The organism is Bacteroides celer (assembly GCF_002632415.2).
In the GTDB taxonomy this organism is placed as follows: domain Bacteria; phylum Bacteroidota; class Bacteroidia; order Bacteroidales; family Bacteroidaceae; genus Bacteroides.
In genome coordinates this window covers 865,072-980,414 of sequence record NZ_CP178209.1, presented here as the reverse complement: position 1 = coordinate 980,414, position 115,343 = coordinate 865,072, and the positions used below count along the sequence as shown (strand labels likewise).

At 39.9% G+C, this 115,343-nt stretch carries 82 protein-coding genes, 3 tRNA genes, 3 rRNA genes and 1 pseudogene (2 of these 89 only partly in view); 27 read left to right on the top strand and 62 right to left on the bottom strand.

Annotated elements, in window-relative coordinates:
• From guaA to kdpF, 8 genes are all read right to left on the bottom strand, one after another.
• A protein-coding gene (gene guaA / locus CJF29_RS03515) for a glutamine-hydrolyzing GMP synthase (RefSeq protein WP_004314576.1) crosses the window boundary here: on the bottom strand, positions 1-797 show its 5' portion. Its footprint begins 511 nt before the window's first position; 797 of the gene's 1,308 nt are visible here — the first part of the coding sequence; the start codon lies at positions 795-797; the stop codon falls past the left edge of the window.
• 230 nt (positions 798-1,027) lie between these two features.
• Positions 1,028-2,467: an ATP-binding protein gene (locus CJF29_RS03510; protein WP_176553143.1), complete on the bottom strand. Its 1,440-nt coding sequence runs from the start codon at positions 2,465-2,467 to the stop codon at positions 1,028-1,030.
• Between the two features lie 19 nt (positions 2,468-2,486).
• Positions 2,487-3,617 (bottom strand): sensor protein KdpD, encoded by a 1,131-nt coding sequence (locus tag CJF29_RS03505; protein WP_004309023.1) that lies wholly within the window; start codon positions 3,615-3,617, stop codon positions 2,487-2,489.
• A gap of 84 nt (positions 3,618-3,701) precedes the next feature.
• Positions 3,702-4,466: a hypothetical protein gene (locus CJF29_RS03500; protein ID WP_004306399.1), complete on the bottom strand. Its 765-nt coding sequence runs from the start codon at positions 4,464-4,466 to the stop codon at positions 3,702-3,704.
• A 118-nt stretch (positions 4,467-4,584) separates the two neighbouring features.
• Positions 4,585-5,157 (bottom strand): K(+)-transporting ATPase subunit C, encoded by a 573-nt coding sequence (locus CJF29_RS03495; protein WP_004306397.1) that lies wholly within the window; start codon positions 5,155-5,157, stop codon positions 4,585-4,587.
• Between the two features lie 16 nt (positions 5,158-5,173).
• A complete protein-coding gene (gene kdpB / locus CJF29_RS03490) occupies positions 5,174-7,207 on the bottom strand; it encodes a potassium-transporting ATPase subunit KdpB (RefSeq protein WP_099146740.1) in 2,034 nt (677 codons plus the stop codon).
• A gap of 18 nt (positions 7,208-7,225) precedes the next feature.
• Entirely contained in the window at positions 7,226-8,932 is a 1,707-nt protein-coding gene (gene kdpA / locus CJF29_RS03485; protein WP_099146739.1) for a potassium-transporting ATPase subunit KdpA, read from the bottom strand.
• A 31-nt stretch (positions 8,933-8,963) separates the two neighbouring features.
• On the bottom strand, positions 8,964-9,044 hold the full coding sequence (gene kdpF, locus CJF29_RS03480) for a K(+)-transporting ATPase subunit F (RefSeq protein ID WP_032849815.1): 81 nt from the start codon (positions 9,042-9,044) through the stop codon (positions 8,964-8,966).
• A gap of 369 nt (positions 9,045-9,413) precedes the next feature.
• Between kdpF and CJF29_RS03475 the strand changes: the two genes are divergently transcribed.
• Complete coding sequence (locus CJF29_RS03475) at positions 9,414-11,687, top strand: bifunctional alpha,alpha-trehalose-phosphate synthase (UDP-forming)/trehalose-phosphatase (RefSeq protein ID WP_176553142.1); 2,274 nt, start codon at positions 9,414-9,416, stop codon at positions 11,685-11,687.
• A gap of 12 nt (positions 11,688-11,699) precedes the next feature.
• A pseudogene (locus CJF29_RS03470) lies at positions 11,700-13,481 on the top strand (glycoside hydrolase family 15 protein); the annotation flags it as partial.
• Between the two features lie 35 nt (positions 13,482-13,516).
• On the opposite strand, the gene CJF29_RS03465 reads toward CJF29_RS03470, so the two are convergent.
• From CJF29_RS03465 to CJF29_RS03430, 8 genes are all read right to left on the bottom strand, one after another.
• Positions 13,517-14,452, bottom strand: coding sequence for a transposase (locus tag CJF29_RS03465; protein WP_074556840.1), 936 nt, complete (start codon positions 14,450-14,452; stop codon positions 13,517-13,519).
• A 40-nt stretch (positions 14,453-14,492) separates the two neighbouring features.
• Entirely contained in the window at positions 14,493-14,864 is a 372-nt protein-coding gene (locus CJF29_RS03460) for a transposase family protein (protein ID WP_074559397.1), read from the bottom strand.
• A 149-nt stretch (positions 14,865-15,013) separates the two neighbouring features.
• Positions 15,014-15,124 (bottom strand): 5S ribosomal RNA (rrf, locus tag CJF29_RS03455).
• Positions 15,125-15,201: 77 nt separating this feature from the next.
• Positions 15,202-18,081, bottom strand: a 23S ribosomal RNA gene (locus CJF29_RS03450).
• A gap of 156 nt (positions 18,082-18,237) precedes the next feature.
• Positions 18,238-18,314, bottom strand: a tRNA-Ala gene (locus CJF29_RS03445).
• A 58-nt stretch (positions 18,315-18,372) separates the two neighbouring features.
• Positions 18,373-18,449 (bottom strand) — tRNA-Ile (locus CJF29_RS03440).
• Positions 18,450-18,633: 184 nt separating this feature from the next.
• Positions 18,634-20,158 (bottom strand): 16S ribosomal RNA (locus tag CJF29_RS03435).
• Together the 16S, 23S and 5S rRNA genes with 2 tRNA genes alongside form the textbook arrangement of a ribosomal RNA operon.
• A gap of 851 nt (positions 20,159-21,009) precedes the next feature.
• Positions 21,010-21,345 carry a hypothetical protein gene (locus CJF29_RS03430; protein ID WP_004327208.1) on the bottom strand — a complete coding sequence of 112 codons (336 nt, stop codon included), beginning with the start codon at positions 21,343-21,345 and terminating at the stop codon, positions 21,010-21,012.
• 358 nt (positions 21,346-21,703) lie between these two features.
• On the opposite strand from CJF29_RS03430, the gene CJF29_RS03425 reads away from it, so the two are divergent.
• Positions 21,704-22,777 (top strand): IS110 family transposase, encoded by a 1,074-nt coding sequence (locus CJF29_RS03425; RefSeq protein ID WP_008645115.1) that lies wholly within the window; start codon positions 21,704-21,706, stop codon positions 22,775-22,777.
• 1,358 nt (positions 22,778-24,135) lie between these two features.
• Positions 24,136-25,344 (top strand): hexokinase, encoded by a 1,209-nt coding sequence (locus CJF29_RS03420; RefSeq protein ID WP_004307069.1) that lies wholly within the window; start codon positions 24,136-24,138, stop codon positions 25,342-25,344.
• 154 nt (positions 25,345-25,498) lie between these two features.
• Here CJF29_RS03420 and CJF29_RS03415 read toward each other — a convergent pair whose 3' ends face one another.
• The 11 genes from CJF29_RS03415 to CJF29_RS03365 form a co-directional block, all read right to left on the bottom strand.
• Positions 25,499-27,493, bottom strand: a complete 1,995-nt coding sequence (locus CJF29_RS03415) for a glycoside hydrolase family 97 protein (RefSeq protein WP_004327206.1) — start codon at positions 27,491-27,493, stop codon at positions 25,499-25,501.
• A 71-nt stretch (positions 27,494-27,564) separates the two neighbouring features.
• Positions 27,565-28,539 (bottom strand): IS982 family transposase, encoded by a 975-nt coding sequence (locus CJF29_RS03410; protein ID WP_004310694.1) that lies wholly within the window; start codon positions 28,537-28,539, stop codon positions 27,565-27,567.
• Positions 28,540-28,636: 97 nt separating this feature from the next.
• Positions 28,637-29,734: a cellulase family glycosylhydrolase gene (locus CJF29_RS03405; RefSeq protein ID WP_074560370.1), complete on the bottom strand. Its 1,098-nt coding sequence runs from the start codon at positions 29,732-29,734 to the stop codon at positions 28,637-28,639.
• A 68-nt stretch (positions 29,735-29,802) separates the two neighbouring features.
• Entirely contained in the window at positions 29,803-32,082 is a 2,280-nt protein-coding gene (bglX, locus tag CJF29_RS03400) for a beta-glucosidase BglX (protein WP_413544522.1), read from the bottom strand.
• A 16-nt stretch (positions 32,083-32,098) separates the two neighbouring features.
• Positions 32,099-34,210, bottom strand: coding sequence for a beta-galactosidase (locus tag CJF29_RS03395; RefSeq protein ID WP_004327203.1), 2,112 nt, complete (start codon positions 34,208-34,210; stop codon positions 32,099-32,101).
• 135 nt (positions 34,211-34,345) lie between these two features.
• Positions 34,346-36,394, bottom strand: a complete 2,049-nt coding sequence (locus CJF29_RS03390) for a DUF5125 domain-containing protein (RefSeq protein WP_099146850.1) — start codon at positions 36,392-36,394, stop codon at positions 34,346-34,348.
• A gap of 26 nt (positions 36,395-36,420) precedes the next feature.
• The gene (locus CJF29_RS03385; RefSeq protein ID WP_004310635.1) at positions 36,421-37,419 is read right to left on the bottom strand and encodes a family 43 glycosylhydrolase; all 999 of its coding nucleotides are present in this window, start codon (positions 37,417-37,419) and stop codon (positions 36,421-36,423) included.
• A 31-nt stretch (positions 37,420-37,450) separates the two neighbouring features.
• Positions 37,451-39,106: a RagB/SusD family nutrient uptake outer membrane protein gene (locus CJF29_RS03380; RefSeq protein ID WP_099146849.1), complete on the bottom strand. Its 1,656-nt coding sequence runs from the start codon at positions 39,104-39,106 to the stop codon at positions 37,451-37,453.
• A gap of 10 nt (positions 39,107-39,116) precedes the next feature.
• Complete coding sequence (locus tag CJF29_RS03375; RefSeq protein ID WP_099146848.1) at positions 39,117-42,482, bottom strand: SusC/RagA family TonB-linked outer membrane protein; 3,366 nt, start codon at positions 42,480-42,482, stop codon at positions 39,117-39,119.
• 267 nt (positions 42,483-42,749) lie between these two features.
• On the bottom strand, positions 42,750-43,763 hold the full coding sequence (locus tag CJF29_RS03370) for a FecR family protein (RefSeq protein WP_004307061.1): 1,014 nt from the start codon (positions 43,761-43,763) through the stop codon (positions 42,750-42,752).
• A 71-nt stretch (positions 43,764-43,834) separates the two neighbouring features.
• Positions 43,835-44,425: an RNA polymerase sigma-70 factor gene (locus CJF29_RS03365; RefSeq protein WP_004327200.1), complete on the bottom strand. Its 591-nt coding sequence runs from the start codon at positions 44,423-44,425 to the stop codon at positions 43,835-43,837.
• A 218-nt stretch (positions 44,426-44,643) separates the two neighbouring features.
• On the opposite strand from CJF29_RS03365, the gene CJF29_RS03360 reads away from it, so the two are divergent.
• Entirely contained in the window at positions 44,644-44,934 is a 291-nt protein-coding gene (locus tag CJF29_RS03360) for a hypothetical protein (RefSeq protein WP_413544521.1), read from the top strand.
• Between the two features lie 119 nt (positions 44,935-45,053).
• On the opposite strand, the gene CJF29_RS03355 is transcribed toward CJF29_RS03360, so the two are convergent.
• From CJF29_RS03355 to CJF29_RS03295, 13 genes are all read right to left on the bottom strand, one after another.
• Positions 45,054-46,022: a glycoside hydrolase family 43 protein gene (locus tag CJF29_RS03355; protein ID WP_099146847.1), complete on the bottom strand. Its 969-nt coding sequence runs from the start codon at positions 46,020-46,022 to the stop codon at positions 45,054-45,056.
• Between the two features lie 7 nt (positions 46,023-46,029).
• Positions 46,030-47,064: a glycoside hydrolase family 43 protein gene (locus CJF29_RS03350; RefSeq protein WP_099146846.1), complete on the bottom strand. Its 1,035-nt coding sequence runs from the start codon at positions 47,062-47,064 to the stop codon at positions 46,030-46,032.
• A 69-nt stretch (positions 47,065-47,133) separates the two neighbouring features.
• Positions 47,134-48,645, bottom strand: coding sequence for a DUF1735 domain-containing protein (locus tag CJF29_RS03345; RefSeq protein ID WP_099146845.1), 1,512 nt, complete (start codon positions 48,643-48,645; stop codon positions 47,134-47,136).
• Positions 48,646-48,665: 20 nt separating this feature from the next.
• The gene (locus tag CJF29_RS03340) at positions 48,666-50,618 is read right to left on the bottom strand and encodes a RagB/SusD family nutrient uptake outer membrane protein (RefSeq protein ID WP_099146844.1); all 1,953 of its coding nucleotides are present in this window, start codon (positions 50,616-50,618) and stop codon (positions 48,666-48,668) included.
• A 23-nt stretch (positions 50,619-50,641) separates the two neighbouring features.
• Positions 50,642-54,004 (bottom strand): TonB-dependent receptor, encoded by a 3,363-nt coding sequence (locus CJF29_RS03335; protein WP_176553147.1) that lies wholly within the window; start codon positions 54,002-54,004, stop codon positions 50,642-50,644.
• A gap of 119 nt (positions 54,005-54,123) precedes the next feature.
• The gene (locus CJF29_RS03330) at positions 54,124-55,113 is read right to left on the bottom strand and encodes a FecR family protein (protein WP_099146842.1); all 990 of its coding nucleotides are present in this window, start codon (positions 55,111-55,113) and stop codon (positions 54,124-54,126) included.
• 67 nt (positions 55,114-55,180) lie between these two features.
• A complete protein-coding gene (locus CJF29_RS03325) occupies positions 55,181-55,732 on the bottom strand; it encodes an RNA polymerase sigma-70 factor (RefSeq protein ID WP_099146841.1) in 552 nt (183 codons plus the stop codon).
• A gap of 342 nt (positions 55,733-56,074) precedes the next feature.
• Positions 56,075-58,600, bottom strand: a complete 2,526-nt coding sequence (locus tag CJF29_RS03320) for a family 20 glycosylhydrolase (RefSeq protein ID WP_099146840.1) — start codon at positions 58,598-58,600, stop codon at positions 56,075-56,077.
• A gap of 7 nt (positions 58,601-58,607) precedes the next feature.
• Positions 58,608-59,681, bottom strand: coding sequence for a cellulase family glycosylhydrolase (locus CJF29_RS03315; protein ID WP_099146839.1), 1,074 nt, complete (start codon positions 59,679-59,681; stop codon positions 58,608-58,610).
• Between the two features lie 35 nt (positions 59,682-59,716).
• Complete coding sequence (locus CJF29_RS03310; RefSeq protein ID WP_099146838.1) at positions 59,717-61,195, bottom strand: BACON domain-containing protein; 1,479 nt, start codon at positions 61,193-61,195, stop codon at positions 59,717-59,719.
• 47 nt (positions 61,196-61,242) lie between these two features.
• A complete protein-coding gene (locus CJF29_RS03305; RefSeq protein WP_099146853.1) occupies positions 61,243-62,658 on the bottom strand; it encodes a hypothetical protein in 1,416 nt (471 codons plus the stop codon).
• Positions 62,658-64,301, bottom strand: a complete 1,644-nt coding sequence (locus CJF29_RS03300; RefSeq protein ID WP_099146837.1) for a RagB/SusD family nutrient uptake outer membrane protein — start codon at positions 64,299-64,301, stop codon at positions 62,658-62,660. Before CJF29_RS03300 ends, CJF29_RS03305 begins: the two co-directional genes overlap by 1 nt.
• 31 nt (positions 64,302-64,332) lie before the next feature.
• On the bottom strand, positions 64,333-67,749 hold the full coding sequence (locus CJF29_RS03295) for a SusC/RagA family TonB-linked outer membrane protein (RefSeq protein WP_099146836.1): 3,417 nt from the start codon (positions 67,747-67,749) through the stop codon (positions 64,333-64,335).
• A gap of 327 nt (positions 67,750-68,076) precedes the next feature.
• On the opposite strand from CJF29_RS03295, the gene CJF29_RS03290 reads away from it, so the two are divergent.
• Positions 68,077-68,664: an RNA polymerase sigma-70 factor gene (locus CJF29_RS03290; protein ID WP_099146835.1), complete on the top strand. Its 588-nt coding sequence runs from the start codon at positions 68,077-68,079 to the stop codon at positions 68,662-68,664.
• Between the two features lie 53 nt (positions 68,665-68,717).
• Positions 68,718-69,764, top strand: a complete 1,047-nt coding sequence (locus CJF29_RS03285) for a FecR family protein (RefSeq protein ID WP_099146852.1) — start codon at positions 68,718-68,720, stop codon at positions 69,762-69,764.
• Positions 69,765-69,916: 152 nt separating this feature from the next.
• Here the strand turns inward: CJF29_RS03285 and CJF29_RS03280 are convergent, their stop codons facing one another.
• Positions 69,917-72,115: a GH92 family glycosyl hydrolase gene (locus tag CJF29_RS03280; protein ID WP_074558575.1), complete on the bottom strand. Its 2,199-nt coding sequence runs from the start codon at positions 72,113-72,115 to the stop codon at positions 69,917-69,919.
• Positions 72,116-72,144: 29 nt separating this feature from the next.
• Positions 72,145-73,419, bottom strand: a complete 1,275-nt coding sequence (locus CJF29_RS03275; protein WP_099146834.1) for a histidine-type phosphatase — start codon at positions 73,417-73,419, stop codon at positions 72,145-72,147.
• A 230-nt stretch (positions 73,420-73,649) separates the two neighbouring features.
• On the opposite strand from CJF29_RS03275, the gene sppA reads away from it, so the two are divergent.
• From sppA to CJF29_RS03250, 5 genes are all read left to right on the top strand, one after another.
• Positions 73,650-75,428 (top strand): signal peptide peptidase SppA, encoded by a 1,779-nt coding sequence (gene sppA / locus CJF29_RS03270; protein ID WP_087318835.1) that lies wholly within the window; start codon positions 73,650-73,652, stop codon positions 75,426-75,428.
• A gap of 10 nt (positions 75,429-75,438) precedes the next feature.
• Positions 75,439-76,569 carry a tetraacyldisaccharide 4'-kinase gene (lpxK, locus tag CJF29_RS03265; RefSeq protein ID WP_099146833.1) on the top strand — a complete coding sequence of 377 codons (1,131 nt, stop codon included), beginning with the start codon at positions 75,439-75,441 and terminating at the stop codon, positions 76,567-76,569.
• Positions 76,526-77,335: a purine-nucleoside phosphorylase gene (locus CJF29_RS03260; protein ID WP_004327187.1), complete on the top strand. Its 810-nt coding sequence runs from the start codon at positions 76,526-76,528 to the stop codon at positions 77,333-77,335. The genes lpxK and CJF29_RS03260 overlap by 44 nt, the downstream gene beginning before the upstream one ends.
• Before the next feature lie 16 nt (positions 77,336-77,351).
• On the top strand, positions 77,352-78,386 hold the full coding sequence (gene thiL / locus CJF29_RS03255) for a thiamine-phosphate kinase (protein WP_074558582.1): 1,035 nt from the start codon (positions 77,352-77,354) through the stop codon (positions 78,384-78,386).
• A gap of 164 nt (positions 78,387-78,550) precedes the next feature.
• Positions 78,551-78,623: transfer RNA gene (locus CJF29_RS03250), tRNA-Phe, on the top strand.
• Positions 78,624-78,706: 83 nt separating this feature from the next.
• Here the strand turns inward: CJF29_RS03250 and CJF29_RS03245 are convergent.
• From CJF29_RS03245 to CJF29_RS03225, 5 genes are all read right to left on the bottom strand, one after another.
• Complete coding sequence (locus CJF29_RS03245) at positions 78,707-78,913, bottom strand: hypothetical protein (RefSeq protein ID WP_004307025.1); 207 nt, start codon at positions 78,911-78,913, stop codon at positions 78,707-78,709.
• Between the two features lie 52 nt (positions 78,914-78,965).
• Positions 78,966-79,451: a cold shock domain-containing protein gene (locus tag CJF29_RS03240; RefSeq protein ID WP_004307024.1), complete on the bottom strand. Its 486-nt coding sequence runs from the start codon at positions 79,449-79,451 to the stop codon at positions 78,966-78,968.
• Between the two features lie 53 nt (positions 79,452-79,504).
• On the bottom strand, positions 79,505-80,629 hold the full coding sequence (locus CJF29_RS03235; RefSeq protein WP_004296138.1) for a DEAD/DEAH box helicase: 1,125 nt from the start codon (positions 80,627-80,629) through the stop codon (positions 79,505-79,507).
• Between the two features lie 89 nt (positions 80,630-80,718).
• On the bottom strand, positions 80,719-81,792 hold the full coding sequence (locus CJF29_RS03230) for an NAD(P)H-dependent flavin oxidoreductase (protein WP_004307023.1): 1,074 nt from the start codon (positions 81,790-81,792) through the stop codon (positions 80,719-80,721).
• Positions 81,793-82,163: 371 nt separating this feature from the next.
• Entirely contained in the window at positions 82,164-82,463 is a 300-nt protein-coding gene (locus tag CJF29_RS03225) for an RNA recognition motif domain-containing protein (RefSeq protein ID WP_004296140.1), read from the bottom strand.
• Positions 82,464-82,778: 315 nt separating this feature from the next.
• Here CJF29_RS03225 and ung point away from each other — a divergent pair, with 315 nt between their 5' ends.
• On the top strand, positions 82,779-83,441 hold the full coding sequence (gene ung, locus CJF29_RS03220) for a uracil-DNA glycosylase (protein WP_004310617.1): 663 nt from the start codon (positions 82,779-82,781) through the stop codon (positions 83,439-83,441).
• Positions 83,442-83,488: 47 nt separating this feature from the next.
• Positions 83,489-84,262: a LuxR C-terminal-related transcriptional regulator gene (locus CJF29_RS03215; protein WP_074558586.1), complete on the top strand. Its 774-nt coding sequence runs from the start codon at positions 83,489-83,491 to the stop codon at positions 84,260-84,262.
• 37 nt (positions 84,263-84,299) lie between these two features.
• Here the strand turns inward: CJF29_RS03215 and CJF29_RS03210 are convergent, their stop codons facing one another.
• Entirely contained in the window at positions 84,300-84,884 is a 585-nt protein-coding gene (locus tag CJF29_RS03210) for a hypothetical protein (protein ID WP_004296144.1), read from the bottom strand.
• A 137-nt stretch (positions 84,885-85,021) separates the two neighbouring features.
• Here CJF29_RS03210 and CJF29_RS03205 point away from each other — a divergent pair, with 137 nt between their 5' ends.
• Complete coding sequence (locus CJF29_RS03205) at positions 85,022-87,085, top strand: HelD family protein (protein WP_008774555.1); 2,064 nt, start codon at positions 85,022-85,024, stop codon at positions 87,083-87,085.
• Positions 87,086-87,172: 87 nt separating this feature from the next.
• Positions 87,173-87,469: a DUF1905 domain-containing protein gene (locus CJF29_RS03200; RefSeq protein ID WP_008774556.1), complete on the top strand. Its 297-nt coding sequence runs from the start codon at positions 87,173-87,175 to the stop codon at positions 87,467-87,469.
• A 91-nt stretch (positions 87,470-87,560) separates the two neighbouring features.
• Here the strand turns inward: CJF29_RS03200 and CJF29_RS03195 are convergent, their stop codons facing one another.
• The 8 genes from CJF29_RS03195 to CJF29_RS03160 all read right to left on the bottom strand — a co-directional run bounded on the left by CJF29_RS03195 (position 87,561) and on the right by CJF29_RS03160 (position 95,153).
• The gene (locus CJF29_RS03195) at positions 87,561-89,117 is read right to left on the bottom strand and encodes an ATP-binding protein (RefSeq protein WP_008774557.1); all 1,557 of its coding nucleotides are present in this window, start codon (positions 89,115-89,117) and stop codon (positions 87,561-87,563) included.
• A gap of 148 nt (positions 89,118-89,265) precedes the next feature.
• The gene (locus CJF29_RS03190; RefSeq protein WP_008774559.1) at positions 89,266-90,186 is read right to left on the bottom strand and encodes an N-acetylmuramoyl-L-alanine amidase; all 921 of its coding nucleotides are present in this window, start codon (positions 90,184-90,186) and stop codon (positions 89,266-89,268) included.
• A 30-nt stretch (positions 90,187-90,216) separates the two neighbouring features.
• Entirely contained in the window at positions 90,217-90,567 is a 351-nt protein-coding gene (locus tag CJF29_RS03185; protein ID WP_032856058.1) for a hypothetical protein, read from the bottom strand.
• A gap of 85 nt (positions 90,568-90,652) precedes the next feature.
• Positions 90,653-91,171, bottom strand: coding sequence for an HU family DNA-binding protein (locus CJF29_RS03180; protein ID WP_008774561.1), 519 nt, complete (start codon positions 91,169-91,171; stop codon positions 90,653-90,655).
• A 383-nt stretch (positions 91,172-91,554) separates the two neighbouring features.
• On the bottom strand, positions 91,555-92,373 hold the full coding sequence (locus CJF29_RS03175) for a DUF5106 domain-containing protein (protein ID WP_099146851.1): 819 nt from the start codon (positions 92,371-92,373) through the stop codon (positions 91,555-91,557).
• 142 nt (positions 92,374-92,515) lie between these two features.
• On the bottom strand, positions 92,516-92,842 hold the full coding sequence (locus CJF29_RS03170; protein ID WP_229077587.1) for a hypothetical protein: 327 nt from the start codon (positions 92,840-92,842) through the stop codon (positions 92,516-92,518).
• A 35-nt stretch (positions 92,843-92,877) separates the two neighbouring features.
• Positions 92,878-94,509 carry a fimbrial protein gene (locus CJF29_RS03165; protein ID WP_176553146.1) on the bottom strand — a complete coding sequence of 544 codons (1,632 nt, stop codon included), beginning with the start codon at positions 94,507-94,509 and terminating at the stop codon, positions 92,878-92,880.
• Positions 94,510-94,514: 5 nt separating this feature from the next.
• Positions 94,515-95,153 carry a hypothetical protein gene (locus CJF29_RS03160; protein ID WP_255299386.1) on the bottom strand — a complete coding sequence of 213 codons (639 nt, stop codon included), beginning with the start codon at positions 95,151-95,153 and terminating at the stop codon, positions 94,515-94,517.
• 149 nt (positions 95,154-95,302) lie between these two features.
• Here CJF29_RS03160 and CJF29_RS03155 point away from each other — a divergent pair, with 149 nt between their 5' ends.
• Complete coding sequence (locus tag CJF29_RS03155; protein ID WP_004310694.1) at positions 95,303-96,277, top strand: IS982 family transposase; 975 nt, start codon at positions 95,303-95,305, stop codon at positions 96,275-96,277.
• On the opposite strand, the gene CJF29_RS03150 is transcribed toward CJF29_RS03155, so the two are convergent.
• The 5 genes from CJF29_RS03150 to CJF29_RS03130 form a co-directional block, all read right to left on the bottom strand.
• On the bottom strand, positions 96,270-97,529 hold the full coding sequence (locus CJF29_RS03150; protein WP_255299455.1) for a hypothetical protein: 1,260 nt from the start codon (positions 97,527-97,529) through the stop codon (positions 96,270-96,272). The two genes, CJF29_RS03155 and CJF29_RS03150, sit on opposite strands and share 8 nt — an antisense overlap.
• A 22-nt stretch (positions 97,530-97,551) precedes the next feature.
• Positions 97,552-98,550 carry a FimB/Mfa2 family fimbrial subunit gene (locus tag CJF29_RS03145; RefSeq protein WP_099147597.1) on the bottom strand — a complete coding sequence of 333 codons (999 nt, stop codon included), beginning with the start codon at positions 98,548-98,550 and terminating at the stop codon, positions 97,552-97,554.
• A gap of 106 nt (positions 98,551-98,656) precedes the next feature.
• Positions 98,657-100,414, bottom strand: a complete 1,758-nt coding sequence (locus tag CJF29_RS03140) for an Mfa1 family fimbria major subunit (protein ID WP_099147596.1) — start codon at positions 100,412-100,414, stop codon at positions 98,657-98,659.
• Between the two features lie 43 nt (positions 100,415-100,457).
• Positions 100,458-101,621 (bottom strand): DUF3868 domain-containing protein, encoded by a 1,164-nt coding sequence (locus CJF29_RS03135; protein WP_099147599.1) that lies wholly within the window; start codon positions 101,619-101,621, stop codon positions 100,458-100,460.
• Between the two features lie 8 nt (positions 101,622-101,629).
• The gene (locus CJF29_RS03130) at positions 101,630-102,223 is read right to left on the bottom strand and encodes a DUF3575 domain-containing protein (RefSeq protein WP_099147595.1); all 594 of its coding nucleotides are present in this window, start codon (positions 102,221-102,223) and stop codon (positions 101,630-101,632) included.
• A 267-nt stretch (positions 102,224-102,490) separates the two neighbouring features.
• On the opposite strand from CJF29_RS03130, the gene CJF29_RS03125 reads away from it, so the two are divergent.
• Positions 102,491-103,375, top strand: a complete 885-nt coding sequence (locus CJF29_RS03125) for a helix-turn-helix transcriptional regulator (RefSeq protein ID WP_099147594.1) — start codon at positions 102,491-102,493, stop codon at positions 103,373-103,375.
• 215 nt (positions 103,376-103,590) lie between these two features.
• On the opposite strand, the gene CJF29_RS03120 is transcribed toward CJF29_RS03125, so the two are convergent.
• Complete coding sequence (locus CJF29_RS03120; RefSeq protein WP_099147598.1) at positions 103,591-104,811, bottom strand: site-specific integrase; 1,221 nt, start codon at positions 104,809-104,811, stop codon at positions 103,591-103,593.
• A gap of 443 nt (positions 104,812-105,254) precedes the next feature.
• On the opposite strand from CJF29_RS03120, the gene CJF29_RS03115 reads away from it, so the two are divergent.
• From CJF29_RS03115 to CJF29_RS03075, 9 genes are all read left to right on the top strand, one after another.
• Positions 105,255-106,157, top strand: a complete 903-nt coding sequence (locus tag CJF29_RS03115) for a tyrosine-type recombinase/integrase (RefSeq protein ID WP_413544496.1) — start codon at positions 105,255-105,257, stop codon at positions 106,155-106,157.
• Entirely contained in the window at positions 106,154-107,302 is a 1,149-nt protein-coding gene (locus CJF29_RS03110; RefSeq protein ID WP_413544511.1) for an IS91 family transposase, read from the top strand. The genes CJF29_RS03115 and CJF29_RS03110 overlap by 4 nt, the downstream gene beginning before the upstream one ends.
• 471 nt (positions 107,303-107,773) lie before the next feature.
• A complete protein-coding gene (locus CJF29_RS03105; protein WP_099147133.1) occupies positions 107,774-108,256 on the top strand; it encodes a hypothetical protein in 483 nt (160 codons plus the stop codon).
• 150 nt (positions 108,257-108,406) lie between these two features.
• Complete coding sequence (locus tag CJF29_RS03100) at positions 108,407-108,664, top strand: DUF1653 domain-containing protein (RefSeq protein WP_009000142.1); 258 nt, start codon at positions 108,407-108,409, stop codon at positions 108,662-108,664.
• A complete protein-coding gene (locus CJF29_RS03095; protein WP_099147132.1) occupies positions 108,624-109,457 on the top strand; it encodes a hypothetical protein in 834 nt (277 codons plus the stop codon). The genes CJF29_RS03100 and CJF29_RS03095 overlap by 41 nt, the downstream gene beginning before the upstream one ends.
• A 6-nt stretch (positions 109,458-109,463) precedes the next feature.
• Positions 109,464-110,153 (top strand): hypothetical protein, encoded by a 690-nt coding sequence (locus CJF29_RS03090; RefSeq protein WP_008645018.1) that lies wholly within the window; start codon positions 109,464-109,466, stop codon positions 110,151-110,153.
• Between the two features lie 350 nt (positions 110,154-110,503).
• The gene (locus CJF29_RS03085; protein ID WP_099147131.1) at positions 110,504-111,763 is read left to right on the top strand and encodes a DNA cytosine methyltransferase; all 1,260 of its coding nucleotides are present in this window, start codon (positions 110,504-110,506) and stop codon (positions 111,761-111,763) included.
• A complete protein-coding gene (locus CJF29_RS03080; protein WP_008645013.1) occupies positions 111,753-113,225 on the top strand; it encodes an ATP-binding protein in 1,473 nt (490 codons plus the stop codon). The genes CJF29_RS03085 and CJF29_RS03080 overlap by 11 nt, the downstream gene beginning before the upstream one ends.
• Positions 113,218-115,343: the 5' portion of a Z1 domain-containing protein gene (locus CJF29_RS03075; RefSeq protein WP_234152965.1), read on the top strand. 793 nt of this gene lie beyond the right edge of the window; 2,126 of the gene's 2,919 nt are visible here — the first part of the coding sequence; its start codon is at positions 113,218-113,220; its stop codon lies beyond the right edge, outside the window. Before CJF29_RS03080 ends, CJF29_RS03075 begins: the two co-directional genes overlap by 8 nt.

Here is a 115,343-nt window from a genome sequence, read left to right as displayed (position 1 = left end):
TTCACCATTTTAGCAGTTTTCGTTCCACTTTCCACAATATCCGGATAAATAGTCCCTTGCCCCAAGAAGTCAATACCATTCAGCTTACGTGCTTCTTCTTCAAACACACGAATAAACTCACCACCAATAATTTTACGTTTCTGTTCCGGATCTTCCACACCTGCCAGTTTATTCAGGAAACGATCGGTTACATCTACATAAATAAGATTTGCTTTCAACTGGTTGCTGAATACCTCAACCACATCTTCTGACTCTCCCTTACGCATCAAACCATGATTAACATGTACGCAAACCAGATTGTTACCAATTGCCTTCAGAAGTAAAGCTGCTACCACAGAACTATCAACTCCACCCGACAGAGCCAACAATACTTTCTTATCGCCCACCTGACGCTTAATCAACTCTATCTGATCATTGACAAAGTTCTTCATGTTCCAGTTAGCTTCAGCTTTACAGACATCGAAAACAAATGATTTCACTGCCGCCTTTATAGCCTCAATATCATCCGCAAATTCTGCCAACTTCACTTCACAAGTTGCTTTATCGTGACCTGCAGCCATGACAGGAATCCCCAAAGTATAGATAGCCGGATTTACATCAATGGCAACGCCATCAATTACATTATTCGGTCCACCATTGATGATAATACCCTTTACATTGGGCAATGCTTTCAGTTCTTCTACTGTGATATCGTGAGGATAAATCTCACTATAAACTCCTAATGCACGGATGGCGCGAGCCAATACCGTATTCTCATGACTACCCAAGTCAAGGATAACAATCATATCCTGCTTCATCTGATTTTGGTTGTTTTTAAGTTATTGTATTGTTTATTATTCACTATTGTTTCCAAACGGTTTGCAAATATAAAGATTTTTAGAGAGACTATAATACATTGATTCTCTAAAGTTTCAGAACAGAGTCGCGTTTTTTTTGCAATTATAGTATTCAATTCAACAAAGAATTAAAACAACATAGGAAGCAGATGGATAGCAATAACCCAATTCTTTCATAAACTCCTTCAAAACTATGCCTTCAACCGCATCACAAACCGACTTCCCTTCCCCAATTCACTCTCTACCGTCAGCGTACCACCATGAGTTTCCACAAAATCCTTCGAAATAGATAATCCCAAGCCACTGCCTTGTACTTTCGTTCCGGGTACACGGAAATAACGGTCGAAGATGCTTTTGTGATAACGCGGGTCGATACCCTTTCCAAAATCCTGAACATAGAGTTCGATCATATTTTCATCCTGTTTGGCACCGATAATCACACGCCCGTTTTCTTTAGAATAACGGATAGCATTACTTAGCAGATTTGTCAATACCCAGGCAATCTTTTCACTGTCGACAAAGAGTTTGCCGATTTTCTCTTCCGGATATTCCACTTCTATCTGGATATTAAACTTATCCGCTTGCACCTGATTAGCTTTGATCGCATATTCGATCAACTCAATCGGTTTGGTGATCTTCGGCATAAACTGTAGTTTTCCGGCTTCCACCTGGGTCATGTTAAGCAATTCTCCGGTGATACTCAACAAACGCTCGCTATTCTCCTTGATACTCTTAGACAGTTGCTCCTGTTCATCATTCAATGCACCGACACGCTTATCTTCCAACAGCTGGAGGCTCATCATAATAGCAGCAATCGGAGTCTTCAGTTCATGAGATATCGTCGAGATAAATGTAGTCTTGGCAGAATCCAGTTCCTTAAATTCCGTGATATTCTTTAATAAAATAACATCACCCAGTTTGCGAGGTTCCCCTTTTTCAGCCTCCGTATTAATGATAGGGACATAAGAGGCCTTAAAGTAACTCTCTTTGTCGTCAGCATATATCTTCAATGGTTCCTTCTGCTCGCTTGGCGTCACCAGTTCACGGATCAACCGCCGCAACAGGTCATTCTTCAAAGCCAGTTCCTCCGCCGATTGACGAATCACATTCTCCCGTTTCAGATTCAAGACATTGAGTGCTTCCTCATTGATAAACAGAATTTCACGCTCCATATTCAAGCCGATCACCGGATCATCTATACTGTTTACAATTGCTTCAATAAATTTCTTTGCAGAAAGAATATCCGACAAAGTACTGGCACGATATTCGGTCAAACGTTCCGCCATCCGGTTAAAACTATCCGCCACATCCCGGAATTCTTCATTATTATTCATCTGCAGACGCTTCTCATAATTATGATTGGCTATTTCAAGAATTCCCTCTTTCAGCTCTTTAATAGGCTTGCTGATAGTACGGGGCAACCAATAAAGCAATATCAGTCCGGTCAAGATACAGATTCCTCCCGTTACGGAAATCCATAACAAAGCACGTTCCAATCCGGGCATAGCAGCAGGACTATCAGGTTCTGTCGCTGTCAGAATTTGAAGATTCACAACTGAAAGTGTTACCAGCAAAATAATCATTCCGGCCAGCATTCCGATACCGAGAATCAGTTTCGTTTTAATATTCATAACGTTCATACGATTAATATTATGCAAGTATAATCAAATCTACATTAGCTTGTGACAAATTATTTAAAAACTTTCTATATCCCAGTATAGAACAAATAGCGTATGGCAACCTTAAATTAGGAGTTCCCATGCAAACAGTCGATATCTGTTTCTCTTTACAAACCTTGACGATGCTACCCAAAATATCCTTCGACTGCACCTGCACCACCTCTCCCCCAAGTTCCGCCACGAGCTTAAAATGGTTCAACAGATACCGTTGACTGGCTAGATCAATTCTATCCATACTCTCTTTCGGAGTCTGAACATACAGGGCTATAAAAGTAGTATTATACCGGGTTGCCAACTTTGCCGCCTTTCTGATAATCCGCCGGGGTGTTTTCTCATGACTACTGATACAAGCCATAAACTTCTCATGCCGGAGTCCGACGGCTACTCCCATCACCACCTCATTCTCCACCTTTTTTTCTACCCGCAACGCTACTTCCTTCAAAGCCAACTCACGTAACTGAAGAATATTCTCTGTCCGAAAGAAATTATCCAATGCCGTCTGAATCTTTTCCGGACGATATATCTTACCCGCTTTCAAACGTGCAATCAGCTCCTCTGCCGTCAAGTCAATATTCACCACCTCATCCGCTTCCTGAAGAACACTGTCGGGCACCCGTTCTTTCACTTCAATACCCGTAATCTCCTGCACTTCTTCATTCACGCTTTCAATGTGCTGAATATTGATTGCCGAAATCACATTGATTCCCTCATCCAGCAAAGTTATCACATCCTGCCAACGTTTCTCGTTCAAGCTACCTTCTACATTGGTATGAGCCAGTTCATCCACAATTACAATTTCCGGATGGACACGGATAATCGTATCCAGATCCATTTCTTCCAATTCTTTCCCCTTATAGAAGATTTTGCGACGCGGAATGACAGGGAGCCCTTGCAGCAATGCTTCCGTCCCGGCGCGTCCATGAGTTTCGATATAGCCGATTTGCACGTTCACACCGTTCTCCAGCAGTTCATGCGCCTCCTGAAGCATACGATATGACTTTCCCACACCGGCTATCATACCGATATAGACCTTGAATTTGCCCCGGTGGGACTTCTTTATCAGATCCAAAAAATACTGTACACTATGTTCTCTATCATCCATTACGTCAATCTGTTATTTTAAACATCCTAACCCGTAGTAATCATCACGATCACCACGGGTTTCACAAAAATTCATGAGTTTATTTTATGGCCTTAAAGTTACGCCAAATACTAAATGGGCGTCCTCCAAACGTGGATTCCATATAGCCTGTACAAATATAGGCAATGAAAACTTATCATTAAAATTTATTGCTTTCGTTGCTTTCAAAGCTAGGTTCGTCACTGCAAACCCATTCACATTATACTGCGGAGTCTTATAAGGAACCACTCCACAAGTAGCATTCAGATCAACTCCTTTCACACTGAACGGATAATTCAGTTCTACGTAAGAAGAGTATGCCTGCTTTTCCTCCCCCTCATCAGTCGTTTTTCTGTCAGCACCGGCAAACATGGTATACCATGCGATAGATAACGGGAACTTTTCAATAGGAAGCGTATAAGCTAACCCTGCTTCAAAATGATGTCCGGTGTCTCCACTTTTAAAATGGAAATAATTATTGGTAAGTTCTCCATTAGCCACATCAGCTTGTCCGTCCCACCAAAGAGTGGCTACAGAAAGTGTCGGTCCCGCTTCACCAAACTTATAAGCTGCGGTTAGGTCAATTTCTTTATTACTCTCACTCAAACTGGTTGAGCCCCATGCAGTAAGCGAGAAATTACCTACGCTAAATCCCAAAGTCGGCTGAAAGGAAGCGGCTCCCCCCTGATAAATACCACGCCATACATACGAACTTACCAAATCACCTTGTATAGTAAACTCTTGTGCTTGTGCATTGCTAGTTCCCAACATACATACGGCTGCTACAGCCATTGTTCCTAAAATACTCTTTTTACTAAAAAAACTTTTCATACTTTTTATCTAATTCTATTTTATGTTCCTGTAAAAAAGCAGCGCCCCATCCAACCCTGTTAATTTGAACCGCGGCATAACCCAAACGGTCCGGACAGGAACGCTGCTCAATCTTCATCTACTTATTGCTTTCCTCTAAAGCGATATTCAATTTCAAGACATTCACCTTTTCTGTTCCCAACAACCCCAAAAACGGTTTTTCTATGCTTTTATCAACAATCGCTCTTACTTGTTTTTCTGTTAATCCACGTGCTTGTGCTACTCTCTTCACTTGTACATACGCACATTGAGGAGTGATATTAGGATCCAGTCCCGAACCACTGGCCGTAACCATTTCGGCAGGCACATCCGCACGATTCAAATAAGGATGATGTACAAGGAAAGTATCAATACGCGCTTTCACTTCATCCAGATATTCTTGATTCGTAGGCCCTTTATTACTACCTGCGGAACTCGTCGCATCATACCCGTCACCGGCAGAAGAAGGACGTCCCCAGAAATAAATATCTTTTGTAAACATCTGACCCACATTGGCTGCTCCCACTACTTTCCCATCCAGCGTAGCCACCTCGGCATTTCCTTTATTAGGACCTGCTACCTGTGCGAACACCCACAGGATAAGGATATAGAACACGGAGAAAAAGACACAAAAAGCAAGTGTTATTTTTAATGACTTCAATAAAGTTTTCATTGCTATTGTTTTTTAATTAAAAGAATAAACCTACTACTAAATCTATCAATTTGATTCCCACGAAAGGAGCAATCACACCACCCACACCATAGATCAGCAGATTACGGCGAAGCAAAGCACTTGCACCTATCGGCTTGTATTGCACACCACGCAAAGCCAACGGAATCAGAATCGGAATAATAATCGCATTAAAAATGACTGCCGAAAGAATAGCACTTTCAGGACTATGCAGATGCATGATATTCAGAGCAGCCAGTTCAGGAATAGCAATCATAAACAAGGCAGGAACAATTGCGAAATATTTGGCCACGTCATTGGCAATAGAGAAAGTAGTCAGCGTACCACGTGTCATCAACAATTGTTTACCGATTTCCACAATCTCGATCAATTTCGTCGGATCGTTATCCAAGTCGACCATATTACCGGCTTCCTTTGCTGCCTGTGTACCGCTATTCATGGCTACACCCACATTGGCTTGTGCCAGAGCAGGAGCATCGTTCGTTCCGTCTCCCATCATTGCAACCAATTTACCAGCCTGCTGTTCCTTCTTGATATATTCCATCTTATCTTCCGGTTTAGCTTCAGCGATAAAATCATCCACACCGGCTTTTTCAGCAATATATTTTGCAGTTAACGGGTTATCCCCTGTCACCATGACCGTCTTCACTCCCATCTTACGCAGACGTTCGAAACGTTCCTGAATACCCGGTTTGATAATATCCTGCAACTCAATGACACCGGTCACTTTCTTGTTTACACATACTACCAACGGCGTATCACCATTGCTAGAGATAGAAGAGATGATCTCTTCCACTTCTTTCGGAAATTCATTTCCTTCACCTTCCACCATCTTACGGATAGCATCGAAAGCACCTTTACGAATCTGTGTTCCATCTGCCAAGTCTACTCCCGAACATTTAGTTTCAGCCGTAAACTTAATCATACGTGCTCCTGTTGTATTCAGATTACGCATACGAATGCCCGACTCACGTCCCAATTCTACGATAGACTTACCTTCCGGCGTTTCATCGGATAAGGAAGACAACAGACAAGTTTCCACAAAATCGTGCAGATCGACACCCGGAGCTGTATGGAAATGAGTTGCTTTACGATTACCAATGGTGATAGTACCCGTTTTATCCAGCAGTAATGTATCAATATCGCCCGCAGTTTCAACCGCTTTACCGGATTTAGTAATCACGTTGGCGCGAAGTGCACGGTCCATACCGGCAATACCGATGGCAGAGAGAAGTCCACCGATAGTTGTCGGGATCAGACACACAAACAAAGAAATAAGCGAAGCAATAGTGATGACCGTATTACTATAATCGGCAAACGGTTTCAAAGTCACACACACAATGACGAAAACAAGCGTAAAACCTGCCAGCAAAATAGTCAACGCAATCTCATTCGGGGTTTTCTGACGGGAAGCACCTTCCACCAATGCGATCATCTTATCAAGAAAACTTTCTCCCGGTTGGGTAGTCACCATCACCTTTATATGATCGGACAGTACTTTCGTACCTCCTGTTACCGAACTCTTGTCGCCACCTGCCTCACGAATGACCGGAGCAGACTCACCGGTAATGGCACTTTCATCAATAGAAGCCAACCCTTCAATAATCTCACCGTCGGAAGGAATCACGTCTCCTGCCTCACAGACAAACACATCCCCTTTCTTCAACTGTGAAGAACTGACAGTAACGATTTTATTGCCTTCCACTTTCTTTGCCGGTGTCTCTTCACGAGTCTTACGCAAACTGTCGGCCTGTGCTTTACCACGTGCCTCTGCAATAGCTTCGGCAAAATTGGCAAACAGCAAAGTGATAAACAGAATGATAAACACGGCAATGTTGTAAGCAAACGAACCCTGTGAAGAATTAACAATGGAGTAGAGCGTCACAAGCAGCATGACTACCGTAGCCACCTCTACCGTAAACATAATCGGATTCTTTATCATCATTCGTGGGTTCAGTTTCACGAATGATTGTTTCAAACTTTCTATAACTTGCTCCTTTGGAAACAAAGAAGCTGATTTATTATCTTTCATATCTTCTCTAATTCAGTATTACAAACTTAAATGTTCAGCAATCGTACTCAATGCATGTACCGGGAAGAACGACAGAGCGGCAATAATGAAGATAACTACAAATGTCATTACTCCGAAAGTCAATGTATCCGTCTTCAACGTACCGGCACTTTCCGGTATGAATTTCTTCTGCGCCAGTAGCCCGGCAATGGCAACCTGTCCGATAATAGGAAGGAAGCGACTCAGAATTAAAACGATACCACATGTCCAGTTCCAGAAATAAGTATTATCACCCAAGCCTTCGAAACCGGAACCGTTATTGGCGGCACAAGAGGTGTACTCGTAAAGCTGTTCACTCAAACCGTGGAATCCTAAGTTGTTCAACCATCCACCTTCACTTTCCACAAAATCTGGATGGTGTACATAAATATAACTTGAGATTGCCGTAAACACCAAGATTACAAATGGATGAAGCAGAGCTACAATCGTAGCGATTTTCATTTCGCGGGCTTCTACTTTCTTACCGAGGAATTCCGGTGTACGTCCCACCATCAAACCGCTGATAAACACTGCAATGATAATGAATGTATAGTAGTTCATCCACCCTACACCTACACCGCCAAACCAGGTATTAATCTGCATATTCAACATTTCCATCATACCGGACAGAGGCATGGTAGAATCATGCATACCATTCACAGAACCATTGGAAGTTACGGTCGTTACAATACTCCACAACGCGGTTGCTCCGGCTCCCAAACGCACTTCCTTACCTTCCATCGCACCATTGTCCTGTGCAATTCCCAGCTCATCGATGCGCGGATTACCCCCCATTTCCTGACTGACATTAATGCACACACCGACCAGAAAAGCGAAAAGCATTACTCCGAATATACTGTAAGCCAACTTCTTTCTGCGGGTATAGAAACCCAGTGCAAATACCATCGCCATCGGGATAATCAAAATAGACCAACATTCTACCATGTTAGAAAGATAAGTCGGATTTTCCAATGGATGAGAGGAGTTCACGCCAAAATATCCACCGCCATTCGTACCCAACTGTTTAATAGGAACAATTGCGGCCGTAGGACCTTGAGAAACCATCTGTTCCTGACCTTCAAGAGTAGTGACTTTCATCTTACCGTCAAATCCCATCGGAGTTCCCTGAAGAATCAGGATAAAACCTACAATCAGAGAAAGAGGTAATAAGATACGCGTACAACTTATTACCAGAAATTGCCAGAAGTTACCAATCGTTTTGGTTGTTTTTGCAGCAATACTCTTCATAATACCTGCCATAGCAGCCATACCTGTTGCTGCGGTAATAAACTGGAAAAGCATGATGACGAACAATTGAGTAAAATAAGTCAGTCCGCTTTCACCGCTATAGTGCTGTAAGTTACAGTTCACCATAAAACTAATACAAGTATTGAATGCCTGATCCGGAGTCTGCGGTCCGTTGCCGTCCGGGTTTAAAGGCAACCATCCTTGTGAAACCAAGAGTACCATTCCCCAGAAAAACCAGAAAGCATTCAAAATCAACAATGCTTTCTGGAATTGTTTCCAGTTCATTTCTTCATTGGGGTCGATTCCACAAACTTTATAAATGACTCTTTCGATAGGAGCCATAAAATCAGACCAGGTCTTTTCTCCTCTGTAGACCTTGGCAATGTATTTTCCCAGTGGATAAGCCAGAATCACCATCAAGGCTATCTGAACAACCACGCCTAAAATTTCTGTATTCATATACTTTTTACCTTAAACTGTGTGTGTTACTTTAAAACTTCTCGGGTTTGATGAGCACATACATCAAATAACCGAAGATTGCAATACCTAATACGAATAATGCTGTGTACATAATCAATTCTCCTTTTTTCTTTAAATATTCTCAAACCAGTCTACACATTTCCAGAACAGCCAGAAACAAGCGAAACCGCTCAACAGGCAGAAAATAAATGATAGTGTTATTCCCATGTTTTTACCTTTTAAATGATTACTATAAATTTTTACTTGCCATTCTTCATACCAAATGCGTGCCACAAAAAACAAAGAATACATAATAAGCTAACATTCAAATAGATACAAACAAGCTGTTACTTTCTTTCCATCCAACATACCCTTCCATTTTGAAAAAAGGATTCCATTTTGAAAAGACAAAAGGAGGATACTACATTTTCATAATCAGTTGATAATAAACGGCTAAGCATCAACATAAGTCAATTGGTACATGCTTTGCGAAGAAATAGATATGAAACTTTATATTATTGCAAACAGATTACCTGTCAAAGTAGCCGGCACAAACGGCACATTCGTATTTTCGCGTAGCGAAGGCGGACTGGCAACAGGTTTGGATTCTCTCCAGACTTCTTATGAGAAGCACTGGATAGGTTGGCCCGGAATATGTACAAATGAAGAGAAGGACCAGCAAGAGATTAACGAGAAACTACAGGAAATGAATTTTCATCCGGTCTTCTTGTCGGAAAAGCAAATTGAAAACTACTACGAAGGATACAGTAACAGTACTATCTGGCCTTTGTGTCATTACTTTTATGCTTATACCTTATATAAGAACTGTTTCTGGCAATCCTATCAACAAGTCAACCGACTCTTCTGTGAGGAGATTTGCCGGCTGATACGTCCCGGCGATAAGGTATGGATACAGGATTATCAACTGATGCTACTTCCCGGAATGTTGAGGAAAATATATCCGGAACTAAGTATCGGTTATTTCCATCATATCCCGTTCCCTTCTTACGAACTCTTCCGTATTCTTCCGGAGCGTGCCGAGATTCTGAAGGGTCTGCTGGGAGCAGACTTCATTGCTTTCCATACTCATGACTATATGCGTCACTTCATCAGTGCCGTAGAGCGTGTGCTGCATCTCGACTTCAAACTGGATGAAGTACAGATCAACAACCGGATGGTCAGAGTAGAAGCATTGCCGATGGGAATCAACTATGAATCCTATCATCAGGCTTCAGAAAATAAAGAAGTACATCAGGCCATTGAACGAACCCGGAAACTTTTCGGCGAGCATAAACTGATCCTGTCAGTAGACAGACTGGATTACAGCAAAGGCATATTGCACCGTCTTCGTGGCTTTGCCACCTTCCTCGAACATCATGCCGAATATCACGGTAAAGTTACATTGGCAATGGTCATTGTCCCTTCACGCGACCATGTAGGCAGCTATGCGGAACTAAAAACAAAAATTGACGAAGAAATCGGCTCTATCAACGGACGTTACTCCACAATGAACTGGACTCCCGTATGTTATTTCTATCATGGCTTTTCACTGGAAGAACTGACTGCCATGTACTATGTGGCCGACATAGCCCTCGTCACTCCACTTCGGGACGGAATGAATCTGGTAGCCAAAGAATACGTAGCTACCAAATGCGACAATCCCGGTGTACTTATCCTTAGCGAAATGGCAGGTGCCGCCGTAGAATTGACGGACGCTATCCAAATCAACCCGAACGATACGGAACAAATAGAAAACGCTATTTGTCAGGCACTTGAAATGCCCGAAGAGGAACAAAAACAACGCCTGAAACGTATGCAAAGCATTCTGTCCGTACAGACAGTCAACAAATGGGCAGCCGACTTTGTCAATGAACTGAACGCGACATGTATGAAAAACGATATGTTACGAAAAAAACGTATTGTAGCCGCTAGCATTGCACAAATCAAACTCAAGTATAACCATGCCAAACAACGCCTGATTCTGCTGGACTATGATGGTACGCTGACGGCTCTCAAACCACGTCCCGAGGATGCACAACCTACACCGGAACTCATTTCTATTCTACAACAACTGGCTAGCGATCCCGCCAATCATATTGTTATCAATAGCAGGCGGGATCACTTTACATTAGAAAAATGGCTTGGCACCCTTCCTATTTCTATGGCTGCCGAACATGGGGCTTTCTATAAAGAAAACGGAGTCTGGCATAAAAACATAAAGAAGATAGAATGGGGAGCAGGTATTCTCTCTATCCTTCAAATGTTTGTAGACCGTACTCCCCGTTCCCATCTGGAAGTGAAGGAAACTGCCCTGGCCTGGCATTATCGTGAAAGTGACGCATGGCTCGGCACATTAAGAGCCCAACAACTCGTCAACACGCTGATTTCGCTCTGTACCCGGCAGAAACTACAAATTCTGCAAGGAAATAAAGTGATCGAAATCAAATCACCGGATTGCAATAAAGGTTCGGAGGTAGGGCGTCTGCTAGCCAACAGACGTTATAATTTTGTTATAGCGATGGGAGACGACACTACAGATGAAGATATGTTTCAGGCATTACCGATGAGCGCTATCACCATTAAAATAGGTAGCGTATCCGAAGCCGCCAACTATCACCTGTCTGCCCAATCTGACGTACTTCCTTTCTTACGGTCTTTACTAGGCAAACAAAAAACTGCCACAAAAGAAGGAAGTATTAAGAATCGCCTGACTTTCGCTTTCGACTTTCTCAAAGATCTATTAAAAACTCAATAAAAAGCAATCAATATGAATAATTTAAATTATGGAGTGATAGGTAACTGCCGAACGGCAGCTCTCATTTCGCAGAACGGAAATATCGAATGGCTCTGTTTTCCCGATTTCGATTCTCCTTCTATTTTTGCCAGTATGCTCGACCGGGAGAAAGGAGGAGCTTTCGGGTTCGAAGTTTCCGGAGACTATCGCATCACACAAAATTATGTCCCCCACACCAATATTCTTTCTACCCAATTCTCCTCCGATGAAGGAGAATTCGTAGTGCTCGACTATATGCCCTGCTATCGTTCACAAGACGAAACAGGGCATTATTTACCTGCCGAATTATACCGCTACATACATTGGATAAAAGGGAAACCGCGTTTCAAGATCAACTATCATCCGGCCCCGAACTATGCGCAGGGACAAGTGATCCTTAATATCACTCCACAGTATATCGAATCCTACTGCTCCTTTGACAACAAGGACAGACAATATTTATATGCTTCCCTGTCTCTTCAGGACATCAAAGAGAAAAAAGAAATCATTCTTGAAAAAGACGAATTTCTCCTGCTCTCCTATAACGAGAAAGTGATCCCAATCGACATAGAAAGGGAGAAAATAGAATATTGCCGTACGCTGGTATATTGGCTGAACTGGACAGACAGAAGCAAGAAATACACTCTATATAATGACGTAATCGAACGGAGTTTATTGGTTCTGAAACTAATGTCCTACCACAACGGAGCTGTGCTGGCAGCACTAACGACAAGCCTTCCGGAAGCTGTAGGAGAAGTGCGCAACTGGGATTACCGCTTTTGCTGGCTTCGGGATGCTTCCATGTCCATCGAAACCATGTTTCAAATCGGACATACCAGTGCAGCCAAACGCTTTATGAAATTCATCCAATCCACATTCGTTTCCAAACATGACTATCAAATTATGTATGGCATCCGGGGCGAGCACCAACTAACCGAAGTGATGCTCGACCATCTATCCGGTTATAAGAACTCCAAACCCGTACGAATAGGAAATGATGCATACCATCAGAAACAAAACGACTCTTTTGGTTACCTGATGGACCTGATTTACCAATATTATCGCCTCATGCCCGGCACACTGGATGAAATTGAAGACATGTGGGAAATGGTAAAGACCATTTTAGCAAAAGTAGTAGAAAACTGGAGAAAGCCCGATAAGGGAATCTGGGAGATCCGGGGAGAAGGACAACACTTTGTTTCTTCCAAAGTGATGTGTTGGGTAGCTTTAGATCGCGGAGCTAAAATCGCTCAAATGCTTAACAAATATAATTATAGCGAACGTTGGCAACTGGAAGCCGAAAAAATAAAGAAAGACGTGATGAAATATGGCTGGAATAAGGAACTTCAAAGCTTCACACAGACATATAATAATCAAGCAATGGATTCTTCATTACTATTGATGGAACCCTATGGATTTATAGAAGCAGATGATATACGCTATCATAAAACAGTGGAAGCTGTCAAGAAAGCCCTTTTCCATAAAGGACTTATGTATCGCTATAACAGCAAAGACGATTTCGGGTTGCCTACTTCTGCTTTTACGATTTGTACATTCTGGCTTATACGGGCATTGTTTGTAACCGGCCATAAAGAAGAAGCACGCTGCCTGTTTGACGAAGTTCTGAAATACTCCAATCATCTCGGATTGTTTAGTGAAGATATTGATTTCGAAACCAAAGAACAGTTGGGCAACTTCCCGCAGGCATATTCACATCTGGCATTAGTAAATACAGCTATCTTATTTGCAGAAGAAGAGAAGAGGTTAGGCTCAGTTGTAATTCTTGGGGAATTAAGTTTAGTCAATTCCCTTCATGCATATACCTTTGCTAGCCTAAAAAGGAAGAAGCTCATATCCACTACTCCTCTAAATGATGCCCTAAATGCTTTGATTTTAGCATTAAATGCTTCCGCTGCTGCATTTGTACTCCTGTTCACAAAGAAGTTCAAAATCCTTTCATAATGATTCTCAATAGAGTTTGCTACTGTTGTGAATGTATCGTATCCATATTCTTCAATCTTATTATACCATAGTGCCAGCTTTGCTCTTGCTACATCCTTGTCATAGTTTGTGGAAAAGATCTTTCCCAACTCCAATGAGTAGTAATATACATGCTTAATATCTTCAAACTGCTTGAAAAGTAATTCTGCCCTGATTTTCTGGCTCTTGGTCCATTTATCAGGTGATTTAAATAATAAATATCTGCTTCTGGCTAATAATTGCCTGAATGTATCTCCGTTTTCGAGTTCTTCTGCTTTATGTACTTCCCCCTTCTCTTTTGCGGCTTTCATGGCTTTATTCTCCTCTTTTATCACTTGCCATCTATATGTAATACGCAACTCTTGTACAGCTTCGTATACAAGTTTTTGTACATGAAACCTATCAATCACCTGCATGGCACGTGGAAAGCACGTTTTCGCAATCTTTTGCATGCTCCCTGCCATATCCAGTGTAATTTCTTTGACTTGATTACGCAGCTCCTGTGGCATCTTTGTAAGTACCGCAATGATATCATCAGCTTTAGTGCCCTGAATTACAGCTATAATAGAACCTTTCCTACCTCGCTTATCTCTATTTATTAAGATGGTATAAAGATCTCCCTTGCTCAAAGCCGTTTCGTCAATACATAGGCGATAACCCATATTCTTTGGATAAAGGATATACTCTTGGGCATGTGCTCTCTGATCCCAATTCTGGAAGTCACTCAGGTGATCTTTATATTGGCTTTGAAGCTGTTTGCCATCCATACAGTAATGCTCAGCTACACTTTGGCAGCTAACGGCGTGATTATCTAAGTAATTCTTTTAAAAAAGCACCGAACTCAGCGGTTATGCGAGTACCGGTGGCTACCAAACTCCAGTCACGACTATATGTCTGCCCAGTGGATGGATCTTCCCAGCGACGACGCTTGATACGTAAATAAACGGCTTTACCACGGATAGGGAAGTCCTGAACTTCAATCTCAGGGAGGAAACCTTTTGAGTGAAGATGGAGATCTGAGTACTCAGCAGGAATAGTGGCTTTCTCCTCTAAATAAAGAATAAAGCAAGTATCCTGAGAAACATGATTGACTAGGGTAAAGTAATCAAGGATTCCTGAAGGCAAGAACAAGCTTAAAGAAACAACAGGATCAATCGTTTGGGAAGAGGATGTGTTCATGATGCAAAAATAAGAATTTTAACGCAATCCCCCAAGTTTTCAGACTGAGCCAGAGGTTATCTTTTATCCGGCCTTAGAGAACGCCCTGATTCAGAAGTGATAAAACACAGAAAGCCCCTTGATTCATTTTGAATCAAGGGGCTTCTTAAAAACGGCGGCTACCTACTCTCCCACTGTTACGCAGTACCATCGGCGTGACGAGGCTTAACTTCTCTGTTCGGAATGGGAAGAGGTGGAACCCTCGTGCTATAACCACCTGAATAAGGTTATGACATGATGAAAAGTAAAATCCTAGTGTCTAGAAAGCTAAACGTATATACCCAACCGGTACATGTTCGAAAGAAAGTGAACGGGCAATTAGTAATGCTCGGCTTTGATGTTACCACCTTTACACCTGCATCCTATCAACGTCATCGTCTTTGACGACCCTAAGAAATCTAATCTTGTGGCTGGCTTCGTACTTAGATGCTTTCAGCACTTATCCAATCCCGACTTAGATACCCAGCAATGCACCTGGCGGCACAACTGGTAAACCAGCGGTCAGTCCAACACGGTCCTCTCGTACTAGTGTCAGAGCCACGCAAATTTCATACGCCCACGATAGATAGAGACCGAACTGTCTCACGACGTTCTGAACCCAGCTCGCGTGCCACTTTAATGGGCGAACAGCCCAACCCTTGGGACCTTCTCCAGCCCCAGGATGTGACGAGCCGACATCGAGGTGCCAAACCCCTCCGTCGATATGAGCTCTTGGGAGGGATCAGCCTGTTATCCCCGGAGTACCTTTTATCCTTTGAGCGATGTCCCTTCCATACGGAAACACCGGATCACTATGCTCTAGTTTCCTACCTGATCGACTTGTCTGTCTCCCAGTCAAGCGCCCTTATGCCATTACACTCTACGGACGGTTACCAATCGTCCTGAGGGCACCTTTAGAAGCCTCCGTTACACTTTTGGAGGCGACCACCCCAGTCAAACTACCCACCAAACAGTGTCCTCGTATCTACGAGTTAGAACTCAAATAATCAAAGGGCCGTATTTCAACAGCGACTCCACAAATACTGGCGTACCTGATTCAAAGTCTCCGGCCTATCCTACACATCAATTACCCAAATTCAATGTTAAGCTATAGTAAAGGTTCACGGGGTCTTTTCGTCCCATCGCGGGTAATCGGCATCTTCACCGATACTACAATTTCACTGAGCTCACGGTTGAGACAGTGTCCAGATCATTACACCATTCGTGCAGGTCGGAACTTACCCGACAAGGAATTTCGCTACCTTAGGACCGTTATAGTTACGGCCGCCGTTTACTGGGGCTTCAATTCAATGCTTCTCTTGCGATGACATCTCCTCTTAACCTTCCAGCACCGGGCAGGTGTCAGGCTGTATACGTAATCTTTCAATTTGGCACAGCCCTGTGTTTTTGTTAAACAGTTGCCTGGACCTATTCTCTGCGCCCAACTCTCGTTGGGACCCTTTATCCCGAAGTTACAGGGTCAATTTGCCTAGTTCCTTAACCGTGAATCACTCAAGCGCCTTAGTATATTCAACCCGACTACGTGTGTCCGTTTGCGGTACGGGTACCTTAAAGATTAAGTTTAGCGGATTTTCTTGGGAGTATGCTTACACGCACTATTACCTTATTCCGAAGAATTTGGTATACTATCAGGTTCGACTCTTATCCTGGATTTGCCTGGGATAATCAACATCTACACCCTTCAACGGACTATTCCGTCAGTCCGCGGCGCTGTCACTCCTCCGTCTCCACGTCACTCTTTAAGGTAGTACAGGAATATTAACCTGTTCTGCCATCGGCCTCACCGTTCGGCTGAGCCTTAGGACCCGACTAACCCTGATCCGATTAGCGTTGATCAGGAAACCTTAGTCTTTCGGCGAGGGGGTTTCTCACCCCCTTTATCGTTACTTATACCTACATTTGCTTTTCCACACGCTCCAGCAAAGCTCACGCTTCACCTTCGACGCAGAGTGGAATGCTCCCCTACCGATCATTACTGATCCCATAGCTTCGGTAAATTGCTTGATGCCCGATTATTATCCACGCCAAACTCCTCGACTAGTGAGCTGTTACGCACTCTTTAAATGAATGGCTGCTTCCAAGCCAACATCCTAGCTGTCTTAGCAATCTGACTTCGTTAGTTCAACTTAGCAATTATTTCGGGACCTTAGCTGATGGTCTGGATTCTTCTCCTTTAGGACATGGACCTTAGCACCCATGCCCTCACTCCTGGGATCGAACTACTGCGCATTCGGAGTTTATCAAGACTTGATAGGCGGTGAAGCCCTCGCATCTTATCAGTCGCTCTACCTCACAGTAGTAATTCCCAAGGCTGCACCTAAATGCATTTCGGGGAGTACGAGCTATCTCCAAGTTTGATTAGCCTTTCACCCCCACCCTCAGTTCATCCGGAAGCTTTTCAACGCTTATCGGTTCGGTCCTCCAGTTAGTGTTACCTAACCTTCAACCTGACCAAGGGTAGATCACTTGGTTTCGCGTCTACTCCTTCCGACTAATCGCCCTGTTCAGACTCGCTTTCGCTTCGGCTTCATGTCTTGAGACACTTAACCTTGCCGGAAAAAGTAACTCGTAGGTTCATTATGCAAAAGGCACGCCGTCACAACCGAAGTTGCTCCGACCGCTTGTAGGCGCACGGTTTCAGGGACTATTTCACTCTTCTATTCGAAGTGCTTTTCACCTTTCCTTCACAGTACTGGTTCGCTATCGGTCTCTCGGGAGTATTTAGCCTTACCGGATGGTCCCGGCAGATTCACGCAAGATTCCTCGTGTCCCGCGCTACTCAGGATACCACTACGCTTCGTTTAGCTTCGAATACCGGACTATCACCGTCTATGGTCCCATTTTCCAAAGGGTTCTTCTCACTAAAGTTCTTGCGATATCGTGGTCCTACAACCCCAATATTGCCGTAACAACATTGGTTTGGGCTAATCCCCGTTCGCTCGCCACTACTAGGGGAATCATTATTATTTTCTTTTCCTACAGGTACTAAGATGTTTCAGTTCCCTGTGTTAGCCTCTTGCTATGCAAGATGTCATTCCTTCAGAATGACGGGTTGTCCCATTCGGAAATCTTCGGATCAAAGGTTATTTGCACCTTCCCGAAGCTTATCGCAGCTTATCACGTCCTTCATCGCCTCCGAGAGCCAAGGCATCCGCCATGCGCCCTTGCTTACTTTCTTTCAAACGTTTTATTCTTATACTGGTATTGGTATGGGAATTGCTTCCTTTTATCAATATTGCATACTCGAACACGTACGGTTTGATATATACTTTTAGCTCTTACTAAAATTTTACTTTTTGTACATCATGTCAAAGATCGTTTCTCTTTTCAGAGATGGTGGAGAATAACGGATTCGAACCGTTGACCCTCTGCGTGCAAGGCAGATGCTCTAGCCAGCTGAGCTAATCCCCCAAGAGGTTATCAAGAATTGCTTCATTCCGCTGACGCGTCATTCCTTCGTTCTTGAGCTTGGTAGTCCCAGGCAGAGTTGAACTGCCGACCTCTACATTATCAGTGTAGCGCTCTAACCAACTGAGCTATAGGACTAGTTCAACCTTGTCTACCTGTATGTTAGACTCGGCTTCTTTTTTCTCTTGTTTATCTCTATCTATACTTCTATAGATGGTTGATCTATATGTTATAAATAAACAAGTACCAGTAGTACAAAAAACAGAACCTTTAAAGTCTATAAGTGGCTGTCACGTTTGTGACAGTTACGACATCGCTCCAGAAAGGAGGTGTTCCAGCCGCACCTTCCGGTACGGCTACCTTGTTACGACTTAGCCCCAATTACCAGTTTTACCCTAGGACGCTCCTTGCGGTTACGTACTTCAGGTACCCCCGGCTTTCATGGCTTGACGGGCGGTGTGTACAAGGCCCGGGAACGTATTCACCGCGCCATGGCTGATGCGCGATTACTAGCGAATCCAGCTTCACGAAGTCGGGTTGCAGACTTCGATCCGAACTGAGAGAGGTTTTTGGGATTAGCATCACGTCGCCGTGTAGCTGCCTTCTGTACCCCCCATTGTAACACGTGTGTAGCCCCGGACGTAAGGGCCGTGCTGATTTGACGTCATCCCCACCTTCCTCACATCTTACGACGGCAGTCTCTCTAGAGTCCTCAGCATCACCTGTTAGTAACTAAAGATAAGGGTTGCGCTCGTTATGGCACTTAAGCCGACACCTCACGGCACGAGCTGACGACAACCATGCAGCACCTTCACAAATGCCTTGCGGCTATTCTGTTTCCAAAATATTCATTTGCAATTTAAGCCCGGGTAAGGTTCCTCGCGTATCATCGAATTAAACCACATGTTCCTCCGCTTGTGCGGGCCCCCGTCAATTCCTTTGAGTTTCACCGTTGCCGGCGTACTCCCCAGGTGGAATACTTAATGCTTTCGCTTGGCCGCTTACTGTATATCGCAAACAGCGAGTATTCATCGTTTACTGTGTGGACTACCAGGGTATCTAATCCTGTTTGATACCCACACTTTCGAGCATCAGTGTCAGTGACAGTCTAGTGAGCTGCCTTCGCAATCGGAGTTCTTCGTGATATCTAAGCATTTCACCGCTACACCACGAATTCCGCCCACCTCTACTGTACTCAAGACTGCCAGTTTCAACTGCAATTTTACGGTTGAGCCGCAAACTTTCACAACTGACTTAACAATCCACCTACGCTCCCTTTAAACCCAATAAATCCGGATAACGCTCGGATCCTCCGTATTACCGCGGCTGCTGGCACGGAGTTAGCCGATCCTTATTCATATGGTACATACAAAATTCCACACGTGGAAAACTTTATTCCCATATAAAAGAAGTTTACGACCCATAGAGCCTTCATCCTTCACGCTACTTGGCTGGTTCAGGCTCTCGCCCATTGACCAATATTCCTCACTGCTGCCTCCCGTAGGAGTTTGGACCGTGTCTCAGTTCCAATGTGGGGGACCTTCCTCTCAGAACCCCTATCCATCGTAGTCTTGGTGGGCCGTTACCCCGCCAACAAACTAATGGAACGCATCCCCATCGATAACCGAAATTCTTTAATAAAAATATCATGCGATATTCGTATACTATCCGGTATTAATCTTTCTTTCGAAAGGCTATCCCGGAGTTATCGGCAGGTTGGATACGTGTTACTCACCCGTGCGCCGGTCGCCATCTCTTCTATTGCTAGAAAAATGCTGCCCCTCGACTTGCATGTGTTAAGCCTGTAGCTAGCGTTCATCCTGAGCCAGGATCAAACTCTTCATTGTAAAAGTATTTTTTATCATCGGTTAAGATGACTTTTTTGCTCTGTTCAGGACGCCGTAAATTTATTGACCTTATTCAAATACCTATCAGTCTTAAGTGTATCACTACTGCATAAGACAAGTATTGACGGTTCTATTTTTTTTACTTGTACTACTTGTATTGTTTATCAATATTTCAAAGAACTTGTTGCTTTCGTTTTAAAAGCGGGTGCAAAGGTAAGGGCTTTATTTTTAACTACCAAACTTTTTCGGAAGTTTTTTTTTAGTTTTTCTTTTTACTCGGTTTCTCTGGCTCTCTATGCGAAAGGGAAAGAATGTATGAAAGAATAACTCTTGCCGTTTTTCTTTGCGAATCGGACTGCAAAGATAAGAACTTTATTTATTATAATCCAAACTTTTTCGGAAGTTTTTTGTTCTTTTCTTTAAGTGGGATTCCGCTTTTCACTAAGTCAATTTTTCAAGGCTTTCTTCTCTTGGAAAGCGGGTGCAAAAGTACGCCCTTTTGGTATACACTCCAAATATATCAAACTATTTTTTCTAATTATTTTTGAATACATTTGCTAAAGTGCTGATGCATAACGATATTGTAGAACATATTTTTTAAGTATGGGGAAATTGTGTGCGGAAACGACGAGAGGGCTACACATTATTATATCACACGCGGGCGAGCGTAAGGCAAAGATAAATTAAGAAGAAAATCATAAGAGAAAAGAGAAGTGCCATATAAAATATACCAAAACCGGATTATAAGACATGATGATTTTTGCATATACAGGATTATTCAATCAAGTATATGCAAAAAGAAATGAGGCAAACATACGTCAGGAAATGCAGAATTGAAATGCAACGACGATTTATTCCTCCATACGCAGGCTGACAAGTTCAATCCATTTCTTTAGGCTCAGATCGAGACCGCCTTTCTCCAATAAATGAAGGGCGCTACCATAATGAAGGGCGGCATCTTCCTTTACAGAATATATCTTGCAAGAAAGCTCACCGAGATAATACTTCAGGCGTGCCATCTGAATATAATCCAATAGGGTATAATCTTCTTCTACTGATAAACTAATCAATTCATTTATCAAGACATATGCCTGTTCGCATTCGGTACAGGTTAAATCAGAGAAAGATTTGTTCACAACAGGATGCTGCGATAGCTGAATGATGATACGATTAAAGTCTCCGCACATAGTTTATATGAATTACCACATCAGTTCCCGGTGGTGCGAGGTTTATATAAAAAGAGAACTCTAAGTTTGCAGTTAATAGATAAGAGGTCGGAAATTTATTTTAAAAAAGTCAAGCGAGACGAATAATTACCTCCGCATCTTATCAGGAAAATATCAGTCTTATTATCTTTGTTGTATTAAGATAAAGACTGATAGGCGGGAAGAGGACACCATAAAAGAGAAAGCACTTGAGGCTAGCCCACGTAACGGCCTCTCTCCGCCAAGCTGCAAAGCTCCGATAGAATATCAAGGTTGCGAGCCTATTTAGAGTTTAGAGTTCAAACAGCTTTTACCAGTCTTAGAAAAGTACAGCAAAAATATGAAAAAATTATTTATTGGAATTGATTTTTCAAAGGAGAAACTTGACGCGACGATAATTCTCGCATGTGGAATGAACGAAATAGGCTCCCGTGAGTATGGGTGTTTCCCAAATAACACTACGGGCTACCGCAAGTTATGTAATTGGGTTAAAACAAACGCTTGGAATACAATTGCTGAGGAATGGCTATTCTGTGGAGAAGACACAGGTTCATGTAGTATAGGACTGAGCAAATGGCTTTACGGAAAAGGCTATGACATATGGATTGAGAACGCTTACGCCATAAAACATAGCAGTGGTATCCAGCGTGTGAAAAACGATAAGGCGGACTCAGCAATCATTGCTGAATACGCATGGAGGCAACAGGACAAGGTTGTACCCTTTGAACCATTGAATGAATCCCTTGCGCAACTAAGGGAGATTTTCCTCTATAGGCATAAGCTAGTTGGGCAAAGAGTGGCAATGGAATTACGAAAAGAGGACAAATCACAATCAAACAAGTCAAAAGCAATATCCTTCATCAACCGCAAGAGCAAACACCTTATTGCGGAGATAAACAAAACAATTGCCGAATGCGATAAGGCCATTGATAGCATAATAGAGGCGGATGAGGAACTGAAAGAAAATTATGCTATTATAACCTCAATAAAAGGCGTAGCCAGGCAAAACGCAACCTGTATGTTGGTCTACACAAACAACTTCAAAAAATTCGGATATGACCCAAGAAAGATTGCATGCTATTATGGAGTTGCCCCCTTTGGTAAACAATCCGGAACGAGTGTAAATACACCTGCTCATACAAGCCATTTCGCCAATAAACTTATTAAATCATTATTAGGACAAGCAGCTCATATAGCCAAAATATATAATCCCGAAATTAGAGATTACTATCAAAGACTGATTAGTAAGGGAAAGAAGCCTCAAGTGGCTTTAAATAATGTCAAGAACAAACTCATAAGAATCATAGTGGCATTAGTCAGGAAGAAAGTACCATATGATCAAAATACATACAAATATTATGAAGAACGAGAAGTTATAGAAAGGAAAAAGAACGAGAAGTTAATTTATTGTTAAACGGAATAAGAGATTAGGATATTAGCATAGAATACGTGGGAACTATCTACTTACGCTCTATATAAGGTATCCGCTAAGACCCCCAGTGAACATAAGTGATAGCCCCACGCCCAATTGTGTATATAACAAAGTATATATGCAAAAGTGCGCGAGACCTGTCACTCATTGTCATTCACTGGTAAAAAATTAGCGGATTTTTATATAGAATGCAACAAATAACCGTTCTCAATAAAATTATTAAAAAGCTACTTCCTTCGCTCGAAAGTAAACTATGACAAAAGTAGAAATAAATATCTATTAAACAAACAATTTTGACAGAAAAAAAATATGCTTTATCAATTAATCTAGTCTATATCATATAAAAAAACACGTATCTGACATTCTACTAGAAACGATTTTTCATTTTCATTTCTCATGTTCTCATAACGCACATAATAATATCTTGTAAATCAAAGACATAACACTATGAGAAATAAAATAGAAAATAGCATTTCTCATAGTATTACCAGCATTTTGTCCATAAAACAACGCATTTCTCATACCTTTTCAAGGTATTTCTCATAGTATTTTAACCATTTATCCTATAAATTATCAAGCCAGATTCTAAGCTAAAGACCAAGTAGAATACCAGACTATACACTGCTTTACAATATATTACCAGTGCTTATTGAAAGTATATAGAGCGGACATTTGTATATTTTCCTACCTGTATCTGTATCGTTCCACTCCAGTGAACAGATCGTTCCACTCGAGTGGACGGTTCTTTTCACTCTAGTGCACAAGCCTGTTCACTGGAGTGGAACGATACAGATACAGGTAGGAAGGAATGAAAATGATTAAGGAAAAACATAAAGATATAAGGTAAATGATACACAGGAAAGCAGTAAACAATAGGAAGTTGATTAATAAACGACATAAGGAAAGGAATAATCGCAAGTCCGGCGATAGTCCGGAAAAAGCTACAGCCATCATGCATGAGAAATGAGCAAAATAGATAAAAGGAGTATGAGAATAAGAGGAGAAATGAGTTGAAACCGATGAGAAATGCAGCTTTTTTAAGGATAAATGATGGAAATACTATGAGAAATACCATTTTACAGTTTATTTCTCATAGCATTATATTATTGATTTACAAACAAATACCATACCACTTATGAGAACATGAGAAATGAAAATGAAAAATCATTTGCAGGAGAACTTGAATTCAACGAAAGGTTATTTTTTAGGAAAGAGCAAAAAAGAAAGAGATAAATCAGGAATCCGGCCGAATCCATATACCGTATACCGACCGACCGAGCAAAATTCCTTTTCAGTTGTTATTCATATATATCATAGTATACACAATAAAAGTCAATATCATGGAGAAGAATATTTTTCAGTTAGATAATGAGCAACTCAAAGAAATTGCCCGTTCATTCAAAGCAAAAGTAGAAGAGGGATTGAACACTGAAAATGCAGAGATACAATGCATTCCAACTTTTATCACTCCGAAAGCAAGTAGTATTAATGGTAAATCATTAGTGCTTGATTTGGGAGGAACCAATTATCGGGTGGCAATCGTTGACTTCAGTAAAGTTCCTCCAACCATTCACCCCAACAATGGTTGGAAGAAAGACATGTCGGTTATGAAATCTCCCGGCTATACCCGCGAGGAGTTATTCAAAGAATTGGCAGACATGATTACCGGAATAAAACGGGAGAAAGAAATGCCAATCGGATATTGCTTTTCTTATCCGACAGAGTCTGTGCCAAGCGGAGATGCCAAACTCTTACGCTGGACAAAAGGAGTTGACATAAAAGAGATGATCGGAGAAGTGGTAGGGAAGCCTTTGCTGGACTATCTAAACGAAAGAAATAAAATCAAGTTTACGAATATAAAAGTGCTTAATGACACCGTAGCCAGTTTATTTGCAGGACTTACCGACAGCAGTTACGATGCATATATAGGTCTGATTGTGGGAACAGGCACCAATATGGCTACTTTTATTCCGGCTGACAAAATTAAGAAGTTAAGTCCGTCACATAAGGTCGATGGATTGATTCCCGTTAATCTGGAGTCGGGGAACTTCCATCCGCCATTCCTCACCGCAGTAGATAATACGGTAGATGTAATCTCCGACAATCCGGGAAGACAACGTTTCGAGAAAGCTGTATCCGGCATGTACTTGGGAGACATTCTAAAAGCGACTTTCCCTCTGGAAGAATTTGAAGAAAAATTCGATGCACAAAAGCTTACCTCTATCATGAACTATCCCGATATTTATAAAGAAGTGTATGTGCAGGTAGCACAGTGGATATATGGCAGATCGGCGCAATTGGTTGCAGCTTCACTTACAGGGCTTATCATGTTGCTAAAGTCATACAATAAGGAGATAAGGAGAATTTGCCTGGTTGCCGAAGGAAGTCTTTTCTGGAGCAAGAACAGAAAAGATAAAAACTATAATATGATTGTCATGGAGAAATTACGGGAACTCTTCAGTTTATTTGGTTTGGAAGACGTAGAGATCGACATAAAAAGTATGAATAATGCCAATCTGATAGGAACAGGTATTGCGGCATTATCCTGACACGTTCTAATTTGTCATTGCACGGCAGGTCCTCAATCGGCCTGTTCATAAAAATTCGATGCTGTATCAAATTTACTGATACAGCATCGAACCTATTTCAGACTTATTAAATCCGGTTCAATATTTAGATAGAATATAGAACCTAAAGTAGCTATTATTTGATCTTCAGTGCAAAACCGCCTCCGGGTGCCAAATGAATCTTCAACTTACTGTCATTCTTTATCCGGAAAGATTCACATTTATAATCACGTCCAACCCGGTGGGCATTCACTCCATCCTTAAATAATGTAGCATCGTATGTCTTGTCGCCCAAGAAGGAACAATCTACTTCAATATCACGTGCCGTCCAATCGGTAATTCCACCTACATACCAGACATTTCCTGCCCGGCGTGCCGTTACGATGTACTCTCCCATTTTGCCATCAAGCACGATACTTTCATCCCATACGGTCGGAATATTGGCAATAAATTCGGTCGATTCCAGTTCGCGCATATAGTTGCTTGGCGCATCGCACAGCATATTGAAAGGAGACTCGAATACCACATACAGAGCAAGTTGGCGACAGCGAGTTCCCTGGCTCATAGGTTCCGAGTTACAAGGATAATAGTTACCTTTCGAAGCATTACGCATCGCGCCTTGGGTGTAATCCATCGGACCGGAAACCTGACGGGTGAAAGGCAACAGTACGTCATACTTCACCTGATCGACCGAAGCCGGACTCCATTTCATCTGTTCCAAGCCATTAACCCCTTCAAAGTTCAACACATTCGGATAGGTACGATTCAAGCCGGCCGGTTTATGCGTTCCATGCAAATCGAGAATCAATTTATATTTAGCACACATTTCGGCAGCCCGATAATTGAATGCTGTCATATACTGATCGTCACGATCCATAAAATCGACCTTAAAGCCTTTGACTCCCATGTCGGCAAAATAACGGCAAACGTTCTCCATATCACGATCGAAGGCATAATAACCAGCCCAAAGAATGATACCTACATTTTTGGAAGCTGCATAATCTACCAGTTCTTTCAGATTAATATCTTTCACTACTTGCATCAAATCCGCCTGCAGGTTGACTGCCCAACCTTCATCAAGGATTACATATTCTATTCCGTTTGCAGAAGCGAAATCAATATATGCTTTATAAGTCGGATTATTTACTCCGGTGATAAAATCAACGCCATCCAAGTTCCAGTTATTCCACCAATCCCATGCCACTTTACCGGGTTTGATCCATGAAATATCCGTCAGACGGGAAGGAGCAGCCAACAAATAGCTCAAGTTGCTTGCCGCCAAATCTTTATCGGAAGTGGTAACAATGCTCATTCGCCATGGAAAACTTCGGGGGTTATCTACTTTGGCAATGTAAGCTTCACGCTCTTTCACCAACATCTGAAGTTGATTGTGTCCGCCCTGCACCGTCTTCTTGGGATAAGGAGCGAATTGACCCGTCAACCGGTTTTCCCCTTCAGCAGCAGATAAATAGAGACCGGGATAATTCTCCAAACCGGATTCTGTGATACAAATCTTGACACCTTCACCAGCATCCACTACTAACGGCAGAAACATCAAACGTTTTTTATTCAGTTTCGATAATCGATCAGTAGTATAAGTGTTCTCGAAAGAATTGAAATATTGGGATTCGTAATCACCGTCTTTCCCCGCTTTTACATACGGAACAGAGGCTACCATATCGGACGGGAAACGGTAATCTACAGTTTCATCCACTACATTGAAAGGTTTCTTCGACCGGCTGACAAAGCGATATGCAATACCATCATTGTAAGCACGAAACTCTACGTTCCAATCTTTCTTAAACCGGAGAGTCAGTTCATTATAGTAATCTCTTAGTTCGTTGGCGCGATAGAAAGGAGAAGGAACCATCTGATCTACTTTTTTCCCGGAAGTGCCGGCCAACTTTGCTTTCTCTCCCCAAACTTCTCCATTATCCAATGTCATTGAAATTGAAGAAGAAGCCAGTATCTGACGTCCGTCACAATGGATGTCATAAGTCAACTTATCACCGACGGTAATAGTTGTTTGGAGTTTCCCATCCGGAGAGTTCAAGGTAAATTGTTTTTGTGCTTGTACCGTAAGCGTACATGCGACAACACATAGAAATAATAAAATCTTCAGTTTTTTCATGGTTTTAATTATAGTAGTTATCAAATCATAAGAAGAATGATGCAAAAATAAAATAATACCCGTTGGCGGAATTAAATAAGCGCATATTTAAGTCTGCCAATAGGTTTGTTGTTAATGTGGTTTATATATTGAAGGATTGTAAATGCACTTATTTTCCCGAGTATTCTGGTAAACAATCCTACTGTATCTTTAGCATAATTTCTCACTATCATGAACTGATCGCATAGTTGTGAGAAATCCGTTTCGATTCTTTTCCTGGCTTTAGCAAATGGGATGAATGTAGGACTCCAGTCCTTTTGGTTCAGTCTATATGGAACTTCAAGTCTTATATTTGCAGTCTCAAACAAATCCAGTTGCACATTCTTACTAATATATCCTCTATCTCCGAAAATGCTGCAGTCATGATATTCATATCTGATATTTTTAAGATAATTGATATCGTGAACACTTGCTTTTGTCAGGTCAAAGGAATGGATAACTCCACTTAAACCGCAAATAGCGTGTAATTTATATCCATAGTAATAATTCTTCTGAGAGGCACAATATCCGAATGATGGAGCTTTACTATAATCGTTTCTGCCCATTTTACAACGTTTCCCTCTAGCTACCCGGCATACCTCTATAGGTTTTGAATCAATACAGAAATATTCTTCACCACCATCTATCTTCTCAGCTATTCTTTTACGGATAGTGTCGCATAAGGTTGATGTAGTTTTACGCCTGTCATTATACTGGCGTCTTGAAATCAGATTGGGCATTTTATCCTTATACTCAGAAAGTCTAATGAAAAGATTACTTTCACTATCTATACCCATGGCTTCGGATGTAAGGTTCAAAGCTATAACTTCTATATCTGAAAACTTGGGAACAACACCTGGACGAGGAATATTTCCCTTCTCATTTATGAGGTTATCGCCAAATTGCTTGCAAATCTTAAGAATTTTACTGAATATTGTATATAAGTTGTGCATATATTGATGATATATTAAAGGTTTGACCATCTCTAATATACTATAAATCAATAATATGCACAACTTTTTAAACATCAATATATTATCTTTTTAATTCCGCCAACGGGTAATAATATATGGTAGTAACCTATATGAAAACTAAAAAACAGAAATGAAAAATGAATACGAGATTCTATCTTCTTCCTGTCAGAGATTTTATGCAATCGACTTCTTCCTGCTGAAAAGGTACTCCGTTAGAACGATAAATATCATGGAACCATAACTCCGGCTCTTCTCCCGACGGAATCACTTCATCCCAAGCAAAAATAGTATTTGTCTTTCCTGCAACAAATCCCCAATTAATAGCTCCGGTCTTTTCTTTTTTCATCAGAGGAAGGACATTGCAAAAACGGCTGTCATTGCGGCGGGCCATATATTCGGTACAGATCAACGGACGGTTAAGCATCTTTAGAAACTTGATGCACTCGGCATGCTGTGCCTCATTATCGTAATTATGATAAGAGATAATATCCGAATGATTCAGCATAAATGCATTCAGAACATTCTTGCGGGGAGAATTATAGTCCCAGACACCGGCAGTAATCGGTTGTGACGGTTTACAGTCGCGTACCCAGCGAAAAACATTGGTCAATAAAGACAAAGAGGTTTCCTCGTGTTTACTATTTCCGGGTTCATTATACAAATCCCACATCAATATCCGGTCATCATGAGCGTAAGTGCGTATAATATCTTTGACATACTCTTGTAGAAAAGGATACAAAGTCAGTGTATCCTTGCGCAAGCTGCACGAAGGGTCCTGTACCCATCCGGAATTATGAACTCCCGGCTTCGGTTCTGGTTGTTTGCCATAAGCAGATTCAGCATTCCAACAGTCATCAAAGAATACAAACATAGGACGAATTGAGTACTTCTTACAAATATTCAGAAATTCATCCATACGTTTTTTCATGCCTTTCGCATCGTTTTTCCATACTACACTGCTTAAGAAAACCCGTAAGGTATTAAAACCCAGATCATGTGCCCATGACAGTTCTTTATCTATTTGTTTAGGATTGAAAGTATCCGCACTCCACATTTCTATCTGATTGATTGCTGTTGCCGGAATATAATTGCAACCTATCAGCCAATCCTGGTCGTCATACCATTTCTGTATTTTCTCTTCTGACCAACGATCATTGTTTGAGGAGTTGCACTCCTGCGTACAAGCATTTATACATATCCCCACTAAAAAGAATAAAAATGCAACACTAACACACCATTTATTTTTCATGCTATTTCAATTGATTAATATACAAGTCTATTTATTTTAATTTTCACCTTTGAGTTATACTGTATCCATCATTCAGCTCTAAACCGCTTGGTTTGTACATCACGGGAGTTCGATCCTACCATGACATCAAATTCTCCTGGTTCATAGATATATTCCAAACCGGAATTATAGAATTTCAGATCATTTTCCGTGATAACGAAGTTAATGTCACGACTTTCACCACTCTTCAGGAAAATACGTTCAAAGCCTTTCAACTCCTTCACCGGACGGGCAATCTCTGCATATATATCACGAAGATATAGCTGTACTGTCTCGTAGCCGTCGTAGTTTCCTTTATTGGTAACAGTCACAGAAACCGTTAACTCACCGTTTTTAGGTAAGGTTTCCGAGCTAATATGAAGATCACTATAAACAAAGTCCGTATAACTCAAACCATATCCGAACGGATACAGAGGCTCATTACTCTCATCCAGATAATTGCTGGCATAACGATTGAATATACGATTGTCAGGATCAGGACGACCGGTATTCAGATGATTGTAGAACAATGGCAACTGTCCCACCGAACGCGGGAAGGTAGTTGTCAGTTTACCGCTTGGAGAAACTTTACCAAACAATACGTCAGCAACCGCATTCCCCGTTTCACTACCACCAAACCAGACATTCAAGATGGAATGTACATTTGTAGCCTCCCAGTTCAAAACCAAAGGACGACCCGTGAACAAAAGAAGTACGACAGGTTTGCCCGTCTTCACCAGAGCTTTTAATAAGCCTTGTTGAGCATCGGGTATCTCCAGATTGGTACGTGAAACCGATTCACCACTCATTTCCGCACACTCACCCAAAGCAGCTACAATCACATCAGCACGGGCAGCTATACGTAAAGCCTCATCCAATAATTGCCGGTTGTCTCCACGTTCAAGCAGCCGAATACCCGTAGCAGCTTTTTCCGTTTCTGCATCATAATATATATTACTGCCTTTCGCATACAGTATTTCAGCCTTATCACCCGCTGCCGAACGGATTCCTTCCAGTAACGTTCCGTGCCGGGAAGGAGTACATGTCATACTCCACATTCCACACATATTATTACGTGCATCTGCCATCGGGCCGATCAGGGCAATCTTTCCTTTTATGTCCAAAGGAAGCAGATGACGATCGTTCTTCAACAGAACAAAAGTTTCAGTTGCAATCGTACGGGCGGAAGAACGATGTTCGGCCGTATAAAGTTTTTCCCGGGTACGCAGAGTATCACAATATTTATACGGATCGGAGAATAACCCCAATTTATATTTGGCTTCCAGAACACGACGACAGGCCGTATTTATCTGTTCTTCCGTCACTTTTCCTTCTTTCAGGGATTCTTCCAATGTGTTCAGAAAACCACAGGAAACCATATCCATATCTGTCCCTGCCTGCAAAGCACGTATGGAAGCTTCTTTCAGAGGGGCGACACCGTGGGAGGACATTTCGGCTATCGAATTATAATCTGTCACCAATAGTCCCCCGAAACCCCATTCATCCCGAAGCAGATCGGTCAGTAACCATTTATTGGCCGTGGCAGGAATACCGTCGACGATATTAAAAGAACTCATGACACTACCTACACCGGCATCAACGGCAGCTTTATAAGGAGCCAGATATTCGTTATACATACGCAGGCGGCTCATATCCACCACATTATAATCACGTCCTGATTCAGACGCTCCATAAAGTGCAAAATGTTTCACACAGGCAAGTATTTCATCGTTGCCCTGCATATTGTTTCCCTGATAACCACGCACATACGCTTTAGCCATTAAAGAACCCAGGTAAGGATCTTCCCCACTCCCTTCTGCGATACGTCCCCAGCGGGCGTCACGACAAATATCGACCATCGGGCTGAATGTCCAGTTAATACCGTCTGCGCTGGCTTCAATGGCAGAGATGCGTGCCATACGTTCGACGGCCAGAGTGTCCCAACTGCAAGAAAGCGCCAATGGGATCGGGAAAATAGTTTCGTAACCGTGGATAACGTCTGCACCTACAAGTAGAGGTATTTTCAACCGGCTTTCTTCTACCGCAAGGTGTTGCAGGGCATTAATTTTCTGGATCCCCTTGACATTGAAGAAGCCGCCTATTTCCTGTTTGCGAATCATATCGCTAAGTTCACCGTTCATCACCGAACCTGTCACGAGATCACCGCCCGAAGGCAGGTTCAGTTGTCCGAGTTTCTCACGGAGAGTCATCCGCTCCATTAAGTCGGTAATGAAACAGTCCATTTCCGCATCTTTCTCTCCCCCGGACGGTGAGCAGGCAAAGAGAGTAAGCCCGCAAAGGGCACAAGATATAAGATTTTTTATCTTCATTTTTCTTGTTATTGGGTTATTTATGCTTGTTGTCCGATTTTTCTTTCCACACCACTACTCCCGCAGGTTCAAGGCGTGCACTGCCAATCAGTACCTCCGCCTCATCGGGAATGACTATTTCCTGAATGTCCGACGTATAATTCAAGGCGATGTAAAAACCGTCACGCCATTCTTTCACTACTCCGTACGGCAAATCTTCGGTCGATACGCCTGCTTCTGTATATACACGACGTACCACCTCTTTTTCCAGTTTGCCGTCATCGGTATCCGTTCCGATATAAGTGACCGTTCCCTTACCCAGTTTGTGGTGTATCACGGAAGCGGCTCCTTTATAAAACTGGTCTGTATAGACAGCCCACACATCTGTTCCGGCAGCCGGTGTCAGTACGTCTCCCCAATTATTCCAGGCAAATTCCTTACCCTCGAAATCGATCTTTCCGTACAGATTGTGTGGCAGATGGTCATAATACAGGCTATTTATTCCGGCCAGTTGATGGATCGGAGCAGCCAAAGGAGCCTCCCACAGTTTGGCGTCACGGTCTTTCTGACCGGTACGGCAAGTCAGGATCAGATGTCCTCCCTTCTTCACATATTCAGTCCAACGTTCCACCAGCTTGTTGTCAAGCAACTGATAGGCAGGAGCTATCAAGAAAGGATAACCGGAAAAATCCTCTTTCTCCGAAATCACGTCTACCGGAGCTGCAAAAGATTTTAGCAGATTGTAATATTTATGCACGTGAGCCATCGTCCGCCATTGATCCGTCTGCCGCTGAAACTCCATTTCCCAATAATTACTCATATCGAAAAGTAAACCAATACGCCGGGAGGCCAGTTGACCGGGCATACGATTTTTCTTATCGTAGGCGGCACGCAGTTTTTTCATCTCCTGCGTAATGCGTACATATTCTTCACCGCCCGGAGAAAGAGTTACTCCATCAGTCATTATCATACCGTAATGATATTGCTCACTGCCTTTCAGAGGTTGACGGAAACGGTAATTGCACACAAACTTCCCACCACCTGCAAAGACGTGATACACCCACATACGGATGGCACCGGGTAAAGGTTGGGGGTTATACACTCCCCAGTTCACCTGCCCGGGTTGGAGTTCCATAACTCCAAAGGCTTTACCTACGCGATTACGGAACTGGTCGTTTGAGAAACCGAGATCTTCCGGAATACCCATCCGGAAACCCTGGCTGCCTATTCCCTGATTATGTCCGGTCACCAGATAGCGGGTGTAGGTCAGGAAGTCCGGATGATCGATCCGTACCGGATCGACCGGATTGAAAATAGGTATCAGGTTGGTAGTGATCCATTGGTCTTTGTGGATATGCCGCCGAAGGATGTCTGCCTGCATATTGACAAAGCCTGCCAGTTCATCCGCCATAAAGCGGTTCAAATCGAGCATGGCGTGAGGATTGGCCTTATCAGGTACTTCCTGCTGGTTGGGAAGGCGAACCTGCTCGAAGTTCTGATAGGTTTCACTCCAGAAAGAGGCACCCCAGGTATCATTCAGTTTGTCAATAGTGCCGTATTTCTTCTGTAACCAGATACGGAATTTGGCTTGTGCATTTTCACTATAATCTACCACCCCGTAGTGTCCCGGTTCATTGTCAATCTGCCAGCCGATAACAGTGGGATTATTGCCATAATGTATTGCCAGGCGGGAAACGATATTTTCCACATAATGACGGTAGCGATCGCTACTCCAGGAAGCGTGCTGACGTCGTCCGTGTTGAATGGTCACTCCATTATCCCGTTGAATCAGTATGTCGGGATATTTTTTCGACAGCCAGACGGGAGGCGTGGGGGTAGGTGTACACATGATTACTTTCAGACCATACTTCTCCGCCAGAGAGACTGCACGATCCAGCCATTCAAAATGATATTCTCCCTCTTCCGGTTCCATCATAGACCAGGCGAACTCTGCAAAATGGGTGAATTTGATGCCCATTTCCGACATTTTCTTCAAATCACGCTCCCATTGGGAGGAATCCCATTGCTCGGGATAATAGTAAGAGCCCAAAGCAAACAACTCTTCCGGAGGAAAAGACTTATCGACCGGAGACTGGGAAAAGGATGATAATGAAAACAATAAAGTTAAGACAAATAGGAAATTCTTCATGAATATTATTTTTAGAATCTATATGATAAGACATTTCTGAAAGAAAAAGCCACATTGCTATTTGTATAAAGAGGTCGTGTTTCGGTGAAACCCGGCCTCTTTATCTTATGTAACACTAATACCTATGTCAGACTATTATCTCTTTGTAAACGTACAGGTATTTGTATTCATATCCAGTTTGACATGATATATACCGGCTCTGAAATTATTTCCCGGTCCGAAGTTCTCTGTTTCCTTCCATTGATCTCCATCCCAATAACCGCCCCGGGCTATTAAATCACCTTCAGATACGATGGTCACATCAAACGAAGTAATTTCATTATTCCAACCTTTTCTTTTATAAAATCTGAACATGAAATCGTTGTTCAGAAGGAGGTTAGTTTCATATACACGATCTCCGGTCTTCACACAACAAATAAAGTCTTTTGGATTATCCCATCCCCAATTTCCAATGTCATCGGGAAGGAGTCCGCTGATTCTAGGATGGCCGAAGGCAGCTCCAGTTATCCATACTGTTTCCGGGAATTCCGTATCGGTCGTTTTCTCTACATATATAAGTTCTCTATCCTTATTATATGAAATCCGATACTTACCGTCCGGAGCGTTAAACTTATATTGTCCATTTTCATTCGTAAAGTATTCCGGTTGAAGCATATAGTCCAGATAACTAAATCCTTCGAAATCGACCACTTGTCCTTTCGTGAGGTTTAACTCTACAGCGATATAGCTTGGATTAGTAGATTGAGTCAGTTCCGTACCATTTATTTTATAAGATTCCGGTCCAAGTTGTCCTTCATCCACCTTATCAATAAACATACATATATTCTTATTCAAATCTATCCGGACACGATATACTCCCGGTGTGAAATCCGGTCCGGCTACAAAATCACCGGTAAAATGTCCGCCACCAGTGCCACCTGTTGCCGGATCACTGTAATACCATCCCTTACCCAATAAATTAACAGGTTGCGTATTGACAATAGTACTAGCCAGCTCACCTCCCCAAGGACGTTGTTTGTAGAATTTAAACTGGAAATCTTTAACCAGATAAAGAGTGGTTTCAAAAATATTGTCTGCTACCTTCACACACTGGAATGCATCACTCGGCAAGTTGAAAGTCCATGCACCGACAGTCACCCGTCCGGCTTGAGGATGTCCGAAACTGGATCCGCAAACCCATAACCCATCCGGATAATTTACCGAGCGGTTTTCCAGATATGTCAGTTTGTTTATCGGATCATAATACAATTTATAGTTTCCGTCTACTCCTATAAATGTAGCTTTATCTTTTGTTATGTTTTCAAAGAAATCCGGTTGAAGCATCTTTCTCACATCACCAAAATTGCTGAAAGTCACTTCATCACCTTTATGAAGTTCCAAAGCAATGCCCAGAAAAGATGAAGCCTCTTCTAATATACCCATTTCCTGACCGTTAACCAGGAAAGATTGTTCTTGAATATTCTCATCTTTCGCTTCAAAAGCACAAGTGTTATTGTTCAAATCGAGCGTGATAAGATAAACTCCGGGTTGGAACAGCGGTCCCGGAATAAAATTTCCTCCCGTCTTTCCGGCAACCAAGAAAGGGGTAGTTAGAGTGATATTATCTTCGGGAAGAGTAGTGATCTCATTGTCTCCCTCTCCCCAGCCTCTATGCTTGAAAAACTTAAATGAGAAGTTATTAGCCAGATAGAGAGTCAGTTGAAAAACATTGTCGGCATTTTTATAACAATAAAGCACATTGTTAGGTCCGTCCATACTCCAACCGCTTGTGGTAACCAGCCTCGCTTGAGGATGTCCCCAATTGGCTCCGCAGAACCATAATCCGTCCGGATAGGTCGCCCCGGCTTTTTCTATGTACAAAAGCTCATTAGCAGGATCATAAAGCACACTATAATCAGCCGTCTCTCCTTTGAAACGGGCCTTATTTTCGGACACATATTCAAAGTAATCCGGTGAAAGAATGGATTCTATTTCGTCAATCCCCGAAAACTCGACTTCCTGTCCTTTTTCCAGATGAAGCTTTTTTCCCTGAAAATTAGAGTAAATCTCTTCATCCAACACTTGACCTCCTACAGAAAGAGGAGAGGCAAGTTTCCATTCCGGCCATTGATCCCATTTCTGTACGTCATCACTGCAAGATGCCGTTAACAGCAACAGAAGGACCGTATATATATAATATTTCATAATGCAGTCATATTAAGATTATACATTTATTTTTTATATGCTTTCAGCAGAGCTTGATAAACTGTTTCGTTCACCTTCACAATACAGCCGTGTCGTGCGCCGGGTCTGTCCGTACCATCCTTTACATTAGGTCCGGAGAAAGTACGTTCTTTCCATGGCCCGTCCATAGAGGTCGACTGAAACAAATGATACCCATAAGGTTTGGCTGCATAAGATTCCGCATAAATAAACCAACCGCTATGATTCGGCCGTTCGATAAAAATAGGTGCTTCACGCATCATATCATTCGGAGTGACAGGTGCTCCCGGATTGGTATAAGGACCAGTCAGATTGGAAGAGGTGGCAATACGAACTGTTTTCCCTGTTTCCGGGGCAACAGCCGGATCGCGTTCGTCTTTCATAATCGCATAATAAACACCGTTTACTTTGCGGATAATAGCATCGATAATAGCCATATTCTCATCCGTACCGGTAAAATTGAATAATTTCTGTGGTTCCGTATAGGTCTCGAAATCCTTTGTCAACACATAGAGAGTGCGCATACTGTCCCAATCGTCCTTATCCGGGTCGTTGCAGGCATGCCAGCTTATAATGTACTGTTCGCTATCCTTGTCATAAAACATTTTGGGTGCTCCCCAATAATAGGTAGTATAGAATCCCTGTGCATTACTACGATTAAAAATCATTTCATTCAACTGGGTAGATGTCCATGTCACCAGATTTTCCGAACGCCACAAAGCCAGCGGATTGACTGCAATCATATAGAAAGCTCCGTCATGTCCCTGACAAATATCAGGATGTCCAATGTAAGCGCTATTGATAATCCGGCCTTTATTCAGTGTTTCCCAGTTGATGCCATCCCGGGAAACAGCATAATATAACTTTCCATAATTTGCATTAGTCATGTGGGCGAACAAATATCCGCCATCAGTTTCCACCGGAATTTCTTCTCTGCCTGTTTCTGCATCATCCGAACACGACCAACTCATTAAAGACAATAATAGACCAATTATATAGTAACTCATACGTTTCATATCTTTTATTCAGTTAATAGGTTTAATTTATACTTTGCTGCGCTTTGCTCTTATCCTCCGCCCAACCCGGACGTTCCCAAGTCTGCTTCAGCTCTTTTCCATAAGAAATGGCCTGTTCGACTGCATAGTTAGGAATCGGCATGTATTGATGCGTCGGCATTATGCCTTTTGCCTTATACATTTCTTGCGCGTATTTATTAAAGCGGATCAAGTCAATCTTTCGATTACCTTCATAGAAAAATTCATGTCCCCGCTCTATCAGAATAGCGTTTAAAAAAGCGTCTTTTGTATTGGTTGTCACACTCGGCAAGTCCGACAGCCCGGCTCTTTTTCTCACCTGATTCACCGCATTTATAGCAGCTACGGAAGGTACAGTTCCTGTTTTACGCACTTCCGCCTCTGCATACATCAATAATACATCGGCCCATCTTGCCAAAGGAATATCGGTACCCTGGAAAGTAGTCATCGTCTCCTGCGGGAATTTATTTATAATATATCCGTTCCATCTCACTCCCAGATTATCTTTGTTGATAGCGACACCATTCTTATCCTTATAACTGGTTACAATGGTCTTCAGACGACCGTCGTTGCTTTCGAAAGCATCGTAGTATTTTTTATCCATACTGAAAGCCTGGAGCCATCCGCCTCCCATTGGAAAAGGATCCCCTTTTGCCACATCAGAAGGCAAAGCCCACATCAGGAAAGGATTCGCATTTCCATGTTTCGGGTTACCATCGGCAGCCGGGCTACAGCTGACAGCCATAATCATTTCTTTATTGAATTTATTGGCATTCTTAAACAGGTCAACGTACGGAGTACTTCCGGTTTTAAACAAATCATATTTGCCCGTATTGAGTTCATTATACATATCAATCGCTCTCTGATAATAACCTTCCATGTGTTCACCCTCGTTCAGACAGTGTTTCATCAGGCAGAAACGGGCATAGTCACGCGTATAGCGTCCCAAATCCGGGGCTACTTCGGGAGCATTCTTTGCGGCAAATTCCAGATCATCCGTAATCCATTGAGTCATTTCATCCAAAGAAGGACGCACGGTATTCGACAACGCTTCCGGATCAATTACTTTTTCGGGATCCAGGATTACCGGTACGGGACCGTAAACATGCAACAGGAAGTACATCATCAATCCACGACACAAGCGTGCTTCTCCAAGTAAATTATTCTTCTTTTCTTCTGTAAGAGCAGTCAGGGGAGCTTTTTCCAACGTTCCAATCACTTCAGTCATACGGGTTACCTGGGCTGTTTTCGGGAAATGATTCAAGTTACCACCGTCGTCTACATTTCCGCGCCAGTAATAAAAGCAATTACTATAATCTCCTTTACTAAGGCGTTCCCAGTCTGCACCTACTGTGGTAGCAGGCGCACATATATCAGAAGCAGAATCAAACATACGCACCGCTCCTCCAGACTGTATATGAATACCATGTTGCAAACCACCCGAACCCATATCATACGTCCAAACCGTAGTATAAGGCAGGTAGCAAACCATCATATAGGAAACATACTCTTGCTCTGTGGAAGGATATTCTCCCTGTAACAAAGCTCCGTAAATATAAGGATCAAAATTATTCTCACAACTACCGAATAAGAGTTGCAAGGAAACAAGCATCGGTAAAAAGAACTTCTTTTTCATACGACATAATTTGTTAGATTTCATAGCTTGAAGTTTAGAAGGTTAATTTTGCACCTATTGAATAAACTCTCATTTGAGGATATTGTCCTCCGGTCAGATTCGAAGAGGAAGTGTTGATTTCAGGGTCATATCCTTTGTATTTGGTAAAGGTCAAAGGATTCTGAAAGTCGACAAACACACGTATTCCTCTAATATACCCTTTAAATACGGATAATTCTTTGGGACCCAGGTTATATCCCAGTGTGATGTTTCTCACACGCACATAAGAGGCATTTTCTCTTGTATAATCAAAGCCCAGATTTTCGGGTAAAGCCACTGATTTACTGATTGCGATACCCGGGAAATGTCCGTTCGTGTTTGTCTGGGTATTCCAGATGTTATAAGAATAGATACCAACATTGTGCGCATCCACTCCTCTGGAGAGATTTCCGGCATCTGCACTATAACTATATGCGTCATTCCATTTCTTTACACCTAATTGTCCGTACATAAATATATCCAGATCAAAGTTTTTCCATGTAAATGTATTGCCAAAACCAAAATACAATTTAGGAAGCATGTTATCCATGTAAGAGTCATTCACGTCAATAATTCCATCACCGTTTTTATCTTCGACAATAGGATAACCCGGCATACAGGCGGCAGGTCCCAATGAACGTTGCGATTCGGGCATATTACTCTTATCCACATCGATAATATCGGTCGTTTTATAATAATAGAATGCATTCATCGGTTCATTTTTCCTTTTCTGATATTTTTGATAATCATAGTTGGGCATACGTTCTATCCATACCGCGTTATAATGGGACATTGTAATTTGAGAGGTCCATTTGAAATTATGTGTCTGAAGATTCAGCGAATTCAAGCTCACATCTACTCCGGTACGTTTATAATGTCCTCCATTGATAGGACGTGTTCCGTGCATTCCCAATAATTCAGTCGGTGCTGTACCCAACAAATGGGTTACGTCATTACGGAATATATCTACACTACCCCAGATTCTATCTCTAAGAACGGAAAAATCCAATCCGATATTTTTCATAACCGTCTTTTGCCAGGTTACATCTTCATAGTTGGCACCGGACAGTATGTAAGGAATATAGGTGACCGAATTATTATTAAACTGAACATCTTCACGGGTAGTTGTTACAATACCATATAGTGTTGTACCTAAGTTATCACTACCTGTTTCACCGTAACTGGCTCTTAATTTCAACATATTAATCCAGGAGATATTCTTTATAAATGATTCTTCATTCATTTTCCATGCAAGAGAAACAGATGGAAAGAGGGCGTATTTCTTACTGGGAAAGAATTTATCCGTACCGTCACGGCGCAATGAAGCGGATACTACATAGCGTCCGAATAAGTCGAAACTTCCTCTGACAAACTGTGACCTCTTTTCATTCTTATATTTATAGGAAGTCGGATAAAAAGGACCGTCTGCCATACCTACGCTACTTCCCTGTATATGGTCATTGGCATTTTCATAAGATATATCCGAACCATCGCCACTATCAAGATAACGTCCCATACCGGCCATCAAATTCATATCTAATAACTCTCCAAATTTATGTTGGAATGTCAATGTACCTTCGAGAGTGCTTTGCTGCCTTTTTCCATATCCTAAGTTTCCTCTGGATTTACGTTGCAATGCGTAGTAAATATCAGAAGGAATGTAAGAATCACGAGAGGTATTTTCCTTATTCAAGCCATACAATACTTTGGCAGAAAGCATATTCTTGATAATATCGACATCCAGTGAGAAGTTCATGTAGTAACCATTTTGCTCGGATTTGTCATTAATATCTTGCATGGAAACGGGATTAGGCGTCCGGCTGAATACATTATATTGTCCTTCGGCATCGTACACGGGAAGATAAGAGGGATAGTAGATTGCTCCGAAAAGTGCCCCGGCTCCCTGATCTCTTAAGTTTCCGACATCTCCGCCGACAGTAGAGTTCGTGTAATTATTCTGATTCAAGTTGACAATTGTTGTCAGTTTCAGGAAATTAGTCAGCTGGGATGTGATGTTTGTACGCAGGGAGTATCGCTCCATATCCGAATTATAAACGGTAGCGTCTTCTTTATAGTAGTTAACGCCCAGATAGTATTTAAACTTTTCCGAACCACCGCTAATCGTCAGATTATGATTGGTCACTGCACCTGTTTTCAGTACCTTATCCAGCCAATCCGTAGTCGGGGCATTGGCTATTTGTGTCGGTGTAAAGATAGGTGTCCATTTATCGTCATAAGCGGCATTTCCATAAGGATACTGGCCTTTGTCATATAAATAATTCTCTTTACTGAACACATTCACCATGTTCATCAGTTCGGGTCCGCTCAATACATCCAGGTAAGGATAATGTTTTTGCACGGAATAGCTTCCTTCATACACGATGGTCGGTTTTCCCTCTTTTCCTTTTTTGGTAGTCACCAGAATAACACCATCCGCTGCTCCGATACCATAAATTGCTGCAGAAGCATCCTTCAGGATTTCAATGGATTCAATATCATTGGGGTTTAATCCGGCCAGTCCGGCACGATTGACGGAAGAAGGAAGTGACGTACTTCCCGTGCCGACTTCAAAAGAGCCGCTAGGCATAACTACTCCATCCACCACATATATCGGTGTACCACCTCCACGAATGGAGATATTAATACCTCCTCCCGGCTGGGGACTGGCAACGGTTGCCTGCAAACCGGCAGCACGTCCCAGCAACATTCCTGAGATATTGCTAGTAGCCGCTTTGGATATTTTTTCTGTTTTTACGGTAGCGATAGAAGTAGTCAGGTTTTTACGGGAGGTTGTACCATACCCCACCACTACCACCTCGTCCAATATTTGCTGATTTTCAGCCAAGGTGACAGATAAAGATACCCGGTCGCCCACCTTTACTTCCTGTGTCTGATAACCGATATAGGAGACTTCCAATACAGCTCCCGGTGACACTTCCAGAGAGAACTTAGCATCCAAATCAGATGCGGTTCCGTTGGTTGTTCCTTTTTCCTTGATGGTAGCACCGATGATCGGTTCACCGTTGGCATCGCTCACTGTACCTGTGACTTTACGCTTTTTAGTGTCTTTAGAGGTATTCTGCCGCGCTTGCCCTTTTTGGACAATAATATTCTTGCCCTTTACCTCATAAACAACTTCTTGCCCGTACAATATCTGATCGATAGCTTCATTCAATTGTTTTGCCTTTACACTTACAATCTTCCTGGTATCCAGGTCTCCCACTTTATATACGAAAGAATATCCGCTTTTATTCTTCAATTGCGTCATTGCTTCTTTCACTGAAACATTATTCATTTTCAATGAAACGGCCTGGGCTAGTATTGCTATGTTAAGGCAAAAGAGAGCCACGACCATTAATATGGCCTTCTTCCTGTAATTCATAAAATAAACAAATTATTTAATTAAAACTTGAATAACTCGTTTTAAAAGAGATGTATTTTGCTAACTTTGCATAATCTCTTTTGAAAACATGCTCACGTTTGAAAGTTGTTGAAGAAGAGATTCAGGAGCCGGAAGATGTTCGAGATCTTCCGGTTTTTATTTTTCTCTCCTTATCATTCACTAAAGACTATTCAGTATTATTTCCTTTACTCATATTCTTCAATTATAAGGTTAAACAATCATAGTATTATAATCTCTGGTAACCGGTTAATAGATAGTTATATTGCGCTCTTCAATTTTATATTGTATTTTCTCTGTAGATGCCAACGCATCCAACACTTCCTGAATACTTTGTTCCCGACGGACGAAGTTTCCGTAGAACCGGAATTTATTTAATGAATCATTAGCTATGTGGATATTCACATTGTAGCTACGTTCCAGTTCTTTCACGATGTCCGGCAAAAGTTCTTCATCAAAAAACAGATAGCCATCCGTCCATTGGGAGGCATTGGAGGCTGTGACCGTTTCTACGGTCATCAATCCGTTCGCTTTGTTTAATATCGCTCTCTCGTCGGGTGCAAGGAAAGCTTCTTTCTCTTTTTTCAGTAAATTATTTAATTCCACTTTCCCTTCCAACAAGGATACTACCACTTCGTGATCTTCCGGATAATCGCGGAAATTAAATTTTGTTCCCAATACCTGCAATTGCAAATCTTTAGTCTTTACAAAGAAAGGGAGTTTCTCATTCCGTTGGACTTCAAAATATCCCTCACCTTCTAATTCTACTTTACGGTTATCTACTCCAAAGCCTTGTGAGTAGGTCATTCGTGAACCGGCATTCAACCAAACCAATGTACCATCAGGCAAATAAAGTTTCGTTCTTGATCCTAAAGGAGCCTCTACGGATATATCTGCAAAAGTGTCTTTTACATTCACTCCTCCCTGCCAATATGAGAAGCATCCTACTGCAAGTATGACTGCGATAATCGCGGCATAACGCCACAACGCCGACAAACGGAATTCCTGGCGAGGAGCTTTCTCCACTTGCTTCCGGCTCCCGATACGATTCTTAAAGGTATCGAATGCCTTGTCTTTATTGTATTTCGACGCGGCTTCACGGCTCACGGCAGAGAACCAGACTTCCCGTTGCTGAATAAAATAATCCTCATTTTCAGGTGATGCAGCTATCCATGCTTTTAGTTCGGCTAAAGCATTTTTGTCCAAACCTTCGGTCAGATAGGTTGCAATCAATTCATCAATATGTTTCTTTTCTTCTTCCATTTTTCTGCGTTCTATAAAGGAGACAGTAGATTTTTAATTGAGGGTAGTCTAAAAATGACTTTTTTTCGTTTTTACCCGAAAAAAAATAAAAGTAGAGTAATCAGATATTTACTTAGATTCGTTTGTAAAGATGCTAATGCATTCTTTATATGATACTTAACCGTATTGACAGAGATGCCTAACTCTTGAGAAATTTCTTCGTATGATTTTCCTTCAAAACGGCTTTTATCGAACACGCGACGACATTCGTTCGGCAATTTGTCAATGGCTTTATATATTTCCTCTTCCAGTTCACGCTCCAGCAATGTCCCCAACGGATGCGAATCGGATATCGTCATTTTATCGTCTGTTATCTCATCGGGCATCAGAGATGAAAACGCAATCTCGCGCTTTTCCCATTCTGAATTAAGATAGTTGATACAACGATTACGGACGGCTCTCAACAAATAGCTACGGATGGAAACGGAAATCTCCAGCGTTTCACGAATCTCCCATAAATGAAAAATGGTATCTCCGACAATGGTTTCCGCAAGGAATTGATCTCTTACATAGCCACTCGCGACATGACACAGCAGAGCATAGTGACGGTCATAGATGTATTGATAGGCATCTTCGTTACCTGTCTTCAACTGCTCTACTATTAAAGTTTCAGTATGCTCCATGAATGTATTAGTCGAGTTAATGGCACAAATTTAGAGAAATTGCAGCAGACTACCTAATATCCATATTAATATCTTCAAGGACATCATACACTGTTTTGCCGATCCTATCATTATATTGTTTATCAGTGGGGACATACTTGCCATCGCAACAACCAAAAGCAGACTGAATGTGTTGTTGGCACGCTTCATTATAAGACCTTTCAGAACACAATCACGCTATGCACTCTGCCATAATGCTCACTTTCCTTACTCCTGTATTAAAAAAACTTTCCGCAGACAGTAAAGAGAAAATTGGTCTGGCTATGGCTACTCCTGTAACTGCTAATGTGAGCGACATGGGAACTCCTATCGGCACACTTCTCAACGTATTGGCACATACCATGCATGGGCATAATTCAGCAAAAGGATATGGAAAAAGTCAGCATAATCATGGAATTAATCGAACTAATACCGAAATTTACTTTTGCCAAAGCAAACCTCCAATTACAATAAAAGATTTGTATGCCTAAGTAAAAAATCCACATTGATAGAGGACATTCTCCAGTTAAAAGTATAAACTATCAAGTTGCCCTCCATCAAAGTGAAAATTAATCAAGCACACATCAACTGTTACACTTGAATATAGTAATTAATCTTTTGTATTACATATAATTGCCTTCTTAAATTTAGAAGATATATTCAGCTTATCATTCTTTAATTGTGCATCACTAATATACATCTCGCGTGGATGAATAATCGTATTTGTTTTATGAGCATGGAAGACAATTTTCAAATTGCCTTTAGTATCATAAAAAAAAGAATGATGTCCCGTACCGACTAATTTTCCAGGACGATGAAGGATGGGGTTATTTGGACTTTTCTTCCATTGAAGATTAGATAAATCATGTGTAGTTGCGTAACCTACCGCATAATCAGAACTTCTATAATCATTTGCAGAATAAGTAAGATAATAGACCCCATTATGCTTTAACACAAAAGGACCTTCAATAATACGTCCCATTTTATTCTCCCAAGGTTGAGAAACACTAATACAATGTTTCCATGTTTCTTTAGAAGCTATTTGTTGTAAATCCGAAGAAATTTCTGCCATCCAAATATTGTTTCCATCATTAAAACGCACAAAGAATATGTAAAATTTACCATTGTCGTCAATAAATAAATGATGATCAATACATCCTTCATCAGGAATAATGGGCTGAACTTTCTCTTGTTTGAACGGCCCTAAAGGAGAAAGCGATGTTGCTACACAGATTCTAGTATTTGCCGAATAAAACATATAGTACTTATTATTAATATAATACACTTCTGGAGCCCAAAAATCCGACTGTCCCCATACATCAACACCTTTTTGAAGGACTAGATGATTCCCTAGTGGGGTATCACCTAGCGTCCATTTTTCCAAATCTTTAGAGACATACACCTTAAACCCTTCCTGACTAGAAGTTCCATAGGCGTAGTACATTCCATTACTACATAAAATGAAAGGATCTGCTAAGGGAATTCCTTTGCTATTTTTATGCGCTTCTATATTCGATAGTATCAGAATTAATCCTAATGCTATCATTACAATACGCTGTTTAGATATTTGATTAGTCATAAATTTACTATTTTATATCATCTATAATTAACATCGGCTTGGAATATTTGCTATCCACTACTAACGAACCCATAGAATCAAAATTCGCATAACTGATATACATATGTCTTGGATGTATTTCAGATAAACTTTTATGGGCATGAAAGACAATACATAAGTTACCTTCTGCATCAGAAAAGAAGGAGTGATGTCCTGTGCCAACTAAATTATTGGGATTTTTTAAAATCGGATTGGAAGGGCTTTTTTCCCAATTCGGATTAGACAGATTAGTAGAAGTCGCATATCCTACACCATAACTTTGACTCTGATAATCATTAGCTGAATAGCTGAGATAATACTTACCATTATGTTTAAGAACAAAAGGCCCCTCAATAATACGCCCCATTATATTCTCCCAAGGCTTCGAAACACTAATACAATGCTTCCATTCGCTTTTCATATCCCTAATAGATAGTAGGTCATCATTCATTCGTGTCATCCATATGTTATTCCCCGAAGTTATACCATCCGGTTCTATGAAACGTACGAAAAATAAATAAGGAGTACCATCATCATCAATGAACAAGTGATGGTCTATACAACCTTCATCGCTAATTAATGGCTTTACTTCCGATTGAATAAATGGTCCTAGTGGAGAGTCAGAAGTCGCCACACAAATTCGAGTATTTGCCGAATAGAACATATAATACATTCCATTTTTCTTATAAACTTCTGGTGCCCAAAAATCAGATTCCCCATACACCTGGTTACCTTTCTTAAGAACAAGATGATTTCCTAAAGGAGTCTCTGCTAATGCCCAATGTTTTAGATCAGTCGATACATATGCCTGAAAACCTTCAGAACTAGAAGTACCGTAAGCATAATATGTATTATTATCATATAAAATGAAAGGATCTGCTAATGGTATAAGTATTTTAGCATTAGAAGCAGGAGGTAGCATATTCTTGGTCGGATCATATTCAGAAGCACATGATTGCAATATCATTATCAACAATGTTGTTGCAACATAAAATATTGAATTAATTAAAAAGTTGATTTTCATAATCGATATTATTTTATAGGATTAATACCATTCAAAAAGATAATGTTAACTATAATTTCATTCTCTTATCTACTCCGCTAGTTGAACATTCACTTCAGATAAAGAAACTGTTTTATTATTTGACTGATGTCGTTCGGTAATGCTTATTCGTAAATATCGGTATGCATTCTCTTTATTCCATTCTACATTAAACCATTGCAAAGTCCCTTCTTGAGCATACTTGGTACCTTGTTCCATTGTTTTGGCAGGCATTAAATCTTTATAGTCATCAGTTCCCCACATTCCGCAATAAGCAGAATAGTTATCCATATCTGGTATAAGTTTAGTAGCACCGTCCACTGCTCCTTTTATATTAACTGTTTTCACATTTTGATTCCAACCATACCAATTCTCTTCGTTATTTCCAGCAGGCTGAACTCGTTGAGCTATACCTACTTTTGAAAGTTTAAGTGCTTCACCAAAATCAATAACAAAAGTGTACTGTTCTCCTTTAGACAGAACTCCTTTATATCCTCCATTACTTCCATTCCCGTAATCAGGTACATTATATGCAGAGTGCCAATAAGTAAAGAAATCCCCATCCAAAATCGCTTCAATGCCTCCTTTGCCAGCATCACTATTAGGATCTACATTTTTCATGTCTGTATTGCAGAAATAAATCTTCCATCCACTCCGATCTACTGTATTTGATATTATCAAATAAAATATACGGTCAGATAATGTCAACCGATTATCACTACATTCATTTATTTGTAGCGGCAAAATACAAGTCTGAGCAGGAAGCGATTTTCTGTCAAGAGTGATGTTCATCGTTGCCAAAGTACTCCCTTTATCAAAAAATAATGTTGCATCATTATTATCTCCTAAAAGATAGCCTTCATTTAATAATAAAACTTTTTTTCCTGTTTTATTTTCATACTCGGTTATTAGTTCACTAGCATTATCTGGCACTTTTACATTACAAGTAAATGCTTCCAACTCTTCCTCAACATTACTCAATTGCAAGTTCATACAATATATAAAATCTGTTGGAGATGAATTATATTCAACCTCCTCATTTGTAAATGAAATTGTCGGAAGCAATGACGTTACCTTTAAAATCAGAGTGTTTTTAAAAACATTAGTATCTTTACTTCTTAACTGGATAGGTAAGACCCAAATTTTATCATGTGAAAGTTGACTGACCGCTTTTGTATTAAAAGTAATATTGGTAGTCTTTGAAGTTTCACCAGCCGCAAAAGATATTTCTGTTTTTTCTAAAGAATAGGCAGAAGGCGGAATTATACAATACTCCACATCTTTTTGTCGATTATATACTTCCATTTCTTCGTCATTCATGATCGTAAGCGTACCTGTAGCTTTCAAATCAGGATTGCTACCACTCTTCAATATAATAAGTGGATAGGAATATGTGTCATGTAATGCAGACATTGTTAATATCTGCTCTCCATTTTCCTTTATTAGAAGTCCTTTATGATATTCTTCAGGAAATAAATTGGTAAAATCATATTCAGAATCATTACAAGCAAACAAAAGTATTATTATGTTGAAACATATCAAATTATATATTATTTTTTTCATACATCTACATATTTAAAGGATTAATATTCGGGGGCTTGTACTAATTGTGGATTACTATAATATTCATCAATATATATAGGCAGTAAATACATACGATCACTCCACTGAAATGGTTGATCTACTTTAATTCGTTTATTGAATTCTTCCATGGAAGGATCTTTCTTTTCTATAGCATTAAGTCCCTCACGTACACCACTTTTAAATACTTCCGGAGCTATCATCCAGCGTCGAGCATCGTAATATCTGTGGCCTTCCCCCCATAACTCAATAAAACGTTCGTTATGTACCCAATCCATAATATTCATATCACGAGTAATGTCACTGCCCTCTAATGCTGCAATTCCAGCTCGTTGACGAATAAAATTCAAATATTTTATAGCATTTTCTTTATCATCTAAGGCTGCATAACACTCCGCTATATTGAGATACAATTCTGCAAGACGAATAAACATTGTCGGGTACTTATTTAAATAACCAAATGACGGTTTATCTGCATTTAAACCAGGTTCTATATATTTTTTACTAAAATATCCAGTTACACAATTATCACGATTATATAGTCCCTCGTTAAAACCTTGCAAATTGCTATTTCTAGCTTCTATAATTAAAGGTGAACCATTAGCCAGTTTTGAACTGTATTCGTCTCCATCAAATGAAAGCCATGCATAAAATCTAGGTTCACGTTTAACATTCAGATTAATAATATTTTGATGTCCTGGAATATTAGCAGAATTAAACCAATCGGCTTCATTGGTAAATTGATTGTCAAATTTAGGCAGTTTGCCGTTTTTAGTATAAAAATGCTCTACAGTATATAATAAAGGGTTTCTACCGGAAAAGCCACTTTGCCGTACTCCATTTAACATTACAATGTAATGAGGTAGACTCTGCTTAAGTATTTCTTGATTTGTGTAAGCCCCCCAAATACATTCCGCATTTCCTGCTGTTTCAGCAGCTGTTAACATATATCGAAGCATAACTACCCTTTTCTTAAATTCGTCATCATCTATACCGGGAATATATGGTAATGACACAGATTCGTTATTGCGTATCTGTTCAGATTGAACCAGATTAAAGAGTTTTCGTTTTCCTTCATTTTCAGCAAAAGTTAATGCTGTTAAAGAAGCTTGTAAAGCATCTTCCCATTTTTTTCTATCATAACTTTTACTTACAAGTTCAGTCCCATATCCCGGAGTCTCATAATTATTATTTTTCCAATCTTTAAATGGAAACGAACCATTCCATAAAGGAGAAGCAGCATAAAGTAGCACTCTAGATTTTAGAGCTTTACAAATAGTAGAGGTAGCTCTTCCTAAATCTGCAGTTTCTACAGTAGCAGGTAGGTTTTTGGCTGCTTCATCTAATCTATCAGTAATATATTTTATACAATAATCAAAGTGAGAGCGTCCAGGGAGTGATGTAGTCGAAGTGTTTTGGTCCATCCAGTGAGTAATGATAGGTGAGGGACCATAAGCAGCTAATACCCTAAAATGATAATATGCATCAAGAAATATGGCTTCTGACTTCCAACGGATTTTGTCAGAATCCGTAACTCCTGCCGGACTTAAATTTTCTAGACATTTTATAAATAAGTGCACTTGCCCTAAATTATTATATGAGGTTCTCCATATATCAGAACTCCAATAATCACTATTGCTGTATCCACCACTAGCAGGTTTGAATGTACTTGAGAGAAGATTCCATGCGGCACGTTGTCCTGTATTATCCCATAATCTAGGATGAACGAATTCATCAGCCGAAGCTTCAAAGCCACGTCCGTCATTCGCACAATTCTCCTTCACTCCACTATAGCAAGAGTAAAGAAAGCCTAAGGCTGCTTCACGATCCTTCATAGTGTCATCTAGGTCTGCTGTTTCAGGAGGAACTACATCTAAATAACTACAAGAAGAAAAAAGACATACCGATAATACTATTTTCATGAAATGTATCATAAAACTATTTATTATTTTCATACGAATATATATTATAATGAGTTTTAAAAATTGAATTGTACTCCAAAGTTGAATGTGCGTTGTAATGGATATGAATTCCAGCTTAGTTCAGGATCCCACAATTTGAAAGGACTCCACACCGCTAAATTATCTCCACTTACATAAACACGACAAAATGGGAATTTATATCCAAATTCGAGTGTTTTAAACCGAAGGAAATTTCCATTTCTCATCCAATAAGTACTGTTAACGGTATTATTGGAGGTTTGTGTTTTCGATATTCCTAAACGAGGATAAGTTGCGTTCGGGTTTGGATTACTTTCTGACCAATAGTCATCTGCAATGAACTGCATTAAATTTCGATCACCATTACCCGCATCAGAACCAAAAGGAGTTATTCCGCTAATCATAATGGTTCGTTTAGCAGAACCATTGAAAAACATTCCAAAATCAAAACCTTTATAGGTCAAATTCAATCCTAGACCATATTGAATACGTGGTGTATTTCCATACGGAGAAATCATTACCTGATCTTCCGGGTTAATAACCCCATCACAATTAACATCACGATATTTTATATCTCCAGGCATAACTGTACTTCCTAAATTTATTTGACTAGGGCTAGTGTCAATATCTGTTTGACTTTTGAATAAGCCTTCTGCAATATAACCGACTGTTGTACTTAACGGTTTTCCAGTCTCCGTCTGCCATATATAAGGATAATTAGGTTCGTCTTTATTTACATATTTATTTTGAGTATAGGTAAAGTTCCCACGAAGGTCTATGAACAGATCTTTAATTAATTCTTTTTTCCAATTTATGCTTATTTCGAATCCTTTATTGTCTACAGCACCGATATTACTCCATGGAGTAGCTCCCCAATATCCCATAATAATAGGCCAGGAAGCTCGTCTCATCAAGATACGATTACGGCGATCATAAAAATAATCAAAACTTACCCCTATTTGTTCTAATATATTCATATCTATGCCTATATCTAATTTTTTCACACGTTCCCATGAAGCATTTTGTACTGCAAATCCACCAAATGCAGGTCCATTTCTAAAAGTGTTACAATTAGCTCCTGTATAGAATCCTCCTCCACCTCCTATCGTAACCTGATCCACATATAAAAAGTGAGGTGCCCCAGCATTACTGCCGGTTTCATCACTACCAACCAAACCATAAGACCCTCTTATCTTGAAATAATCTATATATTTACTAATTGGCATCCAGAATTTCTCATTACTTGGCACCCATCCTAATGAAACAGCGGGAAAAAACTCAAAACGATTTCCCTTATCTAAACGTTCAGTGCCATTGTACCCAAAATTGAACTCAGCCAGATATTTGTTTTGAAAATCATAAGTAAATCTACCAGAGAACCCTTGATTACGGTGAGGTAACACACTGTTTCTATTCTCACGTTGCATATACATCAACATACCGGATACAGAATGATCTTCAAAACGTCGAGTGTAATTGATACGAGTATCAACGTAAAAAGTATTGTCCGTCCAGCGATCTATTTGAGACTGATCAATATAATCACTTCCTGTTGGTCCTACAGATTCTACTTCATAATAATTCGGATCATCAGGTGACCAGCTTGATTCAATCACCTTATAATAATAAGGAGTAAGAGTTCGAGTAAAAGCAGTAGTGGAGTATGCTTTCAGATTTATAAGTGCAGTAATACTCAACCCTTTAGTAATAAAATCTAATTTTTGATCTACATTTAATGAAGTATTGAGTGTTGTATAATGACTTTCTTTATAAGTAGACAACATATATGCATAGGGATTAATGTATGTTTCTGAACCTGTCAAAATTACATTACCAAATTTGACATGAGGATCTCCCGGATTAGAAGGATATTTAGCGGGAAAAGTTACAGGATTAGCATTATAAGTTTGATAAAAAATATCACTAGTAGAGTTAGAGGGACCAGTGTTAGTTCCAAACTGAGCATTCATACGCAATCCCAATTGGGTTGTAGAGGTAATCTTATAAGCGATATTATTTTGAAAAGTATATTCCCACTGGTTGATATTGTTATCAAATGAGAATGTTTTGGGAATATCAAGTAAACCCGTGTCATGATTGGCCTGTAAGCTCATGTAATAGGTCACTTTAGATCCTCCTCCCTGTAAATTAATATTAGCACGTTGGTTAAAAGTATATTCCTTAAACATTAGATCATACCAGTCTACATTTGGATATACTGCGGGATTGACACCATCTTTTGTAAATTGAATTCGTTCATTACTATATTTAGGAGTAGCACTCGGATTTCGACTTAACTGTGCTTCATTATAAAGTTGCATCCATCTTACGCCATCTACATATTTCACCTCATTAACAGGCTTTAATAAAGATGTTTCAATAGAAACATTAATGTTCGCTTTAGAGTTTTCCATACCACTTTTGGTTGTAACCAACATGACCCCATTAGCACCACGCGCACCATAAATAGCAGTTGCTGAAGCATCTTTTAAAATAGAGAAACTTTCAATTGATTCTGCCGGCAAGTTATTCAAATCTCCTGATGAAATTTCTATACCATCCAGTAAAATCAAAGGAGTGGCACGTCCTCCAAATGTACTCACTCCCCGAATATAGAAATCCGAAGAGGCTCCCGGTTCACCTGTTGTAGTCATTGCGATTACTCCAGATAGTTTACCTGCAAGATTAGAAGTTAATGAAGAAGTTGGAGCTTTTAATATATTACCACGTATAGATGTGATAGCCCCTGTCACAGATACTTTCTTTTGTGTACCTGCTCCTACAATGACAACCTCATCTAAAACTTCATTATCTGATTTCATTTGGATGTTGAAGAAGCCCAAATCGCTGACATTAATTGTCTGCTTTTTATATCCTATATAAGATACTTCCAATTGAGTGTTTTGGGGAACAGATAACGTAAATTCCCCCTCTAAATCAGTAACCGTTCCTTCCAGAGTTTCCTTTATAATGATACTTACTCCAATTAGTGGTTCATTTGTTTCAGCATCTGTAACCTTTCCTGTAATAACTCGTTTTTTGTTATTCTTAGAGATTATTTCGGTTCTCTTTGGAGATAATATTATTTTTTTATTAGAAATTACATATTGTATATTTGTTGAATATAACAGTTTATTCAAGATTATGCGAATGGAATTTTCATTCAAATTCATATTAACTTTATGTGAGAGGCTGATGATATTTTCATCATATACAAATGTATAATTTGTCTGCGATTCAATTTTTTTCAAAGCTTCTTTTAAGCTAATATTATTTAATTTGAGTACAATAGTCTCTTGAGCATAGCCTGTATAAGCAAATAAGGGTAATAAATAATAAATTACTATCATTAATGAAATTTTCCATTTTATCCTATCTGTCAACTTTTTCAATGTAATCATAATACTAAATTTTAATGAATGGATTTTATTTATTGGTTAATATTAGTCTTCTCCTTATGTTTTCATAAGGAAAAAAGAAAGGTTATGGACCCATAATACGATTTGTTATTAATACTTTATTAGTTAATAATTTCTATATTATTATTATCAATAAAACGGTATTTGAAGTGACTTATATTAGATAGTAGTATCAAAATATCCTCTATAGAGTCTTCTTTACTAATAGTTAGCGTATACAGTTGACTATCAGGTATCTTCGAAGAAATATGAATGTTTATATTATACCATTTAGAAAGATGGACAGCTACTTCTCTTAAAGAAAGTTGATTGATAGACAGGTTATTAGCAGCCCATATTCCTTCTAACTGAGCCCCAGCTTCTATTTTCAAATTTTCTGTTTTTTTATTATAGAGTGCTTTTTCTCCTGATATCATTTTTCGTACTCCTTTAGGAGTATTAATAGAAACAGAACCGGACAATAAGCTGACAGCAATTTCATTTTGTTCTCTATAAGCTTCCACATTGAATTTGGTACCATGTACTATTACCCTAATTTCATCGCTATTTACAATAAAAGGGCGCGAACTATCTTTTGTTACATCGAAAAAAGCCTCTCCTTCTAATTTCACCTTTCGTTTACTGTCAAATGGAGTAGAAATGTATGTTAATTGCGAACCTGTATTTAACCATACAATAGAACTGTCCGGTAACTGCAATTTGTTTTTTTCGCTAATTGCAAAGTAAGTTCGATGTATATTATTTAAGTGATACCATTTTACGGCAACATACCCCCCGCTTCCTAATAATATAACTAACAAGAAAGAAGCTGCCATTGCCAACCAACGGAACGAATTTTGGGGATTGAATTTCTTTTGTGGCTTAGAAGCATACATACGTTTTTCCATTTGCTTCCATAATTCATCCGCATTGGATACATATTCGCTACCAGCTTGCATTAAAGTCAGCCATAATGAATTCAGTTCTTTATATAAGTTTTGATTTTCTGCATCAGATAGCCACTCTTTTAATAAGAGTTTTTCTTCTATTGTTGACTCTAATTTAAAATCTTTGATTATGATTTCCCAAGGGATAATTATATTCTTCTTCATACAAATTCCTTTTATTAGTTAGACTTCTAAAAAGAACTTACCCCCCAAAAAAAGAAAATTATATTTTTCACCATAAATAAGAATATGCCTCCCCAAGGTGTTTTTTTATTTTTTTTAACGCTATGGTTATTTGGTTCTCCACAGTCTTTTCAGAAATATCCAATGAATAAGCTATCTCTTTATTAGTTAAATTATCGACACGGCTTTTTTCAAAAATTTTCTTACATTTTTCAGGTAATAATGATACAGCTTCTTCAATCAGCCGAGATAGCTCTTCCATCTCCAAAAAAGGATAAGCTTCTACAGACTGATCTAAAAGATTTAAATCATCAATATAATTTAAATTCTCATTCTTATGAAGAAATGTATAAGCTTTATTCTTAGCTGACTGGAATAAATATGCTTTTAAAGTGAGCTGTATCTGTAATGTTTCCCGTTTTTCCCAAATATAAATAAAAAGGTCCAAAGCCAATTCTTGTGCTTTTTCTCGATCATGGATATAGCACATAATGAAACGTTCTATAGAATCTATATATTTGTAAAAAATACGTTTGAAAGCTGTTTCATCGCCATTTCGAATCAGTTTCAATAACAATATATCATCATCTATACTTTTCATATGCTATTAGATTAATTATATATTTTGCAATAAATCAGCACAAAGATAATGCTTAATTCACTTAAACCTAATTTATTGTTCTTGTTTTGGGATTTTTATAGACATGTTGTGAGTTTTGGATTTCGTATACTTTTTAAGAGATAACTAATTAAAACGCAAGTTATAAATGTATCTATTATTTTAATCAATAATTAATATCAATACTCATACTTCCAGTTTTAGATTCATTGAATATTGTAAACAAGAACTAGAATTTTCTGTAATTTTTGAATATATCAAAGTTTCCTAAATACAGAATAGAAGGCTATTCTAATATTATTAAAACAGCCTTCTATTCATATATCATCTATTAAACCATACCGTAGTTACACTTTCCTTTCCTAAATAAAAAGCCTTTGCTTTTATCAGTGGAGCATCACACGCTATCGGTGTTTGCCATTCTACAGAACTTTCCGTAGGCTCACTACCATCGGTTGTATACCGGATTACCGCATTGGGATTGGTAGTATTAGTGAGTAACAATCCATCCTTTACTATAATACCTGGAGGAGATACCCGGAAATTAATACCTCGTTTTGCCAAACGGGGCAATTCATAAGTTACAATACCGGCATTATATTTTCGTTTGGCATCCATATATACTTTGCCGTCCGGAGACAATGCCCACGATGGTTGAGCATTCCAAACGCGTTCTGCCAGTCCAAAGACTTTCGGGAAAAGATAATATTCTATTTGTTCGAAACTACGGATTGTCTCCGCCCAGATTTGTCCGGACAAACCTTTGATATTCTTATACCCCTCTTTTGTCAAAGGTTGCTTACCGTTTGAGGCTGTTTTTACATCCACAGATTCACCTTTCAGATTCCGCCGTAAAGACTTGTAAATATCAAAAGGCAACATATCAAACGTTACGTACTCATCTACGTAACCACCCCAACGTAACCCCGGTTCTTCCACATGATAACAATAGGCCATATCCAAATAGAAATTACCCACATTACAGAGTATAATAGGATAGCCCGCATTTGCTAACTTATACGGAACTTCATCCCCACCCTGTTCCGGAATTGTATTCCAGCAATAATTCAAGACCTTGCTATTTCTGAAATGTTCGTTCACGGTATTATCCGGATTCATAACTATGTCTTGCCATCCAACTGCTTGTATATTACGTTTATCCAACATTTCCAGAATTTGCCCCAGAAAATAATCTTTCAAATCCCGTATCTTAGTCAGTCCATGTTTTTTCATAAAAGTACGGCAGACAGAAGAACCTTCCCAAATGCCTTCCGGCACTTCATCACCACCTACATGGAAAGCAGGTAGTTCTACTCCCGCATCCTGATACATCCGCCCGATTTCATCAATCACTTTTTCAAGAAAACGGTATGTAGAAGGCATTGCGACATTAATAACATTATCAGTGAAATTTTGTGCCGATAGATATTGGGAAGTATCTGCAAAGTCAATCAGAAGATATTCTTCCGCTTTCGACTGATCCGTATCAATATATTTCCGGTAACGGGCATTCATGGCTTTTATTGCTGCCCGTGAATGGCCGGGAATATCTATTTCAGGAATAATTCTGATATGCCTTTCTTTTGCATATTTCAAAATATCCATAAAGTCACTGCGAGAATAATACCCATTAGCCAATGAGGTGGTATCTACCTCATTCCATCCCCAAGCATAAGCAGGATAAAGACATGTCAGTTCATCTGTAGTATGTCCTCTGCGAGAGGCTATTTCTGTCAATTCTTCCAATCCGGGTATTTCTACACGCCAAGCCTCATCATCACTCAAATGCAGGTGCAGTACATTCATTTTATAGAATGACAGTATATCTATCAGTTTCAATAAGTCCGTCTTCTTTGTAAAATTGCGGGCTACATCCAGCATGATTCCCCGATGTCCCATGTCCGGATAATCGGTAATATGAAGATTGGGGAGCGGAGAGGAAGCTAGCTTCATGCTATCCAATAAAGCAACCAATGTCTGACAAGCATTAAATATGCCATGCGCATCATTAGCTTTCAAAGTTAACAGGTTATTCTTTATCACAATTTCGTAATACTCATCCGGACATTGGCAGGTGGCAGGAAGTTCTGTTTTCTTCAATTCAATGATTGTTTCTTCATCCTTGTCAGAAACGGTACATCCTAACTGTGAAGTCAATTGCTTTTTCAACAAAAGAGCTTCTTCTTTAAATACACCGTCAAACTTCAGACCTACCTTTGGAGAGAAAGTAGAAACACCACCCGTCTTCTCTACTTTTTTAGGAGTAGGAAAGAGAGAAAGTATATCACAATCTACAGGCTTGCTGAAATCATCATTCTGCTTATACAAATAATTTCCATCTGCATAGGGAAAACTATTCTTCGAACGAATCCATTGGGCATCGGGCGTAAACAGTCCGATCTCAATCGGAATATTTTGCGGCTGCAACATTTTCCCTTTTTCATCGGTAGCTACAATATAAGCCCCTTCAGGAACCGAAGATACATTAATCACATTTCTTTCACTCAATATAGTAAAAGAGAGTGTTTCACCCGGTGCCAACGCCTGATAGTGTTCAGTAGGATACATTTTATAGTAAGTCGAACCAATACATTCTATTTCCAACGGGGCATTAATAGGTTGCTGATAATAAATTGGTGTCTGATTAAAATAGATCACCCAATTATCAGCCAAGGATTTATTCCCGTTATTCGTCAAACAGAATGTATTCTTAAAATATCTGGCTTCCACACTATCTTTTTCCAGTTTCCATGTTAAAGAGAGCTGTGAGGAAGGGGGCTGTTTACCAGCCCCACAACCAAACAAGCATATCCCCAACATCATTATCCATATATTCCTCATAGTTATCATAAGGGAATTATTTAGTTAATGAACGAATACATTCCACTTCTTCTGTTGAATAAGGTGTCCCATCGCTACGGAAAATATCATGGAACCACAAGGACGGTTCAGCTACGTCAGGCAACGGAGTATCCCATGCAAATATTGTATTTGTCTTTCCGGCTACAAGTCCCCAGTTTATTGCACCGATATTTTCTTTCTTCAGCATCGGCATAATATCCTGGAAAGTACTATTTTGAGTACGTGCCATATATTCCGTGCAAATCATCGGACGCCCATATTGCTTCAATGTGTCAATGAGCTGTTGATGCGAATCCAGACCTTCATACGTGTGATAGGTTATCACGTCCGAGTTTTCCAACTGAAACTTATTCAAATTAGTCAAACTCATATCCCAAACTCCGGCTGACAAGGGTTGCGACGGGTTAACCGTTCGTCCCCACGTAAATATCTTCTGCAATAACGGCAGACTTCTTTCACCGTATCTATATCCACCCGAACCGCCGGGCTCATTATATAAATCCCACAACACAATTCTCTTATCATCCTTAAAGGTGGTAAGAATGTCTTTCACATAATTCTCCAAGACCGGAAGTATCACTGCCGTATCACCTTTATAATACAAATCTCCCGGATCACGCGCCCATCCCGAATTATGTACTCCCGGTTGTGGTTCCGGTTGCTTTCCTGCCTGGTAAGTAGGATTCCAGCAATCATCCAGAAAGACAAAGATGGTAGAGATATGATGCTTGGCGGCAATAGTAAGGTATTCATTAATACGTTTCTTAAAACCTTCCTTATCCGTTTCCCAAACCAGATGGTGCAAATATACACGCATACAATTCATTCCGATATCTTCTGCCCAGCCTAGTTCACGGTCAATAGTCACCGGATCAAAAGTATCAGCCTGCCACATCTCCAATTGGTTGATTGCCGTGCTTGGAATAAAATCACACCCTCGGAGCCATTCCCATTGTTGATACCATTCATTAGCCTGTTCTTTTGTCCAGACTTCACGAACAGAGACTGTTTTCTGACTGCAGGCAATTAACATAATGCCAATAAAAAATAAGAGTAATATCTTTTTCATAATCGAATTTACTTTATCTAATTAGAAACCTTTATTCATTTTCTCCACGTAAATATAACCATATCCCCCGGTTCAACCGCTATCGTAGAACCATCCGGACTTACAGTTGAACCATCCTTCAGCACTCTGCTTACAGAACCATCCACATCAATTGCCAGATTCATCACATTACGAAAGTCCTTATTTACAACTACAAGATACTGGTTACTACCTTTCTCCAATACAGAAACAACAGCACCTGTATCACTCGTTGTCAACGATTTTATAGGGGCCGGTAAACTTCCCAACGCCGTAGTTCCTTCCGGTATTTCGCTTCCGGTATGAGACACTGAAATAACCTGCGCTCCCAAGAATATACCTGCAAGCTGTTGCACCTCCTGATTGACCGTCTTGACCAAATCATATACTTCGGTCGGTTCATCATGTTGAAGTCCGCGATAAGTAAAATACTGGATTGCCTGTGCGCCGTAAGCCAAATCACTGAAAACTTGTAATCTCAACTCGGGCAATGTCGGTATTTTATAAAAATGAGTTTCATCCAGTTTATGAGAAAGTGCAAGTGCAAATGCCCAAAAAGGTTTATTACTCTCTTTAGCAGCTGCTGATATTTCTTCCAAATTCCGATACCAGTCCGGCCGAACAATGCTGGGAGCCCCATTTATAGACACAATAGGATAATTGTCAAACGATATAAACGGCACAGGCACCTGCTCTATAAACGACTTTACATTTTCAGAATAAAGTTCTTTTCCCCAGGCCCAGTTCGGATACAAGTTTATATAACAGGGATGATGACTATCCACCGTCTTAATCTTCTTTACCAATTTCCCCAAGCCTGGCAAATCATTCACCTCCGGCTCATCTTTCAAATGATAGGCATACAATGCCGGATGATTCATCATCGCTTTTACAACCTCTTCGGCAGTACCAACAGACAATAGGTCCTGACAGGAAGTTATCATCTTCACTCCGGTTTTCTGTGCCGCATCAAGCACTTTGAGTGTTGTCTCCAAATCATTATACCATCCCAGATAAATATTAATGCCGGATGCTTTCATCACCGGAAATTTCTCAAGTGATTTGTCTGCTTCCACTCCAGTCCATGCTATAATCGGAAATACTCCATCAGCTTCCGGGATATAGGAGTTTCCCTGAATAATCTCTATTTCCTGCGTTTTCACCCCATTAGGCACCACACGGAATACGGCAGTACGACCGGTTCCCGCATTTGCACTTACAGTAATTGTCACTTTTCCGTTCCCACTCCCTTTAACCGGGGAAATGGTGGCCCAAGACTGATCGGTCTCATTAACAAATTTCCACTCCGTATTAGACTTTATCGAATAAACTTCTGTAAACCCTTCATTGCTGATTTGCAACTTCCCCAAATTTCCGGAAATAGAGAAAGAGGCTTTTTCCGGCTCCATCGAACAAGACATCAACACCATTGGCAACATTGAAAAAAAGAATGCAACCAGAAACTTCTTACTATATGTTTTCATTGATATATACATAATTCTATTGAATATTAAATTAAAGACTATTAATCCCGATTCCCAACTCAATTATAAGGAATCAATCGTATCATTTCACTAGCTTTATCGATATGTATCGTATAAAGACCAGCTTTAAAATCAGGACCGGGAATCAAATCACCGGGAGCACTTCTCGTAACCAAGTTAGCCGGTTCAACCGTATACAAATTCTTCGTATCCTCTTCTTGCGCCCAGCCATATCCTCTATAGAATTTAAATCCCATCGTCTGGTCGATATATACGACTGCCTCAAAAGCACTTGCACCTACCTTCTTAAAGAAGAACCACTGGTGAGGATATGAGAAATCCCAAGCAAGTGTGGCAACATAGGGTTCACGCGGGAATCCAACTCCGGTACCAACAATATACATCACTTCCGGATAAAACACATCCCGCGGCCGTTCCATATACATAAAACCGTTTGATGTATTGTATTTCAAGTTATAAAGTACCGACGGACCATCGAATTTTGCCTTGGCACCGGAAACATCTTTAAAGAATTCCGGCCGGAGCATATTGGTGACATCATTACCAAAGCCGATAAAATTAACCTTGGCACTTTCCACCAGTTCAACATCCAACTGGATATATCCTCCTCCCACATCAAAGAACCGGGATTTATCAATATCAATACTATACGTCAGTGTCTTATCAGTCAGGAAAGACAACATATCGAAAGTGATATTCTCCAATGTATAACTTCCCACCTTAGGAGTCGGTATTGAAGCTGCCGCATCATCCGTCACAATGGATATTTTATCATCCGCATACCCCCAAACCAGACCGGAATAGTCCGGTTTATTATTTACCACCTTCTCGGCAACTTTAAAATGATCTCCGATCCCTGCAAGATCCGCAGCATTCGTCCGAAAACCATAATCCGATTCATTCTGATTTGCCTTGTCCATTTCATATACATTTCCGAGATCATCAACAATGTATAATTTGGAAGGTGTTTCCGGACGGGTTACTTTCACACTTGCAGCCTCATCCAGGGTCAGTGTCGATTCATTACCTCCCAAATCATTTACAGCTTTGATAGTTACCACAGGACGCCCGTTCTGAAAACCGGCAACAAAAGGCAAAGTTGCTTCCTCTTCAATAACTGCAGAGCGTCCGCTCAAGCCTTTAGACAAATTCAAGATTTCGGCTCCATCCATTGTCACTAATAATTGAAATGAAACCAAATCATTATATTCATCACTGACCTGTGCGGTGAACTTCACTTTATCACCAGCCGCCACAACCGTTTCACCATTCACTCCCCGCAATACGGCATTTTCTATTTTAGGTTTTGAAGGTGTAGGCCACTCCGGCCATTCACTTGGCTTACTAACATCATCTTTTGCACACGAAAGGAGCAATAACGACGACATGAATAATACGTATATCTTTTTCATTTTTCTTAAGATCTCTAGTTTAACAATAATGAATGATGACATTAATTGCGAGCTGCCGCAAGATCCGCTTTCCATCCCTCACGTTCAAAGGTCTGTACCAACACTTTTCCATAAGATTCCGAAGCTTGTTGAACCGCATAATTAGGAATAGGCACATATTGATGTGTAGGAGCCACTCCTTTGATCTTCGCTGTACGCTGCGCATACTGATTAAAACGGATGAGATCTATTTTACGCATCCCTTCATACAACATTTCATGTCCTCTTTCCGTAAGTAAAGCATCCAGGAAAGCTTCAACATTCGCTGTTGCCGATGACGGGAGATCACCCAGTCCGGCACGCTTACGCACCTCATTGACCGCAGCAATAGCGTCAGCGGACGGAGCCGCATTGTTTTTACGTACTTCGGCTTCCGCATACATGAGTAATACATCTGCCCAACGAGCTAACGGTATATCAGTCCCCTGAAAAGCCGTAGCTGTTTCCACCGGGAATTTATTAATGATAAACCCGTCCCATGTAGTAGTATTCCGGTCAATCCAGGTTCCTGCAGTCGTATAATATTTGGTCAGAATCACTTCACGACGTTTGTCCGAAGGATCATACGTATCCCAAAATTTCGGAGACACGTTGAAAGTTTGTCCCCATCCCTGCCCTTGCAGATAGAAAGGAGTCGGATTTCCCTGATCGTCCACTCTGGCTGCATTATCGGGAGTAGCAAGCATCATCAGCGGGTTAAAGTTGCCGGACTTATTCGTACCGTCCGCCGTTTCATCACAGCTGACAGCCATAATCACTTCCGAATTAAAGTTATTGGCATTTTTAAATTGCTCGATATAAGGATTGTCCCCTTTCTTGAAAAGACTATACCGTCCCTTCAACTCGTTATACATATCAATCGCTTTCTGATAATAACCGGACATATAATAGCCTTCATTCAGGCAATGCCGCATGATGCATACACGTGCATAGTCTTTATTGTAACGTCCCTGTTCCGGCTGCGTATCTGCAATATACTGATAAGCATAATCAAAATCAGCCATAATCCACTCCGTCATTTGCTGCAATGTCGGACGCACCAGATTTTCCAGTTTTGAAGGATTAATCAGATCGTCCGGATCGACAATCAAAGGAACAGGTCCATATACATGCAATAAATAATACATCATCAATCCACGGCAAAGACGGGCTTCAGCTATAAACTCCCTTTTACGCCCTTCGGAAACCACTTCGGTAGAAGCTTTCTCCAATGTTCCAATCACATTGGTGAAGTAGGAAATCTCACTTACTTTCGGAAAGTGGTTCGGCCTTTCATCACTTAACGTACCGCTTGTATAATAAACACACTGACTAAAATCGGCTTTAGAAAGGAAATAATATCCGCCTCCCCAACCATTATTCCACACAGCCACCTCATCTGTCGGATAATCAAAGAACTTCAGTACACCTCCAGCAGGGATATACCAACCGTGCTGATTACCACTTGTTCCGGCACCGATCCAATAGGTCCATGTTGTCGTAAAAGGCATATAGCAGGTCATCATAAATGATTCGTATTCGGCTTCAGTCACCGGATAATTAGAAACATTCAACGTGCCATACATCTTGGGATCAAAATTATCCTCACAACTGCACATGATAAATGCAATCATGACAAACACCTTAAATAATTTATTCTTATTCATATTTTCAATCTTTCTTTCGTTACAGGTTTTCTTAGAAACATATTTTTGCTCCGAAGGAGTATGTTCTCGTCATCGGATACTCCGCTTTGGAGCCGTCGCCACCCGTCTTTATTTCAGGATCGACACCTACAAACTTGGTAAAAGTAAACGGATTCTGACAGTCGATAAAAACTCTGATAGAACTCACATAATCACCCACTCTTCCCAGCTTCTTTCCTGAAAGGTTGTATCCTAAAGTGATATTCCTGACACGTACGAACGAAGCATTCTGATAATCTTCCTCAAAGCCTACGTTACCAGGTAAAGCGACAGCCTTTGTTGAAGCAATACCACGCCGGTTTCCATTCTGATTGGTTTGGGAATTCCAGATAGTATATACATATTTGTTCGAATTCTTGGGACTCGTGTAATACACATCTCCGACAAGTGCCCAACGATATGCATAGTTATAGCGTGTACGTCCGAATTGTCCATACATAAATACATCCAGATCAAAATCTTTGTATACAAATGTATTTCCAAAGCCTATGTGAATTTTTGGAAGTGTATTCCGCATCTTTACATCATCAATCGTTATTTTATTATCCCCATTTGCATCCTTAATAATCGGATAACCGGGCTGTTGCGCATCTGCCGGCAAAGATTTCTGCGATTCGGGCATATTGCTTTTATCTATGTTGATAACGCCTTCCGTTTCATAGTAATAATAAGCATTCACCGGTTCGTTCTTGCGGATTCGATATTCTTCATAATAATAGTTGGGCATCCGTTCTTTCCAAACGGCATTATGATGTGATAAGGTCAATTGTGAGGTCCACTTAAACACACGGGGGATTTCAAAGTTTAGTGAGTTGATAGTCGCATCCCATCCGTAACGTACATAATGTCCATAATTCATCGGGACGGAAGATGTCATACTAAGCGGAGAGGCAGAGTCATATCCCAGCAAGTTGGTTACATCATTGCGGAACATATCAAAACTCCCCCAGATTCTATCTTTCAGGACTGAAAAGTCTATACCTATATTTTTCATGGTAGTCTTTTCCCAGGTAACATTCGGGTAATCAGGACCGCTAAGCAGATAGGGCACATAAGTCACTGAATTGTTAGAGAACTTGATATATTGGGCTGCCAGACTGAAAGTGCCATAAAGCGAACTACCCAGATTATCATTACCTGTCTGTCCATAACTACCACGAATCTTCAACTGGTCAATCCATGATATATGCTTCATAAACGGCTCGTTAGATAATTTCCAGGCCAATGACACTGAAGGGAAATAGGCATATTTCTTTCCCGGAAAAAACTTATCCGTCCCATCGCGGCGAATAGTAGCGGCAACTACATATCTGTCGAGCACATCCACACTTGCCCTGGCAAATTGAGAACGACGTTCGTCGGCTGCTCTGAAAGAAGTCGGGTAGAAAGCGCCTTCCGCAGCTTCCACCTTATCAGCTGCAATGTGATCGTTAATCTGTTCGTAGTCAAGTTCAAGTCCATTTGAATCGTTCGTATATCTTCCCATACCGACTACGGCATCGACACGTAACAAATCTCCAAACTGCTTTTTGAAAGTCAACGTGCCTTCCATAGTTTGGTTTCTACGTTCAACATATCCCAAATGCCCTCTTGATTTATACATGTCCATAAAATATATGTCAGAAGGAATATACAGATTACGATTAGCATTCTCCTTATTAATGCCATACATCAAACGGAAGGACAACATATCCTTGATTATATCTACATCGGCAGCAAAGTTTAGATAATAACCGCTTGTTTTAGTCCGGTCACTAACTTTTATCATTTCGGCCGGGTTAGGGTAATTTGAATATAAGGTAGGCTTTCCGTCCTCACCTCTGATCGGTAAATAAGAAGGATAAGTCAATGCCGATTGTATGGCATCGTACCCATTTCCACCACCTCCGCCACCGGAAGTTGAATTTGTATATTCATTTTCATTTACATTGACAATTGCTGTCAACTTAAGAAATGGAAGCAATTGTGAAGAAATGTTTGTCCGAAGAGCATAACGTTCCATAGCGGAGTTTTCTACCGTACCTTCCTGTTTGTAATAATTTCCGGACAGATAATATTTCAGCAGTTTAGAACCGCCCGTAATTGTGATATTATGATTATTGATGCTACCATCCTTTAATACACAATCCAGCCAGTCTGTTGTTTGAGCGGCAGCTATCTGTTGAGGTGAGAATTGAGGTACCCATTTATTATCAAAAGGTTTATCACCATAAGGATACATACCATTCGTAAATAAATAGTTTTCTTTATTGAAAATGTTGGCAACATTCATATATTCTTCCCCACTCAAAGGTTCCAGATACGGATAGTTTTTCACGATAGAATAATTTCCTTCATAAGTGATTTGGGGACGAGTTTCAGTACCTTTCTTTGTAGTGATTAATACGACACCATTGGCTGCACCAATTCCATAAATGGAGGCAGATGCATCCTTTAACACTTCGATAGATTCAATATCAGCAGGATTAAGTCCGGCCAATCCCGAACGATTGATAGAGTTGGGCATAACCTGGTTTCCGTTTCCAACCTCTAAAGAAGTGGAAGGCATCATTACTCCATCCACTATAAAGATAGGAGTACCTGCCCCACGAATTGAAAGGTCAACTGCTCCACCCGGTTGCGGGCTTGTCAACGTAGCTTCCAGTCCGGCAGCCCGCCCAAGCAACATCTGTGACATATTACTTGTTGCGGCTCGCGATATTTTTTCCGTTTTTACCGTTGCAATGGAAGTTGTCAGATTCTTACGGGTGGTCGTTCCATACCCTACCACAACAACTTCATCCAACTGTTTTGAATCCTCTTTCATCGTCACATTCAACGTCATCGGTCGGGTAATTTTCTGCGTATATGTAGTGTAACCTATTGAAGTAAATTTCAGTATCGAGCCTTCCGGAACTTGCAACTGGTAATTGCCATCTATACCGGTAATGGTTCCTTGAGTAGCCCCTTCTATCATCACAGTCACTCCCGGAAGAACCTCTCCGGATTCGTCCACTACCTTTCCGGTCACCTTGACCGGCTGTTTGTTATCCTGTGATTGAGATGAAACTTTGTTTAATACAATCTGACGTTTTTCAATCGTGTAAGATACTCCTTCGCCTTTAAAAAGTTTATCCAGTACCAGAGTCATCCGTTCATTTTTCACAGTAATGCTTACTATACGACTTACATCAACAATGTCTTTGTTGTATAAAAAACGATATTCTGTCTGATTTTCGATACTAGTCAAGACCTCCTCTACAGTCACATTCTTCAGTCGCAATGTAATTTTGGCGGATTGTGCCAGGATAGGTATACTGACAGCTTGCAAAGCTATACAAAACAACCATATAGCACAGATTCTCCCCATTTTTACATTCGCAGGTACATTAATTCTCTTTTTCATTTTTCTAATTGAAATAAGTTTCATACCTTTACATGTTTGGTTATTGGTTCTACAAATAAGTTGATTAACGAATAACTGAATCTTTGGAAAGGAAGGTGAGTCAGACCTTCCTTTTTTTATCAGTTGTCGGAAGCTGAATTCACTGATTATGTCTTTCTCATGGCTTGTATTATTTAAAGGTTAATAAATGTGTTTTTCTCTCGTTTCTATCAATAAGACGTTTCTAAAAATAAAAGCCACATTCCATATCGCATTATTTTTTCATCTGCATTATTTTTTCTTCAAACTATCGTTTATCCCAAATAATCTTTCTATTTTTACCCCCGACAATAGAACCTTTACTACAATACTATGCCGAATATCCAACAACAGACTTCCGACGACCGTTTTCTGGTAATAGTACTAAAACAGGATGATAAACAGGCTTTTACCCGACTATTCCATGCTTATTATAAAGATTTGGTATTGTTTGGCGGTACTTACATTCCGGAGAAATCTACCTGTGAAGATATTGTGCAAAATATCTTTCTCAAACTATGGAATGACCGGAAATCATTGGTAATTGAGAACTCACTAAAATCATATTTACTGAAAGCGGTCAGGAATTACTGTCTGGACGAATTACGCCATCGCAGGATTATAGATGAACACGTTGCTTACGAACTTAAATCGGATTCTATAGATATAGATACGACAGAAAACTACATACTGTATTCTGATTTATGCCGGCAACTTAAAAATGCATTGGAACAATTACCTCCTCAAGAAAGAGAAGTGTTCGAGATGAGCCGATTAGAAAACATTAAATATCAGGAAATAGCCAATCGCCTGAATATCTCTGTCAGAACGGTAGAAGTACGTATCAGCAAAGCATTGAAGCAGCTCCGCATCTTATTAAAAGATTTTTATTTACTACTTTTTTTATTTCTTTTCCACTAATGAATGTGGGATTTTCTTTCTGAAACGTCTATTATATATAAGGTAAAATGCATATGATAAATAAAGATTCAGACATAGAAATTATAATCTCCAGATATCTCTCGAAAGAGTCTACAGCAGAAGACATTAAGATACTGGATGATTGGATATCAGCTGCTCCAGAAAACTACAAAAGCTTTCTGGCACAAAAAAACGTATGGGAGATCAGTCACCCAGCTTTTAATCCGGAAGAGATAGATGTGGACAGTGCGCACAGAAAAGTAATGGAGCAGATTCTCCATCAACACCAGCCGGCGGTTTCCGTTCGTCCTAAGTTGTCCTTCCTGCACTATTGGCAGCAAGTGGCAGCTATCTTACTTCTTCCTTTACTGATATTATCTGCTTATCTTTATTTTAAACCCGCTTCCCAAATTGCAGAGACTTATCAGGAGTTATTCACTCCTTATGGCACCTGGTCGGTAGTTAATCTGCCTGACGGTTCTAAAGTTTGGCTGAATGCCGGGAGTTCGTTAAAGTATCCGACTCAATTCAGTGATAAGCAAAGAGTTGTTTCGATGCAGGGTGAAGCCTATTTTGAAGTGGAATCCGATAAAGAGCATCCCTTCATCGTAAAAACGAAACAACTGACTGTAGAAGCTACCGGCACTGCATTCAATGTGAATGCATACGCTCCGGATCATGTAGCAGCAGTGACGTTAGTAAAAGGAAAGGTCGCAGTCACTCTTGACCAGAAAAAGACGATTTCCCTTTCACCGGGAGAGAAGATTGACTATAATCTGGCCACTTCTCTATATAACGTCAATAAGACCAACACTTATAAATGGTGCTCATGGAAAGATGGAATACTCATTTTTAGAGATGACCCGCTGGAATATGTATTCAAGCGTTTGGGACAGACTTATAACGTGGAATTTATTCTGAAAGACGCCGAACTAGGAAAGTATTCCTATAAAGCGACTTTTGAAGGTGAATCTTTAAATGAGATTTTGCGCTTGCTTGAAATGAGTGCACCTATTCGCTGTAAAGAGGTTAGTAACCGCAACACCAATAATGAGAAGTTTGAAAAGCAGCGTATAGAGGTGAGCAGGACTATGCAATAAAGGTAGTTTCAGTCTGTGTAAAACGCCGTTTCCGTATGTTCTGACAAGGGATAATTCTCAATACTATGAGAAAAAACACTCATAGGAATGAGAAAAAATTCTCACTGCGATGAGTATTTTTTCTCATCGCAGTGAGAATGCTTGAGAATTTATTACTTCATCTTATACACCAGTGTACCACCTTTTACAATATCTTCATGCGAGATCGTTTTCTTCGTATATGGTTCGCCATTCAATGTAATACTATCTACATATTTATGTTCTTTCGACAAATTCTCCGCAATAATCGTGAAAGTCTTGCCATCGGCCAGATGCAAGGTCATCTTCGGCAACTGTGGAGCACCGAATACATATTCCGCACTTACCGGATCTACCGGATAAAATCCCATCGCACTAAGCATATACCAGGCAGACATCTGTCCGCAATCATCATTTCCGCAAAGTCCGTCGGGTTTGTTTTTGTATTGAGTATCAAATATTTCACGAACCAATTCCTGTGTACGTTCCGGACGACCAGCCAGTGCATACAAATAAGTAACATGATGGCTTGGCTCATTTCCATGAGCATATTGCCCGATTAATCCAGTAACATCTGCTAAACTTTCACCTTCTAGCTTAACCGTAAACAATGAGTCTAATTTATTCAAGAAAGGTTTTTCTCCCCCAAACAACTGGATTAATCCTGGAACATCATGTTGTACATGCCAAGTATATTGCCATGCATTTCCTTCCGTATAATCTCCACCGACACTTTCAGAATGTGCCAACGCACTTGGGTTAAACGGAGCTTTCCAAGTTCCGTCAGCTTTGCGCGGACGCATGAACTTCGTCTCCGGATCGAAAAGATTCTTATAATAGTCAGCACGTTTCGCGAAGTAAGCGGCATCTTCCTCTTTACCCATACGACGTGCCATATCGGCAGCAGCATAATCATCATATACAGATTCTAAAGTGGAAGATACAGATTCTGCTTTTATCAGGTCTGTCGGGAAATAACCATATTTCGTATAAACCTCCCAATCCGACTTCAACGGATGAGATACAGTCTGCGTCTTCTTTATTATATTGAAAGCACGTTCAGCGTCAAAGCCACGGAATCCTTTGCGATAAGCCTCGGCAATGACTGATACGCCGTGATTACCAATCATACAGAAATTTTCTTTTCCCCACAATCCCCAAATAGGCAGGAAGCCTTGCACTTCACCCTGTTCGATGAGAGAATTCACAAAACCGTCCACACGTTCGGGAATCACCAATGTATAAAATGGATGAGCGGCACGGTAAGTATCCCACAAAGAGAACGTAGAATAGAAAGCACCAGTTCCAGCCTTTACTATAGAGTCGGCAGCATTACGATACATACCGTCTACGTCCGAAATTTGATTAGGCTGAATCAACGCATGATAGAAACAAGTGTAAAAATTCGTTTTTTCATCATCAGTACCCTCTATTTCAATACGGCTCAAATAGTTATTCCATTCATTGTGGGCGGCAGTTCTCACTCCTTCAAAATCCCAGGCAGGAATTTCTGCTTCCAGATTCTTTTTAGCCCCGTCTATGCTGGTGGTAGAAAGAGCCACTTTCATCATCAGCTCGTCTCCCGGCTGCATGTCAAAAGAGGCAATGATACGTTTTCCTTTTTCTGTTTCGCCCATCGGAAGATAAAGTGAATCGACTACCGGACGGTTGAATTTCATCACAAAGAAATAATCCTGATTGACCCATACCGTGTTATTGACATGCCCTGTCAGTGTTTGAGCATCTTCCCAGTTCACTTCACAACTGTTGACTTGTGAATGATATTGTTCTTCTCTCCATGCAGGACCATGTTGCAAGTCAATCAATATAGAGGCAGAATCAGCCTTGTGATAAGTATAGCGGTGAAGGGCAGCATGGATAGAGGCAGTCAGTTCCGCTTTTACCTGTGGATCAGAGAGCTCTGCGGTGTAATATCCCGGAGTAGCCGCTTCTTTATCTTTAGGGAAATGACTACGATAAGCATCCCACGCACGGGCACGTGTGCCAGTGACCGGCATCACCAAAATATCACCTAAGTCCATACATCCCGTTCCATTCAGATGTGTTTGAGTAAATCCCCAAATCAGGGAATCCTCATAAACATATTCAGAACAGTAGCGCCAACCAACTGCTCCCGTCACAGGACTGGTCTGGATCATACCGAAAGGATAACACGCGCCGGGAAATGTATGACCATTATCAGCAGCACCGATAAAGGTATTAACGTATTGAGTATAATCCTTTGTTTCCGCTTTTTCAGTCGGAGTACAGGAAGAATAGAAGAACAAGCCTGCTGCTAAAGCTGCAGCCACAAAAGTTTTTTTTCTTTTCATGGTAAATAGATTGTTAAGTTAATGTCGCATTACATATGCTGATATTTATTTAATTTTTCACGATAATAGCTTTCTACATCTTTCCAATGATAATAAGGAGCTACATCTGTTTTTACCGGTAGTTTAGTTTCCTTTTCGTTTAGTAGTACTTTTACCAATACATCGCTATTTCCTTTTTTATGGAAAAAGACGAATTGCACGTTGCTGGCCATCGGGAAAATATCGTATGCTCTCCATTGTTCGGACAACTTTTCTATATCAGGGTAAGATTCGCCATAATGGTTCAACTCCAATAAAGCGACTAACGGCAGCAGGCAAGACTCATGACCGAACCTTAGAGTTGCCAGGTTCTTACCTTCTTTCAAAGCAGCATCTGCCCTATCTAAAATATTACGCAACAAGTCGGCTTCCCGATAGGGCATCAAACCATCCGTTACAGGAGAACAAGCGTGTGTCAGATACCAATATAAGTTGTTACAACTCCATAGATCATAACACTCTTCATCCGTGAAAAGAGAATATAGCTGCATATCTGTATCATGACTCTGCATATTACAAGCCAAATCAAAAAGACGTCTCATCAGGCGCGCTTCATCAACGTTTGCTTTTACATACGCTTCGTCTGTAAACAATGTTTTCATCAACCGTTCCGGACGTACATGGGTAGCCTCAAAATCTTTCTGAACCTTTTTCACTTTATCGGAACTAGCTATTTTACTCAAATCCTTAGCAGGAGGATTCATGTAATACATATCATGGTAACTTGCATCATTCTTGATACATAGATTAGGATTCATCGCCTGCAATTGGAGGCATTCGGATGTCATGGATAATATACACCGGATGACAACTGTGGAACGGGCATCCACTTCTGTTCCATCCGCAAATATCTGTGGGAAATTAGTATACATACGCTTTGCAATTCCTCTGTGTTGGCGTGCTCCCACCGAAGTCAGTTCACCAAGACGACCTTCCGCCATATCAGCCATGCGCAAAACAATATCCAGTGTGTTTTTACCTGTTGCAGTAAGTTTGTTTAAAGAGTCGGCTTTTAATAAAGTTTGCTTGGGGAAACGATAATCATTCGGATCAATCAAATACCGTGAACCATGACGCATATATGTGCTGATATAAAAAGGTTCGTACCCCTTAGGAGCAGCTGTCTGCTTGGCAGTAGGCGTGGGATATGCATAATAATTATTAGCGGATAAATACCGGTTTGCACGGATCTCTTCACGAGCAGTTTGCGCTTGTACCGTCCATACAAACAAAAGCAATAAAAGGATAGATGTGAGTTTTTTCATGATAGTATTATTCAATGTATTAATAGTTGTGCCACAAAATTAGAGATTTCTTCTCATTTAAAAGGATTTGATACAGACAAATATACTTAAATCTTAAATGGAGGAAGTTCCTATTTATGTGGATTCGCTGTGATAAAACAAAAATTCGTACGACTTATTGAATAAATATCAACTCAATTATTTATCTTTGTTAGCTTAATAACAAGCTGGCGCAAAAAACAATAAGTATAATGAAAGATTTCTTGAAATTTACACTTGCCACGGTGACAGGTATCATTTTGTCAAGTATTGTATTATTTATAATCAGCATGGTAACGTTGTTTGGCATCATGTCTGCTTCGGACACGGAAACAATCGTAAAAAAGAATTCTGTAATGATGCTCGACTTAAACGGAACGTTGGTTGAACGTACGCAAGAAGATCCGCTGGGTATTTTATCACAGTTGTTGGGTGACGGATCTAACACGTACGGACTGGACGATATTCTTTCTTCTATCCAGAAGGCTAAAGAAAACGAAAATATTAAAGGGATTTATCTACAGGCAAACTCATTAGGCACCTCCTATGCTTCTTTGCAGGAAATCCGCAACGCACTGCTCGACTTCAAAGAAAGTGGAAAATTCGTTATTGCTTATGCAGACTCCTATACGCAGGGACTTTATTATCTTTCCAGCGCAGCCAATAAGGTGTTGCTCAATCCCAAAGGAATGATTGAATGGCGGGGTATCGCCTCTGCTCCCCTGTTCTACAAAGATCTGCTGCAAAAAATAGGAGTTGAGATGCAGGTGTTCAAGGTGGGAACTTACAAATCTGCCGTAGAGCCGTTTATTGCTACGGAAATGAGTCCTGCCAACCGCGAACAGGTTACCACATTTATCACTTCTATCTGGGGACAGGTTACGGAAGGGGTATCTACTTCACGTAATATTTCTGTAGACTCACTGAATGTTTATGCAGATCGCATGCTCATGTTCTATCCGGCAGAAGAGAGTGTAAAATGCGGATTGGCTGATACTCTGATTTATCGCAATGATGTGCGTAATTATCTTAAGAAATTGGTAGAGATCAATGAAGATGATAATCTTCCTATATTAGGATTGGGCGACATGATGAACGTAAGGAAAAATGTGCCGAAAGATAAAAGCGGTAATATCGTAGCTGTTTATTATGCATCCGGTGAGATTACAGACTATCCGAGCTCTGCAACTTCCGAAGACGGGATTGTCGGTTCAAAAGTCATTCGTGACCTGCGCAAATTGAAAGATAATGATGATGTGAAAGCTGTTGTACTCCGTGTCAATTCTCCAGGTGGAAGTGCTTTCGCCTCGGAACAAATCTGGCATGCTGTAAAAGAGCTGAAAACAAAGAAACCGGTCATTGTCTCTATGGGTGATTATGCTGCGTCAGGAGGTTACTACATCTCTTGCGTTGCCGATACGATTGTTGCAGAGCCTACTACCCTGACCGGTTCTATCGGAATCTTCGGTATGATTCCTAATGTGAAAGGATTGACTGACAAAATCGGCTTAAGTTATGATGTCGTAAAAACGAATAAATACGCTGATTTCGGAAATATCATGCGTCCGTTTAACGAGGATGAGAAATCATTGCTTCAAATGATGATAACTGAAGGATATGATACCTTTGTAACTCGTTGTGCCGAAGGACGTCACATGACGAAGGAAGCTATCGAGAAGATTGCCGAAGGCCGTGTATGGACTGGGGAAACTGCTAAAGAACTGGGATTAGTAGACGAATTAGGTGGTATTGACAAGGCACTGGACATTGCTGTTGCAAAAGCCGGTATCGAAGGCTATACCGTTGTGTCTTATCCTGAGAAACAAGATTTCCTGTCTTCCCTGCTTGATACGAAACCGACGAATTATGTAGAATCACAATTACTGAAAAGTAAATTAGGCGAGTACTACCAGCAATTCGGCTTACTGAAAAATCTGCAAGAACAATCCATGATTCAGGCACGTATTCCGTTCGAACTGAATATAAAATAAACCGTAATACATGGACGAACACTTTATCAAGATACATAAGTGGCTCTACCCTGCCTCCTGGCTCTACGGAGCAGTGGTAATGATGAGAAATAAACTCTTTGACTGGGAAGTTCTTCAATCAAAGAGTTTTGATATACCTATCATCAGCGTGGGTAATCTCGCTGTAGGAGGGACAGGAAAAACTCCACACACTGAATATCTGATAAAGTTTCTTTGTAATCAATATAAGGTAGCTGTATTAAGCCGGGGATATAAACGGCACACGAAAGGTTATGTATTGGCAACTCCGGAAAGTACGGCAAGAAGCATTGGCGACGAACCTTACCAGATGCATCAAAAATTCCTGTCTGTCACAGTAGCTGTCGATGAAAAGCGTTGTCATGGCATAGAAAAGTTGCTTGCACTGCAAAAGCCTTCAATAGATGTTATCCTATTGGACGATGCTTTCCAGCACCGATACGTCAAACCGGGATTGAGTATTCTGTTAACGGATTATCACCGATTATTCTGTGATGACACTTTGCTCCCCGCAGGACGGCTTCGTGAACCAATTAGCGGCAAGAATCGGGCGCAAATCGTTATTGTCACCAAATGCCCGCAAGACATCAAGCCTATTGATTATAACATTATCACGAAACGGCTGAACCTTTATCCATATCAACAGTTATTCTTCTCATCGTTCCGGTATGGTAACCTGCAACCAGTGTTCCCTACCATGTCTCCGGACACAAATGCAATTTCGACAAACCATGAGGTTGCTTTGTCCTCACTGATAAACACTGATATATTATTGATGACGGGAATTGCCTCACCTGCTCCCATTCTCGAAAGACTGGAAGGTTGTAGCAAACAAATAGATTTACTATCGTTTGACGATCACCACAATTTCACTCATCGGGATATACAGCTTATCAAAGAACGGTTTCATAAACTGAAAGGAGAACACCGGTTGATTATTACCACCGAGAAAGATGCAACACGCCTGATTAACCATCCGGCTTTGGACAAGGAATTGAAACCATTTATCTACGCCTTGCCTATTGAAATTGAAATATTACAAAATCAACAAGATAAATTTAACCAACATATTATTGACTATGTTAGAGAAAATACAAGAAACCGCAGCTTATCTGAAAGGTAAGATGCATACCAGTCCGGAAACTGCTATTATACTAGGCACCGGACTTGGCAGTTTGGCAAACGAAATCACCGAGAAGTATGAAATAAAGTATTCGGATATCCCCAACTTCCCGGTATCTACCGTCGAAGGTCATAGCGGTAAGCTGATTTTCGGCAAACTAGGAAATAAGGATATCATGGCTATGCAGGGACGCTTCCACTATTACGAGGGTTATTCTATGAAAGAAGTAACTTTCCCTGTACGTGTCATGCGTGAATTAGGTATCAAAACCTTGTTTGTATCCAATGCCAGTGGCGGTACAAATGCAGATTTCGAAATCGGTGACCTGATGATTATCACTGACCATATCAACTATTTCCCCGAACACCCGCTTCGCGGAAAAAATATCCCTTACGGACCTCGCTTCCCGGACATGAGCGAAGCATACAGCAAGGAACTGATTAGTAAGGCTGACGAGATTGCCAAAGAAAAAGGAATTAAAGTACAACACGGAGTGTATATTGGTACGCAAGGTCCTACTTTCGAAACTCCTGCCGAATATAAACTATTCCATATCCTTGGTGCTGATGCAGTTGGTATGTCTACCGTTCCGGAAGTTATCGTAGCCAACCATTGTGGTATCAAAGTTTTTGGTATTTCCGTCATTACCGACTTAGGAGTAGAAGGAAAAATCGTAGAAGTAACACACGAAGAAGTTCAGAAAGCCGCTGACGCTGCTCAACCGAAAATGACCACGATCATGCGTGAACTTATCAACCGTGCCTAAACAACCATCCCGATTTATGAGAACTGAAATAGCATCTCTCGGTGAGTTTGGTCTGATTGACCACCTCACCGAGGGAATCAAACTGGAAAACGAATCCAGCAAATATGGAGTGGGCGACGATGCCGCCGTTCTCTCCTACCCTTCAGAAAAGCAAGTACTGGTAACAACCGACCTGCTTATGGAAGGTGTGCATTTTGACCTGACTTATGTTCCCTTGAAGCACTTGGGATATAAATCAGCAGTAGTTAATTTCTCCGATATTTATGCCATGAACGGTACTCCCCGGCAGATTACGGTATCTCTTGGTCTTTCCAAGCGTTTCAGCGTGGAAGATATGGACGAACTTTATTCCGGTATCCGTCTGGCTTGCCAGCAATATAATGTCGACATTGTGGGAGGCGATACCACTTCTTCCTTGACAGGCCTTGCTATCAGCATCACCTGTATTGGCGATGCCGACAAGGATAAAGTAGTATACCGTAATGGAGCCAAAGACACTGACCTGATCTGCGTCAGCGGCGACTTGGGGGCAGCCTATATGGGTTTACAACTCTTGGAACGTGAAAAAGTCGTATTGCAAGGTGATAAAGATGTCCAACCGGATTTCTCCGGCAAAGAGTATTTATTAGAACGCCAATTGAAACCGGAAGCGCGCAAAGATATCATTGAGAAATTGGCAGCCGCCAATATAATCCCTACTTCTATGATGGACATTTCTGACGGCCTGTCATCAGAACTGATGCATATCTGCAAACAAAGCAATACTGGTTGCCGCGTTTACGAGGAGCATATCCCAATCGATTATCAGACAGCTGTTATGGCCGAAGAGTTTAACATGAATCTTACGACTTGTGCCTTGAATGGTGGAGAAGATTATGAACTACTCTTTACTGTTTCCATCGCCGATCATGAGAAAATTTCACAAATGGAAGGAGTTCGTCTCATCGGACATATTACCAAACCTGAACTTGGCTGTGCATTGATTACCCGTGATGGACAAGAATTCGAACTAAAAGCACAGGGATGGAATCCATTAAAAGAAGATAAATAATAGATTTCATCACATACCTGAAATATTTTTCATCTTATACAACACTGATAATTAGCCGACTAACTTTTTATCAGTGTTTTTTATTTCCATAAGACTTGCAGAATCCAAAAGTTTCACTACCTTTGCAACCGCAAAAGAGATATTACCGGACCGAACAAGCACGAGGTGCCATAGCTCAGTTGGTAGAGCAAAGGACTGAAAATCCTTGTGTCCCCGGTTCGATTCCTGGTGGCACCACTAACGATTCGGTAATAAAAAATCCCTTGAACTTTTGAAGTTCAAGGGATTTTTTTATTCCTCGTATTGCAATTTGCAACCGCCTATACTTTAGAACTATGCAGTTTTTTATAAATCTCCACACGAGCATCTATTTCTGCTTGAGTCAAATGCGCAGGAAGTTCAATGGTAGTCCGCGGAGTTATTGCTACCAATACCATATCTCCCAAACCCTTTTTATACTCTTTAATAACATTTTCAGTAAACTGACTGGATGAAATAACATCACGCATTATATTACCTTTTTTCATATCTCTAATTATTTTGTTTTTTATTTTACACACAAGCAGAATATACACTTCCCTATACAGGTTTAGACTGAGCTAAATCTTCCGATGTAGATTTGTTTTCCAAAGAGATATTGATCGCATTCATGCCTTTCACTCCACGCTCAAGGTCAAATGTTACGATATTATTTTCTGCAATATTGCCAATGACATTGTTTACATGAAAAAAGTATTTCTCAACACCTGAAAGGTCTTTAATAAAGCCAAATCCTCTTGACTCATTAAAAAACTCAACCCGTCCTCTCAAGATCGTCGGCTCCTCTTCTTCCTTTTTAGGAGTTGCTATAATTATTTCATCCGGATTAATTTCTTCCTTCTTTATATCCTCTGTCGGAGGAGTCGAAGTTATCATTCCGTTCTCATCTACATAGGCAATCATATCCTCAAAGCTATTTGAGCTGCCCGATAATTTCTTGCTTTCTTTCTTTTTCAGTTTTTCTTCTCGTTTAGCGAGTCTTTTCTTTTCATTTTCACGTTTACCAACTGTCATGGATTTTGCCATAGAATTTATATTTAGTTTTATATTAATTTTAAAGAGATTGTTATTTGTTGATTTCAAATAGTATAACTGGCTTTATTCAGCTTCTTACCCGTCAGTTTCTGAATATCATTAACGAGTTTACGCTCTTCCTGCGAGCAGAATGTCAGTGCTGTCCCTGTATTCCCGGCTCTTCCGGTACGTCCGATACGATGCACATACGTTTCCGGTACATCAGGAAGATCATAGTTGATAACTAAAGGAAGTTCGTTAATATCGATACCTCTGGCTGCAATATCAGTAGCCACCATCACACGTGTTTTGCCCGACTTGAAATTGCCCAAAGCCAACTGCCGTGCTGCCTGACTTTTATTTCCATGAATCGCCTGGCTACCAATTCCCGCCTTGCCCAGTATCTTTACGATCTTATCAGCATTATGCTTCGTACGTGAAAATACCAACACCGACTGATCTTCTGATTTTTGCAAAATCGAAACCAGTAAAAGACTCTTTTCCTTTTTCTCTACGAAATAAACCATCTGTTCAATAGCATCCACAGTCGATGATTTCGGAGTTATGCTGATTCGTACAGGATTCTTCAACAAAGAATTCGTTAAAGAAATAATTGTATCAGGCATTGTAGCGGAGAAGAATAAAGTCTGTTTTTCTTTCGGAAGTTTCGGTAATATCCGCTTGATATCATGAATAAATCCCATATCAAGCATGCGGTCTGCTTCATCAAGTACAAAATATTGTATCTTATCCAGATGGATATGTCCCTGATTCATCAAGTCAAGCAAACGTCCCGGTGTAGCAACCAGGATATCAATTCCTTTGTGTAACATGTCAACTTGAGGACGTTGATTTACTCCGCCAAAAATAACCCCATGCCGCACTTGGGTATATTTGGCATAATCATTAATGCATTCACTTATTTGCAAGGCAAGCTCACGGGTGGGCGTCAAAATCAACGCTTTAATCCCCCGGCACTTGGCTGCCTCTTTATTCATTTGCAAATGTTGTATAATGGGAATAGCAAACGAAGCAGTTTTACCTGTTCCCGTTTGCGCACAGCCTAATATATCTCTTTTTGCTAATGCAGCCGGAATTGCCTCTCCCTGAATGGGAGTGGGCACTGCATATCCTTTTTCTTCAATAGCTTTTAAAATCGGTTCGGTTATATTTAATTCTTTAAATGTCATAATTGTTATTTTTGCTGTATCAAAACAGCTATTAATTTATATTGTAAAGGGACTGACAAACTCCATCATGGGAATGAAAATCCCGTAGGTTAAGCCAGTTTATGGGTTGCCAAGAAAAACTCGCGCTCCAGTGTACTCATTACTTCTTTTACACTACTGATTTTTTCAGCGAGAAAAGCATTGCTACCGGCAAAAGCATAGCCTTTTTTCATATTTCCTTTGGCTGCATTATATAAAGCCTTAATAATGCAATAAGGGCTTTTTGTATAATCACATGTTTTGATACAATGGAATGAGCAACTCTTAGGCCTCTCCAGTCCACTATTCACATTGTGAATAAATTCCCCGTCAATAGCTCGTCCTGGCATTCCCACAGGACTTTCAATAATAAGAACATCTTCGGACTTGGAGTGAATATATACTTCCTTGAACGTCTCGGAAGCGTCACATTCCTGGGTGGTAACAAATATACTTCCCATTTGTACCCCTGAAGCTCCCAGCTCCATAAAATGTGCAATATCTTCACCCGTCGAAATGCCGCCGGCGGCAATCACCGGAATCTGTTTCTGTTCTTTATAACTGGATGCAATCATTACCACTTCCGGAATCAAAGCTTCCAAAGCATAATGCTGATCCTGTAATTGTTCTTTTTTAAATCCTAAATGTCCACCGGCTTTAGGCCCCTCCACCACGATTGCATCGGGCAGATAATTATAGTTCTTCTGCCATTTATCGCAGATGATTTTGGCTGCTCGTGAAGAAGATACAATAGGCACTAGCTTGGTTGTACTCTCTGGAGTCAGATATGAAGGCAGGTCGAGTGGAAGCCCGGCACCGGAAAATACCACATCAATCTTTTCCTCGATTGCGGTGCGCACCATATCCGCATAATTCGATAAAGCAACCATGACGTTTACGCCAATAATACCTTTTGTTTTCGCACGTGCTTTCCGGATTTCCTCTTTCAGCCCGTTAATACATTTTTCAGGATAAGTACCTTTCCCTTTGGGGTATAACAAACCTAAACCTGCGCATGATATAACGCCTACTCCTCCTTCGTTTGCTACTGCCGAAGCCAAACCCGAGAGCGAGATACCTACTCCCATTCCACCTTGTATTACAGGTGTTTTTATCTCAATATTTCCTATAAAGAATGATTTCATATGTTTTATTTTGCTTTAGAGCAATTGAACAAGATAAACAGTGTGAGCACACTTTATTCAAGCGCTCAAGATTGGCCCTGTCATTGACTATTTGCCTTGTTGGGTGTAATTTATTAAACCTTTACTCCTGACTTCTTCAAGAGTATTGTGTATTACAAAAAAGTCTAATAAATCTATTTTCAGAATGGAAAGTGCAGGAGTAGATATTCCTGATATTGCACAGAAAAAGAGCCAGAATTAGCAGAACTTAAATGTAATATGATTTTTTGTCTTCCCCTGTGTCAATCAGAAGACTCCTCCGTTGAATCATGAAACGGAAATAACTTATTAAATAAAAGCAGAAGATAATATCTTCTGCTTTTATTTGGATATTAATATCTTCTAGAGTTATTATAACCACCACGGCCACCACCGTTAGACGGTCTTTCAGTACGAGGACGTGCCACGCTTACTGAAATAACTTTCTGGTCGTATTCAACTCCATTCAGTTCGTCAATTGCTTTTTGTCCTTCTGTATCATTCGGCATTTCTACGAAAGCAAATCCTCTGGATCTACCAGTTTCTCTGTCAAAAATTACTTTAGCTGAAGAAACTTCTCCAAACTCTGCAAATAAATTTGTTAAGTCAGCATCATTAGTGCCATAGCTTAAACCTGAAATGTAAATGTTCATTTAAAATTTTATTAAAATAAATACTAATTTGGAGTGAGGAGGATAATTAAAGACAAGGACTGCTTGCTAATAAAATATTATAAAGAAGAACTATACGATAATGATTCGTAACTCAAACTCTTGGTACAAAGGTAACACAATAAATCAGAATAATACATTTATACCCGTTCTTTTTCGGAAGAAAGACGATAATTATCATTTATTAGCACACAATTCATCCTAAATCGGCGAGATACACAATTTTGCCTATCATTCTTGATATTCTCTTGTAATATATCTACTTTTGCCATTACATAAATTATCAAGTCCCACTTTATGGATGTCAGAATAGAACCAAGTTGGAAACAACAATTACAAGAAGAATTTGACAAACCATACTTCGAAAAGTTGGTTACATTCGTCAAAGATGAATACAAACGGGCACACGTCCTCCCTCTCGGACATCAGATTTTTCATATATTCAATTCCTGTCCCTTCGAAAAGGTAAAAGTAGTTATCCTTGGACAAGACCCCTATCCCAATCCCGGACAATATTATGGAGTCTGTTTTTCTGTGCCTGATGGAGTAGCTATCCCAGGTTCACTAAGCAACATCTTCAAAGAAATACACCAAGATTTGGGAAAGCCAATTCCAACTTCTGGTAATTTGGATCGTTGGGTAGCTCAAGGTGTATTCCCGCTAAACTCTGTTCTTACTGTACGTGCGCACGAAACCGGTTCTCATCGAAATATGGGTTGGGAAATCTTCACAGACGCAGTTATCAGGAAACTAAGTGAAAAACGGGAGAATTTGATATTTATGCTTTGGGGAAGTTATGCGAAAGAGAAACGATCTTTGATAGATACCAACAAACATCTGGTACTAACCACTGTTCATCCCTCTCCCCGCTCTGCCGAATATGGTTTCTTCGGTTGTAAACACTTCAGTAAAGCCAATGCTTTCTTGCATAGCAAGGGAATAGAAGAAATTGATTGGTAAATAAATGATTTCTCAAAACAAACTATCAGTACCCAGAAACATTCGCCATGAATAAATCAAACGATATCACCCGAGAAGAAATGTGGGCCAAGCAATGCTTGTCTGCTACCGATATTGATTACGCCGTGTGGGAACGGAATAAATCCATACTTCACCAACTTTCAAAAATCTGTCACAACTGCACATTTGTTGTCGATGTTTACAAATGCAATTACACGTATGCATCCTCGAATTTCGTTGATTTACTGGGGTATGACAGTCACAAGATAGAAACTTTGGAAAAGCAGGGAGATTATTTAGAATCACGTATTCATCCGGACGACCGTGCGCAACTGGCAGCATTACAGGTCACGTTAAGCCAGTTCATTTACAGTCTGCCTCTCGAACAGCGAAACGACTATTCCAACATTTACAGTTTCCGTATACTCAATGCCAAGCAGCAATATATACGCGTCACTAGCCGACATCAAGTTTTGGAACAAGACCGTAACGGCAAAGCATGGCTCGTAATAGGCAATATGGATATTTCACCCGACCAAAAACATTCCGAAACAGTAGACTGCACTGTCCTAAATCTGAAAAACGGGGAATTCTTCTCTCCTTCCTCTTTGCTAATGCCTTCTTCGCTCAACCTCACTAATCGGGAAATAGAGATATTACGGCTTATTCAAAAAGGGTTGTTAAGTAAAGAGATTGCAGACAAGCTATGTATCAGTATTCACACTGTCAATATTCACCGGCAGAACCTGTTACGCAAATTAGGTGTGCAAAATTCTATCGAAGCCATTCGTTTGGGACAGGAAACCGGACTACTAAGTTAATTAACCCATACACCTTTTCCTGAAGCTACCAGTCTGTCTAAGGCATCCATTCCACCACACCCACCACCGGGTGCAATCTTCTCCATTCCTCAAATTCCGGATAACTACGTACACCATCCTGAATCACAGCTTGATAATACTCCACTCCCATAATTTTTTCCGTATCAGGCGTTTCGTATTTCAATTTCAGGATAGCCAGTCTCATTTCATCTGTCAATACCGCAGAAATGCGTTCGGCCACCCTTTCAAAGTAGCCATCATAACGAGAGCCTTCTTGGATATGAATCATATCCATTTGCCAAAGTTCTCCCTCCATATCCTGATACCATGCATGCCACTCTATACACGCTTCTGCTGTATGTAATAAATTCGTATATTCAATCTTCTTTACGGACGTATTTTCCGCCAATTCAGCCATCGCCCGAAAGCTGGCAGACAAATCCAAAGGAGAAGTATAAATATGAAAATCAATATCCCGATGTTTCATCAATAATCCTGTACGCAACGAACCTACCAGATTCACTTTGGCACCAATCCCCTCCCATATCCGAACAATACGGGTATCCTCTATAATCTCCCAAGCTTTCTGCTGGTTACGTTTTGCCAATTCAAGAATATTCATCTTTTCCTTATTAAGTAAGTATGCAAAAATAGGAAAAAGGATACATATATAGCTATAAATAACTATTTAATCCCTTAATGGGTTGAGCTAACTTTGCCTGCAATTTCAATTCTTCATCATACAACTAAAAAGAGATTATGATATTCAATCAAACAGAGAAACAGGAAAAAGAGTATTTACAGCAAGTCATAACCACTATCCATGATACGATTAACACTACCAGTACTTCCGTCAAAGAGCATATAGACACCCTGCAGGAGTACAAGGATTATCTATGGTCGAACAAAGATATCGATCCCCACGAAATCCGTTCCATGCGCGAAAGCATATTAAATCATTTTGCATTAGGTGAAAATGTAATTGACAAACGCAGGCGACTAAGCAAAATACTGGATATCCCCTATTTCGGACGAATCGACTTTCAGGAAAAGAAAGACAAAAGCCAAGTTAGTCCGATCTATATAGGAATACATACTTTCTATGACCTCAATCAAAAAAAGAATCTGATTTACGATTGGCGAGCTCCTATTTCAAGCATGTTCTACGATCATGAATTAGGCGAGGCGTTCTACTCCTCTCCGGCAGGCAAAATTAACGGGACGATCTCACTCAAACGCCAATATCGTATTCGCAAAGGAAAAATGGAGTACATGATTGAAAGTTCCGTAACTGTTCATGACGATATTCTGCAAAAAGAACTATGTTCCAATGCCGACAATAAAATGAAAAATATCGTCACGACAATTCAGAGGGAACAGAATCAGATCATCCGTAATGAAAACGCTTCTGTACTTATTATACAAGGTGTTGCCGGTTCAGGAAAAACCTCTATCGCCCTCCATCGTATTGCCTACCTGCTTTATGCACAGAAAGGACAGATTTCTTCCAAAGACATATTAATCATCTCCCCCAATAAAGTATTTGCCGATTACATTTCTAATGTACTTCCGGAACTTGGCGAAGAGACCGTTCCCGAAACCAGCATGGGGCAAATTCTGTCGGACGTAATTGACAACAAATATAAACACCAGAATTTCTTCGAACAGGTGACGGAACTATTAGAAAACCCGACACCCGACTTTATCGAACGGATACAATACAAAGCCTCCTTCGAGTTTATATCACTACTTGACAAATTCATCCTTTACATGGAAAACAACTATTTCAAAGCAACAGACATAAAACTCACCAAATACATCACCATTCCTGCCGAATTTATTAACGAACAATTCAAACGATTCCACCGCTATCCCATACGTCAACGATTTGAGACTATGACAGATTACATCCTGGAAATGATGCAACTACAATATAATCTCACAGTTAGCACTCCGGAGAAAAACCAACTAAAGAAAGAGATAAAAAAGATGTTCGCGGGAAATAACGCTCTCCAAATCTATAAAGACTTTTTTGAGTGGATCGGAAAACCGGAGATGTTCAAGACACGCAAAAACCGCATACTAGAGTATGCGGACTTAGCCCCTTTGGCTTATCTGCATATCGCATTAAATGGGAATAACGCCCAATCTTACGTCAAACACCTTCTGATAGACGAAATGCAAGACTATTCTCCCATACAATACAAAGTGATTCAAAAACTTTATCCGTGTCGAAAAACAATTCTTGGAGACACTTCCCAATCCGTCAATCCTTATGGTTCTTCCACTGCCGATATGATTCAGAAAGCATTTGCAACAGGAGAAATAATGAAACTTTGCAAAAGCTATCGTTCTACTTTTGAGATCACCAGTTTTGCACAAAAAATTCAACCGAACAATGAATTAGAACCGATTATGAGACATGGGGAACACCCCAAGATTCTTCCATTCAAAAATACAGAAGAAGAGATCCAAGGTATTGCGGATTTAGTAAACTCCTTCAGGAACTCCCATTATACCTCATTAGGGATTATCTGCAAAACAGAATCCCAAGCAAAAGAACTTGTTCAAAAGCTCCAGATATATGCAAACGACATCTCACTTTTGTCCAATCAAAGTTCTGCTTATGTAAAAGGGATTATCATCACTTCCGCCCATATGGCGAAAGGACTGGAATTTGACGAAGTAATCATTCCGCAAACAGATGATAAGAACTATCATTCCAATATTGATAAAAGTATGCTTTATGTGGCAACCACAAGGGCTATGCACAAGTTAACTTTGACTTATTCTGTTTCTTCACCCAGTTGTCGGTTCCTGTAATAGAATATAACATCGAAAATTAATTGAGAGAAAAAGAACAACCAATCTCCTATTATTACCTATTTTTGTACAATGGAAAATAAAGGAATGAAATACGAGTTTACCGCAAAAGTATGGAACTACTCATCAACTGTTGGAACGGGCGGTTGGCACATAGCCTGCCTGCCGAAAGAGATGTCCAAAGAAATAAGAGAGAATCTCGGATTCTTAGAGGAAGGCTGGGGACGGTTGAAGATGACGGCCAAAACAGGCAATACCCAATGGGAAACCGCAATCTGGTTTGACACCAAACTTGATACTTATTTACTTCCTCTCAAAGCGGAAATCAGAAAAAAGGAAAAGATCACAACTGATAAAGAAATAGAGATTATGATTTGGATTTAAAACAAACGATAAGAAGAACTACCCGCAAAACAAGAGCCGCTTGAACAATCTCAAACGGCTCCGTAACTCCTTTAACAACATGGTTATCGAGCTAATACAGCCACCGGTCTATATTCCTTTTTTCTGCACTGAACTCCACTCCAACTTTAACCAACTCACGCCCGTCTACCTGATAAGGTATCAGATAGCCTTTTTCATCAATCTGCTGCAAAGCCTGTTCGGCAGTACCATTCAGTTTAAATTCAAATACATAAATATACTTCGGAGTTTTCACCACTGCATCCGCCCGTCCGCGGGCACTAAGAACCTCTGCTCCGGTAAATTGTCCCATCAATTTGAATACTAAGTAAAATACAACTTGATAATGACGTTCGGTCTTTTCGTTCAGTTCATAAGGGAAATCTGCGAAGAAAGCTTGTAAGCGGGTAAGAAAAGCGTCAACATCACCACTCTCCAATTCACGTACAAATTTACCTAGATAAAAGCCCCGTTCATCATCTACCACTGATGTGTAATAAGGAACCAAAAAATCCATAAATCCATATCGTACTTCATCATTGGGAAATTTCAGCAGGTAGTTTCCAAAACGCTTGTCATACCCCTTTATAGTCAAATAGCCACTCTGATAAATCAACGGAATCGGATTATTAGCATCTACCCTATATTCCATAAACGAAGAAGCATTGGCTTCTACCCCATCAATCAACGTACGCAAATCATACTCACTCTTTTTAAGCAGTTCGACTAAAAAAGTAGGAGTACCGGTTTGGAACCAATAGTTACTAAACTTATACCCGTCAAAAACGTTAAGCACACTGAATGGATTGAATACTCCTTCCGCAAACTCACAAAAATGATAACCGTCATATAAAGCCGTCATCTTATTTAATGTTTCTTCATAAGTCAGTTCATTTGTTTCTGCCAATCGATTCAGTTCAGGAATAAAAGTATCCTCCAATTCTTGTCGTGTAATACCACAAATCGTGGCATACTGCGGCTTCATACTGATATCATTCAGTTGATTCAAATCACTGAACACACTGACTTGCGCAAACTTAGTCACACCGGTAAGGAAAACAAAACGAAGATAACGGTCAGAACTTTTCAGTACACCATAGAAGGCCTTCAATGTCTTACGATAGTCATCAAGCAAAGCGTCATCACCCAATGCCTGCAACAAAGGTTTATCATATTCATCCACCAAGACTACGACTCCACGACCAGACTGTTCACAGGCTCGGCGAATTACACCCGCAAAACGTCCGGAGAGAGTTTCCTCATCCTCCCCTTTGCCATATTTCAGTTCCCATTGCGTCAACTGCCTGCTAAGAATTTCGACTAAAGCCTGGGGAGAATCATATTTTTCCGCGTTTAAATCCAAATGAAATAGCGGATATGTCTTCCATTCCTTTTCCATATCAGCTATGGCCAACCCTTCAAATAATTCTTTCTTACCTTCGAAATAAGCTTCAAAAGTAGAAAGAAGAAGACTCTTGCCAAAACGACGAGGACGACTTAAAAAATAAGGAGTCTCCGTTGAAGCAATTCTCCATACAAGAGCAGTCTTATCCACATAAAGATAATCTCCTTCACGAAGTTTCTCAAAAGTCTGTATTCCAATAGGAAGTTTACGTAATATCCCGTCCATGATTTTTCCTCTATTTTGATTATTCAAAGATACGCATTTCCATGGGAATACACATACAAACTCCACAAAAAAGTACACAGTTTCACAGACAGCACTACCATGACTCCATTTTTCATCAAAACTAACTTTGTACCAGACAAACAACATCTCACTTCCTCTTCACTTTGCAAATCCAACACACGATAACTAAAACCAGCAAAATAATTCCATACCAATACCAACCTCCGGTTGTCCTATTAGTAGTTTTCTCAACTCCCGTTTTATGAATCTCTGTCTTAGCACTCATATCCGACAAGCTCACAGACTGTAAATCTACTTCTTGAAGCAGTTGTTTCTCATTAACATTTTTCCTATCCACCACAGTCTTCACCACCATCCCAGCCTTCAATCTAAGCGTATCCACAGGAAATACAAACAACACCTGCTCGATATGCTCCCCCACCACCTCCGAATCCTTTTCTGAAGCAACCTTATTTTTAACAAGACTTTTCCCGGAGCTACTATTTAAACTTGAATCAACCCTAACTTCACTCTCCCTGTTTATCACCTCTTTCTTACTCCTACATCCCGACAGCAATACAGGCACAACCAAAGCCACCAACAATACAAACAGTAACTCCCTCCCACTCCTCAAAAACTCCTTCACATCAAAACAGGGACAAGCCTTCACATATTCATAAGGTTCAATCACTCCGTCACCATTCAAATCCGGTGAAGTATCCCGATGTCCCAACACTTGGAGAATATTATATTCCCGCTGCAAATCCATAATAATCTGATAAAGCACCCGTTTTTGAGCATTCGTTCGGGTATCTGCCGGACGCCCGTTCTCATCCAATCCGCCGATATAACATATCCCGATACTCTGCTCATTCCAACCTTTACAATGAGCACCGGCCAAAGCGACATCACGCCCCTTTTCCAATTTCCCATCCAAACGGATCACATAGTGATACCCGATACCATTGAACCCACGTTCCCGGTGCCAACGGTCAATATCTGTGGCAGTAAAATCCTGCCCGGCTTTCGTAGCCGAACAATGTACTATGATAGAATCTATATTTCTCATGATAATTCATTATTAGTTCAAACGCACCAGTTAATAATCCGAAGGTGGCATACGCTTCACGCACCCTCTAATCTCACACTTCTTCACTTCCGACTCCTTCTGTATCAACTCCACTTCATGACATTTATGTATCCAGTCAATCTTCTCTTCCTGCTCCTTGCGAAGTTCAATATAAAGCCCGTCTATCTTCTCGTCACGTTGAGTCAGCCGTTCTTCCAGCCAGTCCACCTTTTTACGGCGATTTTCTTCTTCCATACTGTTCACGGACGCTTCCTCTTTCCGTGCATCCGTCTTACGGCAAGTGATATACCTCACTAACCATTTCACAGCTTCCAAACCACCCATAGCGGTAAAAAAAGCAAGGATTGTAGTTATTTGCATATTTATATTTTTACGTAGTTATAAAGAAAGAATGAGGCCGAAGCCCCATTCCATACAAACCAGACAGTTCTCAACGGCTCATGAATCACGCAGCCGGATCCGGTGCTTCACTATTACCACCCGAACCACCATCCGGATCCGGAGTTTCACCCCCATCATCCGAACCGTCACCAACACTACCCGAATCATTAATATGATCCAAATCCTTGAACTTCAATCCATCCGAACGGGTAGTCGTCCCGGTAAACAGACGAATGTCCGAGTTAGCACGAAAACAGATACGAAGCCCTGAAATATTAGCGATCGTAAAATCTTCCGCCTTCTCCGTCCCTTTGCTTTGAGCGGAAAGGTAAAAATATCCCAGACCGGCGATATTCACCGAACGGCCACCCAGCAATGTCTTTCTCAATAACGTACGGAAATCCTTCAATACACTAATCGTTTCACCCTCGCTGACACCGGAAACAGACGCAATTTCCTTGGCAAACTCATCCAACGTTGCACTCGTATCATACTGATAAGAAATCACCGGATACACTTTCTTTCCTGCTTCTTTATTTGTAGGGTCACACAGGCGAGACACCCTTCTAAATCTAATAGCCATACTACTTTTCTTTTTTAAATAAATACTGTTTTAATTATCACTTCGCTAACGTTAACGATGCAAAGATGCAGCATCTTCCACGGAGATGAAACGACACCTAATAACCTCATCAGAAAAGTACTAAAAAGCATTTCAGACATATACAACTGACATAGAGGAACTAAATAAACGACAAGAAAACGACGAAAAGCAGAAAAAAGCGACAAAATCAATACCTGGGGGAGAATAATAAATAAACAAATATATTCAAACTAATAAATATCATAATAAAAAAGTGCACCTTCTTCCCCACCGGGAAAAAGATGCACACACAAACAAAACAAACAATAGGCTACCTTCACAGGCAGCGGAAAAGTCATGATTCCATTTTTCTTATGCCACTATTATATATCATCATACTTATTTAATAAATAACTGGTAACTTCACTTATAGAAGAGGGTTCTTTCAATAATACTTGCTTGTCCTCTCCCAACAAATATATCGAGGGAAGAGAACGTAAGAAATATAGTTCTTTTTCAGTCAACACCTTCCTGACATCATAACCGTTTATCCACACAGAAGGAAGAGACTGCTGATATTCTTTCCACATATCTATTTCACCTTCCATACAAATCGTAACAAGAGCAAGTTGCGATAGGGATAATCCACTATGTTGCAAGAAGGAATTTATTATCGATGATTCAGACAGTTCCATCATTGATTGCCGACAATAAATACAGTCCGGATCATAAAACAGTAATAATGTATATTTAGCGGAAATATCCCATAAATTCTGAAGTTCTCCCGTAGAAAGAATGAAAGTAAAATCAGCAGCTTTTATCCCTATCCGGTTCTTTTTAAGCATTTTCAATTGATACAAAGGACGTATACGCATCATTCCATCTAAATGTCCGGATGTTAATGCTTCCTCCAATACTGAAATATAATAACTATCATTCCGTAGTGACGAATCAGGTTCATATAGATGATGCTCCAACCGTTGTAGAAACCAACGGTTTACCACCTTATTAACTTTAGTCTTCAACACCAATCTCCTGATATTTTCACAAGCCCTTTCCTCTGTCAGTTCCGACAATTGAGAAAGATAATCCACCAACATCCTTTCTGTAGTGGCAGAGCTGCTTAACCGGATAGTATCTGTAAAATCATACGTATCCCAAAAGCGCTCTATCAGTATGCTGTCTTTTTGTTGCTTTGCCATAGCATTTGATTCACCAGAATTGGCAGAACAAGTACATAAAAGTAAAAACACGCCTAAAGTAATATAAAGAAGTCTTATATATTTCTGATGGATTACCAATCTTAAAAGGTGTAATAATCTTAATCTTCGTTTATTCATAATTCTACAAGTTCAAGCACAATTCATTACACCATTTGACATACTCGTTTTCTCCACCGCAAATCCTTTCCGGCACTTTCATCTCTATACATTCATTCCCGACATATATCCGGCTCATCTCGAATATTTCCATCAGACAGTCATCCGATATACACACAAAAAAGCATATAATATCCGGATTATCATATTTCACGATTTTCATCCCCGGATAAAGTAAAGACAGATAAAAAGCAGAATATCCGAATGCTTTCCATGAATCCTCTAGACAATACAAATAAACAGAGCCTCGATTATCACCTTCTTTTTCCAAAATATCGTTTAATATATTCATCCTCATATCTCCTTTCACTCTTAACACTATTTGAATTATCCTTCCTGACGTATCCGAAGTTCAAAATATCCATTCCTACCAAACAGACGCACCTTTCCTTCACGTGCATTGCCTGTGCCATTTTCCTTTACATGGACAAAAATGTAATCATTAGCAGAGTCTAACTGCGGATAAGTAATAGCACCTTCGTGCCGTTGTTCAGCTATCCCGATCCAATCACATGAATCGAACACTTCCCCGTAATTCGTATATAACATAGGAAGCACTGTATATGACCGACCGATAGAGGAATGACGTTCAACAGTTACCGTTTTTTGTAGAACACCATATTGGATAATACTCGTAAAAGAGTATTCCGTACCTGCAACTTCACTCGATTCCGTGAAACACAAGTCCATCTCGACGGGATTATCAGGAGTATCATTACAAACTGTTTCCCCCGTTATTTCTGTCCCATTTGCTTTCACCGTTATCAATCCACGCTGAAGATTAGGATAATCCGGATCAAACATGGTGTAACCTTCCAATGATTCATCCCGGATGCACCGGTAGAAATGACCTAACACAAAAGAATTCAAGGTTTCATTACTGTATATAATCCAACGGGAATTTTCAAATCCCATCTGATAACCATTCTGCAAATAATTCTCTTGATAATCATGTGTACCATTATACTCTAATAACATGAATGCTTCCATATCATTAGTAAATCCATTCTTTTCTGCATTCTCGAATGAATTAGCGCCAAATCCCGTAACACTCCGGATATTCAGTTTATAGTAATCATTGCCTACAATTGAAGTCAACGGAACTTTTTCTCCTGTAGCATCATCTATTATACATAGACGGAGTTTATAGTATCCTTCCTTTTCTGTCCCATCCGCTGCCGTATATTTTCCATGTACAACGATGTGAAATCCTTTATGCGCATCCAAACCCATTTTCCGAATCTGATACAGATAAATAGGATTTGACGAAGGAGCAAGGCTACTGACGGACAAAGTGGACGGACTGGTATAATCCACGTCTGCCAATACAGAGGCTGACACAAGACAACCCAACCAATTTATTGAAATCAATTCAAAATTGTTGTCTGCCACTCCCACACTGAATTTCGCAACATTCCGTTTTAAACTGAAACCATTGCTACCGTCACTTTCCATCGCATTACGAATAGCTATCATGTTGAGTGATGAAAGAGTTATGCGCCTGGTAGCCATTACAAAGGGTGGTTTTACAAGTGCTTTCGTACTTGTGCATATCCTGCTTTCCAAGTCCTGTAAAGTATGTATTGTCCCTGCTTCCATCGGATAATTAGCTATCAGATACAATGTATGCTCTCCTGTCGCCGAAGGAATGTTTACTGTCGTCTTATATTCATTTCCAGTCCATTCCAATACAGGATGCTGATGATAAACAATTTTTCCGTCATGATTGAATATCAGAAAATCCATACTTTCAACCTTTGCTTCATCGGCAGGGGTACCTGTTCCCCGCGTATACACAACAGACTCTTGTTGCACACTTAGTTTCAAAACCATTTGCTCCTGTACTTCTGTTGTATCGTTAATATCCGACATTTCATCACTATTGCAAGCCCCCAAAGAGAAAAGCAATACAAACAGGACTAATTGAATATATTTCTTTTTTACTATCATATCTATCATTTTTCTTATCCAACAGGGGGATAACGTAATTTCACACAACGCACCGTATGTCTCCCATTTCGCAATTCATCCGTCGTGGCACTTCCGTCCGGATCGCTCATTGTTGCTACAATGAAAGTACCATCCTCATTCTTTCCCCAATAACTGTCCGAAAAGAAATTATTGGGAAGCCCGTTGGTTCCGGCATTCAGGAAAACATAATTCATTTCTTTTCCTGTAGGCAATCTCCATCCACTGCCTAAATTTGCACATATAGAGGACGCATTTTCCTTCGTGACATTCGTTACATCTGAACTTGAGACTATAAAATCTGAAAGTTCAGGAGGACGAACATCAAGTGTACAGTTATAGCGATATTTTTTATTCTCTTTATAATCGTCTATGAGATTTCCCGATCCGTAACTTACATATGCCTTTCTGCCATTTGTATCATGTTCCTCTATGCACCATGCTTCAGCAGAATTAATCGCCCAATTTTCACGTATGGTAGCTAATCTCCAGCATCCTTTCCCTCTTGTTGCATCATCCTCATTTACTCCTTCAGGATAATATGCTCTACATCCAGTTTCCCGGGTGGCTCTTTTATAAAACTCATCATTATAAATACCCGTACGTATCCAGTTAGCCTCTTCCCAATATCCCATGGCTTCAGCCCAAGTAACAAGGTTATTTCCGACACGAATTGTTTCAGATCTATAAAGTTGCAGATTAAGTTCAACAGATGCGGTACCCGATTTTAATGTAGTTACATATATAATATACCCGTTGGCGGAATTAAAAAGATAATATATTGATGTTTAAAAAGTTGTGCATATTATTGATTTATAGTATATTAGAGATGGTCAAACCTTTAATATATCATCAATATATGCACAACTTATATACAATATTCAGTAAAATTCTTAAGATTTGCAAGCAATTTGGCGATAACCTCATAAATGAGAAGGGAAATATTCCTCGTCCAGGTGTTGTTCCCAAGTTTTCAGATATAGAAGTTATAGCTTTGAACCTTACATCCGAAGCCATGGGTATAGATAGTGAAAGTAATCTTTTCATTAGACTTTCTGAGTATAAGGATAAAATGCCCAATCTGATTTCAAGACGCCAGTATAATGACAGGCGTAAAACTACATCAACCTTATGCGACACTATCCGTAAAAGAATAGCTGAGAAGATAGATGGTGGTGAAGAATATTTCTGTATTGATTCAAAACCTATAGAGGTATGCCGGGTAGCTAGAGGGAAACGTTGTAAAATGGGCAGAAACGATTATAGTAAAGCTCCATCATTCGGATATTGTGCCTCTCAGAAGAATTATTACTATGGATATAAATTACACGCTATTTGCGGTTTAAGTGGAGTTATCCATTCCTTTGACCTGACAAAAGCAAGTGTTCACGATATCAATTATCTTAAAAATATCAGATATGAATATCATGACTGCAGCATTTTCGGAGATAGAGGATATATTAGTAAGAATGTGCAACTGGATTTGTTTGAGACTGCAAATATAAGACTTGAAGTTCCATATAGACTGAACCAAAAGGACTGGAGTCCTACATTCATCCCATTTGCTAAAGCCAGGAAAAGAATCGAAACGGATTTCTCACAACTATGCGATCAGTTCATGATAGTGAGAAATTATGCTAAAGATACAGTAGGATTGTTTACCAGAATACTCGGGAAAATAAGTGCATTTACAATCCTTCAATATATAAACCACATTAACAACAAACCTATTGGCAGACTTAAATATGCGCTTATTTAATTCCGCCAACGGGTATAATATCATTACCAGTATTCCAATTTCCACGTCTGAACCCGACGCGACCGCTTTTCTTTGTCGCGTCATCATATTCTACTGTCATCTGCAGTTGATTACCGATTGTCACCTCATCGGGAAGTTTCACTTCAACCGGAGCGTTACAAGCAAAACGCACATACGAGTAAAAGCGTAAAGACTTTACTTCGACCGTCTTTTTGTTGACTGCAAGAAAACTAGCTCCCGTTATTTCAATCGGAACATTGACTTCCGACCATCCGGAAACGTTGGATTTCACTTCAAGGGACTCCTCCCCATAACCGGTAATCGCTTTAATATTCAAACTATAATGCCTGTTGCGGGTTATATTCCATTCTGTAGAATGTGAATCAATTGAATTCATCGCATCACCAATCGGCAAAGTATATATACGGGTGATTCCTCTTGATGTCCCTTTAATGCGCAATACCATTCTGTAAATCTCATCCATCGGCAGATATTCCGGCAAATATATATCACCGGATGACCATGTGAAATGATTCTGTTCTGCACTGCTATTTTCTAGTGAAAAAACGCGGTTATCTAGAAACCCCTCTTCTATCCTGTATTTACAGGAAGCCAGATAACTATACTTTGGAATACGAAGTAACTCCATAGACTCAAGATTAACGAATTCACCTGTAGGGTTTCCATTTTCACAAATCTCCGTACTAAGGTCAAACTTCACACTTAACTTGGCAATCACTCGTTGCAACTTTATCTCCAGTTTTGAAACAGAAGCGGATGCCCCTTCCGGATATATCTCATTTTTACTCCGTACATTCACATTGAGCAACTGCCGGAAAAATACAAATTTTGAAGCACTCAGGCTGCTTTCCGTATTCATCTGAATATTTTTCAATTCTTCAGGGCTATTGATTCCCGAAAGATCTACCGGTTCATTTCCTATCACATAAATATCATTGTATCCTATATAGGTAATGGCAACATAATCTTCATTTACATCTATCAATTGATTGCTGACTAAAACTTTAGGGCCGTAAGGATTGGAAGTACGTGTCGAGAAAATGATAACACGCAATTGTGATACCTCATTTTCATCCCCTGCAACAAGTTTCGGCATGATACTGACAGGAATTTCCTTGCCTTCCCCCTGGCCATTACTATCGGAAGATGCTTCTATTCCGTCAGTACAAGCAGTAAGCAGATATAATAATGTCACAACGAAGCTATATATATAAACTAATTTCAGTCTCATTCTCTCGTTTAATTATAAAGTATCACATTTCCGTATCCTGCAATATGATTGTCCACCCTGATACGGTAACAGCCGTTTGCATATAAGTATCCGTGTCACCGTCCAGATCATCTATAAGCGATATTTCTACTTCATACACATCTTGCCGGTCAAGTTCCGACTGGATGCGGGTATATGGATGCATCCGGATAAGTTCGACTAAGTCAGAACGGTAGAGTTCTTTGGCTGTGCCGTCCTGCATTAAACGTTCTATCAGTAGCGTCAATTTTTCCCCTTCCACCAAACGCATCAAAGAAAAAACACCTGCAAATTGATTCCATGCATCATTATTTGTGCCCTGATATGGATAATATGTCAATTCATTGCCCGAAGCAACTACAGAATTATCAAATTTATAAGTCGCCCCTTTAGGGTCAACCACACGGACACGCACACCATCCGCACAGCGGTGAATACATGGTATTCCGCTTTTTTCAAACCACTTCACATTCAGATGCAAATGATTCTCATTCTTTATAAGTGAAAGAACTTCAGTGTGTTCCTTCACATCGTTTACTTCTACTTGTTTCATAGCATGAAAAACAGGAGTCAGTCTATAGTTCACGCTACGTTCTTCTGTTGCGTTGAGTGATAATAACGCTTGCTCAAGCGTAGTTTGTCCGGCAATAAAGACCGGTTGTAAAGTCACTTCATCAGTCAAGTTTCCCCATGCCACCAACGTATAGCTACCGGCAGAAAGTTCCGGGTCAACCCGAAAATCTTTCGGGAAAGGCGTTCCTTTACGAGTTATACATTTCAGAAAACATCCGGCTGCATCAAATACATACAAGTCTATTTGCTGTACGTCAATGTTGAAGCGATCGGGACAAGTATTGTCCGTGTGATGAACATATTCGAAAGCCACCTGGAAACTTCCTTGCGGACAATCGGAAAAATCTTCATTAACGCATCCTGTAATAAGCCATAATAGCATTGATATATATGCCACCATCCTTCTTTTCCGGTAAAATGTACTATGCATGTTAAATTGTTATTGAGAGGGATTTTAGATTCTTTTGCCGGGGACAATGCCCCGGCAAAAGAATCCGTTAAAATCTATTTTTAATGAACCGGCAAACTAATAGCAATTACATTCCCAGTTCTGCATCCTGTTCAACTTTCGTCCATGGTTCCACTGTGATATGTGCCTGCATGTACGTTTTCTGGTTGATGGGATCTGTCGGGTCCACGGTAACATCTTCATCATCAGGATAACCGATTGAAGTAATTTTTGAGATATTTACATTGTAAAAACGGTTGCGCATTACCGAATAGAACAGGTTGTTGGCTTCCGTCTTTCCATCCATATTATCTTCAACATTCACACGATAGTAACAGGTACCTCCGGTGTACTGGAAAATACGTATTGTTCCTTCAATACTTTCCTTATAGCCCGGTAGTGCATTCTTGGGATGCGAATATTTCTTGATGGTAACAACTGAATAAATACCTTCAGAAGTAGAGAATGAGCTTCCATAATATACACTTACAGAATTTTCTATATCACCTTCGTCTACAGCACTTCCCTCGTCTACTGCATTTAACCATTTCTGTTTTCCGGCTTTATTCAAATAAGTCTTTAAAATCATGCCCAAGCCATAGTTTGCCAAGTTTCCACTAAAGTCTGCAGGAGCCGTATAAATCTGATTTTCCCATTCCGGGACAATAAAATATGGCGGTACATCTTTTCCTCCTGTAGTATAATCAGTTCCGTCTAATTTATTTTCGATACTAAGATTGCTACCATCATTTTTCACTTCAACAGCATTAATCATCACATTAGCCGCCGGAGCAAATACACCTTTCACCAACACATAAGTAGTATTTCCCCTTACCGGTGTCTGATTGGAGTTCTCCGGCAAATATATAGACTCTATAGCTTCCCCGTCAGCACTTGCTTTCAAATCCAAATTAGGCTCATTCACCTCGTCATAATATTTAGCGAAATCTGCAAATGTAGAGCTAGTATTAGTCATTGTATAAAACGGCGTAAGGAAACCATCAACATGATTATGCAGAAATATATAGCTCTGAACCGGAAGATTACGAACCGTAAAAGTCGGAGTAAGTAATTTGCCTAATGTATTACTTTCACTATCTTTCAATATCAAAGCATCCGCATTTGCATAAGTAGCCTGCAACTTAGCAGCAGCACGGGATATGAACACCTCCAAATGATTGTTTTTCTTCATTTCCGCCGAACTATCATACGCCGGTTTCGAGCAATCCTCAGCAGAAATCCCGGGATATAATGTGTATTCGGTTGCCTTCAATACGTTTGCCATCAGGAAACCATTGGTCGCCGCATTCCCATTACCGGATATTTTATCAAAATTACCGACACGCGATACAGCAACTGCCGTTTCTACACCTTTGGTATGGGCAATACGCCCTGCTTTCGTACAATGTGTCAAAGTAACAGCTTCAAATTGAGTAGTTGTAGTGGTAGACGTAATCCAGTCGTCCTGCATATTAGCTACTACATACACTTTCTTTTTACCGGAAGTTAGTTTCAATACAGCAGTGTGCTCCGTGCCATGTTCATCTACAGTAGCATTATCTGTCTTTGCTTCAAAGCTACCGGATTCATTGAAGATATAAGCCCGCAGATTTTTGATGTTTTTTTCTGTAGTAGTACCTTCATGTGTGTCACCCGTTGCACGTGCTACAACACCATCTTTGCCCAGTTTAAATGTAAACTTCGCCCAAGTAGGTTCTCCCTCTATGACTTCGGTATTACCATTGTCATCGCTTCTTTCTTCGCCTAGCTTGCCCTCACTGCTACAAGCAGCAAACGTTATTGTTGCCAGCGCAAATACTCCGATTAGAAAATAATTCTTTCTCATTTTTCGTTTTATGATTAAAAAATAAATTATTATATATTGAGATTTATACGGTTCCATTCTTCATCCGGTAATACACCTTGATGTATCCTGCTCGACGCAGTTGCGGAAAGAAGTGTTCTTCCAAATAACGATAGGGCACTCCTCTTTTCAAACGTTGCAACTGTCCCTCACGCCCTTTCATTATCGGAACAGAATCAATAATATTCAATACTTCCTTACGGTATTCCATACCAGAATGTTCCACTTTATAACGTAGTTCTTCCCAGCCCTCATCACCATTCACAAGCGCAAAGCAACTATCCGCCAAAGCAATCCGGTCGGCTATATATTGCTTCAGCGCTTCAGCTCGTTTTCCAGACAATCGTTTGTTGAATTCAAAAGCCCCCTCGGGTGAGGAAAGCCCCAATAGCACTACGCGAGCTATCTCTACTTCGGAATCTTCACTAATACGGCGAATTACATCAATAATATGTTCCAACACTCTCTCATTATCCAGATAATTGCTATCTATCTCTGCCTTTGCAAGCTTGAAATAAACAATCTGTGCTCCTTCCTGCTCGCCTGCCAGAATCCTTTTGCCCGCTGAATAGTTATCTATGGGTTCTACAAATTTCTCTGTTTCAGCCAGTACTTCCGTAACACATTTATGCGGTAACATTTCCGGTATTTCCACCTTATTCTTTATTTCCGGCTTAACAATAGAATATTCATCCGTCCGGTTCCACGTAAACAATTCCACCATATCCAACTCCTTTTTCATACAGCAATTTCTAAGTTGCCGCTGTAACACTAACTTTGCCTGCCATATCCAAAGTTGATTGGCTAACATCGGAGTTGAACATGTTATTGTATTCCATTGCCGATTGGATACTGTATATATTAAGTCTTTCTCTGCTTTTGATGAGTGAAGCACTTTTTGTCTTCGAACTATTTTCTCCCGTATTTTGCCATTTACGCGTATGACAGGGAAAGCAAAAGAGTGATTTCCCTTTATATCTATCAATATAGGTGTAAGCAACAACTCATCATTTGCTTTTGTAATGCCGGGAGCAATCATCAAATGAAATCTCAAACTCACAGAATCACCTTGAGCATTCTTCTCTATAGAAAAATTATTGATCTTGATCGAATCATTATTTTGAGCGGAAACTGACATGAACGTTATACTCATAAAAAAGGAAAGTATTATAATCTGAAAACTATTCATTTGGCACATTATTTAAGTAAGTATATGATAGATACAGCGGCACGTGTAGGCCCTAAATAATTACGGTTGTTTACACTTAAACGCTCACCGCATTCCTTACACGGGTATTTACTATAATGCAGGTGTGCATAGCCGACCCCTAATGTCCCTTCTATACTCCAATGTGGTGAAAGAATCCACTGATACCCATAACTGAATCCGAATCCGGCAAGATTTCCCTGTCTTCTAAAGTCACCTAGTCCCCAATATCGAATATTACTGACATTATATTGTCCATAAAACAAATGTCCGCCAAAGAAATGTCCATTGAACCGTTCACAAAGCCAATAGCGAAGCTCTGATTGTATCAACCAATGCTTCATTTTTCTATTGTTGGAACCATAACCATTCTTACCCAAAGGAAAAGGATTGTAGGCTCCCCACAAATCAACAGTCAGTTTGGGAGATATTCCCCATTCCACCCCTATGTTTGGTGTTTGTAACAACCCGCCATAAAGTAAATTCGTTTTTACTGCTATATCTTGTGCTCTAACCGCAAAACATCCTAGCAAAGTAAATAGACCAATAAGTATGCCGGCTTTATTTCTTATACAATCATTCATTATATACAGTTTTTTCAAACTATTTCTTATGCATCTCTATTCCGTAATAGAGATGCATAATTACACATAAACAGTAAACATCTAATTATCAAAGAATTATATTACAAAAACTAATAATAAAATGTTTCAACATCATAATACAATGAATCATAGCAAACAAAATAAATAATATCATTTTGATATATAATTCATTAAAAAAATAGATACTGAAACAATTGTGAAACAAACAGATAAGCAACAGACCAAACAATCAAAACAGTTATTGCCATGGAAACAAAACATATAAAAAGCGAACTTCTGTATATTGAAGAACATCGGTCATGTCAAAACTACATGACAACGATTGAAACTGGATTTAAATATCTTGAATTCGCTAAGAATGCAGCATTTGAAGAAGATAATACAACAAAAAATTATCTCCTGTTCTTCCTGAAAGGCGATTTCACCATAAGTTGCAACCAGTTTCATAACAAGTTGTTTCATGCTGGAGAAATGATACTCATCCCTCGTTCTTCCCGACTAAAAGGATTTGCGGGAACCGATTCAAGCCTGCTCTCCATGTTTTTCGATATACCTGCAGAGAACTGTGACAAGCTCATATTACAGTCTTTATCAAATGTATGCAACAACATTGAATATGACTTTTCACCAATTAAAATACGCTATCCATTAACACTATTTCTTGAAGTATTAACTCACTGCATCAAAAACGGAATGAGTTGCGCACACTTACACGGGCTGATGCAACGAGAGTTTTTCTTTCTTTTACGAGGGTTTTATGAAAAACAGGAGATTGCAGTATTATTCCACCCCATTATCGGAAAAGAAGTGGATTTTAAAGATTTTGTCATGCACAATCATACCAAAGTAGATAATATAGAGCAGCTTATCTCACTATCGAATATGGGAAGAAGCTGTTTTTTTACCAAATTCAATGAAGTGTTTGGTATGACAGCTAAACAGTGGATGCTGAAACAAAAGAACCAAAGAATATTGGAAAAAATGACGGAACCGGGAGTATGTATAAAAGATATCATTGAAGAATTGGGATTTGATTCGCAAGGTAACTTCAACCGTTACTGCAAACAACATTTCGGATGTACCCCCAAACAACTGATAGAGCAATGTCAGGCAACCAATCAAACGAGTTAGCCATTATTATCCCTATCTGTACAAAATGAATAAATTATTGGACTTTATGATAAATTCAATATTGAAAAATTTCATTTACTTTGCAGCGTGAAATATATTAAGAAACAAAGATATTTTAATATGATCTCTATTACGGAATAGATTACAATATTGCAAAGATAAATAAAAATATTATATCTTCTAATTCTCAACAGATTATATTACAAATAATTATTTCATTTGGATAAGTTTGTAACGATGCTATTCACCTGATTGAGCATGGATACATCAAAATCCTTTAAATAGACGCGTGTCATTCCTTCCGAAGTGTGTCCAAGTCCGGCACTAATCACAGAAATCGGAGCTCCATAGTCACGTGCGAGGGTAGCCCAAGTATGCCGAGCAGTATATGTCGTTAACGGTACTTTAATATCAGCTACAACAGCGATTTTCTTCAAATGGCGGTTGATACGCCCTAACGCCAGACGGTATTTTTGGTATCCCGAAGCATATTCACCGCTAATGATCGGAAAGAGATACTCATTCTCCGTGTTATATTTATCTATCACGCCCTGCATCTGCGGAGTCACCACTATACGAATCAGCTGTTTCGACTTATGGCGGGAATAAGTCAGCACACCATTACAAATATCGGTTTTCTTCAAAAGGACAATATCGACAAAAGCCATTCCCTGCGCATAAAAGCTGAACAGATACAGATCGCGGGTAAATTCCAGTTCTGGTTCATTCTCCAAATTCAAGTCCGCCAAATTCTGCATATCCGTCCGTGACAAAGCACGTTTTACAGTCTTCGCCGGGCGGGTCTGTGCCTTCGCAAACGGATATTCGCCACGAGGATGATAACCGTCCGTTACCGCTTGGTTATACAAAGAGCGCAAATTGCGCAGATAATAACTTACCGTATTGCCAGAAGCACCATTACTATACAGAAAATCCTCGTATCTCCTGACGAACGCCAAATCAACCTCTGACATCCGCACATCAGGGCGACCTATAAATTTTGCCAACGACGAACGGGTGCTCTTGTAGGCCGCAGCCATTCCTACTTTCTTCAGTTCCTGCTTACGCTCAATTTGCGCATTAATATATCGCAATAAATAAAACTGTGATTTTCCTGTACCAAAAGCATTTTGAGTCAGAATATCCTCCACTGTAAATTCTTCTCTTGTCCGCTCAAGCTGCCTGATCCGAATATCAATCTGATTCCGCATCTTCCGCAACTCGCGGTTCATTTTCACGACCTCCGTAGCCGTAAAAGTAGAACCTACGCCATTCATAATCTTCCCTTCCGACTCGTCAAACACCTCTTCTTTCATCCGGTAGCCTGTATACAGTAATTTTTTTCTCCGATTGTGGATCACCTGAAATACTAAAGGATAACTGCCATTATTCAATATCCTGCTCTTGTTCAGCATAAGTTTCACTGATGTTATCATATCTTGCTTTTTTTGTTTGAGACGTAAAAGTACGAAGTTCACCTTACTTATCTGAACTATTTTTCCGCCTGTTACGCAAGAAACAAGAAATGGAATAAAAAGTTTTTCCACTTTAAGAATAGTTATCTGATAAATATAGTTAAAATACGCGTTCTAGTAATCAGTATATTTTTATTACATATCTCCAATATGCATACGCATAAATTAGATATGTATATCATTTATAATATTTCTTTACATAACACAAAGAATACCGCTATTCTTTCTTTTGAAAAATTAGAATATTAGGCATAGCTTTGCACGATGGATTTTAGGGAGCCGTCCGTTGTACTAAATCCCGCATACGTAATAGCTAAAGTTTGCTATCTGTATGCGGGATTCCTTTTTTTTTGCTGATTTTAGTGGTGATATTTCCAATGTTCAACCAATAAACATTCTCCACTATGGCAAATTTTATTCAGCGTGCCAGTGACTCCATCTCGGGGTTTGGTCAAAGTTACGAAAAATTTTCCAAACAACTTCTTATTGAGCAGTATTCTCCTGGTAGTATAAAAAGTTATGGCCATAAGTTGGCTGCTATCAGCTTTCACTTCAAAAAACTTCCTGAACACTTAAGCGAAGATGATTGCCGCGATTATTTCAGCATGTTGCTCTCTCGCACTCCTTCACCGGGTTTGAGCTATTTCAAGCACACCGTTTACAGTCTTCGCTGTTATCGCAAGACAATGCATCTTAGTGAACTTAATTTTTCTCTTCCCCGTATCCGTAGTACGAAGAAGCTTCCGGTTGTTCTTTCACAGTCGGAAGTGAGCAGCCTTTTGCGTCACTGCGGGAGTATCCGCAGTCAAGCCCTGCTGGCTCTGATTTATTCCTGCGGCCTGCGTTTACGTGAGCTGGTCAATATGCGAATTTGTGATATTGACAGCAAGCGCATGCAGGTTTTCATCCGCCAGGGCAAAGGTAGAAAAGACAGGTACGTCCCCCTTTCCGGCAACCTGTTGCTTCTTCTCAGGGAGTATTTCATCCAGTACAGACCCGCGGTATATCTTTTCAACAATTGTTTCGGCGGACAAATCGAAGATTCCGAGATCCGCTATCTTTTTAAACAAGCGGTTCATTCGTCCTGCATCCTTAAACCCTGCACGCTTCATACCCTTCGTCACAGTTACGCCACGCACCTGCTGGAGATGGGCGAAAATATACTTCGCATCCGTGACCTTCTGGGACATGCCGATATAAAGACAACCCTGGTTTATCTTCACCTTGTCAATCTTCCTGCCGGAGGTTACGCCTTCAGTCCACTGGACCGTCTTGAGGGAGTGGGATATAACAATACGCAGCCATGAGGACGGAGTTTGAGGTCGGTCAGATTATTTCCCGCTTCAAATCATCCTTTATCAGCCAACATCATCCCTGCGGCAGGGTTCTCCAGGTCCTCTCACGCCTGGAACAGTGCCGTACCTCCGCTTTGGGAGGGCATGTGGATGCCTGTCCCCAGTGTGGAGTCGTACGTGTTAGTTACAACAGCTGCCGGGACCGGCATTGTCCCAAATGCCAGGGAGCCGAACGTGAGGTATGGATACAGGCACGCAAAGAGGATATGTTGCCCGTGAAATACTTCCATGTGGTATTTACCTTGCCGGCCGACTTGCATTCACTGGCACTGGGTAATATGAGACACACCTGTTCATGCCTGTTTGCCGCTGCCTGGAAGACACTCGCAGCCTTCGCTGCCAATAAAGGCGCCCAGGCGGGAATGGTAGCCATCCTGCATACATGGGGAAGTAACCTGCACTACCACCCCCACCTGCACTGTGTAGTGCCCGAAGGAGGGATAGATGACAAGGGGGAATGGAGGAAGATCTCAGGGGCAAATCAGGACAGTCCTTTTCTATTCCCGGTCAGGGCCATGGGCAGGGTGTTCAGAGCCAAGTTCATGCAAGAGTGGAGCAAACATGTGAAAGTACCCCAGGCAACAAGAAAGAAGCTGTTTGAAAAAGAATGGGTGGTATATAGCAAAGCACCGTTCAAAGGCGTGGAAAGGGTCATAGAATACTTAGGGCGTTACTCACACAGGGCAGCCATCAGTAATGCCAGGATTAAGGGAATTACAGATACAGCCGTCATGTTTGACTATAAGGATTACAGGGATGGGGGAAAACATAAGATGATGACACTCACGGGAGAAGAGTTCGTACACAGGTTCAGTAGGCATATATTGCCGGCAGGATTTGTACGTATCAGGCATTACGGATTCCTGGCAGCATGCAACAGAAGGAAGTTGACAAGCATACAGATAAGGATGAAAGTACCACCGGCACCACTTAAAAGGAAAAGAGCCAAGTGGAAAGAACTCTGCCAAGACAAATGGAGGGAGTATAACTTATGCAAGCATTGCGGAGGGGCGCAGATGATTACAATTGAAGTTTTCAGACCAGCCAGGTCGCCACCCGGAAGAGGAAGTTCCAAACCGCTGAACGGTACTTTTTGAAGAAGAAAATATATTCACAGGAAGAATGAAGTCCTGGGAGAGAGGCTCTGTGGATATACATAACGGAAAACACGGTAAAAACACCGGATAGAAAGAAAAAGGAGGAAAAAAGGGAGATTGGAATCAAGAAAGGCTGAAAAAACAAGTATAAAAGCAAGCACAGGACATTAGGAAACTGCTGAAAAAAAATACAGATACAGAAGTAACCCCCATAAAAAATAGAAAACGTACAACAAAGGCTCCATATGCCCTAAGGGGCACACGAAGCCCTATTTCGTTCCTTTTAAAGGAACGGCCCGTTGGTTTTAAAGAAAAAACCGGTATCTGTAACCATTTGAATTTCAACTTCTTACTGAATTAGAATTCCGTTCCCGTAACCCATGGGATTTTTTCCAACAAGCACGACGGAATCTGCCGCACGAAGCGGCAATCAGTATACAACAAATTTCAACAATTCAAAATTCAAATCCCATGGTTACAGTCACGTTTGCCATCAAGCCATATCTGGCGAGGTATATGTATGTCCGGTACGGACAAAGTTTAGAACTTCTATCGCACAACAATCCACCTTCAAGACTCCCCATTCCAATCCACCTCTCCCACCTCACTCCCATTTATCACTTCTTGCATCAATTATCCGTTCCTCATCCGCAAGGCATCTCTTGGAAAGAAACAGGAAATATCACTTTTGTTCTTCCTAGCCCAAGGCTGGGGAAGAATCCGGAAGTTTATAATTATTTCGGGCAGGACAGTATCTTTATTATTGAAAAGGAAATTGAGGTGGAAATGAAAGCGGAGCTTTATTCATTCCTGTTGGAAAATAAGTTCAAAAATGGAGTGATGTATATTAAATCGATGCATGAATTCGTGGTAAAGTATGATATGGTGGAGTCGGTGGAAGAGGAAAGTTTGATGAGAGGGTTTCAGAGGTGGAGAAAGAAAATGAAAAAATGACGCTACGAAGAAATCATACCTTATTTAATAGCGATATCATTTAACAACGACAGGTTATACAACGTTAAAAAAAAAAATATCAGAAACAACCGGCTCTTATTATCTAAGAATTTACTACTTTTATACCTGCATAAGAACAATGGTAGTATTATGGAAAAAGAACGATATTTCATTCATTTTAAAGGTGGACTGTATAAAATGCTGGGTATTGCCCAGCATAGTGAGACACTTGAGGAGATGGTTGTTTATCAGGCATTATATGGTAAGCATGAAATATGGGTCCGTCCTAAAACTATGTTTTTTGATAAGATAGTACGAAATGGTATTAAAATAGATCGTTTTAAAGAAATAACAGAAAAAGAAATATATGCCTATTACCCAGAAAGAAAAGAAATATCTGAAGAATAAACACAAAGGTGGGAAAAATAATAGCAAAGGAGCTATCTATGAAAGCTACTACGCAACTTACCAAATTGTTTCATTTATGAATCAATATATTACCCAATTAAGTAACGTCCACCTAACGACACAACTACATGACGCCTTTGTTGATGATCTTTTTATTGAAGAACCTAATGCTCATAAAACCTATCATCAACTAAAAGATGTGAAAGATTTAACATGGGAAACTAGTAAGTTAAAATATGATTTTAAAAGACAAACAGAGATTTCGTCAGAAAGAAACGAGAAGTTCAAACTGAAACTAATTTATTCAAATCCTAATAGTTCAGTATCTACTGTTCCTTCTGAAATTAGTTCGTATACAACATCAGAATATTTTCCTTCTTGTTCTAGTATCAACCAATTAATTCTATCACATCCTATATTTAAGGAAGCAATCCAGCAAATAACAGTATCACAACAAGCAGAAAATGATGAATTATTTGGAATTGCAGCTGCTATTTTAGGAGCATGGAATTCTGTTGAACAAGAAAGTGTATCTCTACAACAGATTTTGGATATTGTACATTCAATAGGTAAAGGGCATGTGAACATAAAAACATATCCAAACGTTGAAATATCAGAAAAATGCAAGATTCTCCTAAATCAGTTTGGAATCAGTTTTCTTGAAAAAGGGACTACTGTATACTGGAGCTATCACAACATGAATGGAGAGGTTGTCTGGACAAGCGAAATTGAACAAAACTTACAGAAAGCCAATCCTGCAAATATTTGGGATTTAATGGAATTATTAAGTTGAAATAGAATGAATATGAGAACTTATACCAATATAACATACGAAAAGAACAGAGATATTATTCAATTGATGCATATCTTATCCAATCCCAGTACCTCAATTGAAGTTTATCGTAATACCTTCTACAAACTAGGCAAAGCACTAGGAGCTTTGCTGGATGAAAAGAAACATAGCAGGTATGGAAATACCATGCTGGCATGTGCATCAGAAGATGCTGACTGGTTGGCACAAGGTGTTTTAAGCTCTATTTCACAGAAAAATGTTGCATTAGCCGTTTTTTGGAATCAGAGAATCACTTTGGATGAAACAACAAAATTGGAATATAGTCCAATTGTAAAATCTTATATAGAGCCGATTGAAGAGTGTCAAACTCTAATTGTCGTAAAATCAATTATAAGCAGTTCCTGTGTGGTAAAAACACAACTAACCAGATTGGTGGAAAAAATGAACCCGCTTAATATTTATATATTATCTCCAGTAATGTATAAGGATGCTCAAAAAAACTTGCAAAAAGAGTTTCCTGAATCTATAAGCAATAAATTCGAATTTCTGACATTTGCTATCGATACATCCAAAGATGCGCAAGGAAGTGTATTACCCGGAGTTGGTGGAATGATATACCCCAAACTCGGATTAGGTGATATACATGAAAAAAATAGATATATACCCAATCTTGTCAAAGAACGAATGACGCTATAACAAAACAGGAGCTACTTATAAGAATTATTTGCGTAGATCAAATGACAGCAGACTACATATCATCGTAAGCCCACCTTATCATGAATGACTTCATATAGTGAGTTCATGCTTCTATACTCGAAACCTATCATCAACTCTATAATAAAAAACACTCTCATTAAGGTAAACAATTCATCTATGCATTTTAGACGAATTTATTCGCATGTTTGAAGATTATCTTATAACTTTGCAATATTAAATGACTAATGCTATAAAATCACATTATCAACCTTATATATCATTACAAATATAATATGATACAGAAGATAATATAAATGCATATAGAATAATATACTTAGAAAAAATTAGATATGGCATATACTTTTAATTTTATAGATTTGTTTGCTGGCGCAGGTGGCTTGTCTGAAGGATTTATCCGGGCTGGGTTTACTCCTATTGCCCATATCGAAATGAATAAATATGCTTGTGATACTCTACGTTCAAGAATGGCTTACCATTACCTAAAACAGCATAACAGACTTGAAGAATATATTAAGTATCTAAAAGAAAAACAAGAAGGAGAAAGCGGACAAAAGCTCTGGGAAAAAGTTCCCGACGAGGTTATCGACTCGGTTATCAATAAAGAAATATCGGACGAAACATTAGCCGACATTTTCATAAAGGTTGATAAATTAAAAGGTAATAAGCAAGTAGATTTTATCATTGGTGGGCCTCCTTGTCAAGCCTATTCAATTGTTGGACGTGCCCGTGATCCCAAAAACATGAAAAAAGATCCACGAAACTTCTTATATAAATACTATTTACAATTTCTAAAACGATATGAACCTAAAATGTTTGTATTCGAAAATGTTCCAGGCATTTTATCTGCACAAAATGGAATTCATTTAGAAAACATCTTGAAAGGAATAGACAAAGCAGGATATAAAATAGAACTGAAAAAATTGAAGGCATCCGATTACGGAGTTCTCCAGAATCGTGAAAGAGTTATTATTGTAGGATGGAGAAAAGAATTAAATTTAAAATATCCAGAATTAGAAAAAGAAGAAAATCCATATAAGATTTTACCCGATTTATTTTCTGATTTACCCGAAAGACAGCAAGGAGAAGGTAGTTTAACAGATATCGTTCAATATGTAGCTCCGGCCACAGGATATTTACAACAATCTAAAGTCCGTAATAGTTTAGATTTCACTACGCAGCATATTGCCAGGCCCCATAATCTTATTGATCTGGAAATTTACAAACGAGCAATAAAATTATGGTTAGAAAAAAAAGCACGACTTAATTATGCTGATTTACCTCCTGAATTACAAAAGCATAATAATAAACAAGCCTTTCTTAATCGCTTTCAAGTAGTTAACCATGAGGGGTGTTGCCATACAGTTGTTGCACATATTGCAATGGACGGACATTATTACATTTATCCGTCACTAAAGCAAATACGTTCAATTACCGTTCGGGAAGCTGCACGAATACAATCGTTTCCTGATGATTATTATTTTGAGGGGAGTAGAACAGCTGCTTTCAAACAAATAGGCAATGCAGTCCCAGTAATTTTAGCAGAAAAAATTGCTAATAAAATTAAAGAGCAATTTATCTATGAACTATAATATTACAGATACTACAATAGCAGAGCCATGTGCCTCCTCAATGATACTTACCTTTCGGGCAATCGGCTACAATTTGGAAGCAGCAGTTGCTGATATTATAGACAATTCCATTTCAGCAAATGCCAAAAACATATGGTTTAATTCCGAATGGCAAGGTGGTAATTCTTTCATTACAATATTAGATGACGGTTGTGGAATGAATCATGAAGAACTTGTACAAGCAATGAAACCGGGTGCAAAAAATCCAATGGATGAACGTTCAGAAAAAGACTTAGGACGTTTCGGTCTGGGATTGAAAACAGCTTCATTTTCACAATGCAAAAAATTAATTGTTCTTAGCAAAAAAGCAGGTTTTGCTCCTATTTATTGGATTTGGGATTTGAATTATGTAAATCAAACGAATAAATGGGAACTTATTCGCTATCCAATTCCAGACATATTTTTACACGCACTTGATGAATTAAAATCCGGCACCCTTGTCATATGGACAGATTTAGACCGTATCATTCCTACAAACACATTAAATTCTAATGAAATTGTAAAAGGCAAGTTTTTAGAGCAAATGGAAAAAGTCAGACAGCACTTGTCTATGACTTTTCATAGATTCATAGAAGAAAAGAATATAAAACTCTTTTGTTGGGGGCATGAGATTAAGCCATGGAATCCTTTTCTATTAACAGAAAAAGCTACGCAAGCATTTCCCGAAGAGCATTTCAATGAAGCCAAAATGAAAGGATATGTTCTACCACATAAATGTCACCTTACAGAAGAAATATACAAAACAGCCGAAGGTATAAACGGATGGACTAACCAACAAGGATTTTATGTATATCGTGGCAAGCGACTCATATTAGCAGGGGATTGGTTAGGACTTTTCCGTAAGGAAGAACATTACAAATTAGTACGTATTCAAATTGACCTGCCCAACAAATTAGACACAGATTGGCAAATTGACATAAAAAAATCGACAGCGCGTCCACCATTTACATGCCGAGAACAAATAAAAAAATACACTCTTGAAGTCCGTAATCGTGGTGTAGAAGTTTTTCGGCATAGAGGTAAAATTCTTACAATAAGGAAACAGCAAGAATTTCAACCACTTTGGCTCGAAAAAAAGCAAGGAAAGAAATACTCATTCATTATCAATCGAGATCATCTAATGATTGCCGAATTCAAACAATTAGCAAAAATAGAACCAGATAAAGCTATAGAATATCTTTTACGCTTTGTGGAAGAAACCATACCGACCAAATCTGTCTTCATTCGTGAATCGGAACAAGGCGTAAATACAGAGCCATTTGAGGAAACAAATTTAGAAGTCGTAAAACTCATGATTAAACAAATTTATAAAACTCAAATAGCCACAGGCAAGAATGTTGAGCAAGTTAAACTTATACTTGCCAGCATGGAACCATTTAATAATTTTCCTGAACTCATAGAAATTGTAGACTCATATGAATGAAAGTGCAAAAAAATATTGTGAAAATTGTTTAAGCAAACAGATTATTATCCATGCAGAAACAATAAACAAAATTATCGAACAGTGCTTAATTGAATTCCCTTCAACAAATACACAACAATTAAAAGAGTATTTGCATCAATATTGCCAAGAAAAAGCATTTAGAAACTCCCGTGCTAACATTGGCGAAAAGTCAAGTGCAACTGATGAAGAAATTAACATTGCCATAGAAAGAAGTGCTATGTGTTATCCGACAATAGATAAAAAGCAACTGCATATTGAATTATTGAAGTTGTATAATGTCAGACAAGAAGAATACAAAATGCTTTTTGACAATGAGCGAAATACCCCATGGCTACTAGATTTTAAAGCAAATCATCAAAATAGTGATTGGAAATTTTGGAACAGATATATTACCTATCTACAAAATAGTAAAAATTTTGCTCCTAAAGTTATTAATGAAATAGATCGTCTTACCGATGACATTTTGGACAAACTTTACGATCCAACGATTCATAATGTAAAAGGTATAGATAAAAAAGGACTTGTAGTCGGACAAGTACAATCTGGCAAAACTGCTAATTATACAGGACTGATATGCAAAGCAGCTGATGCAGGTTTTAATCTTATCATCGTTTTAGCAGGTATGCACAACAATCTACGCAGCCAAACACAACACCGATTAGATGAAGACTTTTTAGGATTTGATACGGCACACGAAAGGGCATGGCAAACAAACGGTACAAACAGAATTGGCGTTGGTGTATTAGACAATAATAATACGGCCATTTCCATAACCACAATAAAATCTGATTTTAAAAAATCATTGGCTGACAGCTTGGGAATTAGTTTTGATATTCAGACTCCATTATTACTTGTTGTAAAGAAAAACACAACTGTACTAAAACGTCTTAATACTTGGTTGCTTTCACAAACGCAAGAAATTAACGGTGAAAAAAGAATCACAAATAAATCTTTACTCATAATCGATGACGAGGCTGATAACGCCTCAATCAACACAAAAAAAGCCGATGAAGCACCAACAGCAATCAATGGATGGATACGAAAAATCGCCGGACATTTCTATCGCTTCGGTTATGTTGGTTACACAGCCACCCCATTTGCCAACATCTTTATTCCACTTGACAAAGATGATCTATTCCCGCGAGATTTTATTATAAATCTACCTGCACCAAGTAATTATATAGGTGCTGAAAAGATTTTTGGAACCTCATTAGAAGTAAATGATACAAACGATGATTTATTACCTATTGTTCGTAGAATAAATGATTATCAAAGCTTTTTTCCTGATAGTCATAAGAAAGATGATGAACCACCAACATCACTACCTATATCATTACAAACAGCTATAAAGTGTTTTATTGTAACTTGTGCCATTCGCATTGCACGAGGACAAACAGACAAACACAATTCAATGCTCATTCATGTTTCCCGTTATTTAAACTGGCAAAATTCACTTAAAGAAATTATTAATAATTTATTTCTATACTACAAACGAGGTATTGAACAAGAAGACAAAGGCGTCCTAAAACAATTTCGAGATATTTTTGAAGTTGATACGGAAAACTATATTTCATATTGTACTACAACACAGAATATACTAAACTCTTCATTTAAAGACATTGACAGCAAAATAAAAATACATAGTTGGGAAGATATAAAACCTAACTTGTATAAAGCTGTACAGAAAATCAAAATAATGTCAATCAACGGTCAATCTACTGACACCTTGGAGTACTACGAAAATGAAAAAACAGGAATTTCAGTAATAGCCATTGGTGGTGACAAACTTTCTCGAGGATTAACTTTGGAAGGACTATCAGTAAGCTACTTTTTACGTGCCTCAAAAATGTACGACACTCTCATGCAAATGGGACGTTGGTTTGGCTATCGTCCCGGATATGTTGATTTATGCCGTTTATTCACAAGCAGTGAACTCAACGAATGGTTCAGACACATTACAATGGCAAGTGAAGATTTACGAGAGGAATTTGACGCAATGTGGAACGCAAAAGCTACACCAGAAAAATATGCTTTGAAAGTACGTACTCATCCAGGCCAATTACAAATTACAGCCATCACAAAAATGCGCAACGTAGA

Coding starts and splice junctions, on each gene's coding strand:
- CJF29_RS03235 (WP_004296138.1), bottom strand. CDS start 80,629: ATGACATTTAAAGAATTAAATATAACCGAACCGATTTTAAAAGCTATT.
- CJF29_RS03120 (WP_099147598.1), bottom strand. CDS start 104,811: ATGATAACATCAGTGAAACTTATGCTGAACAAGAGCAGGATATTGAAT.
- CJF29_RS03385 (WP_004310635.1), bottom strand. CDS start 37,419: ATGAGTTACTATATAATTGGTCTATTATTGTCTTTAATGAGTTGGTCG.
- CJF29_RS03225 (WP_004296140.1), bottom strand. CDS start 82,463: ATGAACATTTACATTTCAGGTTTAAGCTATGGCACTAATGATGCTGAC.
- CJF29_RS03280 (WP_074558575.1), bottom strand. CDS start 72,115: ATGAAAAGAAAAAAAACTTTTGTGGCTGCAGCTTTAGCAGCAGGCTTG.
- kdpA (WP_099146739.1), bottom strand. CDS start 8,932: ATGAATACAGAAATTTTAGGCGTGGTTGTTCAGATAGCCTTGATGGTG.
- CJF29_RS03410 (WP_004310694.1), bottom strand. CDS start 28,539: ATGTTTAAAAAGTTGTGCATATTATTGATTTATAGTATATTAGAGATG.
- CJF29_RS03465 (WP_074556840.1), bottom strand. CDS start 14,452: ATGGATGGCAAACAGCTTCAAAGCCAATATAAAGATCACCTGAGTGAC.
- CJF29_RS03275 (WP_099146834.1), bottom strand. CDS start 73,419: ATGAAAAAACTCACATCTATCCTTTTATTGCTTTTGTTTGTATGGACG.
- CJF29_RS03210 (WP_004296144.1), bottom strand. CDS start 84,884: ATGAATATTCTTGAATTGGCAAAACGTAACCAGCAGAAAGCTTGGGAG.
- ung (WP_004310617.1), top strand. CDS start 82,779: ATGGATGTCAGAATAGAACCAAGTTGGAAACAACAATTACAAGAAGAA.
- kdpB (WP_099146740.1), bottom strand. CDS start 7,207: ATGAAAGATAATAAATCAGCTTCTTTGTTTCCAAAGGAGCAAGTTATA.
- CJF29_RS03370 (WP_004307061.1), bottom strand. CDS start 43,763: ATGGAAGAAGAAAAGAAACATATTGATGAATTGATTGCAACCTATCTG.
- CJF29_RS03380 (WP_099146849.1), bottom strand. CDS start 39,106: ATGAAATCTAACAAATTATGTCGTATGAAAAAGAAGTTCTTTTTACCG.
- CJF29_RS03495 (WP_004306397.1), bottom strand. CDS start 5,157: ATGAAAACTTTATTGAAGTCATTAAAAATAACACTTGCTTTTTGTGTC.
- CJF29_RS03425 (WP_008645115.1), top strand. CDS start 21,704: ATGAAAAAATTATTTATTGGAATTGATTTTTCAAAGGAGAAACTTGAC.
- CJF29_RS03200 (WP_008774556.1), top strand. CDS start 87,173: ATGAAATACGAGTTTACCGCAAAAGTATGGAACTACTCATCAACTGTT.
- CJF29_RS03325 (WP_099146841.1), bottom strand. CDS start 55,732: ATGAAAAGTATAGATGATGATATATTGTTATTGAAACTGATTCGAAAT.
- CJF29_RS03175 (WP_099146851.1), bottom strand. CDS start 92,373: ATGGCAAAGCAACAAAAAGACAGCATACTGATAGAGCGCTTTTGGGAT.
- CJF29_RS03140 (WP_099147596.1), bottom strand. CDS start 100,414: ATGAGAAAGAATTATTTTCTAATCGGAGTATTTGCGCTGGCAACAATA.
- CJF29_RS03085 (WP_099147131.1), top strand. CDS start 110,504: ATGGCATATACTTTTAATTTTATAGATTTGTTTGCTGGCGCAGGTGGC.
- CJF29_RS03245 (WP_004307025.1), bottom strand. CDS start 78,913: ATGAAAAAAGGTAATATAATGCGTGATGTTATTTCATCCAGTCAGTTT.
- CJF29_RS03195 (WP_008774557.1), bottom strand. CDS start 89,117: ATGGACGGGATATTACGTAAACTTCCTATTGGAATACAGACTTTTGAG.
- CJF29_RS03375 (WP_099146848.1), bottom strand. CDS start 42,482: ATGAATTACAGGAAGAAGGCCATATTAATGGTCGTGGCTCTCTTTTGC.
- CJF29_RS03185 (WP_032856058.1), bottom strand. CDS start 90,567: ATGCAAATAACTACAATCCTTGCTTTTTTTACCGCTATGGGTGGTTTG.
- thiL (WP_074558582.1), top strand. CDS start 77,352: ATGAGAACTGAAATAGCATCTCTCGGTGAGTTTGGTCTGATTGACCAC.
- CJF29_RS03135 (WP_099147599.1), bottom strand. CDS start 101,621: ATGAATAGTTTTCAGATTATAATACTTTCCTTTTTTATGAGTATAACG.
- CJF29_RS03320 (WP_099146840.1), bottom strand. CDS start 58,600: ATGATAACTATGAGGAATATATGGATAATGATGTTGGGGATATGCTTG.
- CJF29_RS03395 (WP_004327203.1), bottom strand. CDS start 34,210: ATGAAGAATTTCCTATTTGTCTTAACTTTATTGTTTTCATTATCATCC.
- CJF29_RS03350 (WP_099146846.1), bottom strand. CDS start 47,064: ATGAAAATCAACTTTTTAATTAATTCAATATTTTATGTTGCAACAACA.
- CJF29_RS03500 (WP_004306399.1), bottom strand. CDS start 4,466: ATGAAAAGTTTTTTTAGTAAAAAGAGTATTTTAGGAACAATGGCTGTA.
- CJF29_RS03215 (WP_074558586.1), top strand. CDS start 83,489: ATGAATAAATCAAACGATATCACCCGAGAAGAAATGTGGGCCAAGCAA.
- CJF29_RS03415 (WP_004327206.1), bottom strand. CDS start 27,493: ATGAAAAAACTGAAGATTTTATTATTTCTATGTGTTGTCGCATGTACG.
- CJF29_RS03405 (WP_074560370.1), bottom strand. CDS start 29,734: ATGAAAAATAAATGGTGTGTTAGTGTTGCATTTTTATTCTTTTTAGTG.
- CJF29_RS03160 (WP_255299386.1), bottom strand. CDS start 95,153: ATGGGATATTGGGAAGAGGCTAACTGGATACGTACGGGTATTTATAAT.
- CJF29_RS03240 (WP_004307024.1), bottom strand. CDS start 79,451: ATGGCAAAATCCATGACAGTTGGTAAACGTGAAAATGAAAAGAAAAGA.
- CJF29_RS03365 (WP_004327200.1), bottom strand. CDS start 44,425: ATGGAGCATACTGAAACTTTAATAGTAGAGCAGTTGAAGACAGGTAAC.
- CJF29_RS03300 (WP_099146837.1), bottom strand. CDS start 64,301: ATGAATAAGAATAAATTATTTAAGGTGTTTGTCATGATTGCATTTATC.
- CJF29_RS03420 (WP_004307069.1), top strand. CDS start 24,136: ATGGAGAAGAATATTTTTCAGTTAGATAATGAGCAACTCAAAGAAATT.
- sppA (WP_087318835.1), top strand. CDS start 73,650: ATGAAAGATTTCTTGAAATTTACACTTGCCACGGTGACAGGTATCATT.
- CJF29_RS03315 (WP_099146839.1), bottom strand. CDS start 59,681: ATGAAAAAGATATTACTCTTATTTTTTATTGGCATTATGTTAATTGCC.
- CJF29_RS03165 (WP_176553146.1), bottom strand. CDS start 94,509: ATGATAGATATGATAGTAAAAAAGAAATATATTCAATTAGTCCTGTTT.
- CJF29_RS03305 (WP_099146853.1), bottom strand. CDS start 62,658: ATGTCATCATTCATTATTGTTAAACTAGAGATCTTAAGAAAAATGAAA.
- CJF29_RS03105 (WP_099147133.1), top strand. CDS start 107,774: ATGGTTACAGTCACGTTTGCCATCAAGCCATATCTGGCGAGGTATATG.
- CJF29_RS03090 (WP_008645018.1), top strand. CDS start 109,464: ATGAATATGAGAACTTATACCAATATAACATACGAAAAGAACAGAGAT.
- CJF29_RS03310 (WP_099146838.1), bottom strand. CDS start 61,195: ATGTATATATCAATGAAAACATATAGTAAGAAGTTTCTGGTTGCATTC.
- CJF29_RS03190 (WP_008774559.1), bottom strand. CDS start 90,186: ATGAGAAATATAGATTCTATCATAGTACATTGTTCGGCTACGAAAGCC.
- CJF29_RS03345 (WP_099146845.1), bottom strand. CDS start 48,645: ATGAAAAAAATAATATATAATTTGATATGTTTCAACATAATAATACTT.
- CJF29_RS03155 (WP_004310694.1), top strand. CDS start 95,303: ATGTTTAAAAAGTTGTGCATATTATTGATTTATAGTATATTAGAGATG.
- CJF29_RS03095 (WP_099147132.1), top strand. CDS start 108,624: ATGCCTATTACCCAGAAAGAAAAGAAATATCTGAAGAATAAACACAAA.
- CJF29_RS03475 (WP_176553142.1), top strand. CDS start 9,414: ATGCTTTGCGAAGAAATAGATATGAAACTTTATATTATTGCAAACAGA.
- bglX (WP_413544522.1), bottom strand. CDS start 32,082: ATGAAGATAAAAAATCTTATATCTTGTGCCCTTTGCGGGCTTACTCTC.
- CJF29_RS03335 (WP_176553147.1), bottom strand. CDS start 54,004: ATGATTACATTGAAAAAGTTGACAGATAGGATAAAATGGAAAATTTCA.
- CJF29_RS03510 (WP_176553143.1), bottom strand. CDS start 2,467: ATGAATATTAAAACGAAACTGATTCTCGGTATCGGAATGCTGGCCGGA.
- CJF29_RS03150 (WP_255299455.1), bottom strand. CDS start 97,529: ATGAGACTGAAATTAGTTTATATATATAGCTTCGTTGTGACATTATTA.
- CJF29_RS03505 (WP_004309023.1), bottom strand. CDS start 3,617: ATGGATGATAGAGAACATAGTGTACAGTATTTTTTGGATCTGATAAAG.
- CJF29_RS03360 (WP_413544521.1), top strand. CDS start 44,644: ATGCACTCTGCCATAATGCTCACTTTCCTTACTCCTGTATTAAAAAAA.
- CJF29_RS03430 (WP_004327208.1), bottom strand. CDS start 21,345: ATGTGCGGAGACTTTAATCGTATCATCATTCAGCTATCGCAGCATCCT.
- CJF29_RS03260 (WP_004327187.1), top strand. CDS start 76,526: ATGTTAGAGAAAATACAAGAAACCGCAGCTTATCTGAAAGGTAAGATG.
- CJF29_RS03295 (WP_099146836.1), bottom strand. CDS start 67,749: ATGAAACTTATTTCAATTAGAAAAATGAAAAAGAGAATTAATGTACCT.
- kdpF (WP_032849815.1), bottom strand. CDS start 9,044: ATGTACACAGCATTATTCGTATTAGGTATTGCAATCTTCGGTTATTTG.
- CJF29_RS03290 (WP_099146835.1), top strand. CDS start 68,077: ATGCCGAATATCCAACAACAGACTTCCGACGACCGTTTTCTGGTAATA.
- CJF29_RS03130 (WP_099147595.1), bottom strand. CDS start 102,223: ATGAATGATTGTATAAGAAATAAAGCCGGCATACTTATTGGTCTATTT.
- CJF29_RS03110 (WP_413544511.1), top strand. CDS start 106,154: ATGAGGACGGAGTTTGAGGTCGGTCAGATTATTTCCCGCTTCAAATCA.
- CJF29_RS03100 (WP_009000142.1), top strand. CDS start 108,407: ATGGAAAAAGAACGATATTTCATTCATTTTAAAGGTGGACTGTATAAA.
- CJF29_RS03230 (WP_004307023.1), bottom strand. CDS start 81,792: ATGAAATCATTCTTTATAGGAAATATTGAGATAAAAACACCTGTAATA.
- CJF29_RS03390 (WP_099146850.1), bottom strand. CDS start 36,394: ATGAAATATTATATATATACGGTCCTTCTGTTGCTGTTAACGGCATCT.
- CJF29_RS03355 (WP_099146847.1), bottom strand. CDS start 46,022: ATGACTAATCAAATATCTAAACAGCGTATTGTAATGATAGCATTAGGA.
- CJF29_RS03340 (WP_099146844.1), bottom strand. CDS start 50,618: ATGAAAATAATAAATAGTTTTATGATACATTTCATGAAAATAGTATTA.
- CJF29_RS03115 (WP_413544496.1), top strand. CDS start 105,255: ATGGCAAATTTTATTCAGCGTGCCAGTGACTCCATCTCGGGGTTTGGT.
- lpxK (WP_099146833.1), top strand. CDS start 75,439: ATGGACGAACACTTTATCAAGATACATAAGTGGCTCTACCCTGCCTCC.
- CJF29_RS03125 (WP_099147594.1), top strand. CDS start 102,491: ATGGAAACAAAACATATAAAAAGCGAACTTCTGTATATTGAAGAACAT.
- CJF29_RS03180 (WP_008774561.1), bottom strand. CDS start 91,171: ATGGCTATTAGATTTAGAAGGGTGTCTCGCCTGTGTGACCCTACAAAT.
- CJF29_RS03080 (WP_008645013.1), top strand. CDS start 111,753: ATGAACTATAATATTACAGATACTACAATAGCAGAGCCATGTGCCTCC.
- CJF29_RS03170 (WP_229077587.1), bottom strand. CDS start 92,842: ATGAATATATTAAACGATATTTTGGAAAAAGAAGGTGATAATCGAGGC.
- CJF29_RS03205 (WP_008774555.1), top strand. CDS start 85,022: ATGATATTCAATCAAACAGAGAAACAGGAAAAAGAGTATTTACAGCAA.
- CJF29_RS03145 (WP_099147597.1), bottom strand. CDS start 98,550: ATGCATAGTACATTTTACCGGAAAAGAAGGATGGTGGCATATATATCA.
- CJF29_RS03285 (WP_099146852.1), top strand. CDS start 68,718: ATGATAAATAAAGATTCAGACATAGAAATTATAATCTCCAGATATCTC.
- CJF29_RS03330 (WP_099146842.1), bottom strand. CDS start 55,113: ATGAAGAAGAATATAATTATCCCTTGGGAAATCATAATCAAAGATTTT.
- CJF29_RS03460 (WP_074559397.1), bottom strand. CDS start 14,864: ATGAACACATCCTCTTCCCAAACGATTGATCCTGTTGTTTCTTTAAGC.